The sequence below is a fragment of the Bacillus sonorensis NBRC 101234 = KCTC 13918 genome (assembly GCF_001592005.1).
GTDB lineage: Bacteria > Bacillota > Bacilli > Bacillales > Bacillaceae > Bacillus > Bacillus sonorensis.
In genome coordinates this window covers 1-115343 of the sequence record NZ_BCVZ01000010.1, presented here as the reverse complement: position 1 = coordinate 115343, position 115343 = coordinate 1, and the positions used below count along the sequence as shown (strand labels likewise).

113 protein-coding genes and 7 pseudogenes (1 of these 120 running past the window's edge) are annotated in these 115343 nt (G+C 42.7%); 73 read left to right on the top strand and 47 right to left on the bottom strand.

Translation table 11 applies throughout. The features are described 5' to 3' along the window. From BTR1S_RS13010 to BTR1S_RS12995, 4 genes are all read left to right on the top strand, one after another. On the top strand, positions 1 to 806 hold the 3' portion of the coding sequence (locus tag BTR1S_RS13010; protein WP_006639962.1) for a PTS transporter subunit EIIC. Its footprint begins 583 nt before the window's first position; the window shows 806 of its 1389 coding nt (coding positions 584-1389); its start codon lies beyond the left edge, outside the window; the stop codon is at positions 804 to 806. 74 nt (positions 807 to 880) lie between these two features. Next, on the top strand, positions 881 to 2167 hold the full coding sequence (locus tag BTR1S_RS13005) for a glycoside hydrolase family 140 protein (RefSeq protein ID WP_029419494.1): 1287 nt from the start codon (positions 881 to 883) through the stop codon (positions 2165 to 2167). A gap of 100 nt (positions 2168 to 2267) precedes the next feature. Further along, positions 2268 to 2765: a PTS sugar transporter subunit IIA gene (locus BTR1S_RS13000; RefSeq protein WP_006639964.1), complete on the top strand. Its 498-nt coding sequence runs from the start codon at positions 2268 to 2270 to the stop codon at positions 2763 to 2765. A 14-nt stretch (positions 2766 to 2779) separates the two neighbouring features. Then, positions 2780 to 4237 (top strand): glycoside hydrolase family 1 protein, encoded by a 1458-nt coding sequence (locus BTR1S_RS12995; RefSeq protein ID WP_029419493.1) that lies wholly within the window; start codon positions 2780 to 2782, stop codon positions 4235 to 4237. A 756-nt stretch (positions 4238 to 4993) separates the two neighbouring features. Here the strand turns inward: BTR1S_RS12995 and BTR1S_RS12990 are convergent. The 5 genes from BTR1S_RS12990 to BTR1S_RS12970 all read right to left on the bottom strand — a co-directional run bounded on the left by BTR1S_RS12990 (position 4994) and on the right by BTR1S_RS12970 (position 8748). Further along, complete coding sequence (locus BTR1S_RS12990; RefSeq protein WP_006639967.1) at positions 4994 to 5722, bottom strand: DUF6060 domain-containing protein; 729 nt, start codon at positions 5720 to 5722, stop codon at positions 4994 to 4996. A 94-nt stretch (positions 5723 to 5816) separates the two neighbouring features. After that, the gene (locus BTR1S_RS12985) at positions 5817 to 6293 is read right to left on the bottom strand and encodes a hypothetical protein (RefSeq protein WP_006639968.1); all 477 of its coding nucleotides are present in this window, start codon (positions 6291 to 6293) and stop codon (positions 5817 to 5819) included. Between the two features lie 607 nt (positions 6294 to 6900). After that, positions 6901 to 7509 (bottom strand): ABC-2 transporter permease, encoded by a 609-nt coding sequence (locus BTR1S_RS12980; RefSeq protein ID WP_006639969.1) that lies wholly within the window; start codon positions 7507 to 7509, stop codon positions 6901 to 6903. Continuing rightward, entirely contained in the window at positions 7490 to 8371 is an 882-nt protein-coding gene (locus tag BTR1S_RS12975) for an ABC transporter ATP-binding protein (protein WP_029419492.1), read from the bottom strand. Before BTR1S_RS12975 ends, BTR1S_RS12980 begins: the two co-directional genes overlap by 20 nt. Continuing rightward, positions 8371 to 8748, bottom strand: a complete 378-nt coding sequence (locus BTR1S_RS12970) for a GntR family transcriptional regulator (protein WP_006639971.1) — start codon at positions 8746 to 8748, stop codon at positions 8371 to 8373. The genes BTR1S_RS12975 and BTR1S_RS12970 overlap by 1 nt, the downstream gene beginning before the upstream one ends. Before the next feature lie 411 nt (positions 8749 to 9159). Between BTR1S_RS12970 and BTR1S_RS12965 the strand changes: the two genes are divergently transcribed. The 5 genes from BTR1S_RS12965 to BTR1S_RS12945 all read left to right on the top strand — a co-directional run bounded on the left by BTR1S_RS12965 (position 9160) and on the right by BTR1S_RS12945 (position 12835). Further along, on the top strand, positions 9160 to 9480 hold the full coding sequence (locus BTR1S_RS12965) for a hypothetical protein (RefSeq protein ID WP_006639972.1): 321 nt from the start codon (positions 9160 to 9162) through the stop codon (positions 9478 to 9480). A 257-nt stretch (positions 9481 to 9737) separates the two neighbouring features. Continuing rightward, complete coding sequence (locus BTR1S_RS12960; protein WP_006639973.1) at positions 9738 to 10040, top strand: ArsR/SmtB family transcription factor; 303 nt, start codon at positions 9738 to 9740, stop codon at positions 10038 to 10040. Between the two features lie 127 nt (positions 10041 to 10167). Next, positions 10168 to 11349, top strand: a complete 1182-nt coding sequence (locus BTR1S_RS12955) for an MFS transporter (protein ID WP_029419491.1) — start codon at positions 10168 to 10170, stop codon at positions 11347 to 11349. A gap of 289 nt (positions 11350 to 11638) precedes the next feature. Next, positions 11639 to 12256: a TetR/AcrR family transcriptional regulator gene (locus BTR1S_RS12950; RefSeq protein ID WP_006639975.1), complete on the top strand. Its 618-nt coding sequence runs from the start codon at positions 11639 to 11641 to the stop codon at positions 12254 to 12256. Positions 12257 to 12262: 6 nt separating this feature from the next. Beyond that, the gene (locus BTR1S_RS12945) at positions 12263 to 12835 is read left to right on the top strand and encodes a GNAT family N-acetyltransferase (RefSeq protein WP_006639976.1); all 573 of its coding nucleotides are present in this window, start codon (positions 12263 to 12265) and stop codon (positions 12833 to 12835) included. A 222-nt stretch (positions 12836 to 13057) separates the two neighbouring features. Here the strand turns inward: BTR1S_RS12945 and BTR1S_RS12940 are convergent, their stop codons facing one another. Continuing rightward, positions 13058 to 13492: a DinB family protein gene (locus BTR1S_RS12940; RefSeq protein WP_326182373.1), complete on the bottom strand. Its 435-nt coding sequence runs from the start codon at positions 13490 to 13492 to the stop codon at positions 13058 to 13060. A 680-nt stretch (positions 13493 to 14172) separates the two neighbouring features. On the opposite strand from BTR1S_RS12940, the gene BTR1S_RS12935 reads away from it, so the two are divergent. The 10 genes from BTR1S_RS12935 (at position 14173) to BTR1S_RS12895 (ending at position 25485) form a co-directional block, all read left to right on the top strand. Beyond that, the gene (locus BTR1S_RS12935; RefSeq protein WP_006639978.1) at positions 14173 to 14310 is read left to right on the top strand and encodes a gallidermin family lantibiotic; all 138 of its coding nucleotides are present in this window, start codon (positions 14173 to 14175) and stop codon (positions 14308 to 14310) included. Positions 14311 to 14406: 96 nt separating this feature from the next. Continuing rightward, on the top strand, positions 14407 to 14616 hold the full coding sequence (locus BTR1S_RS23600; protein WP_368409237.1) for a gallidermin family lantibiotic: 210 nt from the start codon (positions 14407 to 14409) through the stop codon (positions 14614 to 14616). 203 nt (positions 14617 to 14819) lie between these two features. Beyond that, the gene (locus BTR1S_RS12930) at positions 14820 to 16610 is read left to right on the top strand and encodes an ABC transporter ATP-binding protein (protein ID WP_006639979.1); all 1791 of its coding nucleotides are present in this window, start codon (positions 14820 to 14822) and stop codon (positions 16608 to 16610) included. A 66-nt stretch (positions 16611 to 16676) separates the two neighbouring features. Further along, positions 16677 to 17990 (top strand): lanthionine synthetase C family protein, encoded by a 1314-nt coding sequence (locus BTR1S_RS12925; protein WP_029419490.1) that lies wholly within the window; start codon positions 16677 to 16679, stop codon positions 17988 to 17990. A 22-nt stretch (positions 17991 to 18012) separates the two neighbouring features. Then, positions 18013 to 21090 (top strand): lantibiotic dehydratase, encoded by a 3078-nt coding sequence (locus BTR1S_RS12920; protein ID WP_029419489.1) that lies wholly within the window; start codon positions 18013 to 18015, stop codon positions 21088 to 21090. A 125-nt stretch (positions 21091 to 21215) separates the two neighbouring features. After that, positions 21216 to 21920 (top strand): lantibiotic protection ABC transporter ATP-binding protein, encoded by a 705-nt coding sequence (locus BTR1S_RS12915; RefSeq protein ID WP_006639982.1) that lies wholly within the window; start codon positions 21216 to 21218, stop codon positions 21918 to 21920. Between the two features lie 11 nt (positions 21921 to 21931). After that, positions 21932 to 22690, top strand: a complete 759-nt coding sequence (locus BTR1S_RS12910; RefSeq protein WP_006639983.1) for a lantibiotic immunity ABC transporter MutE/EpiE family permease subunit — start codon at positions 21932 to 21934, stop codon at positions 22688 to 22690. Beyond that, positions 22690 to 23457, top strand: a complete 768-nt coding sequence (locus BTR1S_RS12905; protein WP_006639984.1) for a lantibiotic immunity ABC transporter MutG family permease subunit — start codon at positions 22690 to 22692, stop codon at positions 23455 to 23457. Before BTR1S_RS12910 ends, BTR1S_RS12905 begins: the two co-directional genes overlap by 1 nt. 13 nt (positions 23458 to 23470) lie before the next feature. Then, complete coding sequence (locus BTR1S_RS12900) at positions 23471 to 24139, top strand: response regulator transcription factor (protein ID WP_006639985.1); 669 nt, start codon at positions 23471 to 23473, stop codon at positions 24137 to 24139. Then, positions 24130 to 25485: a sensor histidine kinase gene (locus tag BTR1S_RS12895; protein WP_006639986.1), complete on the top strand. Its 1356-nt coding sequence runs from the start codon at positions 24130 to 24132 to the stop codon at positions 25483 to 25485. Before BTR1S_RS12900 ends, BTR1S_RS12895 begins: the two co-directional genes overlap by 10 nt. A gap of 117 nt (positions 25486 to 25602) precedes the next feature. Here the strand turns inward: BTR1S_RS12895 and BTR1S_RS12890 are convergent, their stop codons facing one another. From BTR1S_RS12890 to BTR1S_RS12870, 5 genes are all read right to left on the bottom strand, one after another. Further along, positions 25603 to 27342, bottom strand: a complete 1740-nt coding sequence (locus BTR1S_RS12890) for an ABC transporter ATP-binding protein (protein WP_029419488.1) — start codon at positions 27340 to 27342, stop codon at positions 25603 to 25605. Between the two features lie 187 nt (positions 27343 to 27529). Continuing rightward, a complete protein-coding gene (locus tag BTR1S_RS12885) occupies positions 27530 to 28516 on the bottom strand; it encodes an ABC transporter permease (RefSeq protein WP_006639988.1) in 987 nt (328 codons plus the stop codon). Then, complete coding sequence (locus BTR1S_RS12880) at positions 28510 to 29256, bottom strand: ABC transporter permease (RefSeq protein WP_006639989.1); 747 nt, start codon at positions 29254 to 29256, stop codon at positions 28510 to 28512. The genes BTR1S_RS12885 and BTR1S_RS12880 overlap by 7 nt, the downstream gene beginning before the upstream one ends. A gap of 11 nt (positions 29257 to 29267) precedes the next feature. Then, positions 29268 to 30206, bottom strand: coding sequence for an ABC transporter ATP-binding protein (locus BTR1S_RS12875; RefSeq protein WP_006639990.1), 939 nt, complete (start codon positions 30204 to 30206; stop codon positions 29268 to 29270). Next, the gene (locus BTR1S_RS12870) at positions 30203 to 30766 is read right to left on the bottom strand and encodes a MarR family winged helix-turn-helix transcriptional regulator (RefSeq protein WP_029419487.1); all 564 of its coding nucleotides are present in this window, start codon (positions 30764 to 30766) and stop codon (positions 30203 to 30205) included. Before BTR1S_RS12870 ends, BTR1S_RS12875 begins: the two co-directional genes overlap by 4 nt. Before the next feature lie 143 nt (positions 30767 to 30909). On the opposite strand from BTR1S_RS12870, the gene BTR1S_RS12865 reads away from it, so the two are divergent. Continuing rightward, a complete protein-coding gene (locus BTR1S_RS12865; protein WP_006639992.1) occupies positions 30910 to 31557 on the top strand; it encodes a DsbA family oxidoreductase in 648 nt (215 codons plus the stop codon). 246 nt (positions 31558 to 31803) lie between these two features. Here the strand turns inward: BTR1S_RS12865 and BTR1S_RS12860 are convergent, their stop codons facing one another. Continuing rightward, positions 31804 to 32673, bottom strand: coding sequence for a hypothetical protein (locus tag BTR1S_RS12860; RefSeq protein WP_029419486.1), 870 nt, complete (start codon positions 32671 to 32673; stop codon positions 31804 to 31806). 802 nt (positions 32674 to 33475) lie between these two features. Here BTR1S_RS12860 and BTR1S_RS12855 point away from each other — a divergent pair. From BTR1S_RS12855 to BTR1S_RS12830, 6 genes and pseudogenes are all read left to right on the top strand, one after another. Continuing rightward, positions 33476 to 34615: an erythromycin esterase family protein gene (locus tag BTR1S_RS12855; RefSeq protein WP_029419485.1), complete on the top strand. Its 1140-nt coding sequence runs from the start codon at positions 33476 to 33478 to the stop codon at positions 34613 to 34615. 309 nt (positions 34616 to 34924) lie between these two features. Continuing rightward, positions 34925 to 35446: an SRPBCC family protein gene (locus BTR1S_RS12850; RefSeq protein ID WP_006639995.1), complete on the top strand. Its 522-nt coding sequence runs from the start codon at positions 34925 to 34927 to the stop codon at positions 35444 to 35446. A 109-nt stretch (positions 35447 to 35555) separates the two neighbouring features. Then, complete coding sequence (locus BTR1S_RS12845; protein ID WP_006639996.1) at positions 35556 to 36425, top strand: aminoglycoside 6-adenylyltransferase; 870 nt, start codon at positions 35556 to 35558, stop codon at positions 36423 to 36425. A 72-nt stretch (positions 36426 to 36497) separates the two neighbouring features. Further along, positions 36498 to 37443, top strand: a pseudogene (locus BTR1S_RS12840) (aminoglycoside phosphotransferase family protein). 19 nt (positions 37444 to 37462) lie between these two features. Then, positions 37463 to 38185 carry a YjjG family noncanonical pyrimidine nucleotidase gene (locus BTR1S_RS12835; protein ID WP_006639997.1) on the top strand — a complete coding sequence of 241 codons (723 nt, stop codon included), beginning with the start codon at positions 37463 to 37465 and terminating at the stop codon, positions 38183 to 38185. A 295-nt stretch (positions 38186 to 38480) separates the two neighbouring features. Further along, on the top strand, positions 38481 to 39851 hold the full coding sequence (locus tag BTR1S_RS12830) for an amino acid permease (protein WP_006639998.1): 1371 nt from the start codon (positions 38481 to 38483) through the stop codon (positions 39849 to 39851). Positions 39852 to 39915: 64 nt separating this feature from the next. Here the strand turns inward: BTR1S_RS12830 and BTR1S_RS12825 are convergent, their stop codons facing one another. Further along, entirely contained in the window at positions 39916 to 40317 is a 402-nt protein-coding gene (locus BTR1S_RS12825; protein WP_006639999.1) for a GNAT family N-acetyltransferase, read from the bottom strand. A 197-nt stretch (positions 40318 to 40514) separates the two neighbouring features. On the opposite strand from BTR1S_RS12825, the gene BTR1S_RS12820 reads away from it, so the two are divergent. From BTR1S_RS12820 to BTR1S_RS12805, 4 genes and pseudogenes are all read left to right on the top strand, one after another. Further along, complete coding sequence (locus tag BTR1S_RS12820; protein ID WP_006640000.1) at positions 40515 to 41228, top strand: TioE family transcriptional regulator; 714 nt, start codon at positions 40515 to 40517, stop codon at positions 41226 to 41228. Positions 41229 to 41392: 164 nt separating this feature from the next. Next, positions 41393 to 41641 carry a sigma-G-dependent sporulation-specific acid-soluble spore protein CsgA gene (locus BTR1S_RS12815; protein ID WP_006640001.1) on the top strand — a complete coding sequence of 83 codons (249 nt, stop codon included), beginning with the start codon at positions 41393 to 41395 and terminating at the stop codon, positions 41639 to 41641. 17 nt (positions 41642 to 41658) lie between these two features. Next, positions 41659 to 41850, top strand: a complete 192-nt coding sequence (locus BTR1S_RS12810; RefSeq protein ID WP_006640002.1) for a YbxH family protein — start codon at positions 41659 to 41661, stop codon at positions 41848 to 41850. Positions 41851 to 41938: 88 nt separating this feature from the next. Then, positions 41939 to 42297, top strand: a pseudogene (locus BTR1S_RS12805) (VOC family protein). A 36-nt stretch (positions 42298 to 42333) separates the two neighbouring features. Here BTR1S_RS12805 and BTR1S_RS12800 read toward each other — a convergent pair. From BTR1S_RS12800 to BTR1S_RS22020, 5 genes and pseudogenes are all read right to left on the bottom strand, one after another. Beyond that, positions 42334 to 42609, bottom strand: a complete 276-nt coding sequence (locus tag BTR1S_RS12800) for a YbyB family protein (RefSeq protein ID WP_006640004.1) — start codon at positions 42607 to 42609, stop codon at positions 42334 to 42336. 64 nt (positions 42610 to 42673) lie between these two features. Further along, positions 42674 to 44737 carry a thioredoxin domain-containing protein gene (locus tag BTR1S_RS12795; protein WP_029419484.1) on the bottom strand — a complete coding sequence of 688 codons (2064 nt, stop codon included), beginning with the start codon at positions 44735 to 44737 and terminating at the stop codon, positions 42674 to 42676. Positions 44738 to 44797: 60 nt separating this feature from the next. Further along, positions 44798 to 45337 carry a GNAT family N-acetyltransferase gene (locus BTR1S_RS12790; protein WP_034326585.1) on the bottom strand — a complete coding sequence of 180 codons (540 nt, stop codon included), beginning with the start codon at positions 45335 to 45337 and terminating at the stop codon, positions 44798 to 44800. A 509-nt stretch (positions 45338 to 45846) separates the two neighbouring features. Beyond that, complete coding sequence (locus BTR1S_RS12785; RefSeq protein WP_029419482.1) at positions 45847 to 46203, bottom strand: MmcQ/YjbR family DNA-binding protein; 357 nt, start codon at positions 46201 to 46203, stop codon at positions 45847 to 45849. A gap of 118 nt (positions 46204 to 46321) precedes the next feature. Continuing rightward, positions 46322 to 46500 (bottom strand): annotated as a pseudogene (locus tag BTR1S_RS22020) (DUF255 domain-containing protein); the annotation flags it as partial. A 167-nt stretch (positions 46501 to 46667) separates the two neighbouring features. Here BTR1S_RS22020 and BTR1S_RS12780 point away from each other — a divergent pair. After that, complete coding sequence (locus BTR1S_RS12780) at positions 46668 to 46976, top strand: hypothetical protein (RefSeq protein ID WP_006640010.1); 309 nt, start codon at positions 46668 to 46670, stop codon at positions 46974 to 46976. 153 nt (positions 46977 to 47129) lie between these two features. On the opposite strand, the gene BTR1S_RS12775 is transcribed toward BTR1S_RS12780, so the two are convergent. Further along, entirely contained in the window at positions 47130 to 48011 is an 882-nt protein-coding gene (locus BTR1S_RS12775; protein WP_029419481.1) for an AraC family transcriptional regulator, read from the bottom strand. A gap of 113 nt (positions 48012 to 48124) precedes the next feature. On the opposite strand from BTR1S_RS12775, the pseudogene BTR1S_RS12770 reads away from it, so the two are divergent. Then, positions 48125 to 49085: pseudogene (locus tag BTR1S_RS12770) on the top strand (DMT family transporter). A 100-nt stretch (positions 49086 to 49185) separates the two neighbouring features. On the opposite strand, the gene BTR1S_RS23315 reads toward BTR1S_RS12770, so the two are convergent. Then, positions 49186 to 49287, bottom strand: coding sequence for a DUF255 domain-containing protein (locus BTR1S_RS23315; protein ID WP_236836459.1), 102 nt, complete (start codon positions 49285 to 49287; stop codon positions 49186 to 49188). A 397-nt stretch (positions 49288 to 49684) separates the two neighbouring features. Between BTR1S_RS23315 and BTR1S_RS12765 the strand changes: the two genes are divergently transcribed. Beyond that, entirely contained in the window at positions 49685 to 50020 is a 336-nt protein-coding gene (locus tag BTR1S_RS12765; RefSeq protein ID WP_051056704.1) for a winged helix-turn-helix transcriptional regulator, read from the top strand. A gap of 95 nt (positions 50021 to 50115) precedes the next feature. Here BTR1S_RS12765 and BTR1S_RS12760 read toward each other — a convergent pair whose 3' ends face one another. Next, on the bottom strand, positions 50116 to 51000 hold the full coding sequence (locus tag BTR1S_RS12760) for a carboxylesterase (protein WP_006640014.1): 885 nt from the start codon (positions 50998 to 51000) through the stop codon (positions 50116 to 50118). Between the two features lie 306 nt (positions 51001 to 51306). Between BTR1S_RS12760 and BTR1S_RS12755 the strand changes: the two genes are divergently transcribed. Then, a complete protein-coding gene (locus BTR1S_RS12755; protein WP_029419479.1) occupies positions 51307 to 52530 on the top strand; it encodes an MFS transporter in 1224 nt (407 codons plus the stop codon). 541 nt (positions 52531 to 53071) lie between these two features. Here the strand turns inward: BTR1S_RS12755 and BTR1S_RS12745 are convergent. Both BTR1S_RS12745 and BTR1S_RS12740 read right to left on the bottom strand, forming a co-directional pair. Further along, entirely contained in the window at positions 53072 to 54085 is a 1014-nt protein-coding gene (locus BTR1S_RS12745) for a zinc-dependent alcohol dehydrogenase family protein (protein WP_051397551.1), read from the bottom strand. A 171-nt stretch (positions 54086 to 54256) separates the two neighbouring features. Continuing rightward, positions 54257 to 54571 (bottom strand): DUF6944 family repetitive protein, encoded by a 315-nt coding sequence (locus BTR1S_RS12740; RefSeq protein WP_029419476.1) that lies wholly within the window; start codon positions 54569 to 54571, stop codon positions 54257 to 54259. Between the two features lie 406 nt (positions 54572 to 54977). Between BTR1S_RS12740 and BTR1S_RS12735 the strand changes: the two genes are divergently transcribed. Further along, the gene (locus BTR1S_RS12735; protein WP_029419475.1) at positions 54978 to 55505 is read left to right on the top strand and encodes a hypothetical protein; all 528 of its coding nucleotides are present in this window, start codon (positions 54978 to 54980) and stop codon (positions 55503 to 55505) included. Between the two features lie 46 nt (positions 55506 to 55551). Next, entirely contained in the window at positions 55552 to 55707 is a 156-nt protein-coding gene (locus BTR1S_RS23305; protein WP_006640020.1) for a hypothetical protein, read from the top strand. Between the two features lie 29 nt (positions 55708 to 55736). On the opposite strand, the gene BTR1S_RS12730 is transcribed toward BTR1S_RS23305, so the two are convergent. Both BTR1S_RS12730 and BTR1S_RS12725 read right to left on the bottom strand, forming a co-directional pair. Continuing rightward, a complete protein-coding gene (locus BTR1S_RS12730; protein ID WP_029419474.1) occupies positions 55737 to 56498 on the bottom strand; it encodes a class I SAM-dependent methyltransferase in 762 nt (253 codons plus the stop codon). A gap of 70 nt (positions 56499 to 56568) precedes the next feature. Further along, complete coding sequence (locus BTR1S_RS12725) at positions 56569 to 57108, bottom strand: GNAT family N-acetyltransferase (RefSeq protein ID WP_006640022.1); 540 nt, start codon at positions 57106 to 57108, stop codon at positions 56569 to 56571. Positions 57109 to 57242: 134 nt separating this feature from the next. On the opposite strand from BTR1S_RS12725, the gene BTR1S_RS12720 reads away from it, so the two are divergent. Beyond that, on the top strand, positions 57243 to 57860 hold the full coding sequence (locus tag BTR1S_RS12720; RefSeq protein ID WP_006640023.1) for a nitroreductase family protein: 618 nt from the start codon (positions 57243 to 57245) through the stop codon (positions 57858 to 57860). A gap of 34 nt (positions 57861 to 57894) precedes the next feature. Here BTR1S_RS12720 and BTR1S_RS12715 read toward each other — a convergent pair whose 3' ends face one another. From BTR1S_RS12715 to BTR1S_RS12705, 3 genes are all read right to left on the bottom strand, one after another. Then, positions 57895 to 58557, bottom strand: coding sequence for a GntR family transcriptional regulator (locus tag BTR1S_RS12715; protein WP_006640024.1), 663 nt, complete (start codon positions 58555 to 58557; stop codon positions 57895 to 57897). Between the two features lie 103 nt (positions 58558 to 58660). After that, positions 58661 to 59398 carry a sulfite exporter TauE/SafE family protein gene (locus BTR1S_RS12710; protein ID WP_006640025.1) on the bottom strand — a complete coding sequence of 246 codons (738 nt, stop codon included), beginning with the start codon at positions 59396 to 59398 and terminating at the stop codon, positions 58661 to 58663. Between the two features lie 346 nt (positions 59399 to 59744). Then, complete coding sequence (locus BTR1S_RS12705) at positions 59745 to 60248, bottom strand: DUF1648 domain-containing protein (protein WP_006640026.1); 504 nt, start codon at positions 60246 to 60248, stop codon at positions 59745 to 59747. Positions 60249 to 60562: 314 nt separating this feature from the next. On the opposite strand from BTR1S_RS12705, the gene BTR1S_RS12700 reads away from it, so the two are divergent. Both BTR1S_RS12700 and BTR1S_RS12695 read left to right on the top strand, forming a co-directional pair. Further along, complete coding sequence (locus BTR1S_RS12700) at positions 60563 to 62197, top strand: Na/Pi cotransporter family protein (RefSeq protein ID WP_006640027.1); 1635 nt, start codon at positions 60563 to 60565, stop codon at positions 62195 to 62197. Between the two features lie 163 nt (positions 62198 to 62360). Further along, positions 62361 to 62621 (top strand): YiaA/YiaB family inner membrane protein, encoded by a 261-nt coding sequence (locus tag BTR1S_RS12695; RefSeq protein ID WP_006640028.1) that lies wholly within the window; start codon positions 62361 to 62363, stop codon positions 62619 to 62621. A gap of 470 nt (positions 62622 to 63091) precedes the next feature. Here BTR1S_RS12695 and BTR1S_RS12685 read toward each other — a convergent pair whose 3' ends face one another. The 8 genes and pseudogenes from BTR1S_RS12685 to BTR1S_RS22940 all read right to left on the bottom strand — a co-directional run bounded on the left by BTR1S_RS12685 (position 63092) and on the right by BTR1S_RS22940 (position 70188). After that, entirely contained in the window at positions 63092 to 63538 is a 447-nt protein-coding gene (locus BTR1S_RS12685; RefSeq protein WP_006640030.1) for a hypothetical protein, read from the bottom strand. Between the two features lie 35 nt (positions 63539 to 63573). Beyond that, complete coding sequence (locus tag BTR1S_RS12680) at positions 63574 to 64041, bottom strand: hypothetical protein (protein ID WP_006640031.1); 468 nt, start codon at positions 64039 to 64041, stop codon at positions 63574 to 63576. Positions 64042 to 64136: 95 nt separating this feature from the next. Next, on the bottom strand, positions 64137 to 66338 hold the full coding sequence (locus BTR1S_RS12675; RefSeq protein WP_006640032.1) for a glycoside hydrolase domain-containing protein: 2202 nt from the start codon (positions 66336 to 66338) through the stop codon (positions 64137 to 64139). Between the two features lie 104 nt (positions 66339 to 66442). Beyond that, a complete protein-coding gene (locus BTR1S_RS22835; RefSeq protein ID WP_169802094.1) occupies positions 66443 to 66628 on the bottom strand; it encodes a DUF2000 family protein in 186 nt (61 codons plus the stop codon). After that, positions 66564 to 66835: pseudogene (locus BTR1S_RS23300) on the bottom strand (DUF2000 domain-containing protein). Before BTR1S_RS23300 ends, BTR1S_RS22835 begins: the two are co-directional and overlap by 65 nt. Continuing rightward, positions 66832 to 67767, bottom strand: coding sequence for a DMT family transporter (locus BTR1S_RS12665; RefSeq protein ID WP_029419473.1), 936 nt, complete (start codon positions 67765 to 67767; stop codon positions 66832 to 66834). The pseudogene BTR1S_RS23300 and the gene BTR1S_RS12665 overlap by 4 nt, the downstream one beginning before the upstream one ends. Then, the gene (locus tag BTR1S_RS12660) at positions 67764 to 68600 is read right to left on the bottom strand and encodes an AraC family ligand binding domain-containing protein (protein WP_029419472.1); all 837 of its coding nucleotides are present in this window, start codon (positions 68598 to 68600) and stop codon (positions 67764 to 67766) included. Before BTR1S_RS12660 ends, BTR1S_RS12665 begins: the two co-directional genes overlap by 4 nt. Before the next feature lie 541 nt (positions 68601 to 69141). Then, on the bottom strand, positions 69142 to 70188 hold the full coding sequence (locus BTR1S_RS22940; protein ID WP_029419471.1) for a helix-turn-helix transcriptional regulator: 1047 nt from the start codon (positions 70186 to 70188) through the stop codon (positions 69142 to 69144). A gap of 109 nt (positions 70189 to 70297) precedes the next feature. On the opposite strand from BTR1S_RS22940, the gene BTR1S_RS12650 reads away from it, so the two are divergent. The 3 genes from BTR1S_RS12650 to BTR1S_RS12640 all read left to right on the top strand — a co-directional run bounded on the left by BTR1S_RS12650 (position 70298) and on the right by BTR1S_RS12640 (position 73188). Continuing rightward, complete coding sequence (locus BTR1S_RS12650; protein ID WP_029419470.1) at positions 70298 to 70984, top strand: class I SAM-dependent methyltransferase; 687 nt, start codon at positions 70298 to 70300, stop codon at positions 70982 to 70984. Beyond that, positions 70978 to 71967 carry a saccharopine dehydrogenase NADP-binding domain-containing protein gene (locus BTR1S_RS12645; RefSeq protein ID WP_051397545.1) on the top strand — a complete coding sequence of 330 codons (990 nt, stop codon included), beginning with the start codon at positions 70978 to 70980 and terminating at the stop codon, positions 71965 to 71967. Before BTR1S_RS12650 ends, BTR1S_RS12645 begins: the two co-directional genes overlap by 7 nt. 144 nt (positions 71968 to 72111) lie before the next feature. Then, positions 72112 to 73188 carry an iron-containing alcohol dehydrogenase family protein gene (locus BTR1S_RS12640; RefSeq protein ID WP_029419469.1) on the top strand — a complete coding sequence of 359 codons (1077 nt, stop codon included), beginning with the start codon at positions 72112 to 72114 and terminating at the stop codon, positions 73186 to 73188. A gap of 34 nt (positions 73189 to 73222) precedes the next feature. Here the strand turns inward: BTR1S_RS12640 and BTR1S_RS12635 are convergent, their stop codons facing one another. Continuing rightward, positions 73223 to 73978, bottom strand: coding sequence for a SurA N-terminal domain-containing protein (locus BTR1S_RS12635; RefSeq protein WP_006640040.1), 756 nt, complete (start codon positions 73976 to 73978; stop codon positions 73223 to 73225). 154 nt (positions 73979 to 74132) lie between these two features. After that, positions 74133 to 74921, bottom strand: coding sequence for a sulfotransferase family 2 domain-containing protein (locus BTR1S_RS12630; RefSeq protein WP_006640041.1), 789 nt, complete (start codon positions 74919 to 74921; stop codon positions 74133 to 74135). A 328-nt stretch (positions 74922 to 75249) separates the two neighbouring features. Between BTR1S_RS12630 and BTR1S_RS12625 the strand changes: the two genes are divergently transcribed. Further along, on the top strand, positions 75250 to 76143 hold the full coding sequence (locus BTR1S_RS12625; protein WP_029419467.1) for a Vgb family protein: 894 nt from the start codon (positions 75250 to 75252) through the stop codon (positions 76141 to 76143). A gap of 51 nt (positions 76144 to 76194) precedes the next feature. Here the strand turns inward: BTR1S_RS12625 and BTR1S_RS12620 are convergent, their stop codons facing one another. The 3 genes and pseudogenes from BTR1S_RS12620 to nagB all read right to left on the bottom strand — a co-directional run bounded on the left by BTR1S_RS12620 (position 76195) and on the right by nagB (position 77752). Next, positions 76195 to 76578 carry a DUF2512 family protein gene (locus BTR1S_RS12620; RefSeq protein ID WP_029419466.1) on the bottom strand — a complete coding sequence of 128 codons (384 nt, stop codon included), beginning with the start codon at positions 76576 to 76578 and terminating at the stop codon, positions 76195 to 76197. A gap of 119 nt (positions 76579 to 76697) precedes the next feature. Further along, positions 76698 to 76948 (bottom strand): annotated as a pseudogene (locus tag BTR1S_RS12615) (PTS transporter subunit EIIC); the annotation flags it as partial. A 60-nt stretch (positions 76949 to 77008) separates the two neighbouring features. Next, positions 77009 to 77752, bottom strand: coding sequence for a glucosamine-6-phosphate deaminase (gene nagB, locus BTR1S_RS12610; protein WP_029419465.1), 744 nt, complete (start codon positions 77750 to 77752; stop codon positions 77009 to 77011). A gap of 210 nt (positions 77753 to 77962) precedes the next feature. On the opposite strand from nagB, the gene gamR reads away from it, so the two are divergent. From gamR to BTR1S_RS12580, 6 genes are all read left to right on the top strand, one after another. Further along, positions 77963 to 78688, top strand: coding sequence for a transcriptional regulator GamR (gene gamR, locus BTR1S_RS12605; RefSeq protein WP_006640046.1), 726 nt, complete (start codon positions 77963 to 77965; stop codon positions 78686 to 78688). A gap of 161 nt (positions 78689 to 78849) precedes the next feature. After that, a complete protein-coding gene (chbG, locus tag BTR1S_RS12600) occupies positions 78850 to 79587 on the top strand; it encodes a chitin disaccharide deacetylase (protein WP_006640047.1) in 738 nt (245 codons plus the stop codon). A 14-nt stretch (positions 79588 to 79601) separates the two neighbouring features. Further along, positions 79602 to 81002 carry a PTS transporter subunit EIIC gene (locus BTR1S_RS12595; RefSeq protein WP_029419464.1) on the top strand — a complete coding sequence of 467 codons (1401 nt, stop codon included), beginning with the start codon at positions 79602 to 79604 and terminating at the stop codon, positions 81000 to 81002. A gap of 88 nt (positions 81003 to 81090) precedes the next feature. Beyond that, entirely contained in the window at positions 81091 to 81444 is a 354-nt protein-coding gene (locus BTR1S_RS12590) for a VOC family protein (protein ID WP_236836457.1), read from the top strand. 78 nt (positions 81445 to 81522) lie between these two features. Beyond that, entirely contained in the window at positions 81523 to 82290 is a 768-nt protein-coding gene (locus tag BTR1S_RS12585) for a MerR family transcriptional regulator (RefSeq protein ID WP_029419462.1), read from the top strand. A gap of 274 nt (positions 82291 to 82564) precedes the next feature. Then, entirely contained in the window at positions 82565 to 83944 is a 1380-nt protein-coding gene (locus tag BTR1S_RS12580; protein WP_029419461.1) for an amino acid permease, read from the top strand. Here BTR1S_RS12580 and BTR1S_RS22540 read toward each other — a convergent pair. Together BTR1S_RS22540 and BTR1S_RS12575 are read right to left on the bottom strand one after the other, a co-directional pair. Next, complete coding sequence (locus tag BTR1S_RS22540) at positions 83934 to 84278, bottom strand: hypothetical protein (RefSeq protein WP_141231098.1); 345 nt, start codon at positions 84276 to 84278, stop codon at positions 83934 to 83936. The two genes, BTR1S_RS12580 and BTR1S_RS22540, sit on opposite strands and share 11 nt — an antisense overlap. Positions 84279 to 84363: 85 nt before the next feature. Beyond that, positions 84364 to 84756 carry a ribosomal maturation YjgA family protein gene (locus BTR1S_RS12575; protein ID WP_029419460.1) on the bottom strand — a complete coding sequence of 131 codons (393 nt, stop codon included), beginning with the start codon at positions 84754 to 84756 and terminating at the stop codon, positions 84364 to 84366. Positions 84757 to 84831: 75 nt separating this feature from the next. Between BTR1S_RS12575 and BTR1S_RS23595 the strand changes: the two are divergent. Further along, a pseudogene (locus BTR1S_RS23595) lies at positions 84832 to 85519 on the top strand (VWA domain-containing protein). 146 nt (positions 85520 to 85665) lie between these two features. Next, a complete protein-coding gene (locus tag BTR1S_RS12570; RefSeq protein WP_006640054.1) occupies positions 85666 to 86058 on the top strand; it encodes a hypothetical protein in 393 nt (130 codons plus the stop codon). 353 nt (positions 86059 to 86411) lie between these two features. Here the strand turns inward: BTR1S_RS12570 and BTR1S_RS12565 are convergent, their stop codons facing one another. Together BTR1S_RS12565 and BTR1S_RS12560 are read right to left on the bottom strand one after the other, a co-directional pair. Further along, a complete protein-coding gene (locus tag BTR1S_RS12565) occupies positions 86412 to 87848 on the bottom strand; it encodes an alanine/glycine:cation symporter family protein (RefSeq protein ID WP_006640055.1) in 1437 nt (478 codons plus the stop codon). 25 nt (positions 87849 to 87873) lie between these two features. Then, positions 87874 to 88857, bottom strand: coding sequence for a glutaminase (locus BTR1S_RS12560; protein WP_006640056.1), 984 nt, complete (start codon positions 88855 to 88857; stop codon positions 87874 to 87876). Positions 88858 to 89212: 355 nt separating this feature from the next. Between BTR1S_RS12560 and BTR1S_RS12555 the strand changes: the two genes are divergently transcribed. Then, positions 89213 to 90544 (top strand): ATP-binding protein, encoded by a 1332-nt coding sequence (locus BTR1S_RS12555; protein ID WP_029419459.1) that lies wholly within the window; start codon positions 89213 to 89215, stop codon positions 90542 to 90544. A gap of 7 nt (positions 90545 to 90551) precedes the next feature. Continuing rightward, positions 90552 to 91487 carry a response regulator gene (locus BTR1S_RS12550; RefSeq protein ID WP_006640058.1) on the top strand — a complete coding sequence of 312 codons (936 nt, stop codon included), beginning with the start codon at positions 90552 to 90554 and terminating at the stop codon, positions 91485 to 91487. Positions 91488 to 91536: 49 nt separating this feature from the next. On the opposite strand, the gene BTR1S_RS12545 is transcribed toward BTR1S_RS12550, so the two are convergent. Next, positions 91537 to 92064 (bottom strand): GNAT family N-acetyltransferase, encoded by a 528-nt coding sequence (locus tag BTR1S_RS12545; RefSeq protein WP_029419458.1) that lies wholly within the window; start codon positions 92062 to 92064, stop codon positions 91537 to 91539. Positions 92065 to 92438: 374 nt separating this feature from the next. Between BTR1S_RS12545 and phoD the strand changes: the two genes are divergently transcribed. The 19 genes from phoD to BTR1S_RS12450 all read left to right on the top strand — a co-directional run bounded on the left by phoD (position 92439) and on the right by BTR1S_RS12450 (position 113215). Continuing rightward, a complete protein-coding gene (gene phoD, locus BTR1S_RS12540) occupies positions 92439 to 94190 on the top strand; it encodes an alkaline phosphatase PhoD (RefSeq protein WP_006640060.1) in 1752 nt (583 codons plus the stop codon). Positions 94191 to 94211: 21 nt separating this feature from the next. After that, positions 94212 to 94424: a twin-arginine translocase TatA/TatE family subunit gene (locus tag BTR1S_RS12535; protein ID WP_006640061.1), complete on the top strand. Its 213-nt coding sequence runs from the start codon at positions 94212 to 94214 to the stop codon at positions 94422 to 94424. Between the two features lie 70 nt (positions 94425 to 94494). Continuing rightward, entirely contained in the window at positions 94495 to 95229 is a 735-nt protein-coding gene (gene tatC, locus BTR1S_RS12530; RefSeq protein ID WP_029419457.1) for a twin-arginine translocase subunit TatC, read from the top strand. A 192-nt stretch (positions 95230 to 95421) separates the two neighbouring features. After that, entirely contained in the window at positions 95422 to 96348 is a 927-nt protein-coding gene (kdgD, locus tag BTR1S_RS12525; RefSeq protein ID WP_006640063.1) for a 5-dehydro-4-deoxyglucarate dehydratase, read from the top strand. Between the two features lie 20 nt (positions 96349 to 96368). Then, entirely contained in the window at positions 96369 to 97835 is a 1467-nt protein-coding gene (gucD, locus tag BTR1S_RS12520; RefSeq protein WP_029419456.1) for an alpha-ketoglutaric semialdehyde dehydrogenase GucD, read from the top strand. A gap of 40 nt (positions 97836 to 97875) precedes the next feature. Next, a complete protein-coding gene (locus tag BTR1S_RS12515) occupies positions 97876 to 99252 on the top strand; it encodes an MFS transporter (protein ID WP_029419455.1) in 1377 nt (458 codons plus the stop codon). Positions 99253 to 99289: 37 nt separating this feature from the next. Next, positions 99290 to 100657: a glucarate dehydratase gene (gudD, locus tag BTR1S_RS12510; RefSeq protein WP_029419454.1), complete on the top strand. Its 1368-nt coding sequence runs from the start codon at positions 99290 to 99292 to the stop codon at positions 100655 to 100657. Between the two features lie 106 nt (positions 100658 to 100763). Next, positions 100764 to 101465: a FadR/GntR family transcriptional regulator gene (locus BTR1S_RS12505; RefSeq protein ID WP_269154408.1), complete on the top strand. Its 702-nt coding sequence runs from the start codon at positions 100764 to 100766 to the stop codon at positions 101463 to 101465. An 87-nt stretch (positions 101466 to 101552) separates the two neighbouring features. Further along, positions 101553 to 103079, top strand: coding sequence for a galactarate dehydratase (garD, locus tag BTR1S_RS12500; protein WP_029419453.1), 1527 nt, complete (start codon positions 101553 to 101555; stop codon positions 103077 to 103079). A gap of 312 nt (positions 103080 to 103391) precedes the next feature. Continuing rightward, positions 103392 to 104102: a lipoprotein YvcA gene (gene yvcA / locus BTR1S_RS12495; protein ID WP_034326570.1), complete on the top strand. Its 711-nt coding sequence runs from the start codon at positions 103392 to 103394 to the stop codon at positions 104100 to 104102. Position 104103: 1 nt separating this feature from the next. Then, a complete protein-coding gene (locus BTR1S_RS12490; protein ID WP_029419452.1) occupies positions 104104 to 106026 on the top strand; it encodes a DUF6792 domain-containing protein in 1923 nt (640 codons plus the stop codon). Between the two features lie 15 nt (positions 106027 to 106041). Then, complete coding sequence (locus BTR1S_RS12485) at positions 106042 to 106392, top strand: hypothetical protein (protein WP_029419451.1); 351 nt, start codon at positions 106042 to 106044, stop codon at positions 106390 to 106392. A gap of 255 nt (positions 106393 to 106647) precedes the next feature. After that, positions 106648 to 107328, top strand: coding sequence for a response regulator transcription factor (locus BTR1S_RS12480; protein ID WP_087962547.1), 681 nt, complete (start codon positions 106648 to 106650; stop codon positions 107326 to 107328). A gap of 1 nt (position 107329) precedes the next feature. Next, positions 107330 to 108265, top strand: a complete 936-nt coding sequence (locus BTR1S_RS12475) for a HAMP domain-containing histidine kinase (protein ID WP_006640073.1) — start codon at positions 107330 to 107332, stop codon at positions 108263 to 108265. 95 nt (positions 108266 to 108360) lie between these two features. Beyond that, a complete protein-coding gene (locus BTR1S_RS12470) occupies positions 108361 to 109284 on the top strand; it encodes an ABC transporter ATP-binding protein (protein ID WP_029419450.1) in 924 nt (307 codons plus the stop codon). A 14-nt stretch (positions 109285 to 109298) separates the two neighbouring features. After that, positions 109299 to 109982 carry an ABC transporter permease gene (locus tag BTR1S_RS12465; protein ID WP_029419449.1) on the top strand — a complete coding sequence of 228 codons (684 nt, stop codon included), beginning with the start codon at positions 109299 to 109301 and terminating at the stop codon, positions 109980 to 109982. 15 nt (positions 109983 to 109997) lie between these two features. Further along, positions 109998 to 110696 carry an ABC transporter permease gene (locus tag BTR1S_RS12460; RefSeq protein ID WP_006640076.1) on the top strand — a complete coding sequence of 233 codons (699 nt, stop codon included), beginning with the start codon at positions 109998 to 110000 and terminating at the stop codon, positions 110694 to 110696. Positions 110697 to 110833: 137 nt separating this feature from the next. Continuing rightward, complete coding sequence (locus BTR1S_RS12455) at positions 110834 to 111904, top strand: DUF3900 domain-containing protein (protein ID WP_029419448.1); 1071 nt, start codon at positions 110834 to 110836, stop codon at positions 111902 to 111904. Positions 111905 to 112033: 129 nt separating this feature from the next. Beyond that, positions 112034 to 113215 carry a DUF4885 family protein gene (locus tag BTR1S_RS12450; RefSeq protein WP_006640078.1) on the top strand — a complete coding sequence of 394 codons (1182 nt, stop codon included), beginning with the start codon at positions 112034 to 112036 and terminating at the stop codon, positions 113213 to 113215. 144 nt (positions 113216 to 113359) lie between these two features. Here the strand turns inward: BTR1S_RS12450 and BTR1S_RS12445 are convergent, their stop codons facing one another. Then, a complete protein-coding gene (locus BTR1S_RS12445; protein ID WP_006640079.1) occupies positions 113360 to 114016 on the bottom strand; it encodes a pentapeptide repeat-containing protein in 657 nt (218 codons plus the stop codon). Positions 114017 to 114383: 367 nt separating this feature from the next. Here BTR1S_RS12445 and BTR1S_RS12440 point away from each other — a divergent pair, with 367 nt between their 5' ends. Then, a complete protein-coding gene (locus BTR1S_RS12440; RefSeq protein ID WP_006640080.1) occupies positions 114384 to 115292 on the top strand; it encodes a macrolide 2'-phosphotransferase in 909 nt (302 codons plus the stop codon). Positions 115293 to 115343: the final 51 nt, after the last annotated feature.

The following is a 115343-nucleotide window of genomic DNA, read 5'->3' as shown; positions in this document are numbered from 1 at the left end:
AAGCGTTAACTTTTCTTCAGATTCCTGTTGTCTTAATGAATTATACGCAATCAGTTATTCCGATTATACTGGCTGCATTCATTACAGCTAAATTCGAGAAATTGCTTCTTAAAGCCATTCCGAAGTCATTGCAATTAATTTTTGTTCCTTTAATCATATTAGTGATCATTGTTCCTTTATCATTTATTGTAATAGGGCCGATTTCTGTATATGCCAGCGAATTGTTAGCTAAAGGAGCTATGGCTTTGTATTCGTTAAGCCCTGCTGTTACAGGCTTGATTCTTGCTGGAATTTGGCAAATTGCGGTGATATTTGGACTTCATTGGGCGTTTATTCCGATCTTCATAAATAATATAACAACTTTAGGCTTCGATCCTATAAATGCTTTATTGTATTGTACGGTCTTTGCTCAAACAGGAGCAGCTTTGGCCATTGCATTAAGAACGAAAGAAACTAAAATGAAAACGTTATCAGCAACGGCTACATTATCTGGATTTTTAGGTATTACCGAGCCTGCAATTTATGGGGTTAACTTACCGCTTAAACGGCCATTTATTATGGGATGTATTGGAGGCGGTGCAGGTGGCGCAATCGCAGGGTTCTTCAGCGGGAAGATGTATGGAGGATTTGCATCCGGCGGAGTTTTTGGTATCCCGATGTTTATTAATCCGGAAGGCGCCAATTCAGAATTTTATGGATTTGCTGTTTCGTTGATTGTCGCTTTGGGAGTTGCATTTATCTTAACTTACCTATTTGGGTACAGCCAAAAAATGCAATTAAATCAAGATCAAAAAAAGTCGGCATAACCTAAGAGTTTTAAATTTGGAGGGAGAATAGTTTAAAACTATTTTCTCTTCTCTTGAATAGGGAGGGGAATTCATTGATAAAATTAAGGGTTTCGGAAAGTAAACAACATTTAGAAACAGAAAAAGGGGAAACGTTCTTTTTTTTAGCAGATACAGTATGGAGTGCATTCACCAATGCTACATTGGAGGAGTGGGGAGATTATCTTGATTATAGAAAGATGCAAGGCTTTAATGTACTGCAAATCAATATTCTCCAACAATGGGATGCCAGTGAATCAGATTTGAATATAAAACCGTTTGAATACAAGGAAGATGGTTCCTTCAATTTCTACAAGAGAAATGATGCTTACTTTGAACGTGCTGAAAAGATGGTTGCGATGGCAGTGGAAAAAGGGTTTGTACCAGCGCTCGTCCTATTGTGGTGTAACTATGTACCGGATACATGGGGATCTGAGATTAGTGATGTAAATAATATGCCTCTTGAATTAGTTGAGGATTATATAAAGTATGTTGATGCTAGATTTTCTAAATATCATCCTATTTATTTGGTGAGTGGAGATACTGATTTTCCAACAGATCGTGCCATTGAATATTACTCGTTAGCCTTAAACACAATAAAGCGATTAAGCCCGCATTGCCTAACGACTCTGCATATCAGAGGGAGATTGCAGGAAATACCCGATGCGTTTTTATATAGTGACAAATTAGACTTTTATATGTTTCAATCGGGGCATAACGCCCAATTCCAAAATATGACTTACAAACTTGCAGAAGAGTTTAGCAACAAGCCGGTCAAACGACCTTCCCTTAATTCAGAGCCATGTTATGAACAAATCGGTTATAGCAGAAATTTATACGGACGATTTGGGCAGTTTGATGTCAGAAAAGCTGCATGGCAAAGTTTATTATCAGGTGCCAGTGCAGGCATTACATATGGAGCTCACGGAATATGGAGCTGGCATAAGAAGGGGAAAAGTTTCGGACTAATTGGCGAAGCTTTTGACAGACCCTATGATTGGAAAGATGCATTGAAGTTTGAAGGTGCCTGGGATTATGCGTTCGCCAAGAAGATATTTAAATTATATGATCTTTATGACTTGGAACCGCTGGATATCGTGTTAAAAAACACAGAGGAGATAAGGGCTGCGAGTAGCAGTGATTCAACTAAAATTGCCATTTATGTTCCTGTTAACACAGTTTTAAAGCTAGACAAGCTTCTTGAAGATTATGAATTCACGGTAATAGATTTAGAATATAGACGTTTTGGAGAAGCGGACGTGTCATATGAAGAAAATAGAACCATTATTGATATGCATATGTTTGGCTCGGACGTTTTAATAATTGGAGAAAAAAGATTTTGACTATGTTTCTAACATGTAATGGGAAGAGCCCGAAAAGTATTTTTCGATCTTCTATTAATCGTTTTATGAAATTCAAATAATGAATTAGGGGTTAAAGAAAATGTTAGATAAGATCTTCAAAAGCAAAAAGAAAATAAAAAAGGAGGAGATTTTTTCTCCGCTTACTGGTCAATTGGTACCGCTAGAGCAGGTGCCGGATCCTGTCTTCTCAGAAAAAATGATGGGGGATGGTGTCGCCGTCATACCGGAAGAAGGTGTGCTTGTATCTCCTGTTGAAGGAGAAGTCGTTCAAGTTTTTCACACAAAACATGCGATTGGCATTAAATCTGTTTCGGGGTTAGACATCCTTTTGCATATTGGATTGGAGACAGTAGAACTCAATGGTGAGGGATTTAATGTTTTCATTAAAGAAGGTCAAACTGTTAAAGTGGGAGATCCTTTATTAAATTTTGATATTTCATTTTTAAGAAATGAGAATAAGGAGATTATTACACCGATCGTCATTACAAATTACTCTGATAAAGTCGACGAGATTGTACACGTAGATCAACAAGCAGTATCAAGAGGAGAAAATTTATTTGTATGCAGATTTAGATAATGGGGGTAATGACAATGAATCAATCTGAAACTAAATTTCCTGAAAACTTTTTATGGGGAGGAGCGACTGCGGCCAACCAAATGGAAGGCGGTTATCTTGAAGGGGGCAAAGGGTTAAACATCGCTGATGTTCTTCCCGGGGGTAAAGAGAGACTAAAAGTATTAAAAGAACCAGGTTTCAATTTTGAAATTAATGAGAAAAAGTATTATCCAAATCATGAAGGAATAGACTTTTATCATCGTTACAAAGAGGATATCGCATTATTTGCTGAAATGGGCTTCAAAGTTTATCGTATGTCAATTGCTTGGTCCCGCATCTTCCCGAATGGAACGGAGTTAGAGCCAAATGAAGAAGGACTTGCGTTTTATGACCGTGTATTTGATGAATTACACAAGTATGGAATTGAGCCAGTCGTAACGATTTCCCACTATGAAATGCCGTTGAATCTTGTAAAAGAATATGGCGGGTGGAGAAGCCGAGAAGTTATTACGTTTTTTGAACGTTATGTCAATGCTATTTTCAATCGCTATAAAAACAAAGTGAAATACTGGATGACCTTTAATGAGATTAATAGTGCCTTGCACTTCCCGATCATGAGCATGGGCTTTTCGATTGAAAAGGGAAAAGATGAATATCAACCGATTTTCCAAGCTTTCCATCATCAATTTGTGGCAAGCAGTCTTGCTGTTAAGGCATGCCATGAAATAATTCCAGATTCTAAAATTGGGTCTATGATCATCTCAGCACCTGTCTATTCATATGATTGTAATCCTGAGAATGTCCTGTACGCTATGGAGGAGGAACGCATCTTTAATTATTTCTGTGGAGATGTACAAGTTCGAGGAGAATATCCTCCATTTGCGGAGCGTTTTTTTAAAAAACACAACATATCTCTAGATATCCGCGATGGTGACCTGAAATTAATCAAAGAACATCGAGTTGACTATATCGGGCTAAGCTATTATATGTCTTTAACAGAGAAGAAAGATAAAACTGGACTTGATTTGACCCCTGGCAACCTGCTAAAAGGAGTAAAAAATCCATTTTTAAAAGCAAGTGACTGGGGATGGGAAATTGATCCGACAGGTTTACGCATCACATTGAATAAACTATATGACCGTTACCAAGTGCCGCTCTTCGTCGTGGAAAACGGCTTGGGTGCTTACGACAAGGTTGAAGAAGATGGCTCCATAAATGATGATTATCGAATTGATTATTTGCGCAGTCACATCGAAGCAATGCGCGAGGCTATTGGTGATGGTGTTGATTTAATGGGCTATACAAGTTGGGGGTGCATTGACTTAGTGAGCGCCTCTACCGGGGAGTTCTCTAAGCGTTATGGCTTTATTTATGTTGACAAGCACGATGATGGGAGCGGTACGATGAAGAGAATGAAGAAAAAATCATTCTATTGGTATAAAGGTGTTATTGAAAGCAATGGCGAGGTTCTTTTAAAGTCTATTCGCAGGTAGATGGTCTGGAATCTAAAACAGTATCAAAAACATATGAACATGACCCGATCGGGGAAGCGGAAAAAATACCGCCAATCATTAATTTAAAAGTGTTTACGAATCACTGAGCTGATTGAACAAAAAGGTATAACAGCTTATAACGGCTTAAGAAAAGTGATTTATACAGAATGAGGAATGAATCGCAGGATAAGGAACCCTCACGATGTTTTACCTCTTTGGATTTGATGATCTAAAGGGGTATTTTTATGATTAAAAGAATAATAAGTCTGAGTTGAAGGACGGAAGTTGATTGTCACCCGCAGTTCATTTTGATGAAGACGAATCCAGAAGTGAACCCAAAATTAAACCGGAGTGGTCCATCCGCTATATTTTTGGCAGTCTTAAAAGGACTATAAAAAGCACTTAAACTAGAAGTGAAGCCCGTTCGCACAGCGGCATGACAGGGCGGTTTGAACAATGCTCGTATACATAATAATCTTTTTGAGGATGTGTAATCGTGAACAAGGAGACATACATTGAAGTTAGGAGAACATCGCAGTACGTCAATAAAATGAGGCGATTTTCAGTGCTGATTAATGGTGTCGAGGCTGGAAAGATCAAAGATGGTGGTGCCTTGGCATATTCAATCAAAGGAAGACGATGACAAGGATATCAAACGGCGGTGTTTTTAGTTATGGTCTATTGGCATACCGAAATCAAGAACTACATATACAAGTAAGAGAGCAGGCCTCCAGACCTACTCTCTTTGATTTCACGCTATTTTTTGTGAACGAATACATAAGTGCCTTTTGCTTCCCCGTTTGACAGTTTAACAGGGTTTCTGCAATAAGCAGACTTGCTGTATAGATATCCATCCCAGTTAGAATATCTTTTAAGTTTTCCGGTAGACTTTCTTTTTGTAGGTTTAAATGCAATATAGCCATTTTCACCTTTTTTAAGCTTGAAAGTATACGTACTTGAGGAAGTGGCGCTGTTCACCCATGTATAAGAGACACCGGCTTTAATTGCGTTTTTTTCTGCCTGAGTATTTACACTGAAGGAAGATGATACTGTGACTGAGATATTTTTGCTAATGCTACAACCTCCAGAAGTATTACATTTAATCGTTGAGGTTGCTTGGATAGGATTTCCCGTATATGTAGTAACTTTGGATTCGGAATACTTCCAGTACTCTCTGTAGTCTTGTGTTTTAAAATCTCCAGCTACTACAGGTTTTAAAAGATTAAATTCATCTGTGTCGGAGTATTCTAATTCCGGTTCTTCGACTTCTTGCTCTTCAGTAAATGACCTATATTCTTCTTCTGTCAGAGGTACAAGTCCATTTTCAGTATTTTCATAGGCGATAATTTCAGCATCAAATTCGGAATCGTAAAAGCGCTCTGGTTCTGTAGGTTCGGTATTTTCCTCTGCAAAAGCAGGAAGAGAAAAAGACAAACCAAGTACTAAGGCGCTAGAAGCTACTAGCCCTTTGATAGACAATTTCATTCAAAATCCCCCTTATTTTCCTTTTGGAACCATATTACCAGATAAAAGGAGGTGTTTGTGATATTTTCCTTCGACAAATAAATCCGAAATTCGACTATTCAGCCATTATATAGTAGTACATTTTTGTTTTTTCATCGATTGTTGGTGTAGTATCAAGACCTTCATCAGTTTCAAAAGTGAAATTGGGCTTATCGGCAACGCCTATGTATAGCTTGTATTTCTTTCCTTGAGGTGTTTTGAATTTAGCTGAAACATCTAAATTGCCTATATTGGATTTTTCTGATTTTAAAATTATATGCTGGAAGTCGCGATTCCACTGATATTTGTTGTCTTTGTGGATGATGTTAGCGATGCAAATGCCTTTTCCGGCAGATTCAGTGAATCGGAAAACTATTACTTTTTCACCGTCCAAATCAACTTTTTCTAAAATATCGTTCTTGCTTATATTTTCGCTTTTGGCACCATACTCAATGGCTTTTTCTTCGCTATCAAACCATTTGTTTTCTTTAGTGCTTGAACATCCTGCGAGAAATAGAACAAACAAGAGAAATAGAACTTTATATTGCTTCATATTGCACCTCCATTTTTTGATTTATAGTTGAATTATATTATTTCGCTCAAAGCTTATAAGTTCCTTCACCAAAAAATCAATTTAAAATCAGGGTCAGCGGGCCATCCGGCCTTCGTTTTTATTTACTTCCAGAATAGCCGCCGCTTTCTTCACAGGCTGCAAGCATTTTTTTGTTTTTTTAGAAAACAGCGGAGAGTCTTACTCAGCATTTCATCTCTTTCCTACTGCTTTTTCCTGAAATATTCCATTCGCTCTAATGTTTTTTGGACGAACATTTCCTGTCGATATAGATGCACTATAATTCAGCTGCTTTTTTAGAGAATTGGCCGTCCAGTTTGTTCCTGTTGTAGAGGTTCTCTAACAATATTTTTGGATTGTAACGGCCTTATATTCCAAGTTGAGAAAGAGTATTCGTTTATTAAGCAGGAATAGGTCGTTGAGGCAAGTGCTGTTGCTGGAAGTTCAACCGGGCTCGCACCGTAACAACCTGACGAAAAGTGTGACGGTGCAGTTTTTTATCTGATATACTCCGAATGAAAACAGGCTGACCATGTAGAGTTGTCAATGATGAAAAAAGATTGGCAAGTCGAAAGCATCCCGATCCTTTTTAAAACACTTTATTTCTATAAATCCGAATCGACAGAAGCCATGAACACCCGTACAGCGTAATAATTGATATGGCAACGATCAGATACAGAGAAGTATTTTGTAAGGTTAGAAGCATGTGAATGAACTCTCTGATTTGATCGTTCAAATTATGGACAACAAAGTTAATCGTTAGCATATACAAGCCAAATGCAACAATAGAAGCAATCAACAGATAGTTACTTTTGAATTTATAACAGAATGGCAGCATGAATGAAGCAGCTGTCATCACAATGGCGACCATTAGCAAAATGTCTTTCCAGATCGTAAGTTCCCGGTGAATGATAAAGTTTACGATAAATATGGCTGCAGCCACCATACATGTAAAGAGAACGACGACAATATACTTTGAACTGACAATCTCCTTCCGTGTATAAGGCAAAGAATTGAGAAGCATATGTATAGAAGACTTTTCATCTATTGAAAAGGCATACATCGATATAACTATACTAAATACAACCCCAACCCAGATTGGAGAAATATCTAACATTAAATAAACACATAATACCAAAAACGAAGCCGCCAACGTTTTTTTCTGCAAGACAATATCCTTACGTATTAAGTTGAACATGTTCTTTGGCTCCTTTCTTCGTATAGAACATAATATCTTCAAGAGTCGGTTTTTCTATTAACGCCATGTCCCCAAAGATTTTTTCTGTTCGTGATTTATTCGCAGTCAATGCTTCAAATCCATGAGTTGATTTTCGAACCGCTATAAATTCCTGTTCCGTCTCCCTGTCTAATAACTCCATTCCGCCTTTGACAATCGCATACTCTTCCTCAATTTCATAAAAGTCCTTTGTAAAGATATGCTCTCCTTTATGAATGAACGTGATATAATCTGCAATCGTATCTAAATCAGTCGTAATATGAGTCGAAAAAAAGATCGTTTTATCCCCATCCTGAATGAGTTGATGCAAGATATCCAACAGCTCCCGGCGGAAAATCGGATCCAGCCCGGACGTCGGTTCGTCCATAATAATTAATTCCGCATGATGGGACAAAGCGATGGCTAATGAAGCTTTCATCATCATCCCTTTTGAGAACGTCTTGATTTTCTTCGTTAGCGGCAAGTTAAATGTTTTTGCATAATCATTGAAAACTTGATCATCCCAATTGACATAGGCTCTTTTTATAAGTTCTTTCATTTCGGTAAATGTTAAATGTTCATAGAATACATTGTGATCAAATACAAAACCGATTCGTTGTTTGATTTCTTTCTCATGCTCCTTGTAATTCAAGCCAAACACCTTAATCGTCCCGCTGTCAGGCTGCAATAAATTCATGATCAATTTAATTGTTGTCGATTTTCCTGCACCATTGCCGCCTATAAATCCGGTGACAAACCCTTTTTTTACCGTCATTGAAAAGTCCTTAAGATGAAAACATTCGAACGATTTATGAACATGCCGGAGTTCAATTACATTGTCCATCATTCTTCCTCCCGATATAAAATGGTAAGCAATTCTTTTAATTCTGTAAGGGTAATGCCAATGTCTTTACTATTTTTAATTGCTGCCAACAATTGCTCTTCAATCGCTTTCATTTTTCCTTCCTTCATCATTTCGTCATTCTGAACTGATACAAAAGAGCCTTTCCCGACCACAGAATAAATGAACCCATTCTTCTCGAGTTCTTCATAGGCGCGCTTCGACGTAATAAGACTTACATTCATATCCTTTGCTAATTGGCGCATAGAAGGCAGCGGCTGTCCCGGTTTTAATTCATTTGCAAGAATATGATCCTTAATTTGAGTGTAAATTTGCTCATAAATGGGTTGCTTTGAATTATTCGAAATTATAATTTTCATTTCAAAACCTCTTTTAATTGTCTACGCCTCAATATACACATTATATACAATATAAACAATATATACAATGCGTGATTAAATTTTTAAAAGTATATCCTCACCCCAATGTGGCAGATGTGCGCCAAAACGAGGTTCCCTGCAGCCGCAGATTTTTTAATGCTGTACTTTTTTATTTTAATCGAAATAAGAAGCGAGAATTCTGTTGGCAATGGCACTGAACCAGCCGGGCCTGATAGGGAATAGAGCTGTTTTTTTGATGTCTTACTTGGAGCGCGTGACGTTTTTTGGTAACCTTAAATAGGCTTTAAATTGTTTAAACTAGCGAATTTATCGGTTCATGCAGCGGCATGACAAGGCGCTCCTTAACGGCGTCCGTGTGTGGGATCTTAATTATTTTAAGGATGTGTAATTGTGAATCAAGAGACGTACATTGAAATTAGCAGGACATCACAGTACATTAATAAAATGAGAGGTTTTTCTGTGCTGATTGATGGTGTCGAGATGGGAAAAATCAAAGATGGCGGAAGGCTGCGAATTGATTTACAGCCTGGCGAACATGCTATTCAAGTGAAAATTGATTGGTGCACAAGCCAAACATTAAGGTTTACCTTAGATGAAGGAAAAGTGCTGAAGTTTAGATGCGGAAGTCCGATCCGGGGATGGAAGGTATTCCTGGTGCTGTTTTCTACTGTGGCCCGCACTGAGAATTATCTGTTTATCGAGCAGGAATAAGCGGTTGAAAGCAAGGCTTCGTTATTCCACGGACAGAACAGCGCGACATGTGTTCTGCGGCCGGAAACTGCGTTTTGGAAAGGTCTAATTTCTTATTTTGTTAACAATGAATAATGGAGAACGTCCCTTGTCCGGAAAAGAGATGATTTTGATGGAAGATGCCCTCCTTTGGCTTGACCAAAGGGGTGTTTTTAAGACAAACATCCAAAGTTAAATTACGTATTGACATATCGGTATATCACGATATAATAATCCGTATGGAACCAATTGAAATTTTCAAAGCTTTATCCAATGAATCAAGGTTGCAGATTTTGCAATGGCTGAAGGAGCCTGATCGTCATTTTACACCCCATGAAGGGATTGATATGAACACAATCGGGGTATGTGTCAGCCAAATTACAGACAAATTGAAAATGACGCAGTCGACGGCTTCCCAATATCTCGCCATCCTGTTAAGAGCCGGCTTAATTAAGGCGGAGCGAATCGGTAAGTTTACTTACTACAAAAGAGATGAAGAGGCCATTAAAAAACTGGCCGACTTTCTAAAAACGGAGATATAAAAATAAACATCTCAAGATGTTTATTTTTACACCATACATATCGACATATTGCGATGTGTTTATTTTTAAAATTATCGTATCGGTATTTCGTGATATGTGAATGCAAAAACTTAAGGAGTGAACGACTATGTCTAACACCTGGAAAATTTATATTTTGGCCATTATCAGTTTTTTAGTGGGAACCTCAGAGTACATCATTTCCGGTATTCTGGATAATATTGCGCATACACTTGGGATTACCATAGCGGCCGCGGGCCAGCTCATTACGATCTTTTCACTCGTGTATGCCATTTTCACACCGATTCTTATGGCGTTGACGGCAAGTATCGATAGACGCAAATTAATGATATATTCTCTCGGTTTGTTTGTGCTCGGAAATATCCTGGCCTTTGCCTTGCCTGGTTACGGCTGGTTTATTGCAGCACGGGTTATTATGGCGTTGGGGGCGGGAATGGTTGTTGTCACCGCATTAACGATTGCCGCCAAGATCGCTCCGGAAGGCAAACAGGGCAGCGCGATCGCTACCGTCGTCATGGGATTTACCGCTTCTCTTATCATTGGTGTTCCACTCGGAAGAATGACAGCTGAAGCGTTGGGCTGGAAATCTGTATTTGGCGGAATTGCTTTATTGGGGTTAATTGCCATGATCATTATATTCTTGACTCTCCCGCATACGGAAGGGGATAAGTCCGTCCCTTTGCTTCAGCAGCTTTCCCTTTTGAGGAAACGAAAAGTGGCGATGGGATTGTCCGTCACTTTTTTCTGGCTCGGGGGATATGCCATTGCTTACACCTACTTGTCACCGTACCTCCTGAATATTTCAGGGATAAGCGGCAACCTGCTTAGCGGAGTTTTGCTTATATTTGGAATCGCGAGCTTGGTTGGATCGAAGTTTGGGGGATATAGCACTGATAGATGGGGAGTGCCCTTTACACTTGTTAGCGGGATGACATTGCATATCATCACACTGATTTTGCTGTCGCTCGTCACCCACTCATATATCGGCGTATTGATCATCCTCATATTATGGTCGTTTGCCGCATGGTCTACCGGCCCGACGCAGCAATATCACTTAGCGACGCTAGAACCGGAATTGTCAGGTGTCTTGCTTGGCATCAATCAGTCGATGATGCAATTGGCTATGGCTGCAGGTGCAGGAGTAGGGGGTATTTTTGTAGAGAATGTATCATTGGCCTCTATTACCTGGATTGGAGCGTTGGGGGTTGCGATTGCTGTTGTTGTTTTTTTGCTGACTTCTCATTCAGATACTAAACTGAAAGCACCAAATGTAAAAGAAGTCAGTCAATAATCCGCTGCCTTGATTAGCTTTGAAGGTTCATTGGCTTCATTCGTCATAGCACTATGCAGAATAATGGCGTATAAGAACTTGGAATACGCTGTAAACAGGAGCCGTTAGTTTTTAACACAAACATCTATTTTGGAAAAAAGCACACATGGTAAAGAATGCTCCGGAAAATCCGCAACGTTTTCCATTTTAAGATTGAAACTATACACTCGTGTCATTTATAATCGAACTATAAAAATGACACACGTGTATAGTTTTTTAATTTTTGATCTAAAAGGAGGGTGACATCAATATGGCTCCGAAAGTCGATGAAGAATATAGGGAGGAAAAGAAAAGCACACTATTAAACGCGGCTAAGAAAGTGTTTATCAAAAACGGATATATTAACACCACGATGCAGGATATTATGGATGAAGCCAATGTTTCCAGGGGAACTCTTTATAATTACTTTGATAATATTGATCATATTTTTATCGAAGTTCTTAAATTAGATGATCAGGATAATATCGATCTATTTTTAGATGAGAGACCGTTGTGGCCAGCCATCAAACGCTGGATAGAAGGGTGGCAGATTCAAATTGAAGAAGTGGATCATTCTCTATTGGTTGCGAGAGCTGAATTTTTCATTTCCTCAAAGTTTGTAAAAAATAAAGGGAATTTCCCTTATATTTCTGAACGCTACGAGCGAACTGCCAGTGCTATTGAAAAAGCAATTTATAAAGGGGTGGAACGAGGTGAATTTCAACTCCAGCTGCCCCCTGCACTTATCGCGCGGTATCTCATTTCGTTCATTAATGGTTTAATGCTGGATACCTTTCAACTGGGGAATGCAAACACAAAAGTTAAGGAGCAATTGTCTGTATTGCTTTTTTCTCTTGAACAAATGATGAAACCGACAAAAAAGGAGTGAACAGTCATGTTATTCGAGTCTTCCAGGGTGAAGCTGAGAAAAGTTACGATAGATGATGCAGAGCTTTACCATACATGGAGAAATGATATCGAAGTGATGCGAAATACGAACCCTTCTTTAGATATTTATACGATTGACGCAACAAGAGACTTTATTGAACAAGTGATCCTGGGCGCCAATACGGCCAAAAGTTATATGATGATTGAGAAGGAAAATGAAAAACCGATTGGCATTACATCATTAATCAATATTGATGATAAGAACAGAAATGCTGAATGTATTATCGACATTGGAGAGAAGGATTTTTGGGGCAAAGGCTACGGAAGCGAAGCATTGATATTGCTATTGAACTATGCGTTTTTAGAAATGAATCTGCACCGGGTTTATCTTAGAGTGTTTTCCTTCAATAAAAAAGCGATTCGTTTGTATGAGAAATTAGGATTTAGCCATGAGGGAACCAGTCGGGAGGCCCTGTTCAGGGAAGGTGTATGGCATGACATTGTGCATATGGGTCAGTTGCAAAGTGAATATTTTAAACAACATGAAAACAGAAGGACAGCACGGGCAGTTGAGTCTTGAGGCCAAATCGAAAGCAAAGTTCAGTCATCTTAAAGGCTAATTGAAACCAAAATGAGAAGCCCCCCTTTGGCGGGATTAACCAAAGGGGGGGCTTTTTTAATGTTCAGAAGAACTTCTAAAGTGCATTAAAGAAGGCCGCGGCTCAAGAATTGGTTCGATGACAAACGGTGTCTGAAGGGCCGTCTTCAAAGGAGCGCTTGATCAGGTTCTAGAATAACAATGTTAACTGTTCAAAATCCGCAAATAAGCCTTCCAAGGCCCGACATCCTCTTGATACCGCTTCGCCATCACTCTTGCAATTTGGGAGATGTGAGTAAGATCGTGTGCAACCCATGTTGAGATCTGTTCTCTAAGTTTGACGATTCCAAACTCAGGGTGTATGCCCGTTTGTTCGAAATCAGTCTGTGAATGAATCAGCCGTCGCAATGTCCCCAGGTTTTCCCGGCGAAGATCCGTAAAGTCGCTAAGCAGCTGCTCAATGGTTTTCTCAGCGTTTTTCTCCATCTGGCCAAAACGGTCAAACAAAGGAAATGTTTCCGTTTCTCCCTTTGTGATGATCATTTCAATCCGCGGGATCCAATTATTCTTTTCCCCTTCGATCAGGTGACCGATGACATCAAAGGCGCTCCACGTTGCTTCGCCTTCATTGCAATTGATCCATGAGCCTGATCATCCGGTCAGCAAATGACTCAGCGTTTGTGGCGTGCGTTCCAAGAGTTCTATATTAAAAATGATTCATACTTGTGTATCCAGATGATGAAGTGGGGAATTATTCAATGTGATATTACATTTTGTTTTGATTCATTGGTTTAGTTACGGCTGATGCTTTATGTATAGAAGAGATGATGAATTTACAAATTCCTTAAAATAAAAACTCAAAACTTTGATGGATTCAATTCACAGCAACATAAGACAGCATATTGATCATTGCCTTTGAAAATTAAAACTATACCTTCGGTAACGTCAAAGAATGACAGCAGAGATTAACCTGCATACTAGTAACACTTTACCATCACTGTGGAGCAAATTCTCGCTAGTATGAAATAATCTGAGAGTAATAAAGTTGTATCCGAAAACCTCATTGCCCTTTTGCTTTTGATCGAAATAAGGAAAAAGGGTGTTTTTGATATGAGCATAAAATATTAGATACCTGGTATGGGAAATAAACCATTAAATGGGCAAAATATCAAAAAAATATAAAATCTTGATAAAATCTTGATATTTTTTTAATATTATCAAAATTGCAAAACCAATATCATATAGAAAATCCGGTTCAAAAGGTTTAATTGAGCTTATGTACTTCTGAAAATATGGTTCTTAACAGGAGGTGACTGATAATGCCAAAGTTTGATGATTTCGACTTAAATGTGAAACAAGCAAGTGAAAAAGATGTGGTTAAGCCAGAGGTTGGAAGCAGATATTTATGCACCCCAGGATCTTGTTGGAAATGGGTTTGCTTCACAACGACTGCTTAAAGAGTTAAAGTGAGATAATTTTCAATCAACGATATAGGAGGGAGTACATAGTTTTTGAGACACTCTTTAGATCTACATCATTAATTAAACCATTGGATGAATATGAGACAAAGGTTTTGCAAATTACCTAATAGAGATTCGAAAAATTTAGAAAGGGAGAGACCGAAATTGCCAAAATTTGATGATTTTGATTTAAACGTAAAACAAGCAAGTGAAAAAGATGTAGTCAAACCGGAAGTCGGAAGTAGATATTTATGTACCCCAGGATCTTGTTGGAAGTGGGTTTGCTTCACAACAACTGCGTAATATATTGTTCTAATTAAAAGCTGAATTGTTCGTCTTAGGGCTTTAGCGCTTAACTGCTAGCCTAAGAAATAATAGGTTAAGTGCTAGAGTCCTTTTAATCTATACATAATTTTGGGATGAAAGGAACTGCATACAGAAAAATGATGAGTCTTAAAATTTGTATAATAAATTGCTAACAAAAAAAATAAAACGGAATGATAATAATGCAAAGTATTAAGAAGAATCTAACGCTTTTGTGCAAGACGATTAAGATGATTTTTAATATAACTGGTAGAAATTTTTATTTTGTAGTAATCCTTACAATTGGAACCTCTTTGACTTCAGTCGTATCTGTCTTATTGTTTCAACAGCTATTGAATGCAATTGAGTTAAAAAAGAGCTTACTTGAAGAAATATGTATTATGTTATTTATCTATTTGGGATTTAATTTGTTTTCTGAGTGGTTGAATAATATATCGTCTTATTTTAATGGTAAGTTACGGCTTCTACTTGAATATAAAATAAACTTTCTGCTTATCGAAAAAAGTAGCTTGCTCTCAATGAGGGATTTTGAGAATTCAGATATATATAATAAACTTACACGCCTGGAAAATGAAGTTGGATATAGGCCCTTTCAAACTTTTCAGGCCTTGTTGGGAATTATTTCAGCATGTGTAACTATCATATCTTCATCGATTATTTTGCTATTATGGAAACCATACCTAATAATAATCCTCTTTTTACTCCCGTTTTTATCTTTGTTTTATTACTTAAAAATTGCACAAGAGAACTTTAAGATTCACTTTGAAAGAAGTAATTCAGAAAGAGAAGCCTGGTACATCAGCTATTTGATGACGCACGATTTTTCTTTTAAAGAAATAAGAATGTATGGTTTGAGAAACTATTTTTTAAACCGGTTTTGGAGGCTTAAACAACGCTTTAGAGACCAAGATAATGGTATTAATAAAAAGAAAATGATATATGGATTTATTTTTAATACGATTCAAGATATTTGCATGGGTGTTGTTGTTTTCATTGCTGTAATTAGTGCATTTACAGGAAAATTATTAATAGGTAATGTAGCAACTTATATTAAATCGATTAGTATGGTTCAATCTAATAGTCAATCATTAATAAATAGCATTTATCAGCTGTATGAGAGTAACTTATACATGGAACTACTAGATGAGTTTTTAAATCTTGAAATAGAAACAGTAGATTCTAATAAAATTAAAATAAATTCTATTGATGAGATTGAATTTAGAAATGTTTCATTCAGTTATGATGGAAGTAAAAATTCCTTAGAGAATGTATCTTTTCGTATCAAAAAGGGAGATTTACTTGCGATTATCGGTGTCAATGGATCAGGAAAAAGTACCATACTCAAATTAATCTGCGGATTATACACTAATTATAGTGGTGAAATTTTAATTAATGGTATAGAGCTTAAAAGAATTGACCATGAATCTTATAGAAAATGTATATCTGTCCTCTTTCAAGATTATTTAAAGTATGAATTTACACTTGGAGACAATGTTTCTGTGGGGGATACTTCAAATATGAATGATCCGGAAAAAATAAATAAAACATTGGAAATGGCAAATGTCACTTTTTTAAAGGATGGGAATAAATCATATCAATTAAACTCTCAACTGGGCAATTGGTTTGATGATGGAACACAATTATCAGGAGGTCAATGGCAGAAGGTAGCAATTGCAAGATCCTACTATAGGGAAGCATCTTTATTTTTGTTAGATGAACCAAGTTCAGCCCTAGATGCAATTTCCGAGAAACATATATTCGAAAGTTTCTTTAAATTGGCTACTAATGAAATTAGCATCTTTATCACTCATAAGGTAGAAATTGCAAAACATGCAGGGAAAATTTTGGTGATTAATAATGGTGCAGTCGACGGGATTGGAAATCATTCGGACCTCATCAGGAACTGTGATGTGTATCGCAGTTTATATGAAAAAGATCAAATTGATAGCAACTCTTCTATGGTTAGTAATTAATGAGTGTAAGCTTCAGTTTTAAGAAGGCTGTTTTTTAAAGGCTTTATTTAGGGAGGTTAGATCAATATGTTGGATAGCATAAAAACCAAAACTAGTATTCGGGATATTGCTTCACGAATTGCCGACATATCGTACGTAGAAACGGAGTCGAAAAGAAATGAAGTAAATTATCGTAATGCAGGAGAGATTACACAAACACTTTCTCCAATGACTCTTAGTCATGGTTATCCTTCTTTATGCATATTGTTTAGTAATTTGGGAGTTACTGATAATGAGAATTGCTGGATAGAGTATTCCAATAGGTATGTCCAGCAGATTGTTAATTTAATAAATGAGAGAGGAATATTTGGAGCTTCATTATTTTCAGGGACTGCGGGAATTGCATTTTCGATAAGAATAGCTAGTATGCGGGGGCTTTACTATTCTAAATTACAAAAGTCTTTAGATCGTTTTTTGTACGACCAATTAGATGAAATACTAACCAATTTAAACTTTAAGACGAACTATGAGATGTTTGACTATGATGTCATGGAAGGATTAGCAGGAATCGCAAATTATCTTTTCATCATAGAAAATGATCCGACAAGTGAAAAGTATTTAAAAAAAATCTTGACCTATTTTGTTTCTTTATCTGGTTATAAGGAATTTTCAGGTGAAAAAATACCCAATTGGCACATAATAAATGAGTTTTTATTTTCAGATAGTGAAAAAGAAACCTATAAGAACGGAATATTGAATGTAGGTTTGTCACATGGAATTCCTGGCCCTTTAATTATTTTAAGTAAGGCTTATAAAAGAGGGATTCTTGTAAAAGGGCATTTCGAAGCTATAAAAAGAATAGCCTATGATTTAGTAAAACTCAAAAATCAGTATGACAATAATTGGGGGGGGATGATAGACGTAAAACAATATTTTAACCAAGAATGTCCACTTCGTCTACCGACACGTTCAGCTTGGTGCTATGGAACACCTGGAACAGCTTTTTCGTTATTGACTGCCGCTGAAGCATTAAATGATAGGGAACTTTCCGAGATTGCAAAACAAGCCATGAAGGATCTAATCGGAAATGAACAGAAAATCTTTTCGCCTTCCTTTTGTCATGGTTATGCTGGTATATCGTATCTTTATAAAAGATTTTATGAAAAAACGGGTGTGCAGGAGTTTGATAATGAATCAAAGCGCTTAAAATCAAAGACCCAAGAATTTTTTGATTTTATAAATCCCTTCGGTTATTGCGATATTGAAATTAAGGATAACTATAAATTGAAACTTAATTCAATAGGGCTTTTACAAGGTGTGGCGGGAATATTGCTATCCCTTCTATCTTTTGAAGAGAACAGTCCTTCGATATGGAATGTTGCCTTTTTATTAGATGACTAATTTGGAGAAAGGAAAGACTATTATGACAAGTTATTTTAAACCTATAAGTAAATATATGCTTAGAGTACCGTTACATCCAAACTCATTAATGGAAAGATTTTATGACATCGAAAAAAGTATAGAGGCGATAAAGAACGATACATTTTTATGCGAACAGCTTTTGGTAGCAAGCGAAAATATTTATAAAACGTTAGTAAATAAAGATTTCTCTACATTATCTAAGAAAAAGAAGAGAAACCTGATTGCTTCCCTGGGAAACTATATTAATAGAGCTGCGACTAGAACCACTCCTTTTGGTTTATTTACAGGAGTTGGAATACTCGATCTAAAGAAGACTGAGGCGTCCAAGCCTTCAAAAATCAATATTAAAAAGAAAAGTCGTATTGATGCAGAATGGTTATTTAAACTTATCAAAAAGATAGAAGTAGAGCATTTTTATGACTTAAAGTTTAAAATGAACACAGCATCTTATCGTAAAGGTAATCGCCTACATATTCCTTATAACTTGGATGGAAAGACAGTAGAAATCAATGTTAATTACAGTAAGCCCTTAATGCTTATTGAGAAGCTATGTATAAAAGAACATGTAAGTTTCAAAAAAATGGTTCGGGCATTACAAGAAAGATATCCGAAAAGGGATGTTGACGATCTTGTAGCCTATGTAAAAACCTTGATTGAAAAAGAATTTATTATTTCTGAAATAAGACCTCCCCTTTGTAATACGAATCTTCTAACTTACACAATTAATAAATTGTCAAAAATACCCTTTTTATACGAGAAATATGGTAAACCACTCAATGAAGTGGATGTGCTGATTGGAAAGTATAATGATGCTCCTATCGGCCAGGGAACTAAAAATTATTTAACAATCCAAGAAAAATTAAGGCGAATCCATTCTTTTACAAATGAAAAATATTTACAAGTAGATACAAAATTAGATGTTGATGGAATTTATATAAATGAGAGAGATATCAAGAATATCAATAAATGTATTACATTATTAATGAAATTTGCTTCTGAAATTGACGACTCTAAAAGCTATAAAAATATTTTTGAAGAATATCGCTTAAAGTTTATTGAGAAGTTTGGAACTTACGTTGAAGTACCAATAGCGGATGTTTTAGATGAAGTTAATGGAATTGGTGCTTTAAAATCTTATAGTAGGCCTAAAAATAGATTTACTCAAGATACTCCGGTAACAACTGAAGAACATAACCTTTTGAAAAGATATTTTATGAATAAGTATTTAGCTGCTGTTGAAAATAAGCATCCTATTATCATAACAGATGAAGAAATTAACAAGTTAAATATGAAGGTAGACGAGAAAAGGTTACCGAGTTCTCTCGAATTAAATTTTATCATAAGAAAAAATAATAACGGAGAAAATCTTCTTTTTTTGGGACCCAATATAGGTTCATCTGCTGCAGGGAAAACATTTGGAAGATTTAGTTATTTGAGCGATGGATTTTCTGAAGTGTTGGACGAAGTAGGCAGAGAGTTAAAAGAAAGTGAAATCGATCAAGTGGAGCTGTGTTTTGTTCCATCAAACATTAGAATGGCGAATGTTACCCGTATCAATACACCAAGAGAGTATAACCTTTCAATGTTTACTAATTCATATAATCCGAACAATGAATTAACATTAGCTGATATTCTTGTTGGATGTGACAATGAAAAGTTTTATTTGAAAAATAAACGGAATGGAAGATTGCTGAATATATCAGGAATGAATATGCTAAATCTGAGCTCTTCAAGCAATATCATTCGATTATTGAGCGATATCTCCTTAAATCAGGATTTAGAATGGAGTAATACTCCATGGGGTGCATATTATAAAGAATTTATTCATATACCAGAAATTCGATATGAAAATATTATTCTCTCAAATGAGAAATGGAGTTTACAAAATCTGCGAGGGCAGTTTGAAAGAGCCCCAAAAATTGAAGAATTTATGGCGGAATTCCAAAAGTTCAGAAGAGTTTATTCAGTCCCGGATAATGTTTATTTTCAATTTGCTGATAATCGAATTTTATTGGATTTATCAAGAAAAACTAACCTCAACTTGTTGTATAAGAATTTATTCAAGTTTCCAAGTACTTTTTTAGAGAAAGCAGAGGCTGGAAACCCCGCTATTACCTTAGGTGAGGAATATTTCTCAGCAGAGGCGGTAATTCCTTTTGTTCTAAAAGAGGAATACAGAGACAATAAGAGTAAGAAAGAATTCTTTAATGGAAGTATATATCAGCAGGTTAGCTATCCTCCTTTTAAAGAATGGCTGTTTTTAAAACTCTATGGCCCTGAAGACCGCCAAGATGAATTAATAGAATACATGAAATACTTCATTTCAACACAACTGGATAGGAGTGTTTATGATAAGTTTTTTTATATGCGATACAATGACCCAAAACCTCATATAAGATTGAGGTTTCGTTCAATAGAACCAAACAATCTTCAGATTATTTACGACAAGCTGAGTGAGTACATAATTGAATTACAAAAAATGAGCATCATTTATGAAGTAACCATCAATACTTATTTCCCTGAAATCAACAGGTATGGTGGGTCGGTGCTGATAAAGGATGCTGAAAATTTATTCTACCATGATAGCTTAGTTGTGATGGAAATTCTTAAAGTCATGAAACAAAATAGTCTGAGCCAAGAACAAGTTGGAGTGATCTCCTTACTTCACTACTTGATTGACTTTGGATTATCTTTTGAAAATCAATTAAATTACTTGCAGCTAAACTTAAAAAACAGTGACATTCATAAAAAGGAATTCAAAAAAGAAAAGTTTGATTTCATCAATGAACTAGATTCTTATAACAATTGGGAAAAGGCTAAAAAAAGAGAAGACCTAAAACAAATTATTGATATCCTAGAATATAGAAGCAAAAGTATTAACGTCTATAGAGAACATATTAACAGAAGCAATAAACATACGAGTGATTTCATTAACATTATAGGGAGCATCATTCACTTGCATTTTAATAGGTTGTTTGAGATTGACCGCGATTTCGAAAATAAACTATATGTTTACGCATACCAAACATTATATGGCCAGAGAGTTCGAAGAAAGATGCTTCATTTACAGGAACTTTAAAAAACATCTTAAACAGATGGTTGAACAGATTAACTGATCAATCATCTGTTTTTTTCGATATTGATGGAGTCTTGATTTTTTATTGCTAAACTCCATTTATAAAGACGAAAAGGAGTTATTTGAAGATGAATAATGAGTATATCTTGCAAACGAGGCACTTAACCAAAAAATACAAAAAATCGACCATTTTAAACGGTGTATCAATTAATGTAAGAAAGAACACTGTTTACGGCCTTTTGGGTCCCAACGGGGCAGGTAAGTCAACGACGCTAAAAATAATATCCGGTTTGCTCAAACAAACATCAGGAGAGGTAATTTTCAATGGAAATCAGTGGACAAGGAAAGATTTGATTTATATCGGATCTTTAATTGAAAATGCTCCGCTTTATGGGAATTTAACTGCTATAGAAAATCTTGAGGTGATAAATACGATTCTCGGCCTGCCAAAAGAGCGAATTCAGGAGGTTCTTCAAGTTGTTGGGTTAACAAATACGGGAAGTAAAAAAGTGATGAATTTTTCTATGGGAATGAAACAACGACTTGGCATTGCCCTTGCCATTTTGAATCGTCCCAAGCTATTAATTTTAGATGAGCCTACTAATGGATTGGATCCTATTGGGATTCAAGAATTAAGAGAATTGATCGCTTCATTTCCGAAGCAGGGAATGACCGTTCTTTTATCCAGCCACTTGTTATCGGAAGTTGAACATTTAGCTGATGATATCGGCATTATCAGCAATGGAATACTCGGTTATGAAGGTAAATATCATTCATATGATAACTTAGAAAATCTATTTACAGATGTTGTACGAAAGCATAGAGCCCAATAGGAGGTTACCGAATGTATTTATATTTAAAATCAGAAATGATAAAAACAAAAAGAACAATGATTAGAAAAATGTTGTTGGTGATACCCCTAATATGCTCCATTCTTGCACTAGGTTTTAATTTTCTAGGCGGCCCGGAGATAGTAAGGCTGAGTGCAGAAACGATCATTAATCATTGGGGAATATTATGGCTATCCGTGTTCGTAGCCCTTTCCACTGGGCTTTTAAATAATCTTGAAAAAAAATCGACGAATTTTAAAACGATTATAGGCTTACCAATAGATCTTCAAAAAAAGGAAATAAGCAGAGTTTTATTTACAACTGGATTAATGGGGCTAGGGTCTCTTCTGTTAATAATTTTTATAATCCTAACGAGTTTGCTGGTTAAGACGAGTCCATATTTGGTTTCACTTTCTTCTTGTATTTTAGCGGTTATCTTAATGTTTATAGCTTCACTATGGCAGATCCCGTTTTGCTTGTGGCTTTCTAGAAAAACGAATCTTTTTATCACCTTACTGTTGAATAGCATGCTTAATTTAAATTTAGGTTCAGTTTTTGCTCCTACGGGAGATTGGTGGTTTGTTCCATACAGCTGGCATTTAAGAGTGCAAATGCCTTTAACGAAGCTACACTCTAATGGAATCCCTTTGCCGCAAAATGATGAACTTCTGAGCTATTCAGTTATTCCGACTGCTCTTGTTTTAAGCCTTACATTTTTTTTCATACTGACATTGATTACTGTTAGGTCTTTTAATAAACTTGAGGTGAAATAATGCTGCAATTTTATAGATGTTTTCTTGGCGAATGTAAAAAAAGAAAGCGAAGTATATTTTCATTATTACACATAAGCATTCCGCTCGTTTTATCTGGTGTTTTGGTGATGTACTTCTTATTTAGGAATGTACCCGTAGGTGCGGAAGCGAGCTATATCATTTTTTTCGAATTAATTGGAGTAGGTACACCGGTCATCATTTCGATTATTTGTGGGCTGGTGGCCGATTCTGAAAACGAGGCAGGCCATTTTCAAAATATACTTGGATTAATTCAGAGCAGAACCGTTTCATTCACAAGTCAAACAACAATGATGATATTCTCTTATTTTGCTGCGATATTTTTAACGATATCAATCTATACCCTAGCTCTGAAGCACCTGATCGGAGTAGGTGAAGTTAACTTTACTCTCTACTATTTAACAGGTATAATTTTTGCAGGAACTTCCATCTTTCAATATTTCTTCTATCAATTCGTTGGTTATAATTATGGGATAGGAATGTGCAGTATATGTGGGTTTGGAGGAGTGATTATCGCAGCTCTGTGCTTGACCACAATAGGAGATAAAATCTGGTGGCTCCTGCCTTGGGCTTGGGCAAACCGATTCGGTGAATATGTAATGGATTATTTGAAAATGACAGGTGTAAAACCGGTTGGAAATTCTACACTTGTAATGGGAGGTTATTCTTTTTTAATTATGACAACAGGAATAATTCTTCTAAGTATCGTTTGGATAAATAGGTGGTCCGGAAAAAAAACAAACGATTAAAGGGTGGTTCAATTTGGCCAAAATCTTGGCGGTTGATGATGACGCTGCAATTCTAAGACTGGTCAGGAAAATGTTGAGTATAAAAAAACATGAGGTTACAACTTTGCAAAGTATTAAAGATATCACGATAGAGGAATTAAATAAATATAATCTCATTTTATTAGATGTCATGATGCCAGATGAAGATGGATTTAAAATTTGTGAGAAGATTAGATCTTTAATTGATATACCGATCATTTTTATGACTGCCAAAAGTGATGAATCTTCAATAATTAAAGGTTTATCAATTGGAGGAGATGATTATATTGTAAAGCCGTTCAGTATCCATGAAGTGAATGCGCGTATCGAGGCTCATTTAAGGCGGGAAGCAAGGCCGAAAAAGGGCACCAAAAGTGTATTTATCGATGGTGACATCCTGATTGATTTAGAAGCAAAAAAAGTAATGATCAAAGGGGAGGAAGTAAGCTTTACTAAGACTCAATACAAAATTTGTGAACTGCTCGCATTACACAAGGGGAAAATCTTTTCTAAAGAAGATATTTATGAATCTGTCTATTCAATTGAAAGCGATTCTCAAATTTCAACCGTGGTTGAACATATCAGAGTGATAAGGAAAAAAATTGCCCAGTTCAATTTAGCCCCTATCAGTACGGTTTGGGGTGTAGGGTATATATGGGAATAAAGAATACGTTATCGGTTTATTTTGTTAAATGGATTACAAAATTAGGTTTTGCAGGTTTGTTTATTTTGACCCTGAATATTGGATTCGTGACTTGGGGAATCAATCATCATTTTTTCCTTCCGGCAAATGAACCGATAAAAAAAGCGGAAAAAATACAGAGTAAAGTTGAAAGTGCCAATTATATTGATCCCAGCATCATTCCTCCAGAACTGGATTATACTATTTTTAATAAGCAAACAAACAAAATTGTAAAGAGTAATATGAGTTCCAGAAATAAACAAAGATCAATAGAAGCTTATCTGCATCCTAGTAAGGATAGAATGAGCTCTTTTATAAGATATGACAGTCGATATGAAAGCATTTTGATTCATTATAGCTTGAAAATCCAGTTTGCAAATATTGAATTAAGAAAGGTATTTCCGAATCCTGGCGTATGGATATCAGTTTTTTCAATCTTAATTTATTGTGTTTATTTAGTTTGGAATATAAGAAGTTTTTCTCGAATTATTGTCCAAGAAAACCAAAAGCTTATCCAAGTAGCCCGTAAAATAAAAGAAAGAGACTTAAATATCGAATTTCCGCGAGTTCGATTTAATGAGTACAAAGATGTAATGGGCGCAATGGAGAGTTTATCGGAAGCACTTGTTAAATCCATTCAGAAGGAAATTGAGATTACCAATTCAAAGTCAGAACAGATCAGTTATTTGATACATGATATAAAGATTCCGTTGACCGTTATAAAAGGGAATATAGAGCTTTTGGAAGCTATGGCAGATGAGGATGAGAAGGAAAGTTTCCGCGACGTTATGAATGCTATACAGCAGATTGAAGGATACATTCAGGAAGTTATCGATATCAACCTGGACAACAAACAAGACAATACGAATATGGAAGAAGTATCTGTAACCGATTTCTTGTGCAAGCTGGAAGCCGAAGTTAAAAGCTTGGGTAATAATATCATTGTCGAAGATTGGACACATAAAGAGGCTAGCCTTTATATAGACGTAATCCTGCTTAGTCGAGCAATAAATAATATTGTATTAAACGGAATAGAAAGAACGCCGCCGCATGAAAAAGTGCAAATGATCGTCAAGCAGGATAAAGACCGTATTCAATTTGTTATCATCGATCAAGGACCCGGTTTTTCGGAGGAAGCTCTACAAAAAGGCACTGAACTTTTTTACACCGAAAACTTTGGACGGACGAATAACAGCCATTATGGATTAGGATTAACGTTTACCGAAAAGGTAATCAAGCAGCATAATGGAAGAATGAAGCTTAGAAATAATGCCAACAACTCTGGGGAGGTGCTGGTAGAATTACCGATTCTATTGAGAAAGGGATAATACAAAAGATAAGTTCATTTTAATGACTAAAAGAGAATACTTGACCGCTTTTGTGTGAAATTTTAATTTTTAAAGTGTCCCGAATCCTCATTCGGGACACCTTTTATATTTCTGAGACTATGTCAACTGCCGCTCCGCAAACTCCCGATACAGCGCGTGCGAAGCAACCAGCTCATGATGCCGTCCCATTCCGGTAATCTTGCCTTTTTCGATAAACATAATTTGATCGGCATTTACGATCGTTGAGAGCCGGTGGGCGATGACGAAGGTTGTCCGTCCTTTCATGAGGCGTGAGAGGGCCTGCTGGACAATGCTTTCCGACTGGCTGTCGAGGCTGGCTGTCGCTTCGTCCATCATTAAAATTTTCGGGTCGCGCAGAAAGGCGCGGGCGATGGCGATCCGCTGTCTCTGTCCGCCGGACAGCTTGACACCGCGTTCGCCGACTTCCGTATCAAGCTGCTCAGGAAATTGTTTAATAAATGTGTCCGCATAAGCCATTTCCGCGACTTTCCACAGTTTTTGATCGTCAATGCTGTCAGCGTGGTCCAAGCCGTAGCACAAGTTCTCACGGATGGTGCCGGACATCATCGGGCTGTCTTGAGATACGTAGCCGATCTGGCTGCGCCACGACTTCATCGACAGCTTGTTGATCGGTGTTTCCCCGATATTAATGACCCCTGAGTCCGGTTCGTAAAATTGTTCCAAGAGGCCGAACATCGTCGTTTTTCCGCCGCCGCTCGGACCGACAAATGCAATCATCTGCCCGGGATCGACGTCGAAAGATACCTCCCGCAAGACAGGCTCGTCATCGCCGTAAGAGAAAGATACATTCTCGACACGTATCGGCAGATTGGAGATATCCATCTCAAGCCCTTCCTGGCCCTCTTCCTCTTCAGTATGCAAAATCTCGATGATTCGCTCTGTTGCCCCTTTTGCTTTTTGCAGCTGAGTGAAAAACATTGTGAACGATGTGATCGGGAAGATGATTTGAAACAGATAAAGCAAAAAGGCGATCAGCGAGCCTGCCGACATCGTCCCCTCAGAGACGCGGATGCCGCCGTAGCCGATGATGGCGACGATCACAATCATAATGACAAGGTGCATAAACGGGGAGACGAGTGCAAATATACGGGCTTCCTTGAGGCCGTATTGAAAGAGCTTCGAAATGCCTGATAACCCTTTCATTTTTTCTGTATGCTCCGCGTTTGATGCTTTCATCAATCTGATTTCGCTTAACGTTTGCTGGACATTCCCGGTAAATGAAGCGGTTTCATCCTGTAGTGTTTTAGAGATTGTGTGCATTTTCATGCCGAGCGGGATCATGATGACGGTCGTAATCGGAACAGAGATGAGCATGAGGAGTGTCATTTTCCAATCCATAATCAGCAAAATGACAACGGCTCCAATAATCGTGATCATGCCCGAAACAAACTGCGGAAAATGCTCGGAAATCAAGCTTTTGACGATGCCGGTATCATTGACGACACGGCTGACGGTTTCGCCGCTCGTCTTTTCATCAAAATACCGGACGGGCAGGCGCAGCAATTTAAACCACATCCGCTCCCTCAATGAAGCGACCACTTTTTGTCCGGCATAGGAAAGAAAATAGGTGGAAAATCCATCGCAGACCGCTTGAATGATAAAAACGAGCGCAAGGATGCCCGCCAAAGCCATGCTGATCGAACTGGCGGAAAAGCCGTCGACCAATTCCCGTGTAAGCAGCGGAATTGATAGTCCGACCAATGTGGTGACAAGGCTTGCGATTAAGCCGATGGTTAGAGCGAGTCTAGGAATGCCTGTCGAGAGAATCAATGAGAAGAACGGTTTTAAGCTGGCGGGTTTGTTCTCTGTTTTCATATTGCTAAACTCCTTTATTTAGTTTTTATGAGCTAAACATCGTGTGATAATGGAATGCCCCCTTCTTCCAAAATAAGCGTACACCATAACGCATAATATTACGCTATATATCTCATAAAGTTCCAAGGAAAAAAGTTTTTAATAAAAAAATAAGCTTCTAAAGTCAGCGTAAACTGACTTTAGAACGCTATTCATAAATTCCTTTCCCTATTCTCCGTTTTGTGACAAAAAATCCAATAAGCCAAAGCATGATCGTCCAAATAAACAAGTAGACAATCTGGCCTTTATATTCCAGCACGCTCCGCCCGACTTCTACGCCATGAATGAACGCCATGAACGCATTTTGCGGCAGAATCGAACAGATGGCGTCCAGAATGGGGTTGCTGCCCGTAAACGAAATGAAACAGCCGGCAAGCACACAGGTAACGACACTGATTCCGCTCGCCGCTAAATTGATATTCCGCTTCATGACAGAGGTCATACAGATCGAAAAACCCGTTGCCATTGCCGTCAGGATTGAGAGCAATACAGCCAGCATTCCGAAACTGTAGCCAATTTCTGCGCCGAAAAGCTGACAGGTGATGACAATGGCCAGATAGGATGGAATATACAAACATAAAAACGTGAAAATCGACTGCACGAACAAATACTTACCGACGCTTAAAGGCGATGCAAGCATTCGCCTGAATGCACCGAGCATGCGATCCTCCGGGTAAAGAGCGGTCAGTGCCACACCTTGCATGAACACCAGCATCACAATAAATCCTAAAATATTCGTTCCGATCCCCCGGTCATTGTGGATTTGATCATCTCCCCGGTAGCTTTCCGGCAGGTGTCCTGTTTTGAAAAATTGTTCAATTCTTTTTTGATCGGTTTGATTTCTCAACGTGGTGACCTTATAGCCGCTTCCTTTTTCTTCGACCAAAAAGTTGTACTGTCCTAATACAAGTGAGGAAAGAGGAGGTTTCGTATCCACTTGTAAGACGTCTGCTTTCGGGTCGCTTGGGATATGTTGTGAGCCAGCGGTTATAAAGGCGATCTTATCTTTTACAATTGTTTGGTTGGAGAAGAAGATGGCCGCTGCGATCATAAGCGGAACAACCACAACTGCAATGATCAGGACCGCTTTTTTTGTTAACATCCGGTCCAGCCTGTTTCTAAATACATTCAACATACATATTCCTCCGGTTTAAACGCAATATGGCAAACAGCTGTACAGACTATCGAGGCAAGCAACAGACATAAGGTCACCGGCAGGAAGATGCTGAAATCGTGATCATAGATGAGCCGGAATGCACATTCAGAAACCCAATACACCGGCGAAAATATAGAAATTGAATTGATCATTTCTCCAAGTCGGTGAATTCCGAAAAACACACCTCCAAAAAAGACGAAAAAGGCGACGGGGATTTGCATGATGCCGTTTGCTCGCTCTTCATTTTTGAATATGCAGCAAAACATCGTGCCAAAACAGCAGCCAAACAAAACCAGGGCATCAATTAACAACATCAAATACGGGAGATACCGTCCACCGAGATTCAAATGAAAAAGTGTTTGGCCTAAAAATAAGACACTGCAGTAGCAAACGGTTCCGAAGATATACGTGGAGAGCAATTTCGATAGATAAATTGAAGCTCTGGAAACCGGAGCATATACCATGCGGATATTTCCCTTCTTCACCTTTTCTTCCATAAACGTGTTTGCAGCTGTCATCGTAATCAGCATGGCGGAAAAAATTGTCATGTTGACCCCGTAGTAGTCGTATGAGCTGACGGTATTTCCGCCGAAATTGTTTTTTGTCACAAACCCCATCATCGCAATCAAGATGAAAGGAAAGATGGTATTGGCGAAAAGCAGCGTTGGATTTCTGACGATATTTAACATGTCAAACTTGATCATTCTTAAAAACTTCATCTCGATCACTCCTAGTCCCGCAAGGATCTTCCTGTGAGCTCTAGGAAGACAGTTTCTAAAGAAGCTTTTTTGCTTGCCATGTTTATGATTTGGCAGCCTTCTTTCGTCAGCGCTGCGATGATGTCGCCAACATGGTCATTTGATTGGTCAACGGTAATTTCAAAGGTATCCTCAGTCATCTGAACGCTTTTTACCCCTTCAATTTGATAAATCAGACCAACGTTTACCCGTTCCGATTGCGTTAATTGGAAGGCATATGCTGTTTGATTTTTTACTTTTTGGTGTAAATCTTCTTTTGTCCCTTGCGCGATGATTTGACCTTCATTCATGATCATGATACGGTCTGAAATGGCTTCGGCCTCTTCCATATAGTGCGTGGAATAGATAATAGTCGCTCCGTTGTTCTTCAGCGTTTTTATCGATTCCAAAATGTGATTTCGGGACTGGGGGTCAATCCCTACAGAAGGTTCATCCATGATGACGAGCTCCGGACGGTGGGCGATTCCACAGGCAATATTCAGCCTTCTTTTCATGCCCCCTGAGAAGGTCTTCGGTTTATCGTCTTTTCGTTCATATAGCCGTACTAATTTCAATGCTTCCTCGACCCGCTTGTCCAAAACGTTTCCTTTCAGGTTGTAGAGGCCGGCAAAGAACCGTACGTTTTTCTCGGCAGAGATTTCCTCAAAAATAGCAAGGTCTTGAGGAACGATTCCAATCCCTTGCTTCACGTGCTTGGCACCTTTTTTCAAGTCGCGCCCGAACATTTTTACGTTTCCGCTTGTAGGAGATAAAACGGTGGCTAAAATATTGATCATTGTACTTTTGCCAGCTCCGTTCGGGCCTAAAAGGCCGAGAATTTCTCCCTTTTTTACTTCAAAGCTCATTCCGTTTATGGCAACTTTTTCGTTATAATTTTTGCGTAGATTTTCAACTTCGACAACACTGGTCACTGGACATCCTCTTTTCTTCGTCTTGAAAATTCCTGCAATACCCTGGCTTGTAGCTCTTCCCGGTTTTGTTCGAGTTCAAATTCAGGCGCTGTTTCTTCAAAGCCATCCTGCTTTTCCCCGTCATAGCGATACAGCTTTTTCAACAAGTTCCACAGCGTTTCGATCTCTTCCATCGAAAATTCTTTAAAAATATCGGCCATAAAATAAATCGCTTTTTCCCCGCATTCCTCCATGACCTTTTTTCCTGAATCAGTGATTTTTACATTGACCGCACGTCTGTCGCGTTTGCTTGGTTCTGTGAGCACATATCCTTTTTTTTCGATGCTGTTGATGAGTCTGTTCACATTCTGCTTTGATGTGCCCAGCTTTTTGGCAATATTATTGATTGTTGTTTCATCCTCGGGCAAGTGAAGGATAGCGACAATCGTCATAAATTGCCTAGATGTCAATTCTTCAAAATATTCATCACCGCGAATTTGAATTTTGTTTAAAACCGAGAACAACGTAGCGTAAGCTTGCTGCATCAAGAACAAATCTTTTAGTTCTTTTGAAAAATCCATTTTTCCACTCCTTTAGACAACATGTTGTCTTTTTTAGTATAGTGATTTTCCGGGACATGTCAAGATCATATGAAAGGATTCTTGACAGGCGATCCATTTGTAACTATTATAGTTACAAATGGATGGAAGAGAGGAAAAAACACATGACAATAAAAGTAAAAGTATATTCTGATTATGTCTGCCCATTCTGTTTTCTTGGGAAAGACCAGTTTGAGAAAGCGATTGACGGAAAGGATGTGGAGGTGGAATGGCTTCCGTTTGAATTGCGCCCGCGTCCTGCCGAACCATTGGATCCGTTGAATGATCCGCAGAAATTGGCGATGTGGGAAAACGCCATCGCGCCGAGAATAGAAGCGTGGGGGATCGACATGAAGCTGCCGGACGTCTCGCCGCATCCTTATACAGATTTGGCCCATGAAGGCTTTCACTTTGCGAAAGAGCACGGCAAAGCGAAAGAATACAATGACAGGGTTTACCGTGCATTTTTCCAGGAAGAGCAAAACATCGGTGACATCGAGGTGCTGACAAAGCTTGCAAAAGAAGCGGGCTTGGACGAGAAGGCTTTTAAAGAAGCGCTGGCAGCGAGAACATACCAAAAAACCCAGCAGCAGGCGCTTCAGCACGCCTATGAAGAAGTCGGCATTACCGCCGTGCCGACTTTTATCATCGGCAATGAGCGAATCGCCGGGGCTGCGGCTAAAGAAGTGTTTGAACAGGTGATAGAAGAGGAAAGCGGGAAAATACAATCGGCAGATGCTTTGCAATGCGATGTTGACGGGAGATCCTGCTAAACAATGACTCCTAAAAGAGGTCAAGGGGATGATCTAGCCTCTGTTTCGTTATGGGTTTCCACCGCTGATTTTGAATTGTCATTCCCCTTTGCAGCGGCATCCAGGGAATCATTTGTGAAAGCATTGATTAGGCGGCAAACTGCCATATTTGCCGTTTAAGCGCGGCGTTATTCAAGGAAGAGAGTATAACAAGGCTCCTGTAGAAACAGGAGCCTTTGTTTAACTGGATATGAGAAAAGACACGCTTTATTTTATATATTTATAGGGTGTACTTGAATAAAATCTGTATGGAATAGGCTTTTTAGAACCGACATTCTCAAATTTGTATCTGTATGTCGTGTGGAAGCCAAGGTTGCGAACGTCGACTTTAAGGTATGTATAGCCTTTCTTTGTGACATATAAAGTTTTGTAATTTTTCCAGCCTTTTTTTGTTTTATATTGCAATGTGGCCTTTACTTTGCCTGAACGATCTGTATCAATTGATGTACCACAAAATCCGGTGATGACTCCATTCAATTTGTACGCATACGAATAACCGAATGTGTTTGTGTATGTTGGTTTTTTATAAAATAGGCTTCCTTTTCGGGCCACATTTACACCGTATTTGTTTTTTCGAATCTGTTCCGTTGTTTTTGCAGGATTTGAATTAGCAAATGCAATCGCTTCAGCGCGGCTGAACTTAAGCGTTGTATGAGAATAGAATTTGTAAGGAATAGGCTTTTTTGAACCAATATTCTCAAATTTGTATCTGAACTTCGTGTACAAGTCGAGGTAACTGCTCACTTTAAAGATCGTATGGCCTTTTTTATTAACATAAAAAGTTTTGTAATTTTTCCAGCCTTTTTTTGTTTTATATTGCAATGTGGCGTTTACTTTGCCTGAACGATATGTATCTAGTGTTGTAAATGGATGCCCAGCCCAGCTATAACCGAAGGTGTTGGAGTATGTTGCTTTTTTATAGTGTAATTTTCCTTCTCGGAAAACGGATACACTGGATGTCGATTTTATCGTACGATCTTTTGCTTGCGCAGTGTCGGAGCCGATAAAACCAAGTGATGCGAAGCTCCCGATTGCGACTGCTAAAACCAACAAAAGTTTGATGAATTTACCTTTCAAAGTGAACTTCCTCCTATCTTTGTTTAGATCAAATTTCACTCTTTTTCAATAATAGTTCTTGTGATAAAAATTGACATCCATCAAATAAACTATTTTATTCTGACAACCTTGTTATATTTTGTCGTTTTATGTCGAAATAGAGAGGTTAGAACTATGACATTTGGTCTGGTTTGGTGGGTGGAATGTGAACAATTAGTATTAAAATCGTGTCTGCTGTTGTTTGGGATCAGGGGGCACGGTACTTGTGTTGTTCAAGAGATAATTGCGCTTGACTTGCATCAATGTGGGAGATGCAAGTTTCGGACCGTCTATGAAGAAGCCGGATTACCGCCGTACCGATTCTTATCATAGGCAATGATTAAGAATCCTTCCATGGATAAAGTTTTTAAGGCAGCAAAACTTGCATAAATACACGACGAGATATTGGAAATGCCAATGGGTTACCACACTCCTGTGTCAGAAATGTCAATGAATATTTCCGGCGGTTAAAAAACAGAGAATCATGCTTGCGCGGGCTTCATTGCAAAGACCTTCAATATTATTGCTGGATGAGGCAGCAAGTTCTCTGGATAACTTAAATGAAAAAGTCATAGAACAACATTTAAATGAATTAAAGTGCACTCGATAGTAATAGCTCACAAGCTAAGTACTATTAAGGATGCGGATCTTTTATTTAGTACTAAAAGACGGAGAGATTCAAGCGATGGGCAACCATTTGCAATTGATTCGAAATAAAGGATTTTTACACTAAGCTGTACAATTCAAACAATGAGCAAGCAATCTAATTGGGGGTGCTAATCCATTGAACGATTTATTTGATGAAATAAGAGATGAATCTATTAATATTGGAGAGGATAATGGTTATAAATTTGACTTCTTTAAAGAGATATTGGGAAATAAAAGATTTGTGTTTCTTGGTGAAAGCAGCCATTGTGTCAAAGAATACAGCGAAGCGAAGGTAAGCTTAATTAAATTTCTGCATCAGGAATTAGGATTTCATATTCTTGCTTTTGAAAGTGAATTGGGGGATTGCACCATAGGAAATTATCTTTCAGAAGAACTCAGTTCCAAAGAATATATGTCCGGTTCCATCGGGAGAGTTTGGCAAAACGAATTTATGCTCGATTTGTTTGAGTATATGAAGGAAACTCAACAGCGGCAGCCATTGCATTTAACAGGAGTTGATGTTCAGCAGAGCATGGATAAGCACTTTTCTTCCTACATGCGTTCGCATTTGACAGGGGACCTGAGGAAGATGTATGTAGAATTTGATACGCGCACAAATGAGATGCTGGATAAAGATTACATATTGAAAAGACGTTTTAGGAAAACAGTAGAAGAGATTGAAGGCATGGGCCAAGAACTGATGAAGGGGCTTGAGAAACAGACTTTTCCCTCTGCCATGCTACGTGATGTCGTGTTACAAACGATGAAAAACAGAATAAATTATTTTAAGGCGAATTTTACAAAAGGTTTTTCCAAATTGTTTGAGTATCGAGATGAATTAATGGCAAAGAATCTTGAATTTTTATCTCAGCATGTATATCCTGATGAAAAATTTATCATATGGGCACACAATCTTCACATCAAAAAACAGAGCAGTGCGAATCGTTTTTCCCCTTATCGATCATTTGTGGAAAATCTTCCATCATCCATGAAAGAGGACAGCTTTGTTATTGGTTTTTATGCAGGGGAGGGAAGAATGGGGAATCACCAAGGGGGCGATCATCCTATAAAAAAAGTCAACAAGAAGCATTTGGAATGGTTGCTTAGTAACTCACCTTACCAAAATTTTTTTATACCATGCACCTCAAGGTGGGGAGGAAATAAGTGGAAGGCTTTGGAGGGGGGAGGCTTGCGTATTTCTTTTAAACCAGTTCAGCAATATGATGGGGTTTTGTTCTTTAAAAAGGTAACTCCCGCAAATTTTAATTTCGATTAGAATGTTCCTGGTTAAAGGTATTGTAACCCTCTTGATGTTTTTTCAGTGCCGGAGGGATGAGCAGCCGAAAAAACAGTTCTCATTGAAGTTTTGCAAAGTAATGTCGATGGAAACACATGTTAAGCATAATCCCTATAGATGAAAATCATCTATAGGGATTTTTATGTTGGCGAAAATAACCTTTTTCGTTATATTTAATTTATGAAGAAAAGCTGACACTTCTTCGAGAAAGCGCTTACATGTTTTTCTTCACGTTTTTTTTGCCTGGTTTACTGTTTTACAAATATTCCATTTCAGGAGGAAATGATGATGTCGGACAAAACAGCAAACAGCTTGAAAGTGAAAGCGGAAGGAAGAACCCTTGTCATGGAGCGGCTTTTCGATGCGCCGCGAGATCGGGTGTTTAAAGCTTTTTCGGAAGCTGGGCAGTTGGAAAGCTGGTGGGGGCCAAAGGGCTGGCAAACCGAAGTTCGTTCGTTTGCGTTTAAACCGAATGGCGTTTGGCATTATTGCATGCGATGTACAGATGAGAACCAGGGGGAGTATTTCGGGCAGGAATCCTGGGGCAAGGCTGTCTATCAAGACATCTCGGCGCCTGAGAAGATTGTGTTCATTGATATGTTTGCAGATGCGGAAGGGAATGCAGTTTCCGGAATGCCGGAGACGTTGGTGAAGGTGGAGTTCATTGAGGGAGAACATAGAACGAAGCTCGTGATGCGCTCTGAATTTGCATCAGAAGAGGCGTTGCAGCAGGTCATCGATATGGGCATAATCCAGGGTGTTTCTTCGCAGTTTGAACGCCTCGACAATCATCTGAAGCAGGCATATTAAAAGGAGGGCGTCCCATGACATTCTTGGAGCATTTTACATAACGTTGCATTCGGGGACCTCCTGATACCTTTGTGTTTGAAAAACAACCACATAATAGGAGGTTCAGAATATGCGTACAGAACAAGAAATGATGGAGCTGGTGTTAAAAGTCGCCAAGGAGGACGACAGGGTCAGAGCGGTTGGCATGAACGGTTCACGGACGAATCCGAATGTCCCCAAGGACCCTTTTCGGGATTATGATATTGCGTATCTGGTGACAGATGTGCAGTCTTTTCTCGATGATCCGGATTGGATCGATGTGTTCGGAGAAAGGATCATCATGCAGACGCCGGAAGACATGGAGCTGTTTCCGAATGAGCTTGGCGGCCGTTTTACCTATATGATGCTGTTTACGGACGGCAACCGGATTGACTTGATGCTCATTCCTTTAGCAGAAAAGGATGAATATTGCCGTGAAGACGGTCTGACCGCCATCTTGCTTGATAAGGATGATGCTTTGCCTGCCATTCCGCCGCCGACAGATGAGGAGTATTGGGTGAAAAAGCCGTCAGCACAATCTTTTGCAGACTGCTGCAATGAGTGCTGGTGGACTGCGACATATGTGGCCAAAGGCTTGTGGAGGCGGGAAATTCTTTATGCGCTTGATCATTTGAATCTGGTCAGGGCGATGCTGTTAAAGATGCTCGAATGGAAAGTCGGAATCGAAACCGATTTTTCGCTTAGCATTGGAAAAAACGCCAAGTTTCTGAAGCGCTATGTTGATGAAGAGACATGGAAAAGACTTCTGGCAACATATCCCGGCGGAGACTATGGCGAAGTGTGGAGCGCTTTATTCAAGACGACCGATTTATTTGAAGAGACTGCGATTGCAGCGGCAGAACGATTGGGTTATCAGTACCCCTTCGTGGACGCCGGCAATGTCAAGCAATACTTGAAGCATGTTCAGCGGCTGAGACCTGCCGCAAAAGAGATTTATTAATACATTTGCTGCACCCCCGGCTTTCTGGGGGGTGCACTTTTCTTGCCGCGGACCTGAAAAGAGGTGAACGTGATGTTTGACATCAAGAACATATTGAACGTTTATTACGGCATAGACAGCGTCAACATTTCCCCGCAGAAAGGCGGATGGTCGGCTCTCGCTTATAAAGTGGCCGGCAGTGATGCCGATTATTTTCTAAAGGTGTATGATAAAAAAAGAGCTTCCACTGCGAAATGGACGGCACTGATCGACGACTACGCTCCCATCGTCCAGTGGCTCAACGATCATACTCAGCTGAGGGGGAGCCTTCCTGTGCCGGTCTTAACGAAGAGCGGCGCCTATAAGTGAGGATGACCATGGCATCTACCTTCTTTATGAATATATTGACGGAGAAACGATTGGAGACCGCCCGCTGCACAGCGGAGACATCCGAAAGCTTGCGGAAATCACGGCAGAGCTTCACACATATGGAGAAGGCATACCTGTTAAAACAGACAGGATAAAAGAAAGCTTCGCTGTACCGTTTTTGCGGCAAATGAGAGAATGGCTGGGCGGCGCACTTCCCGGCAATACCACAGAACTGTTTGATCCTTATGTAGACTCCGTCTATCATATGATGGAGAAGGCCGAGGAGCTGTCTGATCAATTGAAAAGCGGCAGCTTGAGGCTTGCGTTGTGCCATACTGATATTCACAATTGGAATCTGATGACTTCCGGACGGGAATTCATATTGATCGACTGGGAAGGATTGAAGTTGGCACCAGTAGAAGCCGATCTGATGTTTTTTGCGGATCAGCCGTACTTTCACGAGTTTATGACGATCTATCGGCAAGTGCACAAAGGTTTTCAATTGGATCAGCAGGCATTGCGGTTTTATCAGCTGAGGCGCAGATTGGAAGATGTGTGGGAATTTGCCGAGCAGCTTGTCTTCGACTGCCAGACGGAGCAGGAGAGAGCTGAAACGGTGACCGCGATTGAAAAAGAGCTGAAAGGCATCAAGGCAACCAAATTTGATTAGTAAGAGCGGAGGCAGACTTGTGAAAACATACCGTACGTTATTTTTTGATGTAGATGATACACTTTTGGATTTTCAGGCGGCGGAAAGCTTAGCGCTGCGCCTTCTTTTTGAAGAGCAGAATATCCCGCTGACACAGGAAATCGAAGCCGATTATAAAAGAATGAATCAAGGCTTGTGGAGGGCGTTTGAAGAAGGAAAAATCGACCGTGATGAAGTGGTCAATACCCGCTTTTCCCTTTTGTTCAAAAAATACGGCCGAACGGTCGATGGGGCCTTGCTGGAGAAGAAGTACCGCGGCTATCTTGAAGAAGGGCATCAGCTGATCGACGGGGCCCTGGAATTAATCACAAGGCTGCAGCGCCGCTATGACTTATACATTGTGACGAACGGTGTGTCAAAGACGCAGTATAAGCGGCTGCGTGATTCAGGATTGTATCCGTTGTTTAAAGGAATTTTTGTTTCGGAGGACACCGGCTATCAGAAGCCGATGAAGGAATACTTCGACTATGTTTTCGCAAGAATTCCTCATTTCTCTAAAGAAGCCGGATTGATCATCGGGGATTCCCTGACCGCGGATATCAAAGGCGGCGGAATCGCCGGGCTTGACACATGCTGGCTGAATCCAGGAATGAAACCCAATGACACTGGCATTGTACCAACCTATCAAATACAAAAGCTAGATGAGCTGTATCATATTTTACATGTTGAAAAAGAATCGGCAGCCGGCCGTTGTTTTTCATAGGGAGAAGGAGCGCATTTTGATTGCTGTTTCAAGCTGCGTTCCGCTTTCTCTTTATCGCTTAAATTATCAAAATATTCTCTATGTTGGAATAATTTTTCGGCTATAAATAATGTGTTCTTCTGAAAAAAACAATTGTATTTATGAGAGAAATTTATTATGATGGAATAAGTAAATTTTGAGGTATATAGCATTTGGAATTATCAGATTGTTATTACTACTTCATCCGACATGATGAAGATATGCTTCGTTATCACATATTTTGGTTGACATCAGCCGTGTAAGAGGAGGAAATACAGTGGCGAATAAGGAACTGAAGAGAGGCCTGGGGGCGCGCCATATTCAAATGATCGCGCTGGGCGGCACCATCGGGGTCGGTTTATTTATGGGGTCTTCCAGCACGATCAAGTGGACAGGACCGTCCGTCCTGCTTGCTTATGCAATCTGCGGAATTTTTATCTTTTTTATCATGCGCGCAATGGGAGAAATGTTGTATGTTGAGCCAAGCACCGGCTCATTTGCGACATTCGGCCATCAATATATCCATCCGCTGGCCGGTTATATGACCGCCTGGAGCAACTGGTTCCAGTGGGTGATCGTCGGGATGTCCGAGATCATCGCCGTCGGCGAGTACATGCAGTATTGGTTTCCGGATCTGCCGGCCTGGATACCGGGCATTATCGCAATGGCGATTCTTGGAGGGGCAAACCTCATCTCTGTCAAATCGTTTGGGGAATTTGAATTTTGGTTTGCGATGATTAAAATCGTTACGATTGTATTAATGATCGTGGCCGGGTTCGGAATTATTTTCTTCGGGTTCGGCAACGGCGGACATGCGATCGGCTTCTCAAACCTTTGGTCGCACGGCGGCTTCTTTACAGGCGGGTTTTCAGGATTCTTCTTTGCGCTGTCTCTCGTCATCGCCGCTTATCAAGGGGTCGAACTGATCGGGATTACGGCGGGGGAGGCAAAAGATCCGCAGAATACGCTGAGACACGCGATTCAAAGCATTATTTGGCGTATTTTAATTTTCTACATCGGCGCCATTTTCGTCATTGTCACCGTTTATCCTTGGGATGAGCTGAATGCAATCGGAAGTCCGTTTGTATCGACTTTCGCGAAAGTTGGAATTACGGCGGCTGCCGGGATTATTAACTTCGTCGTCATTACGGCGGCCATGTCCGGCTGCAACAGCGGTATTTTCAGCGCTGGCCGCATGCTTTACACATTGGGAGTGAACGGACAAGCGCCGAAATTCTTTACGAAGATTTCCCGAAATGGCGTGCCACTGTACGGCACGATTGCCGTTTTGATCGGCTTGGCCATCGGCGTCGTTTTAAATTATGTCGCACCGCCTAATATCTTTGTGTATGTATACAGTGCGAGTGTGCTCCCGGGGATGATTCCGTGGTTCGTCATCCTGCTGAGCCATATCGGATTCAGAAAAGCAAAAGGGGCTGAAATCGACAAGCATCCGTTCAAAATGCCTTTTGCCCCTGTGACAAACTATTTGACGATTGCATTTCTGCTGATGGTGCTGGTCGGCATGTGGTTCAACGATGACACGCGCGTGTCTCTGATTGTCGGGGTTGTTTTCCTCGCAGTCGTTGCCGTCAGCTATTATGTGTTTAGAATCGGCAAGCGGATGAATACCGATACACAAAAATAAAAAAACTATCGAGAAAATCGCGAAAGCCCAATTGCTCTTTACGAGAAATTGGGCTTTTTCGAGTCTAACATGTTTTCCGCAAGCTGATTGATGAGGGATAGGTGTAATCAAAACCGTATGTCTGATATAAACCGATAGAAGGAACATCTGCCATTATGATTACCTCTGCGCCTGCGGGAGCGTGCCGGCGGAGATAATCCGTGATTTCGTTCATAATCATTTTTTTTAATTCCTCATTTTGGCCAGCCGGCTTGACGGCAATATCAACGATCTGAAAAAAGCATCCGCCATCACCGATGATTCTGCCCATGCCGATGAGCTCTGACTGCTCTCCCCTAACGACAGTTGAAAAAATCGAGCGGTTCAGCGCCGTTTTGGCGGCATCCTCATCAATGGCGCGCAAACCCGCCGCCTTTCTAAGTTCAAGATACTCATGCGGAGTCGGTACTTCATGGGAAACCTTCATATTGTCCTCCCTCTCTTCAATTTGATCCTTCACAACCAATTTTACAAGATTGATGCAAGTGATAAGGTTTGTATGAACATGTATCATGTTTATTAAACAAAGATTATCTTTGCACTTTAATCATTTTCTCTAATGTTTGTACGGCAGTACTCCGGTTTGGTATAGTGAAGTACGATCATCAGTGGGGAGGATGGGTAATGAGGTATTTCAAGCCGATTGAGATTGCAAGGGAACTGGGCATCAGTACGAGTGCTTTGCGCCATTATGAATCATGGGGCGTCGTTCCGGCGCCTGAACGTGCCGAGAATGGATACCGGCTGTATACAAAGCTGCATCTGGCCTATTTCCGCTGTCTTCGGGCCATGTTTCCGGCATTTGGCGTAGGGCTGACCTGCATGGTGCTTCGTCATATTCAAAATGGTGACATGGATGCCGCCTTTTGGCTTGTAAACAAAGCGCAAGCCGATTTGCAGGAGGAAAAAGCCGCTGCCGATCAAACGCTTGCCGTACTGCGGGATCCCGAGCTTCCGATCATCCCCGGCCATAAGCTGAAACAGCTTATGACGATAGGGGAAGCGGCGGCTCTCGCAAATGTACAGGCATCAGCCATCCGCCATTGGGAAAAAGAAGGCCTGATCTCCCCTGAAAGAGATCCTGAAAATGGCTATCGCCTTTTCACTCCGGTGCATATCAGGCAAATTTTATTAATCCGCACCTTGAGAAGAACCGTTTATTTTTTGGAGCATATGAAGGAAATCGTTCAGGCTGTTGAACATCAGAGCATTGAAAAGGCAAAACAGGTTACGGAACATGCGCTGAAAAGCATCCATCAGCGCAATCGCCGGCAATTTTCCGGCGTTTATCAGCTGGTTGAGCTTTGCAAAGAAGCCGGGCTGATGGAGCATGAATGAATTCGAGGCCTTGAGAAGCGGTGACTGCGTCATTTATAGAAGTATACCCCAAGGTGGTGGCCGATTTACATCCACTAAACCGGGCAGGATAAAAAAATTCAGGAAAAAGTGCATGAATGCTATCGATTTCACCCAAGCTATAGGGTAAAAAAGGAGATCGAAGCATGGATACAACATTAGGCTACCTGCGGGAATCGCTGTCAAATCATCTTGAGCATGACATGGGACAGAGGATCTACAAAAAAATCACCTCTCAGAGATACGACAATGAAGAAGAATTTGTCAGACACTTGGATGAGCGGGAAGCCGCATTTCTGAACGCGGTGCTGGAACATGAGATGAAATATGCCTTGAATGAACAGGATCATCAGCGGACGAGGGAATTAAATGAAGTGTATGAACTGCTGTTTTGAAAGGCGGGCGAGGCTAGATGGGCGCAATCGAGCGGAACGGCTATACATTTGAACCGGAGTTCAGCGTGACAAGACAGAACGGGGCGATTCATGTGTACCGGCGCGGCCGGTTCGTCGAGGAAATCCGCTTTGAATTTTCCGGCGAGTTTCCTGAGCATGATCTGATTGAAGAACTGGTCAATCATTATTGTTATGAGCATAATATTTAAGCTGCCATATCTAGGGCAGCTTTTTCTAATCTTTGCGGAAAAATATGTGATCCTAACGGTGATGCCAGCATATGAAGGAGGGAATCGGATGTATACAGGTATTGACCATGTGCAAATTGCGGCTCCTAAAGGCAGCGAGAATACATGCAGAGAATTTTTTTCAGAAATATTGGGGATGCGGGAAATTTCAAAACCCGAAAACTTGAGAAAGCGCGGCGGGGTTTGGTTTCAGTGCGGCGCTCATGAACTGCATGTCGGTGTTCAAGACCCTTTCAAGCCCGCAGTAAAAGCGCATCCGGCGTTCAGCGTCGACAATATCGATAAGCGAAAGAAAGATTAAGAGAATTCGATATCAACATTATAGACGGTGAACCCTTAGAAGGAGCCGATAGATTTTATATCCATGATCCGTTTGGCAACCGGCTCGAATTTTTGCAGAGGCATTAAAAAGCTGCCGCGGATGGCCGGCAGCTATGTGAACCGTTATTTTTTCTTTTCATCATAATATTGGACAGGATACATGGACCCTTCCGAGACCATTTTGTTGTCTTCGATATCGTGCGGAGACGGATTCCCCGCTTTATCGACCGGGAATGACGCTGTATTTTGTTTTTGCGGCAATGACGGAAGCTTTGATTTCATGTTTTGCATGCATTCCTTCAGCTTTTGTCTGTTGGCTTGGTCTTTCAGCATATAAGAAACGACTCCGGCGACGACAGTGGAAACGGCGAGCGTTGACATCACATTCTTTTGCTTCATGATGATAACCCCTTTCTGAAAAGTTTGATGAAGTTTCAGATGTTATTCCCACTATCGTCGCGCATTAAACGGACAACAGCCGTTTGAGCGCTTCATCAATATTTGCCGTCGGTTTTTGGCAGGCGAAGTTTTCGCAAATATAGACGGTTGTTTTGTCATCGATGGCTTTGTAGTCCGCCGCAAAGTCTGCGATTCCTTTAAAATCGTCCGGAGATTCAGCGGCCAGGACGGCATAGTTCGGCTGAAAGGCTTGCTGCAGCGCTCTGATGATGTTTTGCCGGTTCGGATCATCGCGTTTTCCGAGGATAACGATTTCTTTTTGCGGCATCATCTGGCTTAACAGACTTTGCAGAAAGTTTGTATGTCCGCTCGGATAGGCGGAGACGTCCCCATGGAAGGCCGAAAACATGTCCGATACCCTGTCGATCAATGACAAATCGCCTGTCAAGCGTCCAAGGCGGAACAGCTGTACAGCGGCCACTCCGTTTCCGGAAGGCAAAGCGCCGTCATATACTTCCTTATCGCGCACGATTAACGCCTCGGCGTCTTTACCTGTAAAGTAAAAACCGCCGTGGTCCTCATCCCAGAACAGATCGATCATGTCTCCCGCCAATTCTTTCGCTTTTCTCAGATCCGGCAGGTTCAGCGATGCTTCATACAATTCAAGATAGGACCACAGCAAAAATGCGTAATCATCAATAAACCCTTTGTTTTTCACTTCACCATCGCGGTATCTCACCATGACGCGGCCGTCCTTGATGAGTTCGTCCTCGATAAATGAAAGCGCCGTCCGCGCCATTTCCAAATATTCAGGGGCTTCGAACACTTTGGACGCTTTGGCAAGTCCGGCGATCATCAAGGCATTCCACGATGTCAGCACCTTATCGTCAACATGGGGATAGATTCGGCCCCGGCGTTTTTCAAAAAGCTTTTGTCTCGCTGCTTCCAGCTTATTTTGCAGCTCGGTTTCTGTCAGCGAGAATTCATCTCTTACCTGTTCAAAGCTGGTATAGATCAAGTTGGGAATATTGAATCCTTCGAAATTGCCTTCATCGGTGATGTCGTAGACGGCACAGTACAGACTGCCGAGCTCATCTCCGAGCGTCTCTGTGATCTCGTCTTTTGACCATATGTAATATTTTCCTTCCACGCCCTCCGTATCAGCGTCAAGCGCAGAGAAGAAAGCGCCTCTTTCGTCCGTCATTTCCCGGCGGATAAAGGCAATGATCTGCTCGGAAATCCGTTTATACCGTTCGCGCTTTGTCACCTGGTAGGCCTCTGTATAAGCCATTAACAACAGCGCATTGTCATAAAGCATTTTTTCAAAATGGGGGACGAGCCATTCTTGATCAGTCGAATAGCGGGCGAAACCATAGCCGATATGGTCGTAGATACCCCCGTTCGCCATGCTGTCGAGTGTTTTCGTCACGCTGTACAAGGCATTTTCCTCGCCGCTGTATTGATGATAGCGGAGCAGAAAGGTCAGCATGTGGGGAATGGGGAACTTCGGCGCGCTGCCGAAACCGCCGTACGCCGTATCAAAGCTGTTGATCAGCTGCTGATATGTGCGCTTCAGTATATCCTCGCCCAACGCTTCGCCGGCATTGCTTTTCGCTTTGATTCTCAGATTGTTGGCCGCCTTTTCAGCGATGTCTTCAACATGGTCGCGATTCTTCGCAAACGTAGCCGACAGCTGCTTCAGCACCTCGACAAACCCCGGCCGGTTGTAGCGGCTCGTCTTCGGAAAGTAAGTGCCTGCATAAAAAGGCTTTTGCTCAGGCGTCAAAAATACATTCAACGGCCAGCCGCCCTGCCCGGTCATCATTTGGCAGATCGTCATATAAATCGAGTCGACATCAGGCCGCTCTTCGCGATCGACTTTGATGGAAACGAATTTCTCATTTAAAAGCTGCGCAACTTCTTCGTCTTCAAAGCTTTCATGGGCCATGACATGGCACCAGTGGCAAGTCGAATAGCCGATGCTCACAAGAACCGGCTTGTTTTCGCGTTTCGCTTTTTCAAATGCTTCTTCTCCCCACGGGAACCAGTCCACAGGATTGTGAGCATGTTGAAGTAAATATGGAGACTTCTCAGCAATTAATCTATTGGGTTTATTGTTAGTGGGCATGGGATTACCTTCTTTCATTTCTTATTCACAATACCATTAGTATTTTCTTTTCAGCCATTATTAAAACTTCAAATAAAAAAATACTGCTTTTTCATTCGAATATCGTCGTGAATGTTTATAAATCATGTTATCCACTGAACCAATTACAAAACCATTTTTTAAATAAAATCGACAAGCGAGTAAATTAACGTCTTGAGTTTCTAACATAAATCCTTTGGTGCCTTTGTTGATTGCCCACTCTTTTGCTCTATTAAGTAAAGCAGTTCCTATACCTTTGCCCCTATGACTATTCGAAACAAAAAGTTTATCAATAGAAGCGTATTTTATTTCTTCTATTGTATGTAATTTTATGTGCCCTAGGCATGTTTCGCCGACATAGTATAAAAAAACGACACTATCTTCGCTATCAATATATTCGTCAAAATCTTCATTTTCCTCATACTTTGATTCATAAGGTTTTTCGTAAATCTCTTCTTGATAAGTCCAGGAGTTATCTTCATATTTCGGAATAAGTCTACCTATAACCATAAAGGTTTGATTGGGATCATAATCCTTCTTGTTTTTTAATGTCATTTCAATTATTTTAAAGTCATTCTTCATATATTTAAAATCCTTTCTTTTTCATAAAATAGTTTAGTAATTAAAGGAGATTTCTCAGCGACTAATCTATAGCTTTTGCTTTTATTTGAAATTAGAACATCTTATTTCCAATTTGGTTATATTCAGGTTCAAATTATATTGAATAAACGAGATTCAAAAACATACGTTCTCCAAATGTTATACTTGAGAAAATCAGCACTCATAATATATGATGGGCAGTTAATACCTTTGGAAGTGATTTTATGATTCGAAGATCTTTATTTGATGACGAGTATGATCAGGAACGGCCTTTAGCAAATCTCGTGTGCGACCCCAAAGTTTAGAAGAGTTGGTAAGGCCAAAACCGGCGCATAACATGTTTTATATGACTAATATGTTATGCCCTTTCTTCTTCAACTAACACACCAGATAGTTTAATTAGCGTTTGTGGCACACAGAGAAGAACAATATCCTAAAATGAAAGTGCCCACTAAACTTCGTAGCTTGATTAGCAGGAACACTCTTTATCTTTACTTGGTTAAATGAAAGCTCTGCTCGATTAAGTAATAAATTTCTCCTTCTGAATCTGTACGTTCCAAAACAAGTGAAATCCAATGTTCCTTATCCATATGATATCCGGGTAGGATATTTTTTTCATTTCTTAAACTATCACTTATTTCAGGGGGACATTTTAGATTCAAAATATCTATTTCGTCACTTCCATCTAATCCTAATTTTTCCGGGAGAACATTCATTATAAGACCGTACCATTTTTTGTTTGATTCATGTCTCAAAGAAGCATAGTTTGGGTATTTCTTCCACGGGTAATCAGGCGATGTACCGTATTTTTCTTTGACGTGTTTAAAGATATCTTCTCTTGTTAACATACTTCAATCATCCCTCCAACTACTTACGGTTCATTTCTTCTCTCTAATTCCATCTTTGAAAAAATCACAGGGATTTGTACTCACCGATCCTTGGTTGTCTATTTTGGTTACTTTAATAGACATGGCACCAGTCACATGTCGAATAGCCGATGCTCACAAGAACCGGCTTGTTTTCGCGTTTCGCTTTTTCAAATGCTTCTACTCCCCACGGGTACCAGTCCACAGGGTTGTGGCGTGTTGAAGTAAGTACGGAGACTTCTCAGCGATTAATCTGTTGGGTTTGCTTTTATTTGGCATGGGATCACCTTCTTTCTGGATAAAGTAAAGTTTATTTAGTTAGCTTACCACAAAAATAATATATAAACTGTACAAAAAAGTTATATTCATGTTGAATAAATAAATGAAACATTTGAATATCCAAGACGTAATTTATATATCTGATTTCGGGAGGTAGATACGTAAGAATGATTAAAAATATTATTGGAACGGCGCTTATACTCATTAGTTTTATAGTATTTGGAATCAATTGGTTATACCTGGAGCCAAGAGGGTTAGAAGAGATTCCATATTGGATTGTATTTGTAGGTGCTTTGTGTGGAGGTTTTATTAAATACTACAATCCAAATCAGAAAAATACGAGCAAAAATATGAGTAATGGGAATGGAAAGACAAGAAAGATCGGTAAGACCATCGATAATTTTATTGATGCCGTTTCAGGTGATATTGATAGTGGGGATAGAGATCAAAGAATGAATAACAGACCTAAAAAATAGTTTTTGTATTTGGGTGAAGTAGTTGAGTGCATTTAATATAAAAGGAGAAAAATGCCACCAAGGGCTAGTTGAACAGCCTATTAAAAAAATTAGAAGGGAGTACCATAAACAGGGACTCCCTTTATTTTCAAATCGTAGAATAAACCTTTTCAATTAATGCTTCATATGAATTTTTTTGTATGATAAAGGTGTCATATTCATAGCTTGTTGAAATTTACTTATGAAATAACTGGTGCTGTTAAATCCAACTTGATAGGACACTTCTGTAACATTGGTTTCCGGGTGCTGCAGTAACAATAAGCTTTTTTGGATTCTATAATCCATTACATAACGTAACGGCGTCTTATTCAGCATTCGTCTAAAATAACGGCAGCACTCAGAACGGCTCAATTGGCCAGCTTTTGCAATGTCCTCTAATGTAATTTTTTCAGCATAATGGAGGTGTATCCAATTTAACATTTGTTTCATTCGATTACTTTTTATTCTTTCTGATTGATCGTACTCTAATTGAAATCCATTAACGATTAGGTTTTTCCATATCAAAGTTAATTGAGTGGTAATGTCGATTTCATATAGCGGTGTTTTTTGTTTAACCAATTGGTTTATTTTTTTTACAGCTTTTAGAATATTGTTAGCCCAAATTTGATTTCCATCCAAAAATAAATAGGATAAATTGGTTGAAAACATATAGGGCTGAACATAGCTTGAATACAGTTCTTCAGCTAAAACGAAATGGGGTGAAACATTTAAGCAAATATACGTACAATCCGAGCCATCCTTTTCTTCTGCCATGTGCAGGCAGCCACTATTGATAAATAATCCATCCCCTTCTTGAACCCCTATTTTTTCTTCATTTATTTGAAAGACAGCTACCCCTTTTAGTATCAAAACAAATTGAATTTCGTCATGCCAATGTAGCGGTATATAGCCATTTATATTTTGATTGATCCTTGTCTCGTAACATGCAACTGGTAATTCTACTGTTCGATGCTCTGTTAATTCTTTTAAGTTTTGATCAATCATAAAATTTTTTATTTGCACTTTCTCACCTCAATATATTTATATTTTTTCATTCGATTTGAGTATTTTTTATGAGAATATGCATTTATTATAACACTATTATTATATTTATTAGTGAGGAGTCATGTATGAATACTTCCAAAAGAAGAATGGGATTGTTCTATGTTATAACAGGGGCGACATGTTGGGGAATTGGGGGTACAGTAGCAAAAAAACTTTTTCAAGATGATCAAGTTGATGTGAATTGGTTTGTCACGATACGCTTGCTTATTGCCGGCATTTTACTGTTGATGCTCCAATTATTCAGAAAGGACCGGTCTCAGATTATTGAGGTTTGGAAAAACAAAGCGTCAGCTTGTCAGCTTATTATTTTTGGGTTGTTCGGAATGCTTGCTGTGCAGTACACATATATGGCATCCATTCAACATGGGAATGCTGCTGTTGCTACATTATTACAATATTTATCCCCTGTAATGGTTATTCTTTACTCGCTGTTACGAAAACTAACTGTTCTTACAAAACAAGATGTCATAACAGTTTTACTTGCTCTGGCGGGATGCTTTTTTTTACTAACAAACGGTTCAATCTCTCAACTTTCAGTACCGGAAATTGCAGTAGCATGGGGAGTTTTATCAGGATTCGCAGCAGCTTTTTATACTTTATATGCCGTTGGTTTATTAAATAAATTTGATTCTCTTGTTGTTGTAGGTTGGGCTATGATTATTGGCGGTTTTGCATTAAGTTTTATCCATCCGCCATGGCAAATGGATTTTAAAAGTTTATCCACGGATGCATATGTATATATTATATTTGTTATAGTATTTGGAACAATGATTGCGTTCTGGTTCTTCATAAAAAGTTTGCAAAGCCTTTCACCCAAAGAAACAAGCCTGTTAGGCAGTTTAGAACCGCTATCAGCAGTTGTGACAACTGTCGTTTGGTTAAAAGAACCATTTGGTTTTTTTCAATGGGTGGGTGCTTTCTGCATTATAGGTATAACTTTAATATTGGTTTTAAATAAAGAGCCTTCTATGCAGAGTGAAAAATCTATATTGAAGATCGGGGAATAATGCAAATAAGAATATATAAAAGGATTAATTTAAACGCCAAAGATTAAAAGGAAAAACGAACCTGTGGTATTAACGTTTTGCCGCCCTTAAAGAGGGCTTTTTTTGTAAACAATTTATGGTTACTCTAGCAGACATGCCACCCAGTGGCAAGTCGAATAACCGATGCTCACAAGAACCGGCTTGTTTCGCGTTTCGCTTTTTCGAAGGCTTCTTCGCCCCAGGGAGAACCAGTCGACAGGGTTGAGGGGTGGAGCAAGTACGGAGACTCGGCGATTAATCTATTGGGTTTATTGTTAGTGGGCATTGGATCACCTTCTAATGCTAATTTTTATTCAGTATTGTCTTTACATGATGTAATATACCAAATATCAAAAAAAGACGTCTATTAAGGTTAACTTCTTCTATTTTATCTTATGGAAAGAGAAGCAGATCCAATTGTTTGTACCTTACTATGGCTTTCCATCCTCAGAACAAACTGTTATTACAAGAGCTTCGTCAAATCTTAAGTATTCTTAAGATTTTTCGCCCCTTTTTCTTCAGGTAGTATGATTATAAATTCAAAGCAATGGGGAGATTTAAATATGAAACGTCTGTCATTCTTATTCCAATATATAGTTCATCCAAGAACTGTTGGCGCCGTCCTTCCCAGCTCAAGGTTTCTTGGAGATAAAATGCCTTATTTTGTGGTATTTGGGCCAAAGAAATATGCGCTTTGGAGAATTAAAAAGAGCTTTACCGCAAATTACGCAAAAAATGTTAACAAAGCAGCTTAGGGAATTAGAAGAGGACGGTATAGTCAATCGATTTGTTTATCATCAGGCACCGCCTAAAGTAGAATACTCTCTTTCTGAAATCGGCCAAAGCCTTTTGCCCATTTTAAGCACTTTGTCTGATTGGGGAGCCTCCTATGCGGAACAGGCTGAATCTAAAAATTATTCCCGCGATAAAAAATAGAGCCTATAAGAGACTCTATTTCTATATTATAAAAATTCTTTTAATATCCAGAATACGAATTGCCATTGAGGGCTCTTTGACAACAAGACAGCGGTTCATTTACTAAAAAAATCCAATACACGTTCGTTTACGTATTGAGGCTGTTCCATTGATAGAACGTGGCCGGCTTGTTTTATGATTTCCGCTTCCATACCAGGAACGAGTGCAGAAGCACGATGTAAGGCAGATTGCGGGTCGTAAATGACTTCATGTTCACCCAGCAATAATAGAATAGGCACTTTTACGGACCTTAATTCGTCGTCAGTGAAAACATACGGAAATCCGTCGGCTTTAGGCTTTGGCTGTCTAGATCTATCCTGCCACATCACGCCTGTATGAAACTGCTCTACAAAAATGGGGTGTAACAGATTACGATCTGCCATCATCCACTTTAAGAAATTTTCTACTCCATCAGGTTCTGCAAGGCTAAGGGCGTATTGATAGAAATCGTGATGAAATGGGAAAAACGTTTCCGCGGGACTAAGGATTGCTGCGCTTTCTACTCTCTCTGATGCACGTAAAATGAAGTTCATGGTGTGAAGCCCGCCAAGCGAAAGTCCAATCATGTGCGACTTTTCGATCTCTAGAGCGTCAAACACATCAAGAAGCCACTCGGCGTAACCCGCTCTCGTGCCACATAAATCTGCAGGGATGCTTTTGTTCATGTCACCTATGATATCGATTGCATATGTTCGGTATTTGCTGCTCCAATCTGTGATATTGGGATACCACATAGTAGAGCTGAATAATGCGCCGTGAAGCAGCACTAGCGGCGGGGCATCCTCAGGTCCGCTTGCAATAATATGCGTTTGGCCGAAACGGGTAGATACGTAGAAAGCTTTGTAGTGAACTGGCCAGAGACCAAGGCTTTCTTCATAAGCTTGAAAATAGCGAATGCCGCTGTCACTTAAATTAGGGGTAATCGGTGAATGGTTTGACATAAAAATTTCCCTCCCAATCCTCTTTAAATGTGTCGTTACGTGCAGGCGAGTCTGTTATTCTGTATAACAGACTTTATTTATAATGTAATACAGATTTTATTTAATGTAAAACATTAATACATCAAAGGGATTATTTTATTAAAACAGAATTGTTAAAATTAATACAACAGATATTTTGACGGTTTCGTTTTTCACCATATTAAACCAGCTCTCTTATCCTATTCTTTAAGGATCGAGTCCTTTCTTTCCCTTTTTTGCTTTTAGATGTTTTAATATGTTATATTCCTTTGAGGGGAAGGGATATTTATGAAAAAAGGCTATTATTCTATTTTATTTAGCCAGACCACTACAAATTTAGGATTTTCTCTATATACGATGGCAGTCATTTCATTTTTGTACAACATGACGAACTCTACAACAATCGCCTCTCTCGTGACATTCATCAGCATTATGTTTCGTATTATTGGAAGCACTGCATTGCCGTTGGCAACAACTCGATTCAATCTTCGTCTTATATTAATGATTTCTCAACTTATACAAATTGTTTTGTTAATATGTCTAATTTATTTTCTTTTACAGACCTATTCTTTTGAAATGATGGTTTTGGTTTTCATGATGATTGGCGGCATTTCTTTTTTTAATGGGTGGTTTGCGCCTTTAAAAGGTGCGTTGATTGGCGAAATCATCCCTCTTGATGAAAGGGTGAAAGCAAATGGATTATTATCTGCGGTGGATCAGACTTTTCAGTTTGCAGGTTGGTCGCTGGGAGGTCTTATCATCGCCTTTTTAGGAGAAGGATACACGATGATCATCACGATCCTTTTGTTGGTGGTTTCGCTTTTTTTTATTATGTTTTGCCTGAGAACAAAACAACCTGCTGCTATAATCGAAAAAAGGACTCCCTATAAAAGTGTAATAAGCGGTTGGAAATACTTATTTAAACAAAAGAAGCTAAGAACAATCATCATAATGGATGTCATCGAGTCATGGGCGGGAATGATTTGGATAGGGTCTGTCTCGTTAGCTTTTGTAAACGAAGCATTACATAAAGGCGAATCGTGGTGGGGCTATATTAATGGAGCATATTATTTAGGATCGATGATCGGAGGATTTGTCATTTATAAACTTTCGGGCAGATTCCAACATCAGTTAATAAATTTGATGTTAATTGGTGCTATCTCATATGGAGTGCTAACTTTAATATATGGTTTTATAAGCAGCGCATACGTAGCTCTTTTACTGGTTATCTTTATGGGTCCGGCATATATCCTGAGAGATTTGACACAGGAAACATTTATTCAGAACATCACAACCGAGGAAACACGGGTAAACATCATGTCTGCCAGATCAGCTCTCGTGCAGTTGATTTTTATGTTTTCCATTCTGGGTATCGGGGTTATTTCAGATTTGGCTGGCGTACGATTCGTTTATATGTCAGCAGGTATTCTTTTGCTGGCGTCGGCTTTATATGGATTTTCGCAATTACTATTCAAGAAAAAATTCAATTACAATAAACAGAGCAGTGTTTAACGAATTCCTAGACGGCCAGATCAATCGAGACTTGTTGTAAAAGGATGAGAAGAAAATTGTATGCAAAAACCTAACCAAGCAGTTAGGTTTTTTGTTCGTATCCTGATGTGCATCTATTCGTCTATCGCTTCGCAACTGGACTCCCAATTTTTATAAATAGTTTGAGAGGCGCCCCAACTTAACCATGATACGAGAACAGGGATGCTATTTTCATGTACAACCCAATATTCCCAACGCCTTTTTAGAGAGTTCACATAAATTCCCGATTTTTTCATTGTTTGCATGCCGCTTCCCCTAAAAGCCTCCTGATTACTTAACTTTTTCAAACGATAAATTGCATTGATAGGAAACATGGTCATATTAAGAACTGAAGAAATCAGATAACCCTTGAGCAATTCCATTGGCTGCTTTATTTGGTACGTTTCCGACTGTATAGCTGATTCTTCATTGGGATTTAAGCTTCCACTTTTATATATGGTGCTGCTATCAGAGGATAAGTAATAGCATTCATTTAGGCTGTGCTTTTCTCTTTAAAAAAGTTTCAGCTTGTTAAAAACACTTTACCTTTTATGATTGCAGAGCTTTCGAGAGCCTGTTTTATGTTTGACAAGTCATATAGAGAATGCTCCTTCAGCAAAGATAGTTTTTTATCATTTATGAGATGAATCAATTGATCAAAGGTATTTTGCCATTTTTCGATTGGGACGTTGCTATTCCAATGTCTTAAATGAAATATATTGGCGTTGACCTTTGCTTTTTTTATAATATCCGCCCAATTCACCTGAATCCCTGATAATAGGCCAATGGTTAAAAAATGGCCATTTGGACGCACGCAAAAAGCTAAGCCGTTTCCTGATGCCCCTCCGATCAAATCTATCGCCGCATCCGCACCTTTTCCATTTGTTATATCCATAACAGCATCATAGAGCGGACTTGTAGAGGTATCTACAACATCGGATGCTCCAAGCATGAGCAAATCTTCAGTATGTTTATTGTTTCTAGTAACCGCAATCAATCGGAAACCGAAAACCTTTGATAATTGTGCAAAAATACGTCCGATCGAAGAGCCGCATGCATTAACCAACAAAATATCATGAGGTTTCAGCTTTAAGACTTCAGTACAAACAATCCAAGCAGTAACCGGATTAATATATAGCTGGGATGCTGTTAGATCATCAATATGGTCCGGTATAGTTATTGCAAGATCAGCAGATGTCTTAACATATTCTTGCCAAGTGCCTTCTCCGCGCAAAGGCAACACACGTTTGCCGATGAAGTCCTGTGAAACGGAAGAACCTGCATCTTCTACGATACCGACACCTTCATAACCTGGAATCATTGGCAAAGAGACTCGATGAGCATAAGCTCCTGTAATGGGTATTAAATCAGAAGGGTTTATGGGCCTTGCTATCATCCGCACGAGCACTTCATCGTGTTTAGGGGGTTCAATCGTTTTATGTTCGACGGTTAGAACATCTTTCGGGTTGCCAAACTCATAGCATGTAACACACTTTGCATCCAAAGCTTTTATCTCCTTCAGTCGTATTTTTTTCATTATATCACTCGGTTGTTTTAACAAACATACATGTGCTGACTGCTGCTGTATAGTAATCTCCGGAATCTTGCGAATGAGGCAATCAACATGTCCTTAAATTGTGCAGGCGGGGGGTATCAGAGGTATTCAGGGTGAACGGAATCAGGTATCGTGAATGAGATGCAAAGATGCTCAATCGTTTTCGGCAACAACTTCAATCACATTTCCAATTGATTGGATGAGCGGACCTAAGGCTTCTAAATTGACTCCTTTTTTATCTTTTGCAATCTTGCCTTGTATTTCGGCCAAAGCAGCCTGAATTGAATTCGCTATGGCTTGGATCATATTGCCCGATTTCTGTAATTCAATTCCTTCTTTTTTGTCTTTTTCTTCTTTCGATAAATATTTCGTTTGCCCAATGGCTTGAAGATAGGACCCGTAAGCTTGTATCCATGAGCTTATTGCATTTAGTTCATCAATTAATTCTTCTAATTCTTGTTTTTTCATTTGATCCCCCCTTTTTTCAGTTTAATTCAATATAATCGACAATTGATATTTTGGACTAGGTGTTTAAGTCGTCTTTTTCTTTTTCCGCATTTACCGCTAGTTATGTATTCTGGTTTTTCTTGTCATGTTGTCCAAGCAGCCGATGTTGATAAGGACGGGCTTGTTTTTCGCGCGTTGCTTTTTCGAATGCATTTTAAGCCATCTTTACCTCATAGGATGATAGGCCATTATACTTCAAAACAATAAATTTTTACATAAAAACAGCACAAAAGTTTTGTTAAAATGGAAACTCTCTCTACTAAAATAGGCTTATTTTATTTGTTTTTCCATTTTTCTTCCGGGATTCTATGGAAACAATGTATCGTTTATGTTAAATTGTGTTTCTATATTAGAAAGGAGCCTATCCATGAAAAAGCAGATCGTATTGATTGTATCTTTCGCTTTGTTATTGACTCTATTTATGAATGCAACTGCTGCGGCTCAAGCTGAAGAATCCAAACGTGTAGGAACGATTGAAAAGATTAATGACAGTGAACTTAAATTAACATTAGATCATGCTGAGGCTATGATAAATTCAAAAGGAGAAGCAACAATAATTGATAGTGTTACTGGGGAAAGAGAGACTTTGCCGACGAGTACTGTAGATAAACATCATCATCCGGTGGATTTAGATTATGAAAAAACCGGCAATGGCCTATTAGTAAAGGTGATTAAAAACAACAGCGGCAATATGTTTCACACTCAATCAGTTGCAAAATGTATCCTTGGCACATCCGGGGGAGCGGTTACGGGTGCCGGTACAGGAGGATTAGCAGGAGCAGCTGTTGGAACAGTAACAATTCCTGTTGTCGGAACGGTTAGTGCTGGTCTTGTCGGTACCATTGTTGGCGGTGTTGGCGGAGGACTAACGGGTGCTGCAGCATCTTGTTTTTAACAAGGGGAAGTACAGTTTAATCTAGTATGTTAAAAGGTGATGTCAGATGAATAGATTAATATTGCCTTCTATAATTGTCATTTTCATTTTGTGGATTTTATTGCAAATCGCTTTGAATCTGAATATTTTTGAAAATCCTTTAAACTATTGCATTGTAATCGTCGTATTATTCCTGTTTATCAAGTTGGTAAAAGAAAAATAACGTTCATGAAGCAGGCGAAGCCGCCTGCTTTAAAAGTTTGTTAGGTTTCTTAATTTAAAAACAATAAAATCAGGGCATCTCAGATCCTCTTCAAATGAAGGGTATTTTTTTAGCATTTCTTTTGAGGGCTTTGGTTCCAAGACGCTTTCTATATGGAAGCCTGTTTTGTTGATCGTATTAATGTAGCTTGTCAATGTTCGATGGAAGAACAGCATGTTTTCCTGATCGCCAAGCTTTTGTTCGTACACCCCTTCATAAAAATACTGATCTACATTCCAATGCAGCTTTTTGCCGTCGTGTGTTTTCTCCCAGCCGCTTTCAGGAGTCACAAAACAAGGGTGTAAAATCGAAAAAATAAAACAGCCCCCAGCCGCGAGTAAGCGATGCATTTCTTGAAAGGCTTGTTCATAATCGGCGAGGTCTTGAATCACCATGTTGGACACGATCAAATCAAAGCTGTTATCTTCTAAAAAATGCAAGTCCTCACAATTGCCCTGTCTATAATGAATGGATAAGTCGTGTGGGGTTCTGTCCATGGCGATTTCTATCATTCTTGGCGAATAATCGACTGCTGTCACAGATGCCCCGGACTTGGCCAGCATTCTGCTTAAATACCCTTCGCCGCAACCTGCATCTAAGACTTTTTTATTCTTTACCGAATCAATGAGAGAAAATATAGCGGGGTTTAAGAACACTTCTTTGTCTCCTTGCTCGGTATGGTTTGCGGCATATGCATCGGCAAATCGATCCCATCTTTTTATCGCTTCTTCTGTCCCTGCATTCTTTTTCATCTTTTTCTTCCTCCTTTCACACATAGCATGAGAGTGATGGACAATAAGTGTTCATCACTCCTTTTTAGACTCAAAACGTTAAATACCAGTAAAGTGCAATTTCATCTTTGTGCTGATCAATGCCTTTATACAAGAATAGATCAAATCCGCCGATTTCAAATCCGCAGCTTTCATAAAATCGGCACGCCTTCACATTGTTGTTTTGCGTTTCCAGCGTGATCCCAGCAAGGCCCTTTTCCTGCGCCCAGCGTTTGACTTGTTCAATTAATTTCCGCCCGATTCCATGCCGTCTAAACTTTGGATCGACCTTGATGTCCTCAATATAGGCATATTCATTCCAATAGCGCCTGACCGCGACTTGTCCTGCGGGCTGATTGTCGAAAAACGCTAAATAAACGGCTTGATCGGGGTTGTCGAGATATGCGGAGTAATCGGCGGGCTCTGACTCATCCGTGTAGCTTTTTTCGCAGCTTTGGATCGGCTTCACAGAATAGCGGATTCTATTTCCCTCAAGCGTTAGAAGAAGAATCGAGTCTACGATAAAACTGTCATCGATTTCGGGCAGCCGGCCTAGATCTTCGCATGTCATTTTCCTAATTGTTATGTCCATGTTCGGAGTTCACCTCATCTTCCATCATCGTATCATAAGAGCGAAGTGGGCGCCTCTAAACAATAAGGAGCCTGTCGCCGATCATATAAGTAAGGAATCCGCTTGGAAAAGTATAGATGAATGGAGTTTTGAGAATGGAATTTAACGAGCTTATTGAAACGCGTCACTCCGCAAATAATTTTCTGGAAGATGTTCAAATAACGGTGAAAGATTTGGAGCTTATCTTTGAAGATATCAAGCTTGCGCCTTCGGCGTTCAATTTACAGCACGCAGAGTATAAAGTGGTATTGGATAAGGATTTAAAAGAAAAGGTAAGGGAAGCTGCATACGGCCAATATAAAGTGCATTCAGCTTCTGCCGTGATTTTAGTGACGGGAGACCGCTACGCCTACCGGCAAACGGAAAAAATCAACGAAGGCATGAGGGATTTGGGAATCATTAAGGACTTTGAGCTGCAGGAAATGATCGAAAACAATACCCATTTTTATGAGTCTCGCGGGGAACAATTCATGAAGGAAGAGGCGATTCGCAATGCTTCTCTTTCCGCGATGATGTTTATGCTCGCCGCCAAGAACCGGGGATGGGACACATGCCCGATGATAGGATTTGACAGCGATCAAGTTCGCGATCTGCTGAAGATTCCGGATACACATGAAATCGTCCTCATGATGACAATCGGCAAAGAAAAAGAAAGCAGCCGCCGCTTGAGAGGATATCGCAAGCCGGTGAATGAATTTGTTTCTTTCTATTAAAAATGGGGGGCGGCCGTAAGAAAGGCCGCCCTTGTTATGAGTTATCTTCACATCGATGAGACAACACTCCGACTAAGTGATCGAGATCAAGCTGAAGGTGGTTCACCATCGCTTTTGATGCCTGCTCGTCATCTCTTTGTTTCATATGGTGAAAGATTTCCCGATGCTGCTCCAAAATGGCTTCAGCCCGTTTTTCTCCTTCAAAATTCAAAATACGGAAATAATAGATTAACCCTTCCAAATCATTGAGCTGTTTCCGCAATAGACTGTTTTGTGTATATTGGATAATTAAGTCGTGAAATGTATCATTTAATTCTATGATGGTGCTTTGATCCTTTGATTGAAGGATGGCTTCTTCTGTTTTCCGCAAAACGTCTTCGATCGTTTTCAGTTCCTCCGCCGTTGCAATTCTTGCCGTCAATCCCGCAGCAAATGATTCAAGCGCCATCCGGCAAAAATAGATTTCTTCAACATCTTTTATTGTCGGTTTGTAGACTTTCACTCTTGAGTCAATGACGACAAGCCCTTCTTTTTCCAAAACTCGAATGGCTTCTCTTAAAGGACTTTTACTGACGCCGAGCTCCTTGGCTAATTTTGCTTCAGCGATTCGTTCTCCAGGCTTTAATGTTCCTTCAAAAATCATTCGCTTTATCGCATGGTAGGATTGTTCATAAAACGGTTTTGGTTTTTCAATCACGCTTTCTCATCCTCGTATTCATTCTCATATCGTTTATTTTAACACAGGAGCGGCCATACCCGCTAAAAATGCCCGGCCAACATGCCGGACGCCTTACGTTCATTTAAAACAAAAGAATAAAGCCGGAAACAGCAGGAGTTAAAAATAACCCCGCTTTCAATACGACTTTCGGCAGGATATTGGTGAATTTCGCCCCGACATAAGCTCCGCACATCGTGCCGATCAGGATTTTGATTAATAGAAGATAATCGACAAATCCTTCTGAAATATAGCCGATCCCGCCGCCCAATGAGAGGGGGATAATGACGAGCATGGTCGTCCCGACTGAATGGCGGATCGATAAGTTCAAAAACATCATCAAACCAATTTGAATGAAAGGGGCGGAGCCGATTCCGAACGTTCCGGACAGAATGCCGGCCACGATTCCCAATACACTGGCTTTTATCCAAAAGCGCAGGTTCATGTCTTGATCCTTTGCATTTTCTTTTAAAAAGAATAACCTGATTAAAATCAAAATGGCTGATAAAAATAACATACCCGCGGTCATGTAATGCAATGAGCTTGCAGGGATCAGGGAGGTCAGCTTGGCTCCGAAAAAGGACCCCGCCGCCGCGAAACAGCCGACAGTTAAGCCGATTTTCAGTTTGATATTGCCTTCCCGAAAGTGGCTGAACGTGCCTGATAAACTGGTAAAGGCCATTCCGGCCAGCGATGTCCCCAAAGCTGTATGAATCGGAATGTGAAACAGCATGGTTAACAGTGCGATGACAAACCCGGCCCCGCCCGCGCCGACAAAGCCGAGCAAAAGGCCAAGCAAAAACATAACGAAAATAATAGACATACGACTCCTCCATGAATACCTGTTTTTCAAATTGTCAAATAGTCGACGGTATTCGGTCGACTGTTTATAAACAAGTACATCTTACTCTATCATGGTGAAATTGACAAGAAGGTCCGTTTCCACGCCAGAATACCCGGTGTTTACATATCGGGCATTGTCTTCGAGATGTCGGGAAACGGCGATACAGGTGGAAATCAACTTTGAACGAACCCCGGGCGGCGGATTTGCCAAACGGGCTGAAAACAGGGGACAACATAAATATTGAAGGAAAGCCGATATGTAAAATAAAAGCACAGAACATATAGCCGAAGCCTCAAAGGCCCTGTCTAAACGGGCCTATTTCAAACTAATGTATCTTTTTTTGTTTGATCAGGCTGGACACAACAAGAAAGCCCGCGGCACATACCGCAATCGGCAGAAACCATTTGCCAAAACCGTTTCCCCAGCCAAGAGCAATCGATACAGATTCGAATAAAATAAGAGCGAATATAATGAGACAGAGGTTTTTAAGCTGATTGACCAGTTTTCGGCTATGTAAATAAAAGCGTTCAGCGTTTGCCTCATTGAACCGTTTAGGATAATTGTATATTTCAGGATGCTTTTCCAACAGCGACATGAATAAGATGATGAGTATTCCAATACCGGGCAGGATGATGAGTTCCCATTTTGATCCCCAGCGGTCTGTTTCACCGAGTACATTAGAATGGACGGGCACTTTTTCGGGAAGCTTGCTCCACATCGAGACTAAAAAGATAATCGACCCGAAGTAAAATAGATAGCCCAGCGTGTTCCAGACCTTTTCGCTTGTTGTCTTCTTAATTTTTGCATTTTCGCCTGATGAATATGACATCTTGCTCCCTCCTTCCTTTTTTATACGGATCAATCTTGAAAAAGTTCGGTCTGTTTTCAAGCGCATGGAAGATTGACGCACCTTTCAGAATCTTATTCACAGCCAAGGGGATTGATAGGCCAAAATCAGCTTCTTCCCTGACAAAAAGCAAGAACAAATGATCAATTTAATCGGTAATGTTAAGGAATTGTAAATCCGAAGCCGCCAATGTTAAGTTATTGTAAATGTTCAATTTGAATCGTTTACATAAGCTTTATCCTCCATCATAATCGTAAGGTGTTTGTAGATTTTTGTCGATATAGGAGGGCAAAACCTTGGAAATAGATGTACAGCAATTGCTGTTTGAATTTATCGGTGGACTCGGTATTTTCTTGCTTGGGATTAAGTTCATGGGAGACGGTCTTCAGAAATCCGCCGGAGATAAACTGAGAGATATTTTGGATCGGTTTACAAGCAACCCTCTGATGGGTGTTTTGGCGGGGATTATCGTGACAGCTTTAATTCAAAGCAGTTCAGGAACGACCGTAATTACCGTGGGTCTCGTCAGCGCCGGATTTATGACTCTTCGTCAGGCGATCGGAGTGATCATGGGCGCGAATATCGGAACGACGATTACCGCGTTTATCATCGGTTTTGACGTTGGTGCATATGCTTTGCCGATTATCGCCATCGGAGCATTTATGCTGTTTTTCTTTAAAAACAAAAAATTGCAGAATCTCGGACAAGTGCTGTTTGGTTTCGGTGCGCTCTTCTACGGTTTGGAATTGATGAGCAGCGGGATGAAGCCCCTCAGGACGGTTGAAGCCTTTCATGATTTAACCGTCAGCATGAGCACAAATCCTATTCTTGGCGTGCTTGTCGGTACTCTTTTCACGGTTCTCGTCCAAAGTTCAAGTGCAACCATCGGTATTCTGCAAGGATTGTTTGCCGATTCATTAATCGATTTAAATGGGGCGCTGCCAGTATTGTTTGGCGATAATATCGGCACGACGATCACCGCTGTATTGGCGTCTCTCGGCGCATCTGTCGCCGCAAAACGGGCGGCGGCTGTACACGTATTATTTAATATTATCGGGACGGCGATTTTCTTAATTTTGCTTAAGCCGTTCACGTCATTCATTTTAATGCTTCAATCTTCGCTTGGGCTTGATCCTAAGATGGTGATTGCGTTTGCCCACGGCATTTTCAACACGACAAATACGCTGATTCAGCTTCCGTTTGTCGGGCTGCTGGCTTTAATTGTCACAAAGCTGATTCCGGGCAAGGATTCGGTATTGGACTATAAAGCGACACATCTTGATCCGCTCTTCATCCAGCAGTCTCCTTCAATCGCCCTCGGCCAGGCGAAAGAAGAAATTTTGCGCATGGGAGAGTTTGCGGTAAAAGGACTTGAGGAGACAAAACAATTTTACAGCACAAAACAGCCGAAGCATGCGCAAAGCGCTTTTCAGATTGAAGATGCCATTAACAATCTTGACCGCAAGATTACGGATTATTTGATTGAGCTGTCAGGTACGACGCTTTCTGAGCAGGAATCTGAAGAGCATCATATGTTCATGGACACCGTCAGGGATATCGAAAGGATCGGCGATCACTTTGAAAACCTGGTGGAGCTTGGCGAGTATCAGCAATCAAACAGGGTCAAGCTTTCAGAAGAGGCGATGGCCGATTTAATGGAAATGCTTGATTTGACGATTTCGACCGTCAAGGAATCCATTGACGCCTTGGGAGAAAAGAATGAAGAAGCAGCAAGACGCGTGATCGAGAAAGAGAATCAAATTGACAAAATGGAGCGCAAGCTGCGCAAAAAGCATATTCTTCGCTTGAATGAGGGGTTATGCACCGGACAAGCCGGCGTTGTGTTCGTCGACATCACCAGCAACCTCGAAAGAATCGGAGACCATGCCGTCAATATCGCTGAAGCTGTTTTAGGAATAGAAAAGCATTAATCCATCAGAAAGCCGGGGGAAAAACCCCGGCTTTTTCATGTTGAATAGGTCTATGTGATTATGCTGTGACATATTTACTAAATTGTGTGTAAAAAGGAATATCATTCTTCTTTTGGGTGGATAAATCAAGTATAATAGTTTTAGTTTTTTAGGAGGTATTAAGATGCAGAAGTATAGACGGAGAAACACAACGGCTTTTACGGTCATGGCATATTTCACATTCTTTGCAGGCGTATTTTTATTTTGTATCGGCCTTTACAATGCCGACAACCTGCAGCTCAATGAAAAAGGCTATTATATCGCTGTGATGATTTTAGTGGCGGTGGGCGCGATTCTGACGCAGAAAGTGACACGGGATAATGCCGAAGACAACGAAATCATCGCCGAGCAGGAGAGACGACAGAATATGTCTAGTGGTGAGTGATATGACGAGGGAAGGCATCGGAGGATGCCTTCTTTTAAAATGTTTTTGTATGGCTGGATTTTTTTCTAAAGTGTAAAAAGTTTTGGTCTTTGTTTCTTTGCGATTTAGTGATTGTAACGAACACCCAGATGGAGCTGGCTAAAAGTAATATCGTTAAAATAATGGGAAAAAGTATGCCCGATGTCATATGAAATGGAAACGACTTGCCCAGAAAATATAGCAGTTATAATGCAGGCGGTGATGGAGCTGTAAAGAGAAGCTTTTATCACGTGGCTGATTTTTAGCGTGGATAAATCTTGTTTTTCGAGGTATGCCATCACTCTTCATCGTTTTCAGCTTTCGAAAACAATATAGCTTCAGCCGTTTGTTTTGTTTCTTCGAATAATTGTTGGTCTGTTTGCATGTCTTTTGTCCTTCTTTTTTGTTTGATTGATAGACGAACCAAAGCAGAGGTGATGTTCCTCTGCTTTTTAATCAAATTCTTTTTTAAAACGTTCATCTAAAATAAAATCAATCATACCCGTGATTCTGGAATATTCCGCTCTTTTTTGGAAGTGCAGGATTGTTTGCATTGGTCCTTTTCGCGAGGAGAGCAGCATCTTGGCGATCCAAAGAAAAGAGAAGATCAGATAGAATATGAAGAAGAATGAAAATAGCCTTGAAAGATCATGGGTGAAAGAGGAGACTTGACCAGATAAAAAGGCAGCCATAATTACAGCAGTAATACTGCTGAAAAAAATGCCTTTAATAAAATATGTTAATGTAAAACTGGGATTTGAAAAATAGATTTTTAGCTGATTTAATGTAACAGAATCTTGATTTGCAAGGTATGTAAGCCGCTCTTCGTCACTTTTGTGAGACTCAAGGAGTTTGGCTGTATGTTCAGTTTTTTGAAATAATTGTTTTTCGTTTCTCATTGGATTGTCACTCCTATTCAAAAAAACATGAGATTTTATTGGTGCGGTATATTTTTCAATGCCTTTTTGTATTTTTGTTGTAAAACATAATCAATCATTTTTACGATACGTGCAAACTCTGCTTTCTTGGAAAAGTGTGTAATGAATTGAATCGGCTTTTTTTTCAAGGTGACAAGCTGTTTAAGCACCCAGAAGATACACCCCACAAATATGACAGCCAATATTATAATGGAGATGCCGGAAACGAAAGGGAATATCGAATCTGCTTGACCAGAAAGAATTGCAGTTATGAACGAAGCCAATATGATACTGAAAAATGCTGCACTGATGAAATAATGAAGCGCAAATGAAGGATCTGAGTAATAGACTTTCAGCTGATTTAAGGTTAGTGAATCTTGTTTAGCGAGAAAGGCTAATAACTCTTCGTCGCTCTTATCGCGGTAAGTTTTAAGAGTTTTGGCTGTTTTTTGCGTTTCAATGAATACTTGTTTGTCTGTGTACAATGTTAATACCTCCACGATACTTATATCAAAGATTTGGAAAAGCTGCATAAATACATTATATTATGTATTTATGCAGCTTTCATTAAATAAACAAATTAATCAGCTGTTTGTGAACCAAATATCGCAAATAACACAGCAGACACTGCCGTGCCAATAGCGATTTCCGGTGCTGCAGTTCCCACTATTACGACAGCTGCTACACCAACAGCAGCTGCTATAATTCCTCCAACTGCAACCCCAATTGTTCCCCAATCGATTGGTAACGCTTCTTCAGGAGCTACAACTGGTTTGCTGGGTGAGACATATAATTTCTTAATTTTAAAGGTAATTGTAGCTGACATTTCAGTTTTTGTATCATCGACTACCGGAATTTCATTGCTGAATATCGTTAATGAAAGATCTAAAGATTCAACAGAAGGTGAAACGTTTACCATGATATATCCGTTACGCACCGACAAGCCGATATTCTTTAAAAGCTCATCATACGAATGAATTTGTGAAGAACTCAATGATGTTTTTGAGTTCCCTAATACTTCTGTAATCGACGCTCCGACCTTTCCGTTTTTAACTTGTAATGTACCCGGTGATGTTTCACTTGGCTTTTTAAATATTAGTGAAGTAGACAACGTAATATCCAAGTATAGAGACTCGTAAACTGTCTCTGTTTTATCAAAAATAAACATTGTTGTAAATAGTTCAGAAATACTGCTCAGTGCCGGGATGTTTGCTAAAATATTTCTCAACGTTCTGACTCGTGCGTCATACACCGGATCTGACGACGGGGTGACGCTTGCTGTTCCTTTGTCCCTGCCTGAATAAGCGTCTTTATCAATGCCGATGGCTCCGCTGCCCGTGCCGATTGAATGTTCGTAGAATTGATCAAAGGCCCAGTTTTTTGGCATCGTGTAGCCGAGGTTGCCGCTGAAGCCGGTCGACATGTCGGCAACGAAGCTGTACTCCGTCAATCCGGCGTCGGCTGTTCTGATACAGATGTTTCTAGGCCCGTATACGCCGATCTTATATTTTGGCGAATTCGGTATGCTTTCCATTTTGTCAAACGCTGCTCTGATTTCATTAAAATAAGGGATGATTTTGTCTGTTACTTCATAATCATACGCGTCGAAATCAACGGCAAAATAAATGGTTGTGCCAGATGGGAAGCCTAATCCCTGCGCTGCGTTGACAGCGGCATACGCATCTGTTGTTCCTTGGTTTGGTACGAAATACGAGGATTCGTAGCCGCCGTCCTGATAAATCGGGAACACTCTCAAACCTTCATTAAAAATGATTGAAAGTTCAGCCGGAGTCATCGCCTTTGATTTAAGGCCGCTGCTTGTCCGCACATTGCCTGTCAAATATCTGCCGACCACTTTATATCCGTTGCTCCGTAAAGTTTTTGCTGTGGCGGCTGTTAGGATCGTGGCAGTGTCACAGGCCGCCGCGGCACGTGAAGTATCGCCGGAGCTTGACAATAATGCCTTGATCGTTGCCATATTGGCAATACCCGTTACAGGCAAACACATGAAGCTTTGAAAGCGGGAGACGGCAGATTCGACTTCCGCATCATAAACGCCGTCAAATTCACCCGAAGAATAGCCATTGCAATATAATGCGTATTGAAGAATCAGCACGAATTTGGTTCTGGAATCACCGGGTTTAAGTGTCGGACATTTGCTTGTTGTACCTGGTCCAAAAAAGCCGTTTGCCACACTTGTACTCATGCCTTCTTCCTTTTGCAAAGCATAAATCAGCGCCTTGTTTGTCTCTCGGGAATAAACGCCGTCACAAGGCATTAATCCGAAATAAGCATTGTAATCCCGATTTAAATTTTGCTGAATTTGACGAATTTTCGTATCACCGTTTCGTACCAATGTAAAAGCACTCATGTTGAGCAGTGCCTTCATGATCTGTGCGGTGACAACACCATCTTGTTTGGCTAGACCTGCGGCCCTCTGAAATCTTTTCACGGCATCCTCTGTACTTTCAAAAAAGTTACCTGTTAATCCGCCGGGATTAAATCCCTTTCCTTTAACCCAAAAAGCGCCTTGCAGAATGTAATTTAGGTTTGTCGGTTTTTCAGTTTTCTTCTGCTTTTTTAGCGGAACAAACTTACTCTCTGTCGCCGGCCCGAAATTATCAGCAGGCTCTGCGATACCGAGTTCGATCTGCAATGCTCTCGTTAAACCGTAAATCGTTTCCCAGCTTGGTTTTCCGTTCTCTTTCACCTTGTTGAAGCCGTGTTTCCCGCTATAGGTTTTGTTTAGCCATTCCTGAGTTTTTAATACCATTTGATCCATAGAAGGTCCCTCTTTTCTTTATTTGTGCTTTCACTATTAGGTGGCAAACGTATGACAAAAAACGGACATTGACTCACTCAGCAAAGTCAATGCCCGTTTTTTGTTTATCTCAACAGCCCCAAACTCCCGGTCAATCGGATGACCTTCTTCTTATCCCCGCATATGCCAATTCCAAAATAGCGGTAATCGGAAGCAGCAGTGTTTTGGAATTTCTCAGTATAGGCTTCATATGTGTGAATGCTCTTGAGCGACATCGGTGAAATCAACTGACAGTAAATCGTCGAAATCATCGGTCAAAAGCCTGCTTTTTAATTCATGGAGGTGCTCGGCATTCCCTTTTAATATGGGAATGGGGACTTTGACGATCCCAAGTGTTCGATTCCGGAGCCGTCTGTTACATTTCCGCCGAGGAGGCTAGGGCTGTTTTTGCCGAGGGCTGCCCCCAGGATCGCCGCTGTATTGGCGATTAGTCCGAGCGGCAGGCTTTCATCGATCACAAGTGCGCATTTTGTTTCATTCCTGAGATTTGTTCCTCCTTCAGCCGCGGTTTTGGCTTTATTTCTGAAATATAAAGGCCTGTCAATGTCAGGACTCCTCCAATGAGCGCCATCCATGTCATGTTTTCATGCAAAATGAGAATGGATGCAGCAATCGTAATCACGGGTACCATGTATATGTATGCGCTCGTTTTCACGGCTCCCAGCACACCGACCGACCAGTTCCACGTTACAAAGCAAAGCGCTGATGCGCCAGCCCCGAGGAATAGCATGTTCAACAGGTTGACGTGGGAAGCGAATGGGCTGAGCGTGAAGCGGAAGTCAAACAGGAAAAGGTGCGGAATCATGAAGATCAGTCCGTAAAAGAACACCCGCTGTGTACATTGAATCGTGTGATAGCGAAATGCGCTGATTTTTTTCATGAAGATCGAGTATATCGCCCAGACAAGGGCCGCGGCACACGCAAGTATATCACCGAGCGGATTCAGTTTAAGCACCGCGTTTCCATTGAAAAAAATGAGTGCGAGGCCGGTAAAAGCGGCGGCAAATCCCATAAAAAAATGCGGTTTGAGCCTCTCGCCGGTCAGTAGAAAATGGGCCAGAACCGCGGTGATCATCGGAACGACCGCTACAATCATGCCGACGTTTGAGGCATAGGTAAGGGTGAGCGCGATGTTTTCCAGCAAAAAATACAGCGTTACGCCGCACAGCCCCGCTCCGGCAAAAAGCGCTTCCTCCCGCCAGCTTTTCACTTTTAGAACGTGCGGATGGACGATGATCAGCACGATAAAACCGAGCAGAAAACGATAAAACAAAATCTCCATTGGTGAAAAATCCTCAAGCAGCACCTTTGTCGAAACAAAAGTCGTGCCCCAAATAAGAATGGTTAAAACAGCCGCAAGATGTCCGGTGGTTTCACGTCGAGTATTCATTCTTTCATCTCCTGTCTGTCACATTCAAAAATCTTCATATATTGCCTCGGTGTCAGTCCGACCTGACGCTTGAAAAATTTGGTCAAGTGGCTCTGATCGCTGAAGCCGGTCTGAAACGCGGTTTCAATCGGTTTAACCCCTTGTTCCAGCAGCTTTTTCGCATGGTTGATGCGAACGGTTTCCAAGTAGCTGTAAGGGGAAATCCCTTTTTGCTTCGTAAACGACCGCAGCAAATGGTATTTGCTCCAGCCCGTCAGCCGGCTGAGATCGTCCAGCGTAATATTTTCCGTGTAATGCGCTTCTAAATAATCACAGACCGCTTTGACTTCATCGGACGGCTCAGGCGCATTTTCCAAAAACGCGACATCAGAATATGTCCGGATCAGCTCTTCAAGCAGATAGAGAAACAATTCCTCTTTCTTCAGCGTGTTTTCTTTCTGCAAAATATAGATGTGCAGTTCCTTCAAGCTGGAGGTCAGTTCATGGCGGTACAAGACGTTTTGCGTGAAGTATGGCAGGTTTTCCGCGCCCGTCAGTTCCTTAACGGCTTTCATCATTACATCAGGCGTAATATTGATACAGCGGTAGTCGAGCGCTTTCCCGTCAATCTGCTCGCAGCTGTGGGTGTCATGCGGATTAAAAAGCACGAGGTCACCGGGATTGATGATGTATTCCTGTCCCTTGCAAAGCAAACAGCGCTGCCCCTTTTCGATAAAACCGACCACATAATAGTCGTGGAAGTGATTCGGGAACTTCTGCATGATGCCTTTAAAGCGGTAGGCTTCAACTTGCAGATCGGGATCGAGAAAAAGCGTGCGGGTTTCGTTTCGCATGGCGGACCTCCTGTGGGTTTGATGATTTTTTTAGTTTAGCATGTTTTTAGGGGATTTCTTGTATGATGTTGCTGTTTTCTTTCTTAAAAACCAAGAAGAAAAAACAGCGTTTTCGCTTAACATGTTAAAGATTAGACAATTATAGGGGGCCAATAAATAAGAACAAAAATTCGATACTGGACCGTGGAATGGATTATGGCGGGGCAAAGCTGTCGGGTGTGAGAATCTGGTGAGGAATACAAAATGCAAATTTGGAATCAATTATAAAAAAATGGAGGCCAAATTATTCCTAAAAACTCGAGATGCCAGCATCTATTTGGAATTTATAATAAAACTGATATAAAAAGCCTTTGATATTTTGGATAGCAATGGATGTAACGGGTGGAATTATCAAAGGCTAGGTGTAAAAGAGGGCAATAATTAAACCTTCTAGCTTTATGAATTAGTTCGCAACTCTACTAAAATATCTTAAATATAGTTAAAAGGGTATGAACCGCGAAAGCCCTTTATTATCTGTTTTAGTCCAAGATATTTCCCCTTTTTATTTCAGAACATCATCAAGCAGCTTCCACATCAGCTCCCGCCGATTTTCCGACCCAGTCTTCAAAAAAATCGACTTTAAATGGTCTTGGACGGTATAAGCCGAAATGTGCAAGGCTTCAGCGATGTCTTTTGTGGAAAGCCCGCGGATGATCCGGTATGCGATGTCCTTTTCCCGTTCAGACAGGCCGTACGCGTCTGCAATGAGCGGTATCGCTTCTGCGGGTGAAGCCGGCTCGAATGAAACGGCGATTTGTCCTGACGGGCCGAAACCGTCCAAGCGGCTCGCTTTAATGGACAGAAGGGGCTGGCCCGGAATCGAAATGACGGTTTTTGCCGGATCATCCGTCTCTGCTGCGGCTCGAGAGCAGACGGCTCTGATCGGCCTCGGTATTGACGCGCCGCCGATCTTTTCCCATCCGCGGAGGACGCTCAGCCAATGAAGCGCCGCTTCATTGCATGATATCGGTCTGACATTCTCCGACAAAATCAGAATGCCGCCGGCATGTTTCATGTGAAACAAGTCTTTTTTTGGCGCTTGATGTCGCAATCGCTGCAAGTGCCGGCCGATAACCGGTGCAAGTGAAGCGAGAAGGGAGCGTTCCTTCTTATGAAATGGCGGCCGTCCGCTTTTTCGCCATAGTGTAAGATAGCCCCAGCATTCCCCCTTGCTTAAAAGAACGGCCCGCATTTCGTCCCCAAAGCCTGCCGGTTCAAGAATCATGCGGTATCGTTTGCTCTTGTGAAGATTCCCATTCAAGGCCCCGCTTAAAATCGCCGCTGTCTGCTTTGTTTTGATTAATGTTTCGTATTGATTGACATCATCATCCATGTATTCAAGCTCAAATAACCGCGCATGCATCCTTTCAATTGGCTCATCTGTGATCGCTCCGATGGACAGGAGGGTTTTCGGATCGACGGCTGTACAGCATGAAGCATCAAATGAGATCGCGCTTCGCAGCGCGGATATGACGGCTTCCATGTATTGCGGTGATGTTTGTGATGTTTGTCCAAGCTCATTGAATTGGTCTTTTAACGGCCGGTCCATTGGATTCCCTCCATTAAAAATCCCATGTTTGTGGGATGGTGCATTTGAAAAACTTCCTTATAATTGAGAACAATTCTTAATTATTTTACTAAAAGGAGTGCGCCTTGTCATGAACATGGATTGGAATCACCTTGATGTGTATCAATATAGAGAAAAGATCGCTTTGAAAATCCCCTGCTACCGCATGTTATACGATATGATGGATCGCCTGCTGACCGTTCGGCTTAATATGGATGAGGCCAATGTGGCGGTTGTCGGGGCAGGAGGCGGACAGGAATTGCTGACATTGGGCAAGAGACATCCGAATTGGTCGTTTACAGGGGTCGATACATCTGCCCATATGCTCAATTTGGCGCAGCAAAGGCTGAAGTTCGCCGGTATTCAGCTCAAAGCCGACTTCATTGAAGGAGAAGTGGGACAGCTGGAGCATCAATATGATGCGGCGACTTGCATGCTTGTCCTCCATTTTGTCCGCGATAAGCGGAAGTTTTTGCAGGATATCGCGGCCCGTTTACCTCAGGGAGCACCGTTTTCGATCGCGTCGATCAATGGCGATATTTATTCTGAAACATTTTCGTGGCAGATGAAAGCCTGGAAGGAACATATGCTGGCAAACGGAATTTCTGAACAGGAGTGGGGGCGTTTCGCGGATTCTATCGGCAAGCATTCTCATCCGATTCCGGCGCTAGAGGTGGAAGCTTTGCTGGAGGAATCAGGTTTTACGAATGTGACGCGGTTTTTCAGCGCTTATTTAATTGATGGCTGGTTCGCTGTAAAAGGGGGCGGCAAATGTTGAAACAGCATATTGTCGTGATTGGCGGATACGGTTATGTCGGCGGTCACATCTGCCGGATGCTCGGGGAGAAATACCCGGGGCTTGTGTATGCCGCAGGGAGAAATCTGGACAGAGCTCAGCGACTTTGCCGGGAAACGGGAGGTAAAGTGAAGCCGATGCGCTTCAATAGAGATGCGGCTGATGATTGGGCTTGGCTTGAACAGACGAAGCTTGTCATCGTATGTATAGATCAGGAGGACACGGATTTAGCCGAGGCTTGTTTGGCGAACGGGACGGATTATATCGACATTTCTGCAAACGGGCCATTTTTAGCCCGGATCGAACGGCTGAATGCCGGCGCTTGCAGAGGAACGGGGGTGTTGAGTGTCGGGTTGGCCCCGGGACTAACCAATTTACTGGCGCAAGAGGCAAAGAAAGCCTTTGATGAAACAAACCGTATCGATATCACGATCATGCTCGGTTTAGGAGACAGCCATGGGAAGGCGGCAATTGAGTGGACGGTAGACCAGCTCCATTCAGTGTTTGACATAACAGACCGGGGACGAGTGAAGAAAGTCGGCAGTTTTACCGGCGGGAGGCCGGCAGACCTTGGGTGTATGGGCCGGCGCATGGCCTATCGATTTCCCTTTTCAGACCAGATGACCCTTCCGAACACTTTAGGTGTGCCTTCAATCGCTACAAGGCTTTGTTTTGATTCTCGGGTTGCAACGTTTGTCATCGCCGGGCTTAAGAAAAGTGGGGCTGCGCGGCTTTTAAAACATGCGGTGATCCGTTCAGCCGCTGTCAAAAGTCTTGGTTCTCTGCAGATCGGATCTGCCAAGTATGCGGTGAAAGTCGATGCTGCAGAAGTGAAAGACGGAAGGAGCCGGGAAATCGGTCTTTCTTTGCACGGAGAACGCGAATCCCTGATCACGGCGAAGGTCGCCGCTGCAGCCGCTCATGCTTTGTATAATGGCAGTTTCCCCAAGGAGTGTTTCATATAGAGCAGCTGTTTGAGCTTGAGCGGGAGGGAGAATCGCTTTTTTTAAAGATAAAAGAAAGAGATGAACGATTTGTTATATAATTTGACTTATTTTCGAAGGAAGTGAGATGATAAGATTTAGAAAATAATAGAAGGAGATGGTGTCATGCAGCCTGAAGAAATCGTCAGAAGCGGACCGAACCAATATATTTGCAAAGAAGGGATCACCCGGGAGATCCCGTCGTTTTTGGACGGATTCAAGCGTCCTGTCATCATCACCGGAGTCAAGTCATTTGCGGCTTTTGCCAATCATGCGGAGCTTCCCGCTGATTGGAAGGTGATTCAGCATAGAGGCTACAGCTCGCTTCAGGCGATTCGCAAAGCTGCCGAGGAAGCAGGCTCGGCGGATATTATCATTGGAATTGGCGGAGGAACCGTGTTAGATACAGCGAAGGCCGCCGCTGCCCTGTTGAACATTGAAGTGATGACGATTCCGACAATTCCGGGGACATGCGCCGCAGCCACGCCGCTCAGCGTGATTTACGATGACGAGGGCAACTTTGAAAGGGTGCAATACCATAAGCGCTCCAGCTACTTGACGCTGGTCGACCCTTTACTGCTCCTTTCTTCGCCGATTGCTTATGTGAAAAGCGGAATCGGCGATACGCTGGCGAAATGGTATGAGGCGGAAGCGATCATCAGAAATACGGCTGATTCGCTTTCCATTATGGTTCAGGCGGGGCTCAGGCAATCTGTCTATATTCGGGACATCCTTTTACAGGAGAGTCTGAAGGCTGTCGAAAGCATCGAAAAAGGCGAACCATCTCCAGCTTTAACAAATGTGCTGGAAGCGGTCATCGTGCTCGCGGGAACGGTAGGAGGCTATGCGGGCCGCTACGGCAGAATGGCCGGCGCTCATGCGATTCACAACGGCTTGACATTTATTGCGGAAACCCACCATGTGCTGCACGGCCAAAAAGTCGCTTATGGCATATTGGTGCAGCTTGCACTGGAAGGAAGGACAAACGATATCCGGGAGCTGCTTCCGCTTTATGAGGCGCTCGGCTTTCCGAAAAGATTAAGCGATTTGGGCATTGCAGAAAACCTTGCGCAGGCGAAACAGACAATCGCAGCCCATGCCTGCAAACCGGAAGAGTCGCTTTGTTTAATGGGAACGTTCAGCGAAGCGGATGTCGTTGCCGCGATAGAGTCATTGGAATTCGAAAGCGTGAAGCAGCCATAAAAAAGGCCGCCGGGCAAACCCGGCGGTCCTTTTTTTATATTTTGATGTCTATCTCCGCGCTTTTTTTCAATTTTTCAACTTGCTGCCCGAGTTTTTCCTGACGTTTTTGCTGTTCGAGCATTTGCTTGATTTGCGATTTTACGTCCTCAAGCTTCGGCGTTTTTTGCTTGCTATCTTTTTGCTGTGCGGCGTATTGATCGTAGTATGATTTAATTTCTTCGTTCGTTACTTTATCCTGCGGGACTTCTTTCTTGATATATTTTTCCGCTTTGATGTTGGCGGCAATATCTGATTTGAGTTCAGACAGGTTTAAGCCGGCTTTTTTTAAAGCGGTGTTGAATTCTTGATCGCTTTTATACTGCTTTTTGCTTTCGTCGAGCTGTTTATTAATCTCCTGATCAGACGCTTTGTAGCCTTTTTTATCCGCCTCTTCTAGAAGCAGGGTTTGTCCGATGAGGCTGTCGAGTGTTTGCTGTTTGATTTGTTTAGCCGCGTCAGCTGTCGTCGGGTCTTGTCCCGCTTGCTGATATTGCATTTGCGCGGTTGATAATAAATTGTTATATTCGCTGCCGTTGATTTTTTTGTCGTTCACGACGGCAACCGTTTTCTTCTCATCGATCTTTTGCTTATCAAGCTTCTTCTGGATCGCTTTCATTTGTTTTTCTTGATCTTGCTGAGTTGTTTTTGATTGAGCATCTGCTGTTGATTTTTGGCCTTCATCATTGGAACCGCAGGCGGCGAGAGCGATAGACATGAATCCAATCATAAGAGACGAAATCAGTTTCTTCATTATCATGTGTCTCCTTTCTTGAACAAGAAGTCAGATCGTAAAAAATGATCTAGTGCGCATTCTAAATGATATTTGCTAAAAAAGAAAGCATTTGGAACCGATTTTCCAAATTGTAATCAAATTGAAAGGAGCTCGTAATAATGAGAACGGGAAGTCATGTTACATGATTCGGATCAAAGCCGTACACTTCAAAGTCCTTTTTAAAGATGTCTGCCACTAATTGTGTTGCTTCTTTATCATAAAAGCTTTCATATGTGGGAATGACCCAGTCAAAAGTGGTTTTTGTCACCGCCGCGTCTGCGGATTTTTCTTTTTTTACCATAAAATTCGAAAAATGATGCGGGGACTTCGACAGTTTTGAAAGCGGCGCTTTGATTAACCTGTATTTGTTTTCAATTTCTCTTATGTGCGCCTTAAAGTCCTCAAGATAAATATAATGTTCTACAACCTCTTCTTCCCCATTTATATACTGGGGAGCGAGGTGCCGGTCAAATGCACCCGCCTTCTGCAATTGATATAAAAATTGTTTAAAAGACATCCCATCGAGGATATCGCCGGCGGAAACAGCGGTTAAAAACAAACTGACGGCTCTTCGGAACGGGTTTCTCACAAGCTTGTAAGCATCCTTTTTTTGCTTCAGCAGATGTTCGGCAAGTTCTTTCGTATATCCGGGCTTTTCCGTATACATCGTGTTTCGGTAATGATGAACCTCTTCGTCTGACATGAGGCAGACGTCTTCAGGCGATCCGTTTTGGAACAAGAACCAGCGATGCAGAGTTGTACTTCCGCTTTTGGGAACCCAAAAAAGAATGAGCGGGAAGTCTTTTGCGTAAAGCGGGGGATATGGCTCTAGCAAACCTTTTATGTCATTATAGTCATCCATTTTGAACACATCCGTTTCCATTGTTGCCGCGCTTTCTCCGGAACAGCTATACAAACACATTATGCCGCTCCGAATGAAAGGAGAGGGCGGAAATTTGAATATCTTTTGAAAATAGATGTTTTCAGAAAGTCATACGTCAGAATCCCTGGCGTGTGATATACTGAAAAAAAAGCGGAAGGGTGAAAACACACATGATTTTATAATCCTTTTTAGAAAATCTCGTTACAGGCCATCGGATTCGTCTATTCCGATTTTGACTGATGTAGCGTCTTTTTTTCTGAATAGGATTTGTCATGTGCTTTAATCGTAAAAGAAATACTTGCTGTGCGGCTTCATGCCTCCTATTCAGAACATTTGCCGGGTTTTTCAATATACAGGAGGGATAGCCATGCAGTTCAAAATAAATGAATATCCGCTGCCTGATCTTGAATCAGGCCCATACGGAATTGTCAGAGGCGCGGATGGTGCGCTTTGGTTTACAGAACAAAAAGGGAATCGGATCGGCAGGATCACCGCCGGCGGCCGGATGACCGAATACGCCGTTCCGACGGAGAATGCAGGTGTTTCGATTATCACCTCCGGAATCAACGGGGATTTATGGTTTACAGAATATAAAGCCGGAAAAATCGGCAGAATCACAGTCGATGGCGAGATAACGGAATATCCGCTGCCGTCTGGAGCGGCGCCGTTCGGTATTACGGAAGGCCTTGACGGTGCCGTGTGGTATTCGGATATGGCAGGTCATAAAATTGGCAGGATGTCCGGAGCGGGGGAAGTGTCGGAATATGAACTGCCCAAGCCAGGGTCATTTCCTTCATTTATAACAGCAGGCCCCGATGGTGCCCTATGGTTTACAGAAAACCAAAGCAATGCCATCGGCAGGATTACACCTGGGGGAGACATCCGGGAGTTTTCGATCCCTACAAAGGACTCCGGACCTGTCGGCATTGCCGCCGGCCCCGATGGTGCGCTGTGGTTTGCAGAAATAAACGGCAATCAAATCGGGAGAATCACCGTGTCGGGAATGTTTCGTGAATACCCGATTCCTTCCGTAAATGCCCGTCCCCACGCCATTGCAGCTGGCCCTGACGGTGCCATGTGGTTTACGGAATGGGGGAGCAATAAAATCGGCAGAATCACGGCGGCGGGGGATATCGCCGAATATTCCATTCCGGCGGCCCATGCTGAACCGCACGGTATTGCAGCGGGCGGCGATCAATCGGTCTGGTTTGCGGAAGAGTGCGGCCAAATCGGCCAATTCATGATTTTATCAAACGAATAGCTAATCAAAAGAACGTCCCGCTGCCGGGACGTTCTTTTTTTCAAAGGATGATCAGTCTGTTCTTGTTTCCATTCGGCGGTGATTGAAAAAGCCGAGGTTTTTATTCATCATGTAAAAATGGAACATGTATTCTCCCACCGCCATGGCGACCGCTGCAAAAAATGCGGCTGAGACGGCGGTGTCTGCCGCGGCGCCCATGGCAAGCGCCATCAGCCAAACGGTGAGAAAAGCGACCCCTACATCCGCCAGTGTCGCGGTGATGTTGTTCGTTTTAGGCAAAATGAACAAATCTCCAAGCAGATAGGAGACTGCGCCCAACACCACTGTAATCAAAAGGATATTCCCAAAAGTAAAGCCGAATCCGAGACCGAGTACAAGATACAAGACCACAATGGTCATGATTCCCTTGATGGACAGGGCTTTGGCATGATCCATTTCCCATTCACTCCTTCATACGAGGTTTTAGTTTATTTTTTCCTCGTATTCAGGAATCCAAACATGTTCGCCTGCATCCTCCACATGTTTACGGACCTTCGGACGGTTTTTGCCACATCAGGAGGTTTTAAACCGAGAAGCTTTCCCATATTATCAAGGGTGACAGTCAATATGAGATAGCCGATGACAGCCCCAGCCCGGCGGCTTCTTCTCCTCCCGCTAAACCGATGGCAACGCCGCCGGCAAGAATGAGCGGAAGATTGTCAAAGACGACACCGCCCGCGTCTTTGATGATCGAAATATTGAGTACATCTTGATCGCCAAAACGAAGCAGCAGGCCGGCCGCCGGCAAAACGGCAGCCAGGGCCATCAATGCCCGCCCAAGCTGTCGTAAAATTTGGAACGCTTTTTTTAAACATAACAGTCTCCTTTATGATGATTGTTTTTTTAACTGTTGAGCCGCATGCTGATCTGCAATTACTGTCACATTGGGATGAGACTGCAAAATGGAAGCGGGTACATTTTTGGTCATGATGCCCTCCGCCATCTTTTGGACAGCTTCGGCCTTTTCTTCTCCGCTGGCCAATAAAACAATGTGCCGGCTAAACTCCATAATGGTTTGGATTCCCATCGAAATGGCGAGCCGCGGAACGAGCGACTGATCGCCGAAAAAGCGCGCATTGGCCTTAATTGTGCTTTCCGACAGGCGGACGATCCGAGTCCTTGCTTCAGGATCGGACCCCGGTTCATTAAAACCGATATGTCCGTTTGCGCCGATCCCGAGAATCTGAATATCGATTCCCCCTATACGTCTGATCAGATTTTCATAAGCTGAACACTCGTCTTCAAGCTGCGGATTGTCTCCCTTTGGAATATGTATTTGTTCCTCAGGTACATTGATATGACGAAATAAATGATCATACATGAATTTGTTATAACTTTGTGGATGTTCAGGTGATAATCCGATATATTCGTCTAAATTAAATGTTGTAACCTTAGAGAAATCAAGTTCACCTGATTTGTATTGATGGACGAGTTGTTTGTACAGCCCAATTGGAGTGCTGCCTGTGGCAAGCCCCCAGACAGCGTCCGGTTTCGCTTTTACACAGTCTTTGACAATATCAGCGCTTATTCGGCAAAGATCGTCGTAATGATCGGCTATGATGATGTTCATGTGGCCATTCCTCCCTGGTGATTTTCACGCGAAAATTTGTTACTATCATTTTTGAATTGTTACTGCAAATTTAGCACCGATAAAATCTTTTTGTCAATGCAATATTGAACGTTCATTTTTGAGGTATGATACAAATCTTTCGCGATTGGATGTTAAATGGTATTATAAAACCATTCCCATGTACTGAAGATGAAAAGCGGAGGGACTGTTATGACTGAGGAAAAAAGGAATGTCGCTTTATATTCCGTCATCAAGTTTAAAATCATCGAGCTGATTAAATCAGGTAAATATAAAGCAAATGACCAGCTGCCGACAGAGAGCGAATTTTGCGAGCAGTATCATGTCAGCAGAACGACGGTCAGGCTGGCATTGCAGCAGCTCGAGCTTGAAGGATATATTAAGAGAATTCAAGGAAAAGGCACTTTTGTTTCCGCGGCAAAAATTCAAGCGCCCATTCCCCATAAAATTACGAGCTTTGCAGAGCAGATGAAGGGCTTGAGATCTGAATCAAAAGTGCTTGAGCTTGTTGTGATTCCCGCAGATCAATCAATCGCAGAGCTTTTGCAAATCAATGAGAACGATCCTGTCAATAAGCTTGTCAGGATCAGATATGCCGAGGATGAACCGCTGCAATACCATACTTCATATATTCCTTGGAAAATTGCCCCCGCCCTTGTTCAAGAAGAGTGTACTGGTTCATTGTTTGCTTTGCTGAGGTCAAAATACAACATTCGCATCGAGCGGGGAACTGAATGGATCGAACCGATTTTGACCGATGAAACAATCAGCGAACATTTGTTAATCAATGTCGGCGCTCCGGTGTTCCTGTCTGAGTCCATCACCTATGATGATCAGGGGGGAGTCGTGGAATACGCTCAAATCATTACGAGAGGGGACAGAACGAAATTTATCGTCGAACAGCAATATAGCACATAGAAATCAACCTGTTAACTGGCATTGTTCAGTAACAGGTTTTTTCTTTTGGCCAAGAAAGCATGGCCGGCGGGTCCTGCAAAATGGATGAAAGATGCCGTCATGATAAAACCGCCGGACGGAGCATATTTTGTAATCAGAACATGATGAAGGGGATATTGCCGATGAAAAAATTGATTATCAATGCCGATGATTTTGGTTATTCAAGAGGCGTCAATTATGGGATTATCGATGCCCACAGACTGGGAATTTTAACATCAGCGACTTTAATGGCCAATATGCCGGGCGCCGGGCATGCCGCCCGCCTCGCCAAAACGCATCCAGGTTTGGGGGTCGGCGTGCATTTGGTGCTGACATGCGGAAGACCTCTTCTTACGGATCATCGGACAATTGTTGATGCAAAGGGGGATTTTCGCCAACTTTCGTTCTACAGGGGAGCGTTCACAGTCGATTTTGAAGAGGTATATGCCGAGTGGAAAGCGCAGATAGAACGGCTATATGCGTTTGGCCTGGAGCCCACACATCTGGACAGTCATCATCACATTAACTCTTATGCCGGAATGCCGGAGGTGTTTTTAAGGCTTGCGCAAGAATTCGGGCTGCCTGTCAGAAACAATATGGATGATGCGGCATTGAATGAAGCGAACATCAAAACAACCGATGGGTTTTCGACGGTTCTTGAAACTGCTTTAAAGGATGAACAAGCCGTCAGCGGGCTTTTCAAAGACTCTGAATCAGTCGAAGTGATGACGCATCCGGCTTATCTGGATAAGACTCTCTTGGCGAATTCCTCGTTTACGTATCCGCGGGTGGATGAACTGGAGTTTTTAACCGACGCAGAGACCGCAAGACGGGTGAAGTCGCTGCCTGATGTACGCCTTTCAACATTCGGAGATCTGTAGCAGGGGGGAGACTGATGAAACACTTTCTTCAAAAGCTGGGCAAATCAATGCTTATTCCGATAGCGGCTCTTCCGGCAGCGGGATTATTGCTTCGGCTGTCTGCCGAAGACATGCTCAATATCCCGCTTTTTCAAGCTTCAGGCGTCATTCTGAACAATATGGATATATTGATTGCGATCGGCATCGCCATGGGGCTTGCCAAGACAAAGGATAAAGGGATACCTGCATTGACGGGTTATTTGGCCATTTCCGTCCTCAATGAAGGGCTCGGCATTCTAAACCAGGATCTTGACATGAGCGTTTTTGGCGGAGTTATCGCAGGTTTAATGGCTGCCTATATTTATAATCAATTTCAGCACACCCGGCTTCCAAGCATGTTCGCTTTTTTTGGCGGAGAGAAATTTCCGATTACGATGATCATTTTGGTGATGATCCCGATTGCGGGCCTGTTTTCCGTTGTATGGCCTTACGCGCAGGCGGGCATCGATGCTTTTAGCCAGATGCTTGTAGGGATGGGGGCTTTCGGAATATTTGTATTCGGATTTTTCAATCGGTTTTTGCTGCCGTTTGGACTTCATCATGTTATGAATACGTATGTATATTTTGGTCTCGGACGTTTTGAGACGGCTTCGGGGCAGGCGATCACAGGCGAAATTACACGCTTTTTGAATGGCGATCCGCATGCCGGGTATTTTCTCGGAGGATTTTTCATCACGATGATGTTTGGCATTCCCGCGATCGCATTGGCGATTTCGCGAGCCGCCAGAACAAAGAAGAAAGAAACGAAAGCGCTGATGTCTTCAGGAGCTGCAACATCGTTTATTACCGGCATTACAGAGCCGATTGAATTTACGTTTTTATTTACATCGCCATTATTGTATGTTCTTCATTCCGTGTATACGGGTCTGGCCGGCATGACGCTTTATTTGCTCGGGATTCGGCACGGCTTTTCATGGGGAGCGGGGGTGATCGACTATGTGCTGAACCTGAATCTATCTGATCGCGGACTGCTGGTGATACCGGTCGGTTTGGCATTCTTCATCCTCTATTATGCCACCTTTTATTTTATCATCACAAAGCGGAATGTTCCGGTAGTCGGCAGGGAGCAGGGTGCCGCCTCTTTGCAGGAAAATGGAGGGGGGACGGCTGAAAAACATTCAAAATATCAAACAATCACCGCAGACATTCTTCAGCATATCGGAGGAAAAGAAAATGTGATGTCGTGTGAAAACTGTATGACGCGTCTGAGACTCAGGCTGGCCGATAACTCCCTGGCTGACGAAGCAAAACTAAAGCGTGCCGGGGCACACGGCGTCATCAAGATTGGCCGGCATGATATTCAGATTGTGGTCGGTCCGGATGCGGCGAATGTGAAGCGGGAATTGCAAACTCTCATAGAGCGCGAATCGTATTAAGGCTGTATCTATTCTCGCTTCGGACAGCAAGTGTTATGATGAAGACGAGTATGCATGATGAAAAGATACTGGGGGATTTTTTTTGCAAGTGATTAAGTCATATATTCGTCTGTACACGGACGATTTAGACTCCGCGATGTCATTTTATGAAAATCTCTTGGACTGTAAAACTGAATTCAGGTTTCAATACCGGGAAATGGATTTGGAAATTGCGGCCGTCGGCCATTTTCTCATACTGGAAGGATCGCCAAAGGCCTTAGAGCCCTTTCTGGAAACAAAAGCAACCTTGATCGTTGATTCTGTTGAGGAGTTTAAAGAACGGCTCCTTGAGAATGGATCTGAGGTGGTGCGGGACATAAAGGAAGTGCCGACAGGGAAAAACATGACGATGAAGCATCCCGACGGTTCCACCATCGAATATGTGCAATTCTTCAATCAATAACACTTGCACCTCCCGCAACGTGAGGCTTTATCATCGAAGAAAGCCTCGCGGCGAAGGAACTTGAGGAGGATGGTAAGAGTGGAAAAAGATCAATATTATTCAATCGGAGTTTTCTCTAAAAAAACCGGCGTATCGGTGCGGACTTTACACTATTATGATGAAATCGGGCTGCTCAAACCTGAGAAGCATCCAGGCTCAGGACATCGCCTCTATACCGAACGGGACGAGATGGCCTTGCTGAAGATCACGTGTTTGAAGTCTCTGGGATACAGCCTTGAGCAAATCCGGGCGATCATAAAAGAGTCCAGCTTTGATGCCAGTCTGATTGAAACATTGCAGAAGCAAAAACATGAGCTTGAAAGGAAACAGGAGGAGATTGGGACCGCGTTGAAAGCGATCAGCCGGATGATCGGGCTGCTGAAGGAAGAGGAAGAAATAGACGGAGCCGTTTTTATGAGTCTTATCAACAGCATCCAAACAGAAAAAGATCAGCGGCTATGGATCGAGCAGAACATGACAAAAGAGCTTGCCGACCGGTTATTTGACAAACCGGAAGAGGAGATGGCGGCATTGGATCAGGCCTTTATTCAGTTGGCCAAAGAGGTTAAAAGGCTGGCGGGAAAGCCTGTGGATGATCCCGAGGTGCAGGAGATGGCAGACCGGCATATGAAGGTGAGCCTCCAGTTTGTCGGAGCGGATGCACTGTCGGCTTTCGGCAGTATTAACGAAGCTGAAACGGAGAAGTTTGTGGATCAGATCCCTTCGCCTTATACGAGACAAGAGGAAGAATGGCTTGAACGCGTGTTTGAATATTATATGGTTCATAATGAGATATCCTTTCAGTAAGGAAGAGTAAAACCGATATGAATGCGGCCGGCTTTGCCGGGCGCTATTTTTTTTGCGGGTATGGGCAGGAGATTATTTTACTTTGAAACCTTTTTCATTTACTATAGATATTGTCCATATTTTAGGGAATTCTTCATTTGTGCGAGGGGTGTATATCGGCATACATATCAGTTCCAGGCAACCTTGAATTGACAAGCTTGATTTGATACGCAGAACGTGCAGAGTCAAGAGAATCTGTCTTCTCTCGCTTTGTATTTTTTTGGAGGAAAAAGCCTTGCGAAACTTATTTCAGAAAAAAGATGTAGCACAACTTTTGGCACAGCATCAAAAACGGAAAAACAACCCTTCCATGGGGGCATTTGATTTAACATTATTGGGAATTGGGGCCGTTATCGGAACGGGCGTCATGGTGCTGACGGGGATAACGGCCGCGCAGAATGCTGGACCGGCTGTGATTTTTTCGTTTATCCTGGCTGCCGTTGTCTGTAGTTTGGCCGCTCTTTGCTATGCCGAAATTTCATCTGCGCTGCCTGTTTACGGGAGCGCCTATATTTACTCATACACAACAATGGGAGAAATCGTCGGCCACCTGATGGGCTGGACGCTATTGTCGGTTTACATGCTGACTTCTTCCGCGGTCGCGAGCGGATGGTCGAGCTATTTCAATAATTTGCTGGCGGGATTCGGTCTGTCCATCCCCAAACAGCTGCTGACCACTCCCGAACACGGCGGGGTCATGAATCTTCCTGCCATCGCGATTACATTTATCATGACATGGATTTTGTCAAAGGGAACAAAAGAGAGCAAAAAGTTTAACAATGCGATGGTCATCGTGAAGATACTCATTGTCGCGCTCTTTATTATCGCGGGCAGCTTTTATGTGAAGCCTGAAAACTGGCATCCTTTTATGCCGTTTGGGACAGAAGGCGTCATTACCGGAGCGGCTGCTGTGTTTTTCGCGTATTTAGGGTTTGATGCCATTTCCGCTTCTGCTGAAGATGTGAAAAATCCGCAGCGTAATTTGCCGATCGGCATCATCGGATCATTATTGATTTGTACGTTGATTTATATCCTCGTCTGCCTTGTCATGACGGGTATGGTGCCGTACAGCCAGCTGAATGTCCCTGAAGCCATGTCCTATGTGCTGCAGGTCGTCCAGCAAAACACGGTGGCGGAAATTATATCTGTCGGCGCCGTGATCGGGCTGATGGCGGTGATTTTTGCGAACACCTTTGCGGCGACGAGAATTTCGTTTGCCATGAGCAGAGACGGGCTGCTGCCTAAAGTGTTTTCAATCACGGGGAAACGCTCGGGAGCCCCTGTATTGAATACTTGGATAACAGGACTGATAACGGCTCTGGTCGCCGGATTTGTCGATTTGAAAAATCTGTCCAATTTAGCCAATATGGGTGCGCTGCTCACTTTTTTGATGGTGAGTCTATCTGTGCTCATTTTGCGCAAAACCCATAAAGACCTGCCGCGCGGCTTTAAAGTTCCGTTCGTGCCGGTCATCCCGATTCTTTCCATAGGCTTCTGCCTGTTTCTTATCGCAAACCTGCCGGCGGAAACATGGCTCTATTTTTCCGTTTGGCTGCTGGCCGGAGCGGCGGTTTATTTCGGATATTCTTATAAACACAGCGCGCTTAAGCGTTAGCAGGCTGCGCTTCTTCAGAAAAGCTCCACTTAACGGAGCTTTTTTGTCTGCCTGGAAAAGACGCAGTATATCTTTCAACCGGGTTAAGGTGAGCCAACATGCTAAAATGCCAATAGGAATTTGAAAAATAATAGGAATGATTTTGTGAGAGGATTGAATGAGTTTTCAAGAATAGATGGGCAAATCGTAAAGCATGCGGCAGAGAATTATAGGGAAGAGATAATAATGTAGTTCCTCCTGCCAAAAAGGATAGAGACACTGGACATGTCGAAAAAAACAGGAGGAAATCCTCTGCCGGCTGCAGGAAATGACAGCCTGCTTGTGCTTTACGCATTGAACCCATCCTTTTTTATTATCGGACTTGTCCGGCTCATTTTAAACAGCACAAAGTCACAAAATAAAATTATGTAAATTTTCCCCTAAAGTTTTCGTTTATATATGATGCCCTCAAACAGAATGCCCGCTCCAATGCCCAGCAGATAGGCCAGTAAATCGCTCCATAAAAATCCATATCCGAGTACAAGGCCGCCAAGCGCCGTGGCGCGTATGTGATCGATCCAAGCGGCATGATACAGCTGGCTGCATTCGATTATATAGCAACATATCAGCGCTATAAGTCCAACGGTCTTTGTGTCCGCCTTCCTCAATAAAAAGCCGAATCCAAAAAAGATCATCAGTGCCCAAAGAGCATCCCCCGCATACATATTGACTGCATCCGGCAGCGCCGCTGCCATTTTCCGTGTGCTTAATCCTGCCGCCATGGCCATGAAAATAAGCGCGGCTTGCCATATAAGGCTGCGTTTCATCATCATGTGTAGCCCCGTTTCATGTTAGGTAATAAAACTTTTATATCCTTATATCGTATGAAACAAAAAGGGGATTTGCAAATGGCCACGATCAATCTGCAGAAGAAAAGCTTGGATTACGGCCCGGGTCGGCCTAATGTTCACTATCACAGGATCGGGATCTCTTTATAAAAATGGAACCGTTCAACAAACAGTTGAAAGAGTGCTGCCTGTTGCCGGCAGATTGCCGATGACGGGGTATTGAATATTGCTGGTATATGACAACGTATTAACCGCTAACTGAAAAAAGAATTTACGGGATATGTCGACCGGGAAATCATCGATAATGACCGGTTTCACAAGTTTGGAAACAATGATGAACCGCCTGTCATGAAAGACGCATTAAAAACATATATGGCTGAAGAACCAAGTTCAAATCCTGTCTTTATGAATGATGGAGACTGAAAAAGACGATCAAGTCGATGATTGAAGCGTCCTCTAATAAGCCATTATTCTGGCAATTTGTCGGAATTGAAGAGGGACACTTTGATTTTTTAAAAAAGCTCGGAAGCCCGCATGGTCGACAACCCTAATCTTTTTCATATTAACGATATAAGAGTGGTCAGATGATGAATGATATGTTTCGCTTCTTCATGAATGTCCTGTCTGGCTCGAAGAGGCGAAACAAAAAGGCATTTTGCCGGAATGCGAGAAAGGGGATATTCCGCAAACTGTTCAGACCGCCCTCCAATACGGCCCAAGAGGGTTGGGGAATATTAGAGTAATATAGTGCTCCCGTCTAGTAGCGCTTTAAAAATCATTGTTCTTAATTATTCTAGTAATTGATGTTGTGTAATTTTTCTATTTTTATTGATTATTTTAGCAAATATGTTATTATGTCATAGTTGCTAAATTAGCAAAGAAAGGGAGTTTAAAATGAAAAAAATTGTAATGATGCTGTTTACAGCTGTCCTTTTGGCAGTCGCATGTTTTGCCGGCAGTTCAGAAGCATTTGCCATGACTTCAAAAGGAGCGATTCAATTTAAAACAGATGCCAATACATATTCAAAACATGCCACTTCTATTGTCGTAACAGGTACTTTGGCACGGGATCTGGACAATGGTTATACCGTATTTCTTTATAAAAAAGGAAAAACTGCTCCAGTGAAAATGATAGATGTGGATCACAGTATTGGTACACGCAGTTTTAGGGCAGTCTTTTCGACGAAAAATATTCCAGCAGGCAAATATGATGTGATTGTAGCGCAAAGCTGGGCATGGAAAAATTGGCATGGAGAACTAAAACACTATATTACAGTACAACACTAAAATTGATATCTTAAATATAACAATTTAAATCTTAAAACATGATATTTTGTTATAAAAGACCATAAATGAGGATGTTTCTGAAAGTCTTTTGGACTTTCCGTGAAGCATCCTCTTTTATTTAAAACAAGCTGTGGAAGGGGCCTCTGCAACAGAATAAGCCAAAACCTTTACTGATAGAAAGTAGAACCGATTGCTTCAAAGTTTTGGTTAGACATTCTGTACGTTTCATCATTGCACAGTATGATTCATTTATCCGAAGTTCCCCATATGTTTGACTAAGTTTCCGTTTTTTCTGTCCGTGCACCTTTTGATAAGTAAACATCAAAAAGCCGCCCTCCAAGGCGGCTTCATGTTTATCCCGCATGTTCACTTTTTGACACTTGCGCGGTTCCTGAGTGCTCCCAGCACTCGATGTTTTCGTGATTTTCGATCACATCCTTGTAAAAGACGGGATCTTTTCCGGCTTTTCTTTGCTTCACATAGTCGTTCAAAGCAGCAAAGGCGTTTTTCGATAACAGGAAGATCGCGATTAAATTAACGATGACCATCAATCCCATGAACAGGTCGGCCATATCCCAGACGAGCTGGACTTTTGCAACACAGCCGAAGATCACCATTCCGAGTACACCGATTCTGTATAGCAATAAGACTGCTTTGCTTTTGTTTAAGAAGCCGATGTTGGTCTCTCCGTAGTAATAGTTTCCGATGAGCGCGCAGAAACCGAATAACAATATCAAAATCGCCAAAAATCCCGACGCCCACGGTCCGACGTGTTCGCTTAGAGCGGCTTGCGTCAGCGGGATTCCGCTCAGTCCAGGCTGCTTATAGGCATCAGAGAACAAAATGATCAGGGCGGTGCTTGTACAAATGATTAATGTGTCCGTTAAGACGCCGAACGCCTGAATCAGCCCCTGTTTGACGGGATGGCTTGTCGTTGCCGTTGCGGCTGCATTTGGCGCGCTTCCCATTCCCGCTTCGTTTGAGAAAATTCCGCGTTTGATCCCGTGCATCAGTGCCGCGCCTAATGCTCCGCCCGCCGCCTGCTCAAATCCGAACGCATTTTTCACGATCAGCGCAAAAACATCCGGCAGCTGAGAAATGTTGGTCAGAATGACGAAAAAAGCGACACCGATATAGAGCACGGCTAAAAACATGACGATATATTCGGAAAGCTTCGCAATCCGTTTCACGCCGCCGAAAATGATCGTCCCGAAAACGGCGATCAAAATGACGCCGAGGGTGAAGCGGTCCGTCCCAAATGCGTTATTGAACGCGACGCTGATCGTATTCGATTGAACGGAGTTGAACACGATTCCGAATGACAGGGTGATTAAAACCGCAAACAGGGCGCCCATCCAGCGTTTTTTCAGCCCTTTTTCCATGTAATAGGCGGGGCCGCCGCGGAATCCATTTACATCTTTCACTTTATAAATTTGCGCCAGCGTGCTTTCGACAAAGCTTGAAGCTGAGCCGATAATGGCAATGATCCACATCCAGAAGATCGCTCCGGGGCCGCCGAGTGCAATCGCGATCGCGATTCCCGTAATATTTCCGGTGCCGACCCGGGCTGCCATGCTGATGCAAAACGCCTGGAAAGGCGATATATCGTTTTTGGAACGGTTTGCAGCGCCTTCCTTTAAAACGCGGACCATCTCTTTCAGCATCCGAACCTGCAAAAATTTCAATCTGAACGTAAAATATACTCCCAACGACAGAAGCAGCACGATTAATAGTTTTGACCAAAAAAAATCGTTTATGATTCCAATGACATACTGAAGGACTTCCTGCATGTTCTCACCTCTTGATTCATTATTTTCAAAAAATACTCAAATCCCACTCCTGTGCCAATTGTTTCAAAAGCATACCGCCTGTCAGGCTGTTGCCGTATTCGTCGATCGCCGGTCCGTAGATGCCGATCCCGCATCCGTGCTGAAAAGGCTCATTCCTTTTGAGGCTGGCCGGCACGGCGCACATGATTCCGCCGGATACGCCGCTTTTGGCGGGAATGCCGACAAAGGCGGCGAATTTTCCGGAAGCGTTGTACATCCCGCATGTCAGCATCAAGGCTTTTGTCAGCTTTGCGACGTCTTTTGGGATCACTTGCTCTCCGCGGAAAGGATGGTAACCGTCGTTCGCGAGAATCAAGCCGATCAGGGCGATATCTTCTGTGTTCCCTTCTATGGAGCATTGCTTCAGGTAAACCCCAAGCGTTTCTTCGACTTCGGCTTCCAAAAAGCCGGTTTCCTTTAAGTAATGCGCCAGTGCTCTGTTTCGATGGGCCGTCTGCCATTCTGACCGGAACACGTCTTCATTGATAACAGGGCGTTTTCCGATCATTTTCTCAATAATGGCGTAAATCGTTTCGATTTTTTGTTGAGCCGATTCTCCGGGCAGGATTGAAGCGACGGTTAGAGCGCCCGCGTTAATCATCGGGTTAAACGGTTTTCCCGGTTTATGCATCTCAAGGCGGATGATTGAATTAAATGCATCGCCTGTCGGCTCTACATCGACGCGATCCAAAACGTAAGGAATCCCTTTCGTTACACAGGCGGCAACAAAACTAATCACCTTTGAGATGCTTTGCAGTGTGAAAGGGATATCCCAGTCGCCCGATTTGATCACGGTTCGGTCAGGTCCCGCTACACAAATGCCGAGCTGTTTTGAATCGACTTCTCCCAATGCCGGGATATAGTCGGCATTGCGTCCATTGGCAGAGAAGGGACGGTAATGTTCGACCAAATCGTTAAGGCGGGCTTGCCAGAAATGGGTGTCATAGCGTTCTTTCACAATTTCTTTCATCGAAATTCCTCCAATCTGACCTGTAGATTTCTAGAAATACACGTGCGGTGGTATGGATATGACGGCTGCAGCCCGGATTCCGTAGGCCGCAGCGGTGATTGGTACAGAGCTTGTTCTATCCTGAAAAAAGGGGTATGGATAGGGAGTGAATTGCGGGAAAGTACAGCGCTTTCAAACTAAGGAAATATAATTTCAATTTAAAGGAGAACCTACATGATCATACAAAAAACGACAAGAACGCTCAAAAAATAAGCCGATTGATTTAAAAATCAAACCGACTGTGGGTACAATGGGAGTTGCGGATCAAGATCGATTCAATACAAAATAAGACAACGCTGTTTAACGGGGGCACAATATGCTTAGGAGAAATTGGGACGAGACTATAAAGATGTTTGGCCAGCTTGCCAAAAAAGACGGCTACATTTTACTGCTGATGCTTTTAACCGTGCCGCTGGCCGGAGAATTGAAGTTTTATCCCCTGAATGAGACCTTTCGGGTCAGTTTTGGCGTGCCGACGTTTTTCTTTTTTTTATTATTGCTTCGAAATGTCCCGGCTATTTTGCCCGGGCTTTTAACAGGTGCAGCGGTTGTTTTCTTCCGGATGGCGCTTGACCTTTGCACAGAGGAGCATCTCGATTGGACGGCAGCTTTTTACACGCACGTCCCCACCTTTTTCTTTTATTTTACATATGCTTTCGTTTTTTATTTGGCCAAGCTCAGACGTTTTTTTCAGTACAGACCGCTAGTTATCGGATGTCTCGGTTTCATCATCGAAATCATCGCCGATTGTGCGGAATTATCCGTGCAATATATGATGTTCTCATCTACGGTTACGCCGGAGGAGCTGCGCGATATGATGACAATTGCGTTTTCCCACAGCTTTATCGTGCTCAGCTTTTTTAATGTCATGAAGCTGTACGAGACGCAGTCGAGGGAACGGCAAGTCCGCGAGCAAAATGAGCATATGCTCATGATCATTTCAAATTTATATGAGGAAACCATCCATTTGAAAAAAACCTTAAAAAATACGGAGCAGATTACAAACGAGTCCTACCAGCTATACCGTCTTTTGCATAAGCGGAGCCTTGAAGACCCTTTCGAGCAGAAGCTCAGTCTGAAGGTCCTGAAGCTGGCCGGCGAGATTCATGAGGTCAAAAAGGATAATCAGCGGATTTTTGCCGGGCTTTCAAAATTGATTTCGAATGAAAATTTCAGGGATTATATGAAGGCGGAGGATTTGGTTCGCCTTGTGGTTGGAATCAACCGAAAATATGCTGAATCGCTTGAGAAGGACATTGACTTTCAATATTCAATCATAGGCGAGCATCCGAAATACCGCGTCTATCTCGTGCTGTCGATACTCAACAATTTGATGGCCAATGCTGTGGAAGCCATTGGGGACAGGGGTTCTGTCCGCCTCCACCTTTTGAAAGGGGAAGAAGGAATGGTAGAATTTCAGGTGGAGGACAATGGACCCGGCATTCCGGAAAAAATCGGGGATGTTGTGTTTGAGCCGGGATACACTTCAAAGTATGATGAACTTGGCACACCTTCAACAGGAATCGGCCTATCCTTTGTTAAGGGAATCGTCGAAGAGTTTGGAGGCGGAATTGTGTTTTGCAATAAACCGAGGGGAGTCGTTTTTTCGATCAAGCTTCCTGTTCAACAATTGATTCAGAAAGGATGAATGGCCTATGCGCTTTTTTATCGTTGACGATGACCGCGCCGTGCGCTCTATTTTAAAGCAGATCATTGAAGATGAGGATTTGGGAGAGGCGGCGGGAGAAGCGGAGGATGGCAGTCAATTAGAAGGACATGTTTTGCATTTAAAACAGATTGATGTTTTATTGATCGATCTCCTGATGCCGGGCCGCGACGGAATTGAGACGATTCGCCATCTGCAAGGGTCTTTCATGGGGAAAATCATCATGATTTCCCAGGTGGAATCAAAGGAAATGGTTGCAGAAGCCCACTCTCTCGGAATTGAATATTATATTCATAAGCCGATTAACCGAATCGAAATATTAAACGTCATCCAAAAAGTCAAAGAACGGATCGAATTAGAAAGGTCAATTCAGGATATCCAATCTTCTTTAAGCCGCCTGGTGAACGTAAACGGCAGCGGAAGAAACGTGCTGAGAGACAAAAACATCCAGGAAACGGGCGAGTTTCTCCTTTCTGAATTGGGAATCGTCGGAGAAAGCGGCTCTAAAGATCTGATCGCCATCCTTCAATATTTGTTTGATGATGAGCAAACATCATTATATGAAAAAAACTTTCCCCCGCTGAAACAAATCTTTATCCGGGTGGCAGAGCAAAAGCTCGGACAGGCTGCTTCGCCCATTGACATCAACCGTGAGGCCAAAGCGTCAGAACAGCGGATACGAAGGGCGGTCACCCATTCATTAAACCATTTTGCATCACTTGGTTTAACAGATTTTTCAAATCCGAAGTTTGAAAGCTATGCCTCAAGGTTTTTCGACTTTACGGTGATCAGCAAAAAAATGAAAGAGCTGCAGAAGGATTCGTCTGCCGGACTGACGTCCACCCGTGTGAACACGAAAAAGTTCATTCAAGTGTTCTTTTTGGAAGCCAAGCGCTTGAATGAGAGTGCGGGGAAAAAGATCTAGGTGAAATAAAAAAGATTGATCCAAACGATGGATCAATCTTTTTTTATGCTTATTTAAGAAACTCTCTTTTCAGCAGGGAAAACATGTAGACATCGATGAACACGCCTTTTGATTTCTCATATTCTCTTAAAAGGCCTTCCTTTTGAAAAGAGAGCCGTTCAAGGAGCTTGATGGATCCTTTGTTTTCAGGTTCGACCTTTGCTTCAATCCGGTTTAGCTCCATGTCTGTGAAGCCATGGCTGATCAGCTTTTTGACGGCTTCAGCAGCAAAGCCTTTCCCCCAATGGGGACTCCCCAGGTCATAGCCGATTTCAGCGCGGCTGTTTTCCTCGTCAATCATATTGAAGCCGCATGTCCCGATGACGTCATTTGACTCTTTTAACACGATTGAATAACGGTTTGCCTGGCCTTTAAGGCAAAGATCACTGATCAGTTGTATCATGTCTTCCGCTTGTTTCGCGCTGGTGAAGGGCGCGATGTTCATATATTTCGTGACGAGCGGATCTGACCAATAATGATAGAGAGTCTCCGCATCCTGCAATTCCATTTCTCTTAATATCAATCTTTCAGTTTCCATGGTCTGCCTCCTACATATGTTTGCTTTGGCTTGTTTTCATTACAATGAGAAGACCATTTGACTATCTGCGCATCGTTCATTCCTTTCTATGTGAATGTTTCTTAATTTTACCATGGATGGAGACGCTATGTTTCCCTTTTTTAAAAAAAATGTGAAGAAAAACAGGAGAAAAGTTCTGACGGATGGGCTGGCAGCTTGTCGAATTCATAGGTGAATGGATTGGTTTAGGACAAATTTCGACATAAATCTTAAAAAGGCGCTTTAATCAAGCAGGTGCCGCCATGTTTTTCGTTTTACAAAAGTTTACTGTGTGTTAACAAATGGCTCCTATAATAGAACCCGATCAATCATTTGTATAGAGAGGGGTATTGCGAATGACACATGAAGGGCCGCTCGAGGAATGGATGAAAAAACTGAATGAGGAAAGCTTGAAAGGCAATGCGTTTGACCGCCGCCGTTTTATTCAGGGGGCTGGAAAAATTGCCGGGCTTTCCCTGGGGCTTGCGATTGCACAATCGATGGGGGCAATGGAAGTGAATGCAGCGCCGAAATTCTCCGAATATCCTTTTACACTTGGCGTTGCATCCGGTGATCCGCTTTCAGACAGCGTCGTTTTGTGGACAAGGCTGGCGCCTGATCCGCTCAATGGAGGAGGCATGCCAAATGAAGCCGTTACTGTGAAATGGGAGATGGCAAAGGATGAACATTTCCGGCACATCGTCAAGCGCGGAAAAGAGAAGGCGACACCTCACCTTGCCCATTCCGTACATGTCGAAGTCGACGGATTGAAGCCTGACCATGTGTACTATTACCGTTTTAAATGCGGCAATCAGCTGAGCCCGGTGGGAAGAACAAAAACCCTTCCAGAACCGGGGGCGGACGTTTCTAAATTCACATTCGCTTTTGCCTCCTGCCAGCAGTACGAACACGGCTACTATACGGCCTATCAGCATATGGCGAAAGAAAAGCTCGATCTCGTCTTTCATCTCGGAGACTATATTTATGAATATGGTCCAAATGAATATGTATCGAAAACAGGAAACGTCAGAACCCACAGCGGTCCGGAAATCACCTCGCTTCTTGATTACCGCAACCGCCATGCCCAATACCGCTCAGATGCGAATCTGAAAGCCGCCCACGCCGCCTTTCCGTGGGTCGTCACATGGGATGACCATGAAGTCGAAAACAACTACGCGAATACGATTCCGGAAAAAGGCCAGTCTGTTGAAGCGTTTATCAAGCGCCGGGCCGCCGCCTATCAGGCTTATTATGAGCATATGCCGCTCCGCCGCAGATCGCTGCCGAACGGTCCTGATATGCAGTTGTACCGGAATTTTCAATACGGCAATTTGGCCGATATCAATGTTCTTGATACACGGCAGTATCGCGATGATCAGGCGAATGGCGACGGCAATAAGCCGCCTTCTGATGAATCGAATGATCCGAAGCGAACGCTCCTTGGCGCCGAACAAGAGGCCTGGCTGCTTGACAACCTGGACAGGTCTGAAGCTCACTGGAATATCTTGGCGCAGCAGATTTTCTTTGCAAGATGGAACTTCGGGACAAGCTCCGCACCTGTTTACAGCATGGATTCGTGGGACGGCTATCCGGCTCAGCGCAAACGGATTATCGACTTTATCAAAGGGAAAAACCTGAACAATATTGTCGTCCTTACGGGAGACGTGCATGCAAGCTGGGCTTCAAATCTGCTCATCGATTTTGACAATCCGAAATCAGCGATTTTCGGCGCGGAATTTGTCGGAACGTCGATCACGTCCGGAGGAAACGGCGCGGATAAAAGGGCGGATACCGATCAGATCCTGGCGGCAAACCCGCACATCAAGTTTTTTAACGATTACCGCGGCTATGTCCGCTGTACGGTCACTCCTGAAGAATGGCGGACTGACTACCGGGTCGTTCCATATGTGTCAGAACCGGGAGCCGCCATTTCGACAAGGGCTTCATATGTTTATCATAAAGATCAGACAGGACTGAAACGGACAGCCTCAAATCTCGTGCCTGGAGGCGTGAAGAAATCGAACGAAGTCGAAGAAGACCGGTTTATTGCACATACAAGAGCGCACCAAAAACAAATGAAACAAAAGCAGAAAAAAGTAACCCAGTAACCAGCGAAAGGATGACGGAAGATGCTATCCAATATCGGTATTCCCGGTCTCATTTTGGTCCTTGTGATTGCCTTGATTATTTTCGGGCCTTCGAAGCTTCCTGAGATCGGGCGGGCTTTCGGCAAAACGCTGACCGAATTCAAAAGCGCGACAAAATCTTTAGTATCTGCCGATGACAATGAGATCGGACAGGAGTCTGATGCGAAAAAGCAAAGCGATCCATCGGCGCGATGATCAATAGAGCGGGCGGGTGAACCCGTCTGTTCTTTTTTCTGTTTAACATGCGAAGGGGAGGAAGGCGAAGGTGAAAAAAAGGGAAACACATTTGATTGCCCATCTTGAAGAGCTGCGCCAGCGAATCATTAAAACGCTTCTTACGTTTATTCTGTTCCTCATTACCGGCTTTTTGTTTGTTCAGGACATCTATGACTGGCTGATCAGAGACCTTGATGAAAAGCTTGCTGTATTGGGGCCGGGGGATATTCTTTGGGTTTATATGATGATTGCGGGGGTGCTGGCGATCGCTGCCACCATACCGGTGGCTGCTTTTCAGACATGGCGGTTTGTGGCGCCTGCGCTGACCGACCACGAACGGAGGACGGCATTATTTTATATTCCGGGACTGTTCATTTTTTTTATTTTGGGGATTGTGTTCGGTTATTTTGTACTCTTTCCGCTCGTTCTTCAGTTTTTGATCGGCTTGTCCGCCGGCCATTTTCAAACGATGTTTACGGCGGAGCATTATTTTCGCTTTATGATGAACCTCACACTGCCATTCGGGTTTTTGTTTGAAATGCCTCTCATCGTGATGTTTTTAACGAGCCTCGGGATTTTAAATCCGGCCAAGCTCAGTAAAATGAGAAAAATTTCTTATTTTGCGCTGATCGTCGTATCGGTTGTGATCACGCCGCCCGATTTGATCTCAGATGTGTTGGTGATCGTCCCGCTGCTTGTATTATACGAATTAAGCATCTCTTTATCAGCGTTTATTTACCGGAAAAAAACCGCTGCACAACCAGGGGCTGAGGCTCAAGGCTGAAGACGGACTGTGTCTTCAGTCTCTTTTTTTTGCTTGAAATGAAAAAATCAGAAAATAATGATATTGACAATTTGTTTATTTGTCTTACAATTAAACGAAAAGATGAATGGGGGGATTTTCTAAAACAGAGACATTGTATCTTAGTGAATGACAACGCTTTCTCAGGATATGAACGACAGGGGGATGACGGAGATGAGTCAATTACGGAAGGCGCCGGAAGGCATATTGGGTTTCCCGGTGGCGCCCTTCAACGGGCAAGGAAAACTGGAGGAAGAAGCACTTTACGAAAACATCCGCTTTTTATTGGCTGAAGGGCTTGAGGCGGTTTTCATCGCTTGCGGCTCAGGAGAATTTCAATCTCTCAGCGAAAAGGAATATGAGCAAATGGTCGAAATTGCCGTTTCGGCGGCGGGCGGGAAGGTGCCTGTATACACAGGAGTGGGCGGCAATTTAAGCACCGCTTTGGAATGGGCGCGGATTTCCGAAGAAAAAGGGGCCGACGGCTATCTGATTCTCCCGCCGTACTTGATACACGGAGAGCAGGAAGGCCTCTATCAGTACACAAAAACAATCATTGAAAGCACGGATTTAAATGCCATTATATACCAGCGCGACAATGCGGTTTTGACGCTTGAACAGATTCAGCGGCTGACCGGTCTCGAGCAGCTTGTCGGACTCAAAGACGGCATTGGGGATATGGCTTTGAATATCAGTTTGTCATATACGATAGGAGACAGGCTGGGCTGGCTCAACGGAATGCCGATGGCTGAAGTCACGATGCCGGCCTATGCTCCGATTGGCTTTACGTCGTATTCTTCGGCGATATCCAATTATATTCCCCATATTTCAAGAATGTTTTATGAGGCATTATTAAACGGCAACGACCGGCTTGTCAAACAGATTTATGAGCATGTCATCATGCCGATTAACGAGATTCGCAAACTTCGGAAAGGTTATGCGGTATCCTTGATCAAAGCCGGCATGGAAATCATGGGCCTTCAGGTGAAAAACACGGCGAGACCGCCGATTGTTCCGGTGGAAAAAGAACATTGCCGGCAGCTCGAAACAATTCTGAAAAACGCGATGGCGCGTTATCCGAAAAAGACCGCTGCCCTATAAACAAAAGGAGGAACTTGAAGATGTCTGTTGCAGCTGAAAATAAAACGTATTTCAACTTTATCAACGGCCGCTGGGTGAAGGCTGAATCGGGCGGGATGGAACAGAGCTTGAACCCGGCTGATACACGGGATATCGTCGGGCTTGTGCAAAAATCTTCGATTGAGGACGTAGACAGGGCGGTTGAAGCGGCCAAGCAGGCCAAAAAGGCTTGGAGAAAGCTGTCGGGGGCGGAGCGCGGTCAATTTCTTTACAAGGCCGCTGACATCATGGAACAGCGCCTCGATGAAATTGCCGAGTGCGCGACGCGTGAAATGGGCAAAACACTGCCTGAAGCAAAAGGAGAAACAGCGCGGGGAATCGCGATTCTCAGATACTATGCCGGAGAGGGGATGCGGAAAACGGGCGATGTGATTCCGTCGACCGATACATCCGCTTTCATGTACACCGACAGGGTGCCGCTCGGCGTCGTCGGCGTCATCTCGCCGTGGAATTTTCCAGTTGCCATCCCGATTTGGAAAATGGCGCCGGCCCTCATCTATGGCAACACGGTCGTCATCAAACCGGCTACGGAAACTGCAGTCACCTGTCTTAAGGTCATCTCGTGCTTTGAGGAAGCTGGGATTCCGTCAGGCGTGGTCAATGCGGTGACAGGACCGGGATCATCGGCCGGCCAAAGGCTTGCCGAGCACCCCGATGTGAACGGGATTACGTTTACAGGGTCGAACCAAACAGGAAAAATCATCGGCCGGACGGCGTTTGAAAGAGGGGCGAAGTACCAGCTTGAGATGGGCGGCAAAAACCCGGTGATCGTAGCAGATGACGCCGACCTTGATATTGCGGTTGAAGCGGTCATCAGCGGAGCGTTCCGGTCGACAGGCCAAAAGTGTACGGCGACAAGCCGCGTCATCGTCTTAACCGGTGTTTATGACCGGTTTAAAGAAAAGCTGCTTCAACAGACAAAAGAGATTACAATCGGCGACAGCTTAAAAGAAGATGTCTGGATGGGACCGATTGCGAACAAACAGCAGCTTGACAACTGCCTGTCCTATATTGACAAAGGAAAGCAAGAAGGCGCTGACCTCATTTTTGGCGGTGAGAGGCTGGCAGATGGGAAATACGAAAACGGCTATTATATCAGGCCGGCTATTTTTGACAACGTCACTTCCGGCATGACGATTGCCCAAGAAGAGATTTTCGGCCCGGTTATCGCTTTAATCAAGGCGGATACACTTGAGGAAGCTTTGAAGACGGCCAATGACGTCAAATTTGGCTTGAGCGCCTCCATTTTCACGCAAAACATCGGCCGGATGCTGTCATTCATAGATGATATCGAAGCGGGGCTCATTCGCGTCAACGCCGAAAGCGCCGGTGTCGAACTGCAGGCGCCATTCGGAGGCGTTAAACAATCGAGCTCGCATTCACGGGAACAGGGGGAGGCAGCCAAAGAATTTTTTACAGCCGTGAAAACCGTATTTGTCAAACCGTAAATCAACCGTCTCGGTACAAATGAATAAAGGAGAAGATGCTATGAAAAAAGATCGTGCAGCCTCCCCCCATACCGCGGGGAAAAGAAGTTCTGTCCGCTGGTTTGTCGTGTCTATGCTGTTTCTCGTCACATCCATTAATTATGCCGACCGTGCGACGCTCTCGATCGTCGGCGATTCTGTGCAGCATGAGCTTGGGCTGAGTTCGGTGGCGATGGGGTATGTCTTTTCCGCATTTGGCTGGGCGTATGTTGTCGGCCAAATTCCCGGAGGCTGGCTGCTCGACCGCTTTGGGTCGAAAATCGTCATCGCCGCCAGCATCTTCTTTTGGTCATTGTTTACCTTTTTGCAGGGAACGCTTGGCTTTTTCGCCGCGGGAACGGCCGTTATCCTCTTATTTGCGCTCCGGTTTCTCGTCGGTCTGTCAGAAGCGCCGTCCTTCCCCGGCAACGGCCGGGTGGTGGCTTCCTGGTTTCCAAGTTCTGAACGCGGAACGGCGTCGGCGATCTTCAACTCGGCGCAGTACTTTGCACTCGTCATTTTTTCACCGCTGATGGGGTGGCTCGCCCACTCTTTCAGCTGGCATACGGTTTTTGTCATTATGGGTGCACTGGGGATCGCGATGTCGTTCATTTGGCTGAAAACGATTTACGAACCGAAAAAACACCCGAGAATAAACGCCGCCGAACTGGCGTACATCGAAGAAGGCGGCGCGCTTGTCTCGATGGATGAGGGAAAGAACGCGGAAAAGAAAGAAAAGGAGTCGCAATGGCCTTACATTAAGCAGCTTTTAAGAAGCCGGATGCTGCTCGGGGTGTATATCGCCCAATACTGCATCACAACGTTGACCTATTTCTTTCTAACGTGGTTTCCGGTTTATTTGGTTCAGGCGCGCGGCATGTCGATCCTTGAAGCGGGTTTCGTTGCATCGCTTCCTGCAATCTGCGGATTTTTAGGAGGATTGCTGGGCGGGTTCGCGTCAGACTATCTTCTGAAAAAGGGCTGTTCGATTACGGTTGCCAGAAAAACGCCGATCATCCTCGGCATGTTAATGTCCTGCTCGATGATCATATGCAACTATGCAGATTCGGCTTGGCTGGTCGTCTCCATCATGTCGCTTGCCTTTTTCGGAAAAGGATTCGGCGCGCTGGGCTGGGCGGTCGTGTCAGATACCTCGCCAAAGGAGTGCGCCGGCTTGAGCGGCGGCATCTTTAACACCTTTGGAAATATTGCGTCCATCACGACGCCCATTATCATCGGATATATCGTGAGTGCGACAGGCTCATTTAACGGAGCGCTTGTGTTTGTCGGCGCCAACGCGATTGCCGCGGTATTAAGCTATCTGTTTCTGGTCGGGCCGATCAAGCGCATCGAGCTTCAGAAAGGGGAAGACCCGACAGACACCCCTTTATCCATGTGAAATGTAAGCGCTTTAAAAAGAGGGAGGCTAAATCGATATGAATACACCCATCCATCAGCAGGTAAAAGAGGAGAATACATCACAAACACCGTCTATTGCAGACATGCGGGTCATTCCCGTGGCAGGACGCGACAGCATGCTTCTGAATTTGAGCGGAGCCCACGGCCCCTTTTTCACACGGAATATTGTGATTTTAAAAGATTCATCAGGCGCTCTCGGCGTCGGCGAAGTGCCGGGCGGCGAGCGGATCCGCCAGACGCTGGAACAGGCGAAACCGCTTGTCATCGATCAGCCGCTCGGCGCGTTTCAATCGATTTTACAGTCCGTCAGGCGCCGGTTTAAAGACCGTGATGCCGGAGGGCGCGGGGTGCAGACCTTTGACCAGAGGACGACCATACACGCAGTGACCGCATTGGAAGCAGCTTTGCTCGATCTGCTCGGAAAATTTCTCGGCGTCCCTGTGGCTGCGCTCTTGGGGGAAGGACAGCAGCGGGAAAAAGTGAAGATGCTCGGCTATTTGTTTTACATCGGCGACCGAAAGCGCACCACACTTCCCTATATCAGCGAACCAGAGGCAAATGACGACTGGTTCCGCCTCCGCCGTGAAGAAGCGTTGACACCCGGGGCGATCGTCCGTCTTGCAGAAGCAGCTCAAGAGCGCTACGGTTTTCACGATTTTAAATTAAAAGGCGGCGTTCTTTCGGGGGAAGAAGAAATCGAGGCGGCATCCGCTTTAGCGAAGCGGTTTCCTGAGGCGAGAATCACCCTTGACCCGAATGGCGCGTGGCCATTGGAGGAAGCGATTGCGCTTTGTAAGGGAAAACGGGATGTGCTCGCCTACGCGGAAGACCCTTGCGGAGCGGAAGCCGGATACTCGGGCCGGGAAATCATGGCCGAATTCCGCCGTGCGACAGGCATTCCGACAGCGACGAATATGATTGCGACAGACTGGCGGCAAATGGGGCATGCGATACAATTGCACGCCGTTGATATACCGCTGGCAGATCCGCATTTTTGGACGATGCAGGGATCCGTCCGCGTTGCTCAAATGTGCCGTGAATGGGGGCTGACATGGGGCTCTCACTCCAATAACCATTTTGACGTTTCTCTGGCGATGTTCACCCACGTTGCCGCAGCAGCTCCGGGCGACATTACGGCGATTGATACGCATTGGATTTGGCAGGATGGCCAGCGTCTGACAAAACAGCCTTTTTCAATCGCTGACGGATATATCCAAGTTCCTGATCAGCCGGGGCTCGGCGTTGAAATCGATATGGAACAGGTGGAAAAAGCAAATGAACTCTATGAGAAAATGAAAGCAGGCGAGCGGAACGATGCCGTTGCCATGCAGTTTTTGATTGAAAATTGGCGTTTCGACTCTAAACGTCCGTGTCTTGTTCGATAATTGCGGAAACTTCGGTTTGAGAGGCCCCTAGCCGACATTGTCATACGCGATATTTTGTCTTACAATATGAACAACTGAAAGGGGGCCCACAGTCGTGGAAGAAGATATGGAAACATTGCAGGTCGAATCAGTCAATCGCAAGACTTTGGCAAAACAGGTTGTTGAACGAATCGTCCATTTATTATCAAGCGGCCAGTTGAAACCGGGGGACAAACTGCCGACGGAGATCGAGCTCATGGAAAAGCTGAATGTCAGCAGACCCGTTCTCCGCGAAGCTTTAATATCACTCGAAACGCTCGGAATTATCAAAAGAAAAACCCGAGACGGCACGTATTTTAATGATAAAATCGGCATCCAGCCGTTTTCTGTCATGCTGGCTTTGGCGGTCGATAATTTGCCGGCCATTATTGAAGCGAGGATGGCGCTGGAACTCGGGCTTGTCACGATCGCCGCAGAAAAGATCAATGACAGTCAGCTTGAAAGGCTGCAGGAAACGATCGATATCATTGCAAACAGCACGGATAATCATTATGGAGAAGCGGATAAGGAATTTCATCGGATTATCGCTTTAAGCGCGAACAACCCGGTGCTCGAAGGCATGATTCAATCACTCTTGATCACACACGCCAAAATCGACAGCCAGATTCCATACAGGGAAAGGGACCGGACTGTCGAATATCATACGAATATTTTGAAAGCCCTTCAACAAAGGGATCCATATCAAGCCTATCACCATATGTATGAGCATTTAAAATTTGTACGCGACAAAATACTGAATGGTCTTCGTGATGAAAAAAACATTCATTAAGTTGTTTGACAGCGCTTTCTAACATGTGCCGCGGCGGGAGAAGGGCCGCGGACAGGCGCTGATCGAAAAGGGGAGTTGATCAAAACTATGCGTGTCAATCAAACTGAAGCCCCGCTGTACATTAAGGTGAACGCAAAAGACAATGCCGCAATCATCGCCAATGCCGGCGGACTGCCGAAAGGGACGGTGTTTCCTTGCGGGCTTAAACTGCAAGAGCGCATCCCCCAAGGTCATAAAGTGGCTTTAACAGACATCACACAAGGCGGAGCCGTTATTCGCTATGGTGAAATTATCGGCTATGCCGTCAAACCAATAGAAAAAGGCGTGTGGATTTCCGAGTCGCATATCATGCTTCCGGAAGCCCCGCCGCTCAATGAACTGCCCATCGCCACCAAAGTTCCAAAACCCGCTCCCTCTCTCGATGGGTACACATTTGAAGGATACCGGAATGAAGACGGAAGCGTCGGCACGAGGAACGTGCTGGGCATCATGACAAGTGTGCAATGCGTGGCAGGTGTTCTCGATTACGCTGTTAAACGAATTAAAGAGGAACTGCTCCCAAAATATCCGAATGTTGACGGCGTAGCTGCATTAAATCATCAGTACGGCTGCGGCGTGGCGATTAACGCGCCGGAAGCCAGGATCCCGATCCGAACGATTCAAAATATCGCCAGGCACCCCAATTTCGGCGGCGAAGCGATGGTGATCGGACTCGGCTGCGAGAAGCTTCTTCCGACGAGGATAGAGCCGGAAGGAGACGCTGAAAACATCCTTTCATTGCAGGAACGGCAGGGGTTTCAGCAAATGATACAATCGATTATGGAAATGGCCGAAGAGCGCTTAAAAAGGCTGAATGAACGGAAGCGGACGACATGTCCCGTTTCAGACCTGGTGATCGGCCTTCAGTGCGGGGGCAGCGACGCTTTCTCAGGGGTGACCGCAAACCCCGCGGCGGGATATGCGGCCGACTTACTGGTTCGGGCAGGGGCCACGGTTTTATTTTCAGAAGTCACCGAAGTCCGCGATGCCGTTCATCTCCTAACGCCGCGCGCCGTCAATGAAGAAGTAGGCCGCGCCCTGATTCGGGAAATGGCTTGGTATGACCGCTATCTTGAAAGAGGCGAGACAGACCGAAGCGCCAATCCGTCGCCGGGGAACAAAAAGGGCGGACTGGCAAACGTGGTCGAAAAGTCGCTCGGATCGATCGCGAAATCGGGAAGCAGCCCGATCAGTGCCGTACTGGCGCCTGGTGAAAGAGCGGTACAGAAAGGACTCATTTTTGCGGCGACACCTGCAAGCGATTTTATATGCGGCACCTTGCAATTGGCTTCGGGCATGCATTTGCAGGTGTTTACAACCGGAAGGGGAACGCCGTACGGCCTTGAAATGGCTCCGGTGTTGAAAGTGGCGACCCGACAATCGTTATCAGAAGATTGGCACGATTTGATCGACGTCAATGCCGGACGGATCGCAACAGGCGAAGCTTCAATAGAGGAAATCGGCTGGGAGATCTTCCGGACGATACTTGACGTCGCAAGCGGAAGGAAAACATGGGCGGAACATTGGGGACTCTCCAATGACTTGTGTTTGTTCAACCCGGCGCCTGTGACTTGATTGGAAAGCACCTTAATATAGGTGCTTTTTTAATTTGAACTCACTTTTGACAAAAATTATAAAGTGGTGCTTTTTTCATATTTCCTCTTTGATGAACTAAACCGCAATACCTCTCAAAACCTTGATGCATCAACCAAACTGCCTGTTTTTTAAGAGGGGGAACACGCGATTTTCAACGATGGTGATTCCTATTTCCTATTTATCTAATTTATTCCATGATGTAACATAAAAAAGTATTATTTTCAAGCAGGTCATTCGCATCAAAACGAAGCGCTTGCAGCTTAACTTAAGAGCCCTTGGAGGTTTAATAAAATGAAAAAGATGATGATATTGTGTTTTGCTATAATACTAGCTTTTACAGGAGGATGCAGTATGAACGACAGCCAAAACGGCAAGAACGGCAATCAAGAAGAAGCGGTCAAACCGAAAGACGTGGACCCGAAAGACCTCCCGCAGGTCCCTGCGTTCCAGGATGAGAAAACAAGAGAATACATGGCATCAACAAAGGAAGTCGAGCCCGGGTACTATTTGCTAGAGTCTAAGCTGAAAGGGTTTACGATGTTGTTTCCGGAAGATGGGAAGTATGATGACAATTTATCCTCTCTCGGGAAAGATGAAGAGATAATATCTTTCTATAGCTATGATGAAAAAACAAATGTTGCTCTTAATGCTTCTGTAGAATATTACCGAAATCAATCTTTCATTAATAATCCAAATGAAATGTTAGAACAAGTGAGAGAGGAAAATGGATATAAAGGACAATTTGAAAAGTTCGAGGAAAAAGATAAGGATATTTATTTTGCATATATGAAAACTGTTCACGACGATACAAATCAAAAAAACAATGAGACACATTCCTATATTGGTTATATAAATAAAGAAGATTATGTTGGTGTACAGTTTACATTTGATTTTACTTGCCTAAAGAGTTCAGAACCTTGTTCACTTGATGTTGATTCTGCTGAAAAGAAAGCTAAGAAGTTAGTCAAATCCATCATATTTTTAACTGTTAAGGAGAAATAGGATGGCAACTAAAAATATATTTGAAAATGAAAATGTTAAGCTTCGTATAATAAACCTTGAATATAGTTATAAGAATAGGTTTGCTTCAAATAATCAAAATGAAGTGAAAAAAGCTAAAGACGATTTTGAGGCAGACGTTCGCAGAATTTATAAAGAGGAAACAAATCATGAACTGCCAGAAAATATTGAGATTTTTACATCAAAAGAAATTCTAGAGCATAGTAAGGATAAAACAATCAGTCAATCAGGCTATGACGGTACAGCTATTCATATAAAGGATAAGACAAAACATATTGATCAGCTCCACGTTATTTCCGAAGGCAGCGCAGATAATGAAGATTGGAAATATAATTTCTTTGGATTGTTTTTGGGAATGGATAATAGACAATATAAGGCGACAAGGGAGTTTTCAAGGGCTTCCAAGAAAAAAGCCGGTAACTCTAAAGAGTTAAAAATTTATGCTATGGGCCATTCTCTCGCGAACAATAACCAAGTTCTAGTACAGTTGGTAAATGGTGGATTTGATGAGGTTTATGGGGTAAATGGAGCCCAGATAAGTGTAGATCATTTATTGTTGGTTGATAAAAAAATGGCACGGGAATTAAGGAAGAAGTATCAAGTAAACGATCTATCGACCATCCCCAAAGACAAACTCAAAAAAGCCATCACCAAATACTACAACGACAAAGGCGTCACAGCTAACATCACCCAGCGCATTTCCAGTGACGATCCGCTCTACGGTGTCAGCGGGAAGGCTGATTTTATTACGTTCGGCGATGTGAAGATGACGAACACACACCCGAATATAAAAGGATTCCGAAGTGTCATTGATCATATTCCTGATGAAGATGTGAGGAAACTGAAAGGGTACTTTCAGAAATATGCTGCTGATTATCGAAAGGGCGGCATTCAAGGTTTTGCTATGGAAGCAATCGGCGCAGATATGGATTTTTTAAACGGAATAATCAATGAAGAGGGTACAGCTCAGCAAATAGCATATTGCTTGAAACATCCGGTCCGCCTTTCGAATATGGTGGGTGCACTTGATAAAAAGCTGCCGGAGTTCAAAGAATTTCTTGCGAAAGTCAAGGCCTACAGCGGTCCAGTTCTCAATCAGCTTGAAGCAAACGGTTATATTGATGAAGCAAAAAAGAAGACCATTCAAAAAGACATTGCCGAAGTAGAGCGGCTGACTGGAAGACTGGACGTTTTATATGAAAAGATCAAATTTCTTGTCGACTGGAAGACTGTCGTATTCACTCTAAATAATGGTCAACTTTCTCAATCACTCATGAAAAATTTAATCGAATTTTATTTAACTTATAAAGCATTGGAAGAAGCTTTGGGCAAACTGGATCAAGACACAAAAGACCTTCTCAATCTCATTGGCGAAGGCCACAGCATCACCCCGCTTCTAGACGCTTTATCCAAAAAGAAAGGCATCAGCTACAAAGGCGGAGACATCTATTTTTCAAAGAAAGGCAAGGATGGAAAAGAGATAAAGGTCAACCTGTCATCTGCCGTCAGGATTTATCAGGCGGGGATGGCCGCCATTTCGAAGATTGAGGATGAAATTGACCGCTACCAACGTGTTTTCCACCATGAAATCCACGATCATTTCGCAACTAAAAAAGCTGAGTTGACAAAAGCCATTCATGACATGGAAGCCAATCCTTCCCGCTACCAATTCGACATTCAGTTCAAGCTTGCCTCAGGCTTCGCCGGATCGACCGGAAAGTTGAATAAAATCGTTGTCCACGACTCGTACCACACGGCTCCGCTTCCTCAGTGCGACGGCGTCGTCAGCGAATTAAAAAAACAAACCTCCAGCAAAAAGAAATTTGTAAAAAGCATTCGCACCAGCATTGAAAAATTGTTCGATGAGGATGAGCAAATTTCGGCGCTGTTTGATTTTAAGACATAGGGGAGGGATATTAAGATGGTAAAACCTTTATTGGAGGAAACTGAAACAGTTTCAGCGACATATATGTTTTTAAGCAGTATTTCAGCAAAGGATAAAGCGGCCCGGCTGAATGCTCCGCTGAAAAGCGTTTTAAAAGAACTGAATGAATTTGATAAAGTGTTAAAAAGCGAAATCGAGGGGCAAAAAGGCATGATTATCACGAAAATTAAAAAAGAATTGGATCACAAAAGTGAAAACCGAAAAACCGTCATCACCCGGATGAAATCAGACAATGAGCAGTTTGCAAACAGTTATCATAACATTATTGATACTTTGCGAAAGCAAAACGTAACACTTTACTATAAAAAGAATAAGCCTCTTGATTAATAAAAGATGACCCCTGATATCAGAGGTCATCTTTTCATTCCTTTGACTTGTGTTTGTTCAACCCGGCGCCTGTGACTTGATCCGAATTAGTCGAGAAGATAGATTGATATCGCTCAAAGGATGCGGAGAGTCGAGAGGTTTCACCTAGAAAAATAAATAATTTTTGTAAAAAACACACGTTTTTCAATTACAATGGGTGTAATTGCACGTGTGTTTTTATGTTGAAAAGGACGGGGGAAAAAGATGCAGCGCATATTGCTTATTGAAGATGATCATTCGATCAGTGAAATGGTCGATCATTATTTAACAAAAGAAGGATTTGAGGTCGTGCTTGCTTTTGACGGAGAAGAGGGCGTTCGATTGTTTCAGCAGGGCAATTATGATGTGATTCTGCTCGACATCATGCTTCCTAAGCTGAATGGAATGGATTTTCTGAAAATGATCCGTGAACAGAGCAAGGTCCCGGTTTTAATGATTTCCGCAAAAGACGGGGATGTGGATAAAGCGCTGGGGCTGGGCTTTGGTGCGGATGATTATATTGCCAAGCCGTTTTCGATGATCGAATTGACCGCAAGAATAAAAGCCGCCATTCGGCGGGCAACGCAATATTCCGTCAGTGAGCCGGCAAATCAAAAAATATTGCGTGTTCACAAGCTTACGGTTGATATAGAAAATGTATCCGTACAAAAAAATGGTGAACCGCTTCAGCTGACATCGACGGAATGGAAGATGCTGACTTTGTTTGTGACAAACCCTAAAAAAGTGTTTACAAAAGAACAAATCTATCGTTCGGTTTGGAATGATGATTATTTTGGCGATCAAAATATTATTAACGTCCATATGAGGCGCCTGAGAGAAAAGATAGAGGATGATCCTTCCTCCCCGCAATATATTAAAACGCTTTGGGGCATCGGCTATAAATTAGGAGAGTTTTAGCATGACAATGTTATGGATTGGCATTCTGATAATTTTGGCGTCTCTCAATCTCGTTCAATATAAAATGAAAGGGCAACGGGATCGAAACTTGAAGTACATCACGGAAAAGCTCAGTGTGATGCTAAATGAGCATGCGGCAGATCAAATTTTATTAGGAACGGATGATAAAGTACTGCGGGCTCTGCTCGTGCAAATTAACCTGTTTGTTGAGGAGCATCAGCACATAACAGCCCGTTTTGCAAAAACGGAGCAGTCAATGAAACGAATGCTGACCAATATGTCCCATGATCTGAAAACTCCGCTGACCGTCGTGCTCGGGTATATCGAGGCGATCCAAAATGATTCAGACATGGCGGAAGAAGAGCGTGAAAGACTGCTGGAGAAGCTTTATCAAAAAACAGGTGAAATCATTCAGCTGATGAATTCTTTCTTTGACTTGGCCAAGCTGGAATCGGAAGATAAGCAAATACTGCTCACTAAAATACATATCAACGAAATATGCAGAAAAAACATTCTCCAACACTATGATGCTGTTCAGTCAAAAGGCTTTAAAGCAGTTATCGACATCCCGGATACCCCGGTATATGCACTTGGAAATGAAGAAGCGCTTGGCCGGATTCTGCAAAACCTTTTATCAAATGCGATTCAATATGGCGCAGACGGAAAGCTGATCGGATTGTCCCTTACATATGATGACACGCGGATTGTCATTACGGTATGGGACCGTGGGAAAGGGATTAGTGAGCATGATCAGCAGAGGGTGTTTGAAAGGCTGTACACCCTTGAGGAATCGAGAAATAAAGCGTTCCAGGGAAGCGGGCTCGGTTTAACAATTACAAAAAGGCTCATTGAGAAAATGGGAGGGGACATCTCCCTCCAAAGCAAGCCGTATGAACGGACAGCGTTTTCCATCACGTTAAAACGAATGACCTATTAGCAAACGTAAGAATTTCTTAAGAAACAAGAAATAAAAAAGACAGCTTCCATCGCTACAATAGACACATGAACAGAGACAGGAAAGGAGAAACAGAGTTGACTTACATCGTCCAAACAAGCGGGCTTACCAAAACATTCAAAGGTCAAGAAGTTGTTTCAAATGTAAGCATGCATATACGAAAGGGAGAAATATACGGTTTTCTCGGCCCGAACGGAGCCGGGAAAACGACCATCATGAAGATGCTGACGAGCCTCGTAAAACCGACAAGCGGCGAAATCAATATCCTTGGGCATAAGCTGACAAATCAATCATACGAGATTCTCGGCAAAATAGGCAGCATGATCGAATACCCGATTTTTTATGAAAATCTGACAGCTGTAGAAAATTTAAATCTGCATTGTGAGTATATGGGATATCACAATAAAGCCAAGATTCAGGAAGTGCTGGACATGGTGAATTTAAAAAATATCGATAGCAAGCCTGTCAAAACATTCTCGCTTGGTATGAAGCAGCGTCTTGGAATCGCGCGGGCCATTCTCACCAAACCCGACTTGCTCATATTGGATGAACCGATTAATGGCCTTGATCCCATCGGGATTAAAGAAATCAGAAACTTATTTCAAGTATTGAGCAAAGAGTATGGAATGACATTGCTCATCTCAAGCCATATCCTGAACGAAGTAGAGCAGATCGCAGATACAATCGGAGTGATTCGGGACGGCAGGCTTGTTGAAGAAGTATCGATGGAAAGCGTAAGGGGACGGAACACAGAGTATATTGAACTCGTGACGCCGAACCAATTGCATGCTTGCTTTGTGCTTGAACATGAGCTGCAGATTGCTAATTTTAAAATACTAAATGATAAAACGATCCGAATTTATGATGCCGAAGCTTCTCAAACAGCCATTTCTAAAGCTCTGATTTTGAATGATATAGAAATTGAATCGATGAATAAAAAGCATACTTCGCTTGAGGACTACTTCCTCAGCTTAATCAACGGCGATGCGGTCAACGCATAAGGAGGCGGTGACATTTGCTGAATTTGATGAGAATCGAAATGAAAAAGCTGAAGCTGGGCTGGTATGTACGCGGAGCCGTCTTTGCCAATTTCATCATTCTCGGTTTTCTGTGGATGGTGACCTTCACAGAAGGCAAGGATACGTTCCAAACGATTGATGACACATTTCTTGTGACCGGCACTTTCGTCAGAGCGGTTTTTATCGTGTTCGGCGCTGTGCTGATCTCAAAATTAGTGATTTCAGAGTTTAAAAACAAGACAATACTTGTGATGTTTACGTACCCGATCAACCGAAAAAAACTGCTGGCCGCTAAACTGCTGATCGCAGGCGGGCTGACCTTCATCACGATATTGATATCAAATGCATGCGTTGCAGCTGGTTTTTTTCTGCTGAATTCAATCTATGGGGTCATCCCCGGCGAATTAACAGCTTCTATGGTTTCTCAGCAGGCTCTGAAAATGATCGTTTTTGCTTTTGGCGCCGCAGGAACGAGTTTAGCGCCCATCTTTTTCGGAATGCGGAAGCACTCCGCTGCGGCAACGATCATTTCGTCTGTCGTGATCAGCATGCTGATCAGTTCCACAAGTCCGGGCTTTTCTATTTCTTCAATTGTTTATATTCCCTTATCTCTGGCCGCTGTCGGTCTGTTTTTTTCCTTTTTGGCTGTAAGGCGGATCGAAAAAATAGATGTATGTTAACGGAGTTGAAGTTCAATGCTGAATTTAATTAAATTGGAGTTTAAAAAAACAAAACTAGGGTGGTATTACAAAGGTGCGGTGATTGCAAATCTATGCATTCTCGGCATGTTGTGCCTGATCGGGTCAGAGGAAAAAAATCTTACTCAAGGCCAAATGTCGATGGCTGACGCGGGATCCACGCTGCTGCTTCTCGGAACTTTTGTAAGGTCTGTGTTTATTGTCTTTGCAGGCGTGCTGATTGCCAAACTGATCATCGGGGAGTATAAAAACAGAACCATCACGGTGATGTTTACATATCCGGTCAGCCGAAAAAAACTGATGGCCGCAAAACTGCTGCTCACCGGCGGATTGACCTTTTTGACAATGATCGTGTCCGAACTGATTCTTGCGTTTATTTTCTCGCAGCTCAATGATGTCTATCAATTCAGCCCGGAAAAACTGACGCTGCAAGCCATAGGAAATGAGATTGGCAGTATGCTCATCTACGCTGCTTCCTCGACAGGGTTGAGTTTTATTCCATTATACTTTGGGATGCGCAAACAATCAGTTCCTGCCACGATTGTGACATCCTGCATTTTGATTGCGCTGATCGGTCAGCAAAGTCCTGGATTTTCAATTGCTTCTATTATTTATATTCCTATTTCATTGGCTGTAGTCGGGATTGCCATTGCGTTTTGGTCGATTCGAAAAATTGACCGGGAAGATGTATTATAATATCTGCTATTTGAATAGGTGCATGAAATATGATCGCTCAAAACATATGAAGTGCCATAATTGCCAAATTGACGGAATACCGGCATTTACCTATACTTGAAGAACTGAAACAACTAGGAAACCGGGTGAACAACATCATGGAATTTGAAATTCGTTTTATTTCATTTTATGTCATACAAGTCGACGGCAAGGACGAGCAGGTCAACAAACAGTTTAAACACTTTCAGACCCTTGATACCGAAGAGTTCGAACACAGCGAGCTGAAAGATTTCTTAGACGGGGAATTAAAGAAAATCGTCAAACGGAAAGCGGACCGCCATCCGAAGTCCGAGCAGGTGCCGACGAAAATCGGCCGCTTCATCACAGAGCCGGGACATAAGCTTGACTCCAATCCAAACTACAATCTGTTTCACAAAACAAAACTGGCGGAGACAAAGGAAGACTTCAACGAACTGAGCGAACAGTTTGTGCGCACATACCTCGACACGAGCGCCGTCAGGGGAGGCGTTTTTTTAGTGGCGACAGCCGTACCGCGCAAATACTTCGATGATACATTTGTCTTTGTCATGAAGTGCGATTTTGAACCGAAGGTCGCTTCAATCGCTGATGAATCATCGCTGATCCGCAAGGTCGAAATGGCGATCACGACGAAAAACATGAAATCGATTCAGTATCCGCATATGCCTGAAGAGGGCATGACAGAGGAAAGCGAAGTGAAAATCCACCAGGCCTCGCACGCGCGCTATTTTGAAGATTTCTTAAAGTATGTCGAATACGGCGAGTCGATGCCCGAGATCATGAAGTCACAGGTCATGAATATGGTGCAGGAGCATGTGTATGAAGCTTTTGAGGACAAGAGTGAAGAGCTTCAACAGTTCGAACACGACCTTGAAATCTGGGAAGCGAGCGAAAAGCGGGAGATTCAGGAGCGTCTCGACACCCATCAAGTCATCGAAGCCTCCGCCCAGATCGTTGAACACATGCCTGAGGCAGAGCTGAAAATGAAGCTGGGAGAAACCGAGATTAAAGGATTGCTTGCTGACTTCGGAAACACGATTCACTTAGCAAAAGTAAACGGCCGCTACGTCGCGCTGATAGAAGCCGAGACGATTTCCTTTGAAAAGGGCAGCTCGCCGGTGGAGTTTTACAAGCCGGAAGGGCTGCATGAGGTGATTGAGCGGATCAGTAGGAAGAGTGTTGAAGAGTAGATAAAAAAACCACTTTGCTGGTAGAAAGCGAGGTGGTTTTTCTATTGGATTTTCTTAGTGCAAAAGGTTGAAATAAACAAAAACTAGCCGATATATAATAATAGACAGAATGAATGAGGGAGGTATCTGATGCGTCTTCATAGCCAATCCATCCGCACACAACTGATGGTCCAGAACATGCTGAAATCATATTCGTCCAATGCGAGGAATAACCGTCTTTCTGATACAGCCGCAGTGTTGGAGAAGGCATACAGCCGACTGGAGAAATCATCTGATGAAAGGCTGAATCAGCTGAACTATTCAAAAGAAAGCATCGCTAAAAATGCCGCGAGCTTCAGCAGTGCATACCACCAGGCGAATCATCAGACTGTAATCGATACAGGGGAAGAAACAATGATTCATGCAAAAAATCCGTATGAATCAGAGAGCGATATCAGAAAAAAAATCCTTGATGAAAAATACAGCAGGATCAACGCGATCAATAAAACGAAATCCGACCCTTTAGGTTATATAAAAGATAAATATAAAAATTCAAAATCCCCTTATTTTAGAAGCGATTTAACGGCGGCAGAAAGACAAGCCGCATACGACAATGAAACAGAATGGCTGTTCAAAGGAAAAGCGCAAAACTATAACATGCAGGATGCCGCGTTTCGCGATACGACTTTTAATGGAGACATAGAATCGGAGAATGAAAAGGTATTTCAACGGAATCAGGTCAACCAGCAGCTTCAAGTCTTGTTGAACCGCCATCAAATTAAAATTCCCGAGAATACGACGCTTACGTTCACGATAACACCGATTGATTACAAGGTAAAAGTGAGCGGAACGGACGATAAGGAGCTTATCCATCAACTCGAGAGTTTGCTGGAATCGGGCGAAAACAGCAAAGAACTGTTTTTGCATATCATGAAAAGCTTGAGCAGTGATTCGGCCCAATATTCAAAAGATGCGTATCAAAAATATCAGACAGTCCGTGAGATGTATGAAGTGACAGGGTACCACCTCAAGGATTTGGAAGTCGTCGACGGCCGGTTTGTCACGCCTGACGGCCGTGATTTATTAGAGGTCTATAAAGAAGAGCTGGAGAAGGATCCTGTGCAGCAAAAGACAGCTCATGATGCGCTTGCCCATTTTGGTTCAGAGCTTGGCAGGCTTGCGAAAGCCGGCTATGATTCCGTTTCGGAATTCATTTTATCCATTGATTACAGCAATGGGTCTTTGAGGGATATAGGCCAGAAGAAGAGTTACGGGACAGGAGATACAGAGTGGATTGAAAAATGGAAGCGTCAAGCAGGCATCAATTATTAGATAAGCTGTTCCTGATCGGACGGCTTATTTTCTTGTTGTAGCGTTTGTGGATGCCCGCAATCGCTCAAATCAAAGGAGCAGTTCTTGTTTGAGACGAACCCGCGGGAATTTCCCGCATTTCTTCTTGACGCAGATTGCAGTCTCCTAGTTCCCATCCTTCACAACCAGACCGAGCGCTTTGGCGAAGCCGATGGCCTGTTCGGTTGAGACGATGCAGCCGCCGAGCTTTTCCAGTGAAACCGTGAGATGGCCAAAAGAGCAGCTGCTTACATCCAGCCCGTTTAATTCGGCGCCTGAAAAATTAGACTCATTCAGATCGCATGTCGAGAAGTATAAATCCTTCAGCTGAATCTCGTAAAAATCGGCATTCTGCAGAGAACAATGCTGAAAATGAACGTGTTTGACGTTTGAAAAGCCGAATGAAGCGTAATTGGCGAGGCATTCGGCAATTAAAACGTGTCGAAGGGCGGAGTCTGAGAGATTGATGCCAAGCAGCTTGCAGTTTCTCATTTCTGTCCGGTGAATAATGGCGCCGCTGAAATCGGCATTGGACAGATCGCATGAATCGAAAATCACGTCTGTCAATTGCAAATTGCGGAATGCGGCTTGCTGGAATGTTGTGTTTTTGAAGATGACTTTCTCAAATTCAAGCTTTTCAAAAGATTGGCCGCAAACGGCGGCATTTGTTGCTATGCCTCCATAAAAATGCTTGTCATCGGTGATTTCATCGTGCACCAGGAGCGGCTCAAGCCCGTCCGGGATTTTGGGAGGCTTGATATGAGGCATTTTCTCGGCTTTCATTTCAACACCCTCCTTTTTACGGGTGGTTTTCCATTATATATTAACATTTTTGGTTGTGCAGGGTGAGCCGACCTGTTAAAATAAACCTAACTTTACAGAACGGAGGGATTCCTTTATGGCATACATCAGATTCCGATTGAACTTTGTCACCGCTAATTAAATAGTGAACAAAGTCTCTGCCTGTGCGCAGAGTAATCGGGATTGGTCCGCCTGTTTTCAGGGAACCCTTATATGCAATAAAAGAAGGGAGAGGCGCAATTCGGACGCCTCTTTTTGGCGTCTTTAAAAATGAAATGTCTCTTTTCCGTTTAGTAAAACAGCACAGGCAGATGACCTGTGTTTTTTAATGGAAAGGAGAACATCAAATATGACAAATGCAAATGAGCGCGTGAAAAAGGTGCTGAACCTGGCGGAGAAGCACGGCCTTCGCCTGAACCCTGCCAGAGCCGAGCTCGATGAGTCCGGCATGGATTTTCAAGTCGTTTTTGCAGATGACGAAACTGGAAGGTGCTGGGTGCTGAGAAGGCCGAGGCGCAGCGATGTCATCAAAAGGGCAGCGGCCGAGGGAAGGGTGCTGAAGCTGCTTCAAACCCGCCTTCAGGCCGCTGTGCCGGATTGGCGGATCAATGAACCGGAATTGATTGCGTATCCAAAGCTCGCCGGTGTTCCGGCCGCCGTCATCGATATGGAGATAAGAAATTATGTATGGAATATGAATCATCAGCCGCCGTCAGAAGCATTTGTCCGCTCGCTTGCTCAAACACTGGCGGCTCTCCACGGAATCGATCATGACGCGGCGGAGGAAGCCGGTGTGCAGGTGATGAGACCGCAGGACCTGCGCCAAACAAAAGCGGAGGAGATGAAGCGGATCAAAGAGGAGCTGGGGATTAGCGACACACTGTGGGAGAGGTGGCAAAAATGGCTGGCGGATGATTCGTGCTGGCCGGAGCATACCGCGTTTATTCATGGCGATCTTCATCCGCCCCACATTTTGATTGATTCAGATCATCAGGTTACAGGTCTGCTCGATTGGACGGAAGCGAAGGTCGCCGACCCGGCTAAAGATTTCCTCCTGTTTCAGACGATTTTAGGTGAAGCTGAAACAGCGCGGCTCATCGGCTGCTATGAAGAGGCGGGCGGACGCGTCTGGCCGGGAATGAAAAAGCATATAACCGAAATGCAGGCCGCCTACGGGATAGAGATCGCCTTGTTTGCCCTTACAACAAAGCAAAAAGAGCATATGGACATGGCGCTGGAAGCGCTCGGATTGAAATAATAAAAAAGAGCTGTCGATCTAATCGACAGCTCAGCGTGTCGGCAAACCCTC

Coding starts and splice junctions, on each gene's coding strand:
- BTR1S_RS13000 (WP_006639964.1), top strand. CDS start 2,268: ATGTTAGATAAGATCTTCAAAAGCAAAAAGAAAATAAAAAAGGAGGAG.
- BTR1S_RS12995 (WP_029419493.1), top strand. CDS start 2,780: ATGAATCAATCTGAAACTAAATTTCCTGAAAACTTTTTATGGGGAGGA.
- BTR1S_RS12990 (WP_006639967.1), bottom strand. CDS start 5,722: ATGAAATTGTCTATCAAAGGGCTAGTAGCTTCTAGCGCCTTAGTACTT.
- BTR1S_RS12985 (WP_006639968.1), bottom strand. CDS start 6,293: ATGAAGCAATATAAAGTTCTATTTCTCTTGTTTGTTCTATTTCTCGCA.
- BTR1S_RS12980 (WP_006639969.1), bottom strand. CDS start 7,509: ATGTTCAACTTAATACGTAAGGATATTGTCTTGCAGAAAAAAACGTTG.
- BTR1S_RS12975 (WP_029419492.1), bottom strand. CDS start 8,371: ATGGACAATGTAATTGAACTCCGGCATGTTCATAAATCGTTCGAATGT.
- BTR1S_RS12970 (WP_006639971.1), bottom strand. CDS start 8,748: ATGAAAATTATAATTTCGAATAATTCAAAGCAACCCATTTATGAGCAA.
- BTR1S_RS12960 (WP_006639973.1), top strand. CDS start 9,738: ATGGAACCAATTGAAATTTTCAAAGCTTTATCCAATGAATCAAGGTTG.
- BTR1S_RS12955 (WP_029419491.1), top strand. CDS start 10,168: ATGTCTAACACCTGGAAAATTTATATTTTGGCCATTATCAGTTTTTTA.
- BTR1S_RS12950 (WP_006639975.1), top strand. CDS start 11,639: ATGGCTCCGAAAGTCGATGAAGAATATAGGGAGGAAAAGAAAAGCACA.
- BTR1S_RS12945 (WP_006639976.1), top strand. CDS start 12,263: ATGTTATTCGAGTCTTCCAGGGTGAAGCTGAGAAAAGTTACGATAGAT.
- BTR1S_RS12935 (WP_006639978.1), top strand. CDS start 14,173: ATGCCAAAGTTTGATGATTTCGACTTAAATGTGAAACAAGCAAGTGAA.
- BTR1S_RS23600 (WP_368409237.1), top strand. CDS start 14,407: ATGAATATGAGACAAAGGTTTTGCAAATTACCTAATAGAGATTCGAAA.
- BTR1S_RS12930 (WP_006639979.1), top strand. CDS start 14,820: ATGCAAAGTATTAAGAAGAATCTAACGCTTTTGTGCAAGACGATTAAG.
- BTR1S_RS12925 (WP_029419490.1), top strand. CDS start 16,677: ATGTTGGATAGCATAAAAACCAAAACTAGTATTCGGGATATTGCTTCA.
- BTR1S_RS12920 (WP_029419489.1), top strand. CDS start 18,013: ATGACAAGTTATTTTAAACCTATAAGTAAATATATGCTTAGAGTACCG.
- BTR1S_RS12915 (WP_006639982.1), top strand. CDS start 21,216: ATGAATAATGAGTATATCTTGCAAACGAGGCACTTAACCAAAAAATAC.
- BTR1S_RS12910 (WP_006639983.1), top strand. CDS start 21,932: ATGTATTTATATTTAAAATCAGAAATGATAAAAACAAAAAGAACAATG.
- BTR1S_RS12905 (WP_006639984.1), top strand. CDS start 22,690: ATGCTGCAATTTTATAGATGTTTTCTTGGCGAATGTAAAAAAAGAAAG.
- BTR1S_RS12895 (WP_006639986.1), top strand. CDS start 24,130: ATGGGAATAAAGAATACGTTATCGGTTTATTTTGTTAAATGGATTACA.
- BTR1S_RS12890 (WP_029419488.1), bottom strand. CDS start 27,342: ATGAAAACAGAGAACAAACCCGCCAGCTTAAAACCGTTCTTCTCATTG.
- BTR1S_RS12885 (WP_006639988.1), bottom strand. CDS start 28,516: ATGTTGAATGTATTTAGAAACAGGCTGGACCGGATGTTAACAAAAAAA.
- BTR1S_RS12880 (WP_006639989.1), bottom strand. CDS start 29,256: ATGAAGTTTTTAAGAATGATCAAGTTTGACATGTTAAATATCGTCAGA.
- BTR1S_RS12870 (WP_029419487.1), bottom strand. CDS start 30,766: ATGGATTTTTCAAAAGAACTAAAAGATTTGTTCTTGATGCAGCAAGCT.
- BTR1S_RS12865 (WP_006639992.1), top strand. CDS start 30,910: ATGACAATAAAAGTAAAAGTATATTCTGATTATGTCTGCCCATTCTGT.
- BTR1S_RS12850 (WP_006639995.1), top strand. CDS start 34,925: ATGTCGGACAAAACAGCAAACAGCTTGAAAGTGAAAGCGGAAGGAAGA.
- BTR1S_RS12845 (WP_006639996.1), top strand. CDS start 35,556: ATGCGTACAGAACAAGAAATGATGGAGCTGGTGTTAAAAGTCGCCAAG.
- BTR1S_RS12825 (WP_006639999.1), bottom strand. CDS start 40,317: ATGAAGGTTTCCCATGAAGTACCGACTCCGCATGAGTATCTTGAACTT.
- BTR1S_RS12820 (WP_006640000.1), top strand. CDS start 40,515: ATGAGGTATTTCAAGCCGATTGAGATTGCAAGGGAACTGGGCATCAGT.
- BTR1S_RS12815 (WP_006640001.1), top strand. CDS start 41,393: ATGGATACAACATTAGGCTACCTGCGGGAATCGCTGTCAAATCATCTT.
- BTR1S_RS12810 (WP_006640002.1), top strand. CDS start 41,659: ATGGGCGCAATCGAGCGGAACGGCTATACATTTGAACCGGAGTTCAGC.
- BTR1S_RS12800 (WP_006640004.1), bottom strand. CDS start 42,609: ATGAAGCAAAAGAATGTGATGTCAACGCTCGCCGTTTCCACTGTCGTC.
- BTR1S_RS12795 (WP_029419484.1), bottom strand. CDS start 44,737: ATGCCCACTAACAATAAACCCAATAGATTAATTGCTGAGAAGTCTCCA.
- BTR1S_RS12790 (WP_034326585.1), bottom strand. CDS start 45,337: ATGAAGAATGACTTTAAAATAATTGAAATGACATTAAAAAACAAGAAG.
- BTR1S_RS12785 (WP_029419482.1), bottom strand. CDS start 46,203: ATGTTAACAAGAGAAGATATCTTTAAACACGTCAAAGAAAAATACGGT.
- BTR1S_RS12780 (WP_006640010.1), top strand. CDS start 46,668: ATGATTAAAAATATTATTGGAACGGCGCTTATACTCATTAGTTTTATA.
- BTR1S_RS12760 (WP_006640014.1), bottom strand. CDS start 51,000: ATGTCAAACCATTCACCGATTACCCCTAATTTAAGTGACAGCGGCATT.
- BTR1S_RS12755 (WP_029419479.1), top strand. CDS start 51,307: ATGAAAAAAGGCTATTATTCTATTTTATTTAGCCAGACCACTACAAAT.
- BTR1S_RS12745 (WP_051397551.1), bottom strand. CDS start 54,085: ATGAAAAAAATACGACTGAAGGAGATAAAAGCTTTGGATGCAAAGTGT.
- BTR1S_RS12740 (WP_029419476.1), bottom strand. CDS start 54,571: ATGAAAAAACAAGAATTAGAAGAATTAATTGATGAACTAAATGCAATA.
- BTR1S_RS12735 (WP_029419475.1), top strand. CDS start 54,978: ATGAAAAAGCAGATCGTATTGATTGTATCTTTCGCTTTGTTATTGACT.
- BTR1S_RS23305 (WP_006640020.1), top strand. CDS start 55,552: ATGAATAGATTAATATTGCCTTCTATAATTGTCATTTTCATTTTGTGG.
- BTR1S_RS12730 (WP_029419474.1), bottom strand. CDS start 56,498: ATGAAAAAGAATGCAGGGACAGAAGAAGCGATAAAAAGATGGGATCGA.
- BTR1S_RS12725 (WP_006640022.1), bottom strand. CDS start 57,108: ATGGACATAACAATTAGGAAAATGACATGCGAAGATCTAGGCCGGCTG.
- BTR1S_RS12720 (WP_006640023.1), top strand. CDS start 57,243: ATGGAATTTAACGAGCTTATTGAAACGCGTCACTCCGCAAATAATTTT.
- BTR1S_RS12710 (WP_006640025.1), bottom strand. CDS start 59,398: ATGTCTATTATTTTCGTTATGTTTTTGCTTGGCCTTTTGCTCGGCTTT.
- BTR1S_RS12705 (WP_006640026.1), bottom strand. CDS start 60,248: ATGTCATATTCATCAGGCGAAAATGCAAAAATTAAGAAGACAACAAGC.
- BTR1S_RS12695 (WP_006640028.1), top strand. CDS start 62,361: ATGCAGAAGTATAGACGGAGAAACACAACGGCTTTTACGGTCATGGCA.
- BTR1S_RS12685 (WP_006640030.1), bottom strand. CDS start 63,538: ATGAGAAACGAAAAACAATTATTTCAAAAAACTGAACATACAGCCAAA.
- BTR1S_RS12675 (WP_006640032.1), bottom strand. CDS start 66,338: ATGGATCAAATGGTATTAAAAACTCAGGAATGGCTAAACAAAACCTAT.
- BTR1S_RS22835 (WP_169802094.1), bottom strand. CDS start 66,628: ATGATTTCGACGATTTACTGTCAGTTGATTTCACCGATGTCGCTCAAG.
- BTR1S_RS12665 (WP_029419473.1), bottom strand. CDS start 67,767: ATGAATACTCGACGTGAAACCACCGGACATCTTGCGGCTGTTTTAACC.
- BTR1S_RS12660 (WP_029419472.1), bottom strand. CDS start 68,600: ATGCGAAACGAAACCCGCACGCTTTTTCTCGATCCCGATCTGCAAGTT.
- BTR1S_RS22940 (WP_029419471.1), bottom strand. CDS start 70,188: ATGGACCGGCCGTTAAAAGACCAATTCAATGAGCTTGGACAAACATCA.
- BTR1S_RS12650 (WP_029419470.1), top strand. CDS start 70,298: ATGAACATGGATTGGAATCACCTTGATGTGTATCAATATAGAGAAAAG.
- BTR1S_RS12645 (WP_051397545.1), top strand. CDS start 70,978: ATGTTGAAACAGCATATTGTCGTGATTGGCGGATACGGTTATGTCGGC.
- BTR1S_RS12640 (WP_029419469.1), top strand. CDS start 72,112: ATGCAGCCTGAAGAAATCGTCAGAAGCGGACCGAACCAATATATTTGC.
- BTR1S_RS12635 (WP_006640040.1), bottom strand. CDS start 73,978: ATGAAGAAACTGATTTCGTCTCTTATGATTGGATTCATGTCTATCGCT.
- BTR1S_RS12630 (WP_006640041.1), bottom strand. CDS start 74,921: ATGTGTTTGTATAGCTGTTCCGGAGAAAGCGCGGCAACAATGGAAACG.
- BTR1S_RS12625 (WP_029419467.1), top strand. CDS start 75,250: ATGCAGTTCAAAATAAATGAATATCCGCTGCCTGATCTTGAATCAGGC.
- BTR1S_RS12620 (WP_029419466.1), bottom strand. CDS start 76,578: ATGGATCATGCCAAAGCCCTGTCCATCAAGGGAATCATGACCATTGTG.
- nagB (WP_029419465.1), bottom strand. CDS start 77,752: ATGAACATCATCATAGCCGATCATTACGACGATCTTTGCCGAATAAGC.
- gamR (WP_006640046.1), top strand. CDS start 77,963: ATGACTGAGGAAAAAAGGAATGTCGCTTTATATTCCGTCATCAAGTTT.
- chbG (WP_006640047.1), top strand. CDS start 78,850: ATGAAAAAATTGATTATCAATGCCGATGATTTTGGTTATTCAAGAGGC.
- BTR1S_RS12595 (WP_029419464.1), top strand. CDS start 79,602: ATGAAACACTTTCTTCAAAAGCTGGGCAAATCAATGCTTATTCCGATA.
- BTR1S_RS22540 (WP_141231098.1), bottom strand. CDS start 84,278: ATGCGTAAAGCACAAGCAGGCTGTCATTTCCTGCAGCCGGCAGAGGAT.
- BTR1S_RS12575 (WP_029419460.1), bottom strand. CDS start 84,756: ATGATGATGAAACGCAGCCTTATATGGCAAGCCGCGCTTATTTTCATG.
- BTR1S_RS12570 (WP_006640054.1), top strand. CDS start 85,666: ATGAAAAAAATTGTAATGATGCTGTTTACAGCTGTCCTTTTGGCAGTC.
- BTR1S_RS12565 (WP_006640055.1), bottom strand. CDS start 87,848: ATGCAGGAAGTCCTTCAGTATGTCATTGGAATCATAAACGATTTTTTT.
- BTR1S_RS12560 (WP_006640056.1), bottom strand. CDS start 88,857: ATGAAAGAAATTGTGAAAGAACGCTATGACACCCATTTCTGGCAAGCC.
- BTR1S_RS12555 (WP_029419459.1), top strand. CDS start 89,213: ATGCTTAGGAGAAATTGGGACGAGACTATAAAGATGTTTGGCCAGCTT.
- BTR1S_RS12550 (WP_006640058.1), top strand. CDS start 90,552: ATGCGCTTTTTTATCGTTGACGATGACCGCGCCGTGCGCTCTATTTTA.
- BTR1S_RS12545 (WP_029419458.1), bottom strand. CDS start 92,064: ATGGAAACTGAAAGATTGATATTAAGAGAAATGGAATTGCAGGATGCG.
- phoD (WP_006640060.1), top strand. CDS start 92,439: ATGACACATGAAGGGCCGCTCGAGGAATGGATGAAAAAACTGAATGAG.
- BTR1S_RS12535 (WP_006640061.1), top strand. CDS start 94,212: ATGCTATCCAATATCGGTATTCCCGGTCTCATTTTGGTCCTTGTGATT.
- kdgD (WP_006640063.1), top strand. CDS start 95,422: ATGAGTCAATTACGGAAGGCGCCGGAAGGCATATTGGGTTTCCCGGTG.
- gucD (WP_029419456.1), top strand. CDS start 96,369: ATGTCTGTTGCAGCTGAAAATAAAACGTATTTCAACTTTATCAACGGC.
- BTR1S_RS12515 (WP_029419455.1), top strand. CDS start 97,876: ATGAAAAAAGATCGTGCAGCCTCCCCCCATACCGCGGGGAAAAGAAGT.
- gudD (WP_029419454.1), top strand. CDS start 99,290: ATGAATACACCCATCCATCAGCAGGTAAAAGAGGAGAATACATCACAA.
- BTR1S_RS12505 (WP_269154408.1), top strand. CDS start 100,764: ATGGAAACATTGCAGGTCGAATCAGTCAATCGCAAGACTTTGGCAAAA.
- garD (WP_029419453.1), top strand. CDS start 101,553: ATGCGTGTCAATCAAACTGAAGCCCCGCTGTACATTAAGGTGAACGCA.
- yvcA (WP_034326570.1), top strand. CDS start 103,392: ATGAAAAAGATGATGATATTGTGTTTTGCTATAATACTAGCTTTTACA.
- BTR1S_RS12490 (WP_029419452.1), top strand. CDS start 104,104: ATGGCAACTAAAAATATATTTGAAAATGAAAATGTTAAGCTTCGTATA.
- BTR1S_RS12485 (WP_029419451.1), top strand. CDS start 106,042: ATGGTAAAACCTTTATTGGAGGAAACTGAAACAGTTTCAGCGACATAT.
- BTR1S_RS12475 (WP_006640073.1), top strand. CDS start 107,330: ATGACAATGTTATGGATTGGCATTCTGATAATTTTGGCGTCTCTCAAT.
- BTR1S_RS12460 (WP_006640076.1), top strand. CDS start 109,998: ATGCTGAATTTAATTAAATTGGAGTTTAAAAAAACAAAACTAGGGTGG.
- BTR1S_RS12455 (WP_029419448.1), top strand. CDS start 110,834: ATGGAATTTGAAATTCGTTTTATTTCATTTTATGTCATACAAGTCGAC.
- BTR1S_RS12450 (WP_006640078.1), top strand. CDS start 112,034: ATGCGTCTTCATAGCCAATCCATCCGCACACAACTGATGGTCCAGAAC.
- BTR1S_RS12445 (WP_006640079.1), bottom strand. CDS start 114,016: ATGAAAGCCGAGAAAATGCCTCATATCAAGCCTCCCAAAATCCCGGAC.
- BTR1S_RS12440 (WP_006640080.1), top strand. CDS start 114,384: ATGACAAATGCAAATGAGCGCGTGAAAAAGGTGCTGAACCTGGCGGAG.